Annotated in this window: 94 protein-coding genes, 9 tRNA genes, 1 pseudogene, 1 riboswitch and 1 other annotated feature; of the genes and pseudogenes, 8 read left to right on the top strand and 96 right to left on the bottom strand. The window is 38.0% G+C overall.

Annotated features, from left to right (window positions below; all coding sequences use genetic code 11):
• Window positions 1–300: 300 nt before the first annotated feature.
• The 3 genes from tyrS to FC89_RS09800 all read right to left on the bottom strand — a co-directional run bounded on the left by tyrS (window position 301) and on the right by FC89_RS09800 (window position 3576).
• Complete coding sequence (tyrS, locus tag FC89_RS09790) at window positions 301–1551, bottom strand: tyrosine--tRNA ligase (RefSeq protein WP_057872382.1); 1251 nt, start codon at window positions 1549–1551, stop codon at window positions 301–303.
• A gap of 48 nt (window positions 1552–1599) precedes the next feature.
• Window positions 1600–1790 (bottom strand) — a binding site (T-box leader).
• A 29-nt stretch (window positions 1791–1819) separates the two neighbouring features.
• Complete coding sequence (locus tag FC89_RS09795) at window positions 1820–2287, bottom strand: Fur family transcriptional regulator (protein ID WP_057872383.1); 468 nt, start codon at window positions 2285–2287, stop codon at window positions 1820–1822.
• Window positions 2288–2394: 107 nt separating this feature from the next.
• On the bottom strand, window positions 2395–3576 hold the full coding sequence (locus tag FC89_RS09800; RefSeq protein ID WP_057872384.1) for an acetate/propionate family kinase: 1182 nt from the start codon (window positions 3574–3576) through the stop codon (window positions 2395–2397).
• A gap of 137 nt (window positions 3577–3713) precedes the next feature.
• Between FC89_RS09800 and FC89_RS09805 the strand changes: the two genes are divergently transcribed.
• Together FC89_RS09805 and apf are read left to right on the top strand one after the other, a co-directional pair.
• A complete protein-coding gene (locus FC89_RS09805; protein ID WP_057872385.1) occupies window positions 3714–4613 on the top strand; it encodes a magnesium transporter CorA family protein in 900 nt (299 codons plus the stop codon).
• A 429-nt stretch (window positions 4614–5042) separates the two neighbouring features.
• Complete coding sequence (gene apf, locus FC89_RS09810; protein WP_057872386.1) at window positions 5043–5771, top strand: aggregation-promoting factor; 729 nt, start codon at window positions 5043–5045, stop codon at window positions 5769–5771.
• Window positions 5772–5912: 141 nt separating this feature from the next.
• On the opposite strand, the gene FC89_RS09815 is transcribed toward apf, so the two are convergent.
• From FC89_RS09815 to FC89_RS09840, 6 genes are all read right to left on the bottom strand, one after another.
• Complete coding sequence (locus FC89_RS09815) at window positions 5913–6572, bottom strand: alpha/beta hydrolase (protein ID WP_057872387.1); 660 nt, start codon at window positions 6570–6572, stop codon at window positions 5913–5915.
• Between the two features lie 170 nt (window positions 6573–6742).
• Window positions 6743–7144, bottom strand: a complete 402-nt coding sequence (locus FC89_RS09820; protein WP_057872388.1) for a hypothetical protein — start codon at window positions 7142–7144, stop codon at window positions 6743–6745.
• A gap of 27 nt (window positions 7145–7171) precedes the next feature.
• A complete protein-coding gene (gene wecB / locus FC89_RS09825; protein WP_057872389.1) occupies window positions 7172–8320 on the bottom strand; it encodes a non-hydrolyzing UDP-N-acetylglucosamine 2-epimerase in 1149 nt (382 codons plus the stop codon).
• A 206-nt stretch (window positions 8321–8526) separates the two neighbouring features.
• Window positions 8527–8600: transfer RNA gene (locus FC89_RS09830), tRNA-Arg, on the bottom strand.
• A gap of 66 nt (window positions 8601–8666) precedes the next feature.
• Entirely contained in the window at window positions 8667–9947 is a 1281-nt protein-coding gene (locus FC89_RS09835; RefSeq protein ID WP_057872390.1) for a DEAD/DEAH box helicase, read from the bottom strand.
• A gap of 15 nt (window positions 9948–9962) precedes the next feature.
• Window positions 9963–10973, bottom strand: a complete 1011-nt coding sequence (locus FC89_RS09840) for a Gfo/Idh/MocA family protein (protein WP_057872391.1) — start codon at window positions 10971–10973, stop codon at window positions 9963–9965.
• Window positions 10974–11234: 261 nt separating this feature from the next.
• On the opposite strand from FC89_RS09840, the gene FC89_RS09845 reads away from it, so the two are divergent.
• Window positions 11235–11633, top strand: a complete 399-nt coding sequence (locus FC89_RS09845) for a DUF4828 domain-containing protein (RefSeq protein ID WP_057872392.1) — start codon at window positions 11235–11237, stop codon at window positions 11631–11633.
• Window positions 11634–11707: 74 nt separating this feature from the next.
• Here the strand turns inward: FC89_RS09845 and FC89_RS09850 are convergent, their stop codons facing one another.
• Both FC89_RS09850 and ppsA read right to left on the bottom strand, forming a co-directional pair.
• Entirely contained in the window at window positions 11708–12280 is a 573-nt protein-coding gene (locus FC89_RS09850; protein ID WP_057872472.1) for a YiiX/YebB-like N1pC/P60 family cysteine hydrolase, read from the bottom strand.
• A 179-nt stretch (window positions 12281–12459) separates the two neighbouring features.
• A complete protein-coding gene (gene ppsA, locus FC89_RS09855) occupies window positions 12460–14853 on the bottom strand; it encodes a phosphoenolpyruvate synthase (protein ID WP_057872393.1) in 2394 nt (797 codons plus the stop codon).
• A 256-nt stretch (window positions 14854–15109) separates the two neighbouring features.
• Between ppsA and FC89_RS09860 the strand changes: the two genes are divergently transcribed.
• The gene (locus tag FC89_RS09860) at window positions 15110–15523 is read left to right on the top strand and encodes a phage holin family protein (protein ID WP_057872394.1); all 414 of its coding nucleotides are present in this window, start codon (window positions 15110–15112) and stop codon (window positions 15521–15523) included.
• 260 nt (window positions 15524–15783) lie between these two features.
• Entirely contained in the window at window positions 15784–16509 is a 726-nt protein-coding gene (locus FC89_RS09865) for a hypothetical protein (protein WP_057872395.1), read from the top strand.
• Here the strand turns inward: FC89_RS09865 and FC89_RS12915 are convergent.
• From FC89_RS12915 to xerA, 14 genes are all read right to left on the bottom strand, one after another.
• On the bottom strand, window positions 16496–16618 hold the full coding sequence (locus tag FC89_RS12915; RefSeq protein WP_268872028.1) for a hypothetical protein: 123 nt from the start codon (window positions 16616–16618) through the stop codon (window positions 16496–16498). The two genes, FC89_RS09865 and FC89_RS12915, sit on opposite strands and share 14 nt — an antisense overlap.
• Window positions 16597–17052, bottom strand: a complete 456-nt coding sequence (locus tag FC89_RS09870) for an 8-oxo-dGTP diphosphatase (protein ID WP_057872396.1) — start codon at window positions 17050–17052, stop codon at window positions 16597–16599. Before FC89_RS09870 ends, FC89_RS12915 begins: the two co-directional genes overlap by 22 nt.
• 57 nt (window positions 17053–17109) lie before the next feature.
• Entirely contained in the window at window positions 17110–17808 is a 699-nt protein-coding gene (locus tag FC89_RS09875; RefSeq protein ID WP_057872397.1) for a class I SAM-dependent methyltransferase, read from the bottom strand.
• 223 nt (window positions 17809–18031) lie between these two features.
• Window positions 18032–18616, bottom strand: coding sequence for a DJ-1 family glyoxalase III (locus tag FC89_RS09880; RefSeq protein ID WP_057872398.1), 585 nt, complete (start codon window positions 18614–18616; stop codon window positions 18032–18034).
• 318 nt (window positions 18617–18934) lie between these two features.
• Window positions 18935–19519: an NAD(P)H-dependent oxidoreductase gene (locus FC89_RS09885; protein WP_057872473.1), complete on the bottom strand. Its 585-nt coding sequence runs from the start codon at window positions 19517–19519 to the stop codon at window positions 18935–18937.
• On the bottom strand, window positions 19519–20058 hold the full coding sequence (locus FC89_RS09890) for a TetR/AcrR family transcriptional regulator (protein WP_057872399.1): 540 nt from the start codon (window positions 20056–20058) through the stop codon (window positions 19519–19521). Before FC89_RS09890 ends, FC89_RS09885 begins: the two co-directional genes overlap by 1 nt.
• A gap of 227 nt (window positions 20059–20285) precedes the next feature.
• A complete protein-coding gene (locus tag FC89_RS09895) occupies window positions 20286–21095 on the bottom strand; it encodes an ABC transporter ATP-binding protein (protein ID WP_057872400.1) in 810 nt (269 codons plus the stop codon).
• Window positions 21088–22125, bottom strand: a complete 1038-nt coding sequence (locus FC89_RS09900; protein ID WP_057872401.1) for a FecCD family ABC transporter permease — start codon at window positions 22123–22125, stop codon at window positions 21088–21090. Before FC89_RS09900 ends, FC89_RS09895 begins: the two co-directional genes overlap by 8 nt.
• Window positions 22122–23120, bottom strand: coding sequence for a FecCD family ABC transporter permease (locus FC89_RS09905; RefSeq protein WP_057872402.1), 999 nt, complete (start codon window positions 23118–23120; stop codon window positions 22122–22124). The genes FC89_RS09900 and FC89_RS09905 overlap by 4 nt, the downstream gene beginning before the upstream one ends.
• 54 nt (window positions 23121–23174) lie before the next feature.
• Window positions 23175–24200: an ABC transporter substrate-binding protein gene (locus tag FC89_RS09910; protein WP_057872403.1), complete on the bottom strand. Its 1026-nt coding sequence runs from the start codon at window positions 24198–24200 to the stop codon at window positions 23175–23177.
• A 397-nt stretch (window positions 24201–24597) separates the two neighbouring features.
• On the bottom strand, window positions 24598–25878 hold the full coding sequence (locus tag FC89_RS09915) for a hypothetical protein (protein WP_057872404.1): 1281 nt from the start codon (window positions 25876–25878) through the stop codon (window positions 24598–24600).
• A gap of 362 nt (window positions 25879–26240) precedes the next feature.
• Window positions 26241–29357 (bottom strand): type I restriction endonuclease subunit R, encoded by a 3117-nt coding sequence (locus FC89_RS09920; protein ID WP_057872405.1) that lies wholly within the window; start codon window positions 29355–29357, stop codon window positions 26241–26243.
• A 52-nt stretch (window positions 29358–29409) separates the two neighbouring features.
• Window positions 29410–30465 (bottom strand): restriction endonuclease subunit S, encoded by a 1056-nt coding sequence (locus FC89_RS12435; protein ID WP_083485470.1) that lies wholly within the window; start codon window positions 30463–30465, stop codon window positions 29410–29412.
• A 5-nt stretch (window positions 30466–30470) separates the two neighbouring features.
• On the bottom strand, window positions 30471–31442 hold the full coding sequence (gene xerA, locus FC89_RS09935) for a site-specific tyrosine recombinase/integron integrase (protein ID WP_057872406.1): 972 nt from the start codon (window positions 31440–31442) through the stop codon (window positions 30471–30473).
• Window positions 31443–31610: 168 nt separating this feature from the next.
• Here xerA and FC89_RS09940 point away from each other — a divergent pair, with 168 nt between their 5' ends.
• A complete protein-coding gene (locus tag FC89_RS09940) occupies window positions 31611–32105 on the top strand; it encodes a restriction endonuclease subunit S domain-containing protein (RefSeq protein WP_235804417.1) in 495 nt (164 codons plus the stop codon).
• On the opposite strand, the gene FC89_RS09945 is transcribed toward FC89_RS09940, so the two are convergent.
• The 56 genes from FC89_RS09945 to rpsJ form a co-directional block, all read right to left on the bottom strand.
• Complete coding sequence (locus tag FC89_RS09945; RefSeq protein ID WP_057872408.1) at window positions 32102–32623, bottom strand: restriction endonuclease subunit S; 522 nt, start codon at window positions 32621–32623, stop codon at window positions 32102–32104. The two genes, FC89_RS09940 and FC89_RS09945, sit on opposite strands and share 4 nt — an antisense overlap.
• Window positions 32613–34145, bottom strand: coding sequence for a class I SAM-dependent DNA methyltransferase (locus FC89_RS09950; RefSeq protein ID WP_057872409.1), 1533 nt, complete (start codon window positions 34143–34145; stop codon window positions 32613–32615). Before FC89_RS09950 ends, FC89_RS09945 begins: the two co-directional genes overlap by 11 nt.
• A gap of 502 nt (window positions 34146–34647) precedes the next feature.
• Window positions 34648–35526 carry a restriction endonuclease gene (locus FC89_RS09955; RefSeq protein WP_057872410.1) on the bottom strand — a complete coding sequence of 293 codons (879 nt, stop codon included), beginning with the start codon at window positions 35524–35526 and terminating at the stop codon, window positions 34648–34650.
• Between the two features lie 350 nt (window positions 35527–35876).
• The gene (gene rlmD / locus FC89_RS09960; protein WP_057872411.1) at window positions 35877–37250 is read right to left on the bottom strand and encodes a 23S rRNA (uracil(1939)-C(5))-methyltransferase RlmD; all 1374 of its coding nucleotides are present in this window, start codon (window positions 37248–37250) and stop codon (window positions 35877–35879) included.
• A gap of 115 nt (window positions 37251–37365) precedes the next feature.
• Window positions 37366–38406: a diacylglycerol kinase gene (locus FC89_RS09965; protein WP_057872412.1), complete on the bottom strand. Its 1041-nt coding sequence runs from the start codon at window positions 38404–38406 to the stop codon at window positions 37366–37368.
• 36 nt (window positions 38407–38442) lie between these two features.
• A complete protein-coding gene (gene gatB / locus FC89_RS09970) occupies window positions 38443–39873 on the bottom strand; it encodes an Asp-tRNA(Asn)/Glu-tRNA(Gln) amidotransferase subunit GatB (protein ID WP_057872413.1) in 1431 nt (476 codons plus the stop codon).
• Complete coding sequence (gene gatA, locus FC89_RS09975; RefSeq protein WP_057872414.1) at window positions 39873–41336, bottom strand: Asp-tRNA(Asn)/Glu-tRNA(Gln) amidotransferase subunit GatA; 1464 nt, start codon at window positions 41334–41336, stop codon at window positions 39873–39875. The genes gatB and gatA overlap by 1 nt, the downstream gene beginning before the upstream one ends.
• A gap of 3 nt (window positions 41337–41339) precedes the next feature.
• Window positions 41340–41642, bottom strand: a complete 303-nt coding sequence (gene gatC, locus FC89_RS09980; RefSeq protein ID WP_057872415.1) for an Asp-tRNA(Asn)/Glu-tRNA(Gln) amidotransferase subunit GatC — start codon at window positions 41640–41642, stop codon at window positions 41340–41342.
• Between the two features lie 89 nt (window positions 41643–41731).
• Window positions 41732–42871, bottom strand: a complete 1140-nt coding sequence (locus FC89_RS09985; protein WP_057872416.1) for a CamS family sex pheromone protein — start codon at window positions 42869–42871, stop codon at window positions 41732–41734.
• A gap of 3 nt (window positions 42872–42874) precedes the next feature.
• Window positions 42875–44875 carry an NAD-dependent DNA ligase LigA gene (gene ligA, locus FC89_RS09990; protein ID WP_057872417.1) on the bottom strand — a complete coding sequence of 667 codons (2001 nt, stop codon included), beginning with the start codon at window positions 44873–44875 and terminating at the stop codon, window positions 42875–42877.
• Window positions 44876–44895: 20 nt separating this feature from the next.
• Entirely contained in the window at window positions 44896–47154 is a 2259-nt protein-coding gene (pcrA, locus tag FC89_RS09995) for a DNA helicase PcrA (RefSeq protein WP_057872418.1), read from the bottom strand.
• Between the two features lie 92 nt (window positions 47155–47246).
• Entirely contained in the window at window positions 47247–48395 is a 1149-nt protein-coding gene (locus tag FC89_RS10000) for an ATP-grasp domain-containing protein (protein ID WP_057872419.1), read from the bottom strand.
• Between the two features lie 195 nt (window positions 48396–48590).
• Window positions 48591–49892 (bottom strand): nucleobase:cation symporter-2 family protein, encoded by a 1302-nt coding sequence (locus tag FC89_RS10005; protein WP_057872420.1) that lies wholly within the window; start codon window positions 49890–49892, stop codon window positions 48591–48593.
• On the bottom strand, window positions 49885–50472 hold the full coding sequence (locus FC89_RS10010; protein ID WP_057872421.1) for a xanthine phosphoribosyltransferase: 588 nt from the start codon (window positions 50470–50472) through the stop codon (window positions 49885–49887). The genes FC89_RS10005 and FC89_RS10010 overlap by 8 nt, the downstream gene beginning before the upstream one ends.
• 62 nt (window positions 50473–50534) lie before the next feature.
• Window positions 50535–50634, bottom strand: a riboswitch (purine riboswitch).
• Window positions 50635–50672: 38 nt separating this feature from the next.
• Window positions 50673–51338 carry a glycoside hydrolase family 73 protein gene (locus FC89_RS10015; protein ID WP_057872422.1) on the bottom strand — a complete coding sequence of 222 codons (666 nt, stop codon included), beginning with the start codon at window positions 51336–51338 and terminating at the stop codon, window positions 50673–50675.
• A 15-nt stretch (window positions 51339–51353) separates the two neighbouring features.
• Window positions 51354–51944, bottom strand: coding sequence for an ECF transporter S component (locus FC89_RS10020; RefSeq protein ID WP_057872423.1), 591 nt, complete (start codon window positions 51942–51944; stop codon window positions 51354–51356).
• A gap of 134 nt (window positions 51945–52078) precedes the next feature.
• Window positions 52079–52516: a MarR family winged helix-turn-helix transcriptional regulator gene (locus FC89_RS10025; RefSeq protein WP_057872424.1), complete on the bottom strand. Its 438-nt coding sequence runs from the start codon at window positions 52514–52516 to the stop codon at window positions 52079–52081.
• 570 nt (window positions 52517–53086) lie between these two features.
• Entirely contained in the window at window positions 53087–53296 is a 210-nt protein-coding gene (locus FC89_RS10030; RefSeq protein ID WP_057872425.1) for a cation transporter, read from the bottom strand.
• 27 nt (window positions 53297–53323) lie between these two features.
• A complete protein-coding gene (locus FC89_RS10035) occupies window positions 53324–55537 on the bottom strand; it encodes a heavy metal translocating P-type ATPase (protein WP_057872426.1) in 2214 nt (737 codons plus the stop codon).
• A 58-nt stretch (window positions 55538–55595) separates the two neighbouring features.
• Window positions 55596–56060, bottom strand: a complete 465-nt coding sequence (locus FC89_RS10040; protein ID WP_057872427.1) for a CopY/TcrY family copper transport repressor — start codon at window positions 56058–56060, stop codon at window positions 55596–55598.
• Window positions 56061–56456: 396 nt separating this feature from the next.
• Window positions 56457–57644, bottom strand: a complete 1188-nt coding sequence (locus FC89_RS10045) for a pyridoxal phosphate-dependent aminotransferase (protein WP_057872428.1) — start codon at window positions 57642–57644, stop codon at window positions 56457–56459.
• A 136-nt stretch (window positions 57645–57780) separates the two neighbouring features.
• Entirely contained in the window at window positions 57781–58173 is a 393-nt protein-coding gene (rpsI, locus tag FC89_RS10050) for a 30S ribosomal protein S9 (protein WP_057872429.1), read from the bottom strand.
• A gap of 13 nt (window positions 58174–58186) precedes the next feature.
• On the bottom strand, window positions 58187–58630 hold the full coding sequence (gene rplM / locus FC89_RS10055; RefSeq protein ID WP_057872430.1) for a 50S ribosomal protein L13: 444 nt from the start codon (window positions 58628–58630) through the stop codon (window positions 58187–58189).
• A gap of 110 nt (window positions 58631–58740) precedes the next feature.
• The gene (gene truA / locus FC89_RS10060) at window positions 58741–59517 is read right to left on the bottom strand and encodes a tRNA pseudouridine(38-40) synthase TruA (protein WP_057872431.1); all 777 of its coding nucleotides are present in this window, start codon (window positions 59515–59517) and stop codon (window positions 58741–58743) included.
• 27 nt (window positions 59518–59544) lie between these two features.
• Window positions 59545–60342, bottom strand: coding sequence for an energy-coupling factor transporter transmembrane component T family protein (locus FC89_RS10065; RefSeq protein WP_057872432.1), 798 nt, complete (start codon window positions 60340–60342; stop codon window positions 59545–59547).
• Window positions 60339–61211 carry an energy-coupling factor ABC transporter ATP-binding protein gene (locus FC89_RS10070; protein WP_157060711.1) on the bottom strand — a complete coding sequence of 291 codons (873 nt, stop codon included), beginning with the start codon at window positions 61209–61211 and terminating at the stop codon, window positions 60339–60341. The genes FC89_RS10065 and FC89_RS10070 overlap by 4 nt, the downstream gene beginning before the upstream one ends.
• On the bottom strand, window positions 61187–62026 hold the full coding sequence (locus tag FC89_RS10075) for an energy-coupling factor ABC transporter ATP-binding protein (RefSeq protein WP_057872434.1): 840 nt from the start codon (window positions 62024–62026) through the stop codon (window positions 61187–61189). Before FC89_RS10075 ends, FC89_RS10070 begins: the two co-directional genes overlap by 25 nt.
• Before the next feature lie 296 nt (window positions 62027–62322).
• Window positions 62323–62706 (bottom strand): 50S ribosomal protein L17, encoded by a 384-nt coding sequence (gene rplQ, locus FC89_RS10080; RefSeq protein WP_057872435.1) that lies wholly within the window; start codon window positions 62704–62706, stop codon window positions 62323–62325.
• Between the two features lie 21 nt (window positions 62707–62727).
• Entirely contained in the window at window positions 62728–63672 is a 945-nt protein-coding gene (locus FC89_RS10085; RefSeq protein ID WP_057872436.1) for a DNA-directed RNA polymerase subunit alpha, read from the bottom strand.
• 85 nt (window positions 63673–63757) lie between these two features.
• Window positions 63758–64147: a 30S ribosomal protein S11 gene (rpsK, locus tag FC89_RS10090; protein WP_057872437.1), complete on the bottom strand. Its 390-nt coding sequence runs from the start codon at window positions 64145–64147 to the stop codon at window positions 63758–63760.
• Between the two features lie 19 nt (window positions 64148–64166).
• On the bottom strand, window positions 64167–64535 hold the full coding sequence (rpsM, locus tag FC89_RS10095; protein WP_057872438.1) for a 30S ribosomal protein S13: 369 nt from the start codon (window positions 64533–64535) through the stop codon (window positions 64167–64169).
• Between the two features lie 24 nt (window positions 64536–64559).
• Entirely contained in the window at window positions 64560–64673 is a 114-nt protein-coding gene (gene rpmJ / locus FC89_RS12440; RefSeq protein ID WP_010496734.1) for a 50S ribosomal protein L36, read from the bottom strand.
• 34 nt (window positions 64674–64707) lie between these two features.
• Window positions 64708–64926: a translation initiation factor IF-1 gene (gene infA / locus FC89_RS10100; RefSeq protein ID WP_057872439.1), complete on the bottom strand. Its 219-nt coding sequence runs from the start codon at window positions 64924–64926 to the stop codon at window positions 64708–64710.
• 168 nt (window positions 64927–65094) lie between these two features.
• Entirely contained in the window at window positions 65095–65760 is a 666-nt protein-coding gene (locus tag FC89_RS10105; RefSeq protein ID WP_057872440.1) for an adenylate kinase, read from the bottom strand.
• A gap of 62 nt (window positions 65761–65822) precedes the next feature.
• Window positions 65823–67121 (bottom strand): preprotein translocase subunit SecY, encoded by a 1299-nt coding sequence (gene secY / locus FC89_RS10110; RefSeq protein ID WP_057872441.1) that lies wholly within the window; start codon window positions 67119–67121, stop codon window positions 65823–65825.
• A complete protein-coding gene (gene rplO, locus FC89_RS10115; protein ID WP_057872442.1) occupies window positions 67121–67555 on the bottom strand; it encodes a 50S ribosomal protein L15 in 435 nt (144 codons plus the stop codon). The genes secY and rplO overlap by 1 nt, the downstream gene beginning before the upstream one ends.
• A 40-nt stretch (window positions 67556–67595) precedes the next feature.
• Window positions 67596–67778: a 50S ribosomal protein L30 gene (gene rpmD, locus FC89_RS10120; protein WP_057872443.1), complete on the bottom strand. Its 183-nt coding sequence runs from the start codon at window positions 67776–67778 to the stop codon at window positions 67596–67598.
• Window positions 67779–67794: 16 nt separating this feature from the next.
• Complete coding sequence (gene rpsE, locus FC89_RS10125) at window positions 67795–68295, bottom strand: 30S ribosomal protein S5 (protein ID WP_057872444.1); 501 nt, start codon at window positions 68293–68295, stop codon at window positions 67795–67797.
• Window positions 68296–68316: 21 nt separating this feature from the next.
• Window positions 68317–68682, bottom strand: coding sequence for a 50S ribosomal protein L18 (gene rplR, locus FC89_RS10130; RefSeq protein ID WP_057872445.1), 366 nt, complete (start codon window positions 68680–68682; stop codon window positions 68317–68319).
• Window positions 68683–68712: 30 nt separating this feature from the next.
• Window positions 68713–69249 carry a 50S ribosomal protein L6 gene (gene rplF, locus FC89_RS10135; RefSeq protein ID WP_057872446.1) on the bottom strand — a complete coding sequence of 179 codons (537 nt, stop codon included), beginning with the start codon at window positions 69247–69249 and terminating at the stop codon, window positions 68713–68715.
• Window positions 69250–69277: 28 nt separating this feature from the next.
• Window positions 69278–69676 carry a 30S ribosomal protein S8 gene (gene rpsH / locus FC89_RS10140; protein WP_057872447.1) on the bottom strand — a complete coding sequence of 133 codons (399 nt, stop codon included), beginning with the start codon at window positions 69674–69676 and terminating at the stop codon, window positions 69278–69280.
• 30 nt (window positions 69677–69706) lie between these two features.
• The gene (locus FC89_RS10145; RefSeq protein WP_057872448.1) at window positions 69707–69892 is read right to left on the bottom strand and encodes a type Z 30S ribosomal protein S14; all 186 of its coding nucleotides are present in this window, start codon (window positions 69890–69892) and stop codon (window positions 69707–69709) included.
• A gap of 14 nt (window positions 69893–69906) precedes the next feature.
• Complete coding sequence (gene rplE / locus FC89_RS10150; RefSeq protein WP_057872449.1) at window positions 69907–70449, bottom strand: 50S ribosomal protein L5; 543 nt, start codon at window positions 70447–70449, stop codon at window positions 69907–69909.
• A 25-nt stretch (window positions 70450–70474) separates the two neighbouring features.
• A complete protein-coding gene (gene rplX, locus FC89_RS10155) occupies window positions 70475–70786 on the bottom strand; it encodes a 50S ribosomal protein L24 (protein ID WP_057872450.1) in 312 nt (103 codons plus the stop codon).
• Window positions 70787–70815: 29 nt separating this feature from the next.
• A complete protein-coding gene (rplN, locus tag FC89_RS10160; protein ID WP_057872451.1) occupies window positions 70816–71184 on the bottom strand; it encodes a 50S ribosomal protein L14 in 369 nt (122 codons plus the stop codon).
• 70 nt (window positions 71185–71254) lie between these two features.
• Window positions 71255–71521, bottom strand: a complete 267-nt coding sequence (gene rpsQ, locus FC89_RS10165; protein WP_057872452.1) for a 30S ribosomal protein S17 — start codon at window positions 71519–71521, stop codon at window positions 71255–71257.
• Between the two features lie 25 nt (window positions 71522–71546).
• Entirely contained in the window at window positions 71547–71741 is a 195-nt protein-coding gene (gene rpmC, locus FC89_RS10170; RefSeq protein ID WP_057872453.1) for a 50S ribosomal protein L29, read from the bottom strand.
• Window positions 71731–72165, bottom strand: coding sequence for a 50S ribosomal protein L16 (rplP, locus tag FC89_RS10175; protein ID WP_057872454.1), 435 nt, complete (start codon window positions 72163–72165; stop codon window positions 71731–71733). Before rplP ends, rpmC begins: the two co-directional genes overlap by 11 nt.
• 2 nt (window positions 72166–72167) lie before the next feature.
• A complete protein-coding gene (rpsC, locus tag FC89_RS10180) occupies window positions 72168–72824 on the bottom strand; it encodes a 30S ribosomal protein S3 (protein WP_057872455.1) in 657 nt (218 codons plus the stop codon).
• Window positions 72825–72837: 13 nt separating this feature from the next.
• The gene (gene rplV / locus FC89_RS10185) at window positions 72838–73185 is read right to left on the bottom strand and encodes a 50S ribosomal protein L22 (protein WP_057872456.1); all 348 of its coding nucleotides are present in this window, start codon (window positions 73183–73185) and stop codon (window positions 72838–72840) included.
• Window positions 73186–73200: 15 nt separating this feature from the next.
• Window positions 73201–73482 carry a 30S ribosomal protein S19 gene (gene rpsS / locus FC89_RS10190; RefSeq protein ID WP_057872457.1) on the bottom strand — a complete coding sequence of 94 codons (282 nt, stop codon included), beginning with the start codon at window positions 73480–73482 and terminating at the stop codon, window positions 73201–73203.
• Between the two features lie 45 nt (window positions 73483–73527).
• Window positions 73528–74361, bottom strand: coding sequence for a 50S ribosomal protein L2 (gene rplB, locus FC89_RS10195; protein ID WP_057872458.1), 834 nt, complete (start codon window positions 74359–74361; stop codon window positions 73528–73530).
• 22 nt (window positions 74362–74383) lie between these two features.
• A complete protein-coding gene (gene rplW / locus FC89_RS10200; RefSeq protein WP_057872459.1) occupies window positions 74384–74668 on the bottom strand; it encodes a 50S ribosomal protein L23 in 285 nt (94 codons plus the stop codon).
• Window positions 74668–75291, bottom strand: a complete 624-nt coding sequence (gene rplD, locus FC89_RS10205) for a 50S ribosomal protein L4 (protein ID WP_057872460.1) — start codon at window positions 75289–75291, stop codon at window positions 74668–74670. The genes rplW and rplD overlap by 1 nt, the downstream gene beginning before the upstream one ends.
• A gap of 21 nt (window positions 75292–75312) precedes the next feature.
• On the bottom strand, window positions 75313–75942 hold the full coding sequence (rplC, locus tag FC89_RS10210) for a 50S ribosomal protein L3 (RefSeq protein ID WP_057872461.1): 630 nt from the start codon (window positions 75940–75942) through the stop codon (window positions 75313–75315).
• A gap of 46 nt (window positions 75943–75988) precedes the next feature.
• Window positions 75989–76297, bottom strand: coding sequence for a 30S ribosomal protein S10 (gene rpsJ / locus FC89_RS10215; RefSeq protein ID WP_057872462.1), 309 nt, complete (start codon window positions 76295–76297; stop codon window positions 75989–75991).
• Window positions 76298–76556: 259 nt separating this feature from the next.
• On the opposite strand from rpsJ, the gene FC89_RS10220 reads away from it, so the two are divergent.
• The gene (locus tag FC89_RS10220; RefSeq protein WP_057872463.1) at window positions 76557–77105 is read left to right on the top strand and encodes a cysteine hydrolase family protein; all 549 of its coding nucleotides are present in this window, start codon (window positions 76557–76559) and stop codon (window positions 77103–77105) included.
• Between the two features lie 219 nt (window positions 77106–77324).
• Here FC89_RS10220 and fusA read toward each other — a convergent pair whose 3' ends face one another.
• The 3 genes from fusA to rpsL all read right to left on the bottom strand — a co-directional run bounded on the left by fusA (window position 77325) and on the right by rpsL (window position 80460).
• Window positions 77325–79415 (bottom strand): elongation factor G, encoded by a 2091-nt coding sequence (fusA, locus tag FC89_RS10225; protein WP_057872464.1) that lies wholly within the window; start codon window positions 79413–79415, stop codon window positions 77325–77327.
• A gap of 129 nt (window positions 79416–79544) precedes the next feature.
• Window positions 79545–80015: a 30S ribosomal protein S7 gene (rpsG, locus tag FC89_RS10230; protein ID WP_057872465.1), complete on the bottom strand. Its 471-nt coding sequence runs from the start codon at window positions 80013–80015 to the stop codon at window positions 79545–79547.
• 31 nt (window positions 80016–80046) lie between these two features.
• Window positions 80047–80460, bottom strand: a complete 414-nt coding sequence (gene rpsL / locus FC89_RS10235; protein ID WP_057872466.1) for a 30S ribosomal protein S12 — start codon at window positions 80458–80460, stop codon at window positions 80047–80049.
• 270 nt (window positions 80461–80730) lie between these two features.
• Between rpsL and FC89_RS13025 the strand changes: the two are divergent.
• Window positions 80731–80985 (top strand): annotated as a pseudogene (locus FC89_RS13025) (prepilin peptidase); the annotation flags it as partial.
• Window positions 80986–81545: 560 nt separating this feature from the next.
• On the opposite strand, the gene rpoC reads toward FC89_RS13025, so the two are convergent.
• From rpoC to FC89_RS10300, 12 genes are all read right to left on the bottom strand, one after another.
• The gene (gene rpoC / locus FC89_RS10245) at window positions 81546–85220 is read right to left on the bottom strand and encodes a DNA-directed RNA polymerase subunit beta' (protein ID WP_057872468.1); all 3675 of its coding nucleotides are present in this window, start codon (window positions 85218–85220) and stop codon (window positions 81546–81548) included.
• A gap of 37 nt (window positions 85221–85257) precedes the next feature.
• Complete coding sequence (rpoB, locus tag FC89_RS10250) at window positions 85258–88857, bottom strand: DNA-directed RNA polymerase subunit beta (protein WP_157060712.1); 3600 nt, start codon at window positions 88855–88857, stop codon at window positions 85258–85260.
• A 447-nt stretch (window positions 88858–89304) separates the two neighbouring features.
• Complete coding sequence (locus FC89_RS10255; RefSeq protein WP_057872470.1) at window positions 89305–91770, bottom strand: ATP-dependent Clp protease ATP-binding subunit; 2466 nt, start codon at window positions 91768–91770, stop codon at window positions 89305–89307.
• Window positions 91771–91787: 17 nt separating this feature from the next.
• Window positions 91788–92255: a CtsR family transcriptional regulator gene (locus FC89_RS10260; RefSeq protein WP_057872471.1), complete on the bottom strand. Its 468-nt coding sequence runs from the start codon at window positions 92253–92255 to the stop codon at window positions 91788–91790.
• Between the two features lie 114 nt (window positions 92256–92369).
• Window positions 92370–92443 (bottom strand) — tRNA-Pro (locus FC89_RS10265).
• A 95-nt stretch (window positions 92444–92538) separates the two neighbouring features.
• Window positions 92539–92612: transfer RNA gene (locus FC89_RS10270), tRNA-Arg, on the bottom strand.
• A 6-nt stretch (window positions 92613–92618) separates the two neighbouring features.
• Window positions 92619–92704: transfer RNA gene (locus FC89_RS10275), tRNA-Leu, on the bottom strand.
• 22 nt (window positions 92705–92726) lie between these two features.
• Window positions 92727–92798 (bottom strand) — tRNA-Gly (locus tag FC89_RS10280).
• Window positions 92799–92805: 7 nt separating this feature from the next.
• Window positions 92806–92881 (bottom strand) — tRNA-Thr (locus FC89_RS10285).
• A 5-nt stretch (window positions 92882–92886) separates the two neighbouring features.
• A tRNA-Leu gene (locus FC89_RS10290) sits at window positions 92887–92971 on the bottom strand.
• Window positions 92972–92983: 12 nt separating this feature from the next.
• Window positions 92984–93056 (bottom strand) — tRNA-Lys (locus tag FC89_RS10295).
• A 2-nt stretch (window positions 93057–93058) separates the two neighbouring features.
• A tRNA-Val gene (locus tag FC89_RS10300) sits at window positions 93059–93131 on the bottom strand.
• Window positions 93132–93199 lie beyond the last annotated feature (68 nt).

Here is a 93199-nt window from a genome sequence, read left to right on the forward strand (position 1 = left end):
AGCAAGGCCCTGCACATTTGCTTATCGAAACTTTGTTCAGTTTTCAAAGGTCTACTATTTAAATAACATAGCTTTTAAATTATATAATATAAATCAAAACTAGTCAACAACTAATTTAGAATATTTATTTTTTAAAAGCTCAGTTGCTTAACAGCAACGTATTTAATAATACTATGCACTCTATATTTCGTCAAGGATTTTTTTCAATCTCAGCTGTAAAATTTACCAAGACACTAAAAAAAGCCAACTCCATTCCCGTTTTTATTAAATACGATAGGAATTTTGTCAGCCAATAATTAATTATTTAACTTCTGCTAAAAAGTACTTCTTCTTACCACGACGCACAATTACAAATTTACCGTCAAAATTAGCAGCCGGATCAATTTGATACTCTAAGTCGCGAATTCGTTCACCATTGATATAAATAGCACCATTAGTTATATCTTCACGAGCTTGGCGTTTGGATTTTTCAATTGTCGCCTGTACCAACCAATCTACAATGTTTTTTTCTTCCGAACTAACAGTTACAGTCGGCATTTTTTTAAATCCTTGCGCAATCTCTGCCGCCGTCAATTGTTTAACATCGCCAGAAAATAGCGCTTGAGAAATTCTTTCAGCCTGCTTGACGGCCTCTTTTCCATGAACAAACTCAGTGACCTCTTCTGCCAGTCGACGCTGTGCTTCACGTTTTTCTGGTTGTGTTTTAACTTTCTCAGCTAATCCGGCAATTGTCTCCCGGTCTAAAAAAGTAAAGAACTTAAGATATTTAATCACGTCACGATCATCTTGATTCAACCAAAATTGATAAAATTCGTACGGTGTAGTTTTTTCGGCATCCAGCCAAATAGCACCACCAGCAGTTTTCCCAAATTTGGTACCATCAGCTTTCAACATTAACGGAACCGTCAATGCATAAACCTGTGCCTGATTACCTTCCAATTTATGAATCATATCAATACCAGCTGTAATATTTCCCCACTGATCTGCCCCACCAATCTGCAGTTGCACATCATTGTGCTTATATAGATGGTAAAAATCAAGCGACTGTAAAATTTGATAAGTAAATTCGGTAAATGAGATACCAACTTCCAAGCGGCTGGAAATAACCTCTTTATTCAACATTGTATTAATATTAAATAATTTACCATAATCACGTAAAAAACCTAATAAATCAATTTTAGATAACCAATCATAGTTATTAAGAATTGTAATATTATCCTTACCAAATAATTTCTGCATCTGTTTTGTCTGGCAACGCTCATTGTAATGAACTTGTTCCATTGACTGTAAAACGCGTTCTGACTTTTTTCCAGATGGATCACCAATCGAACCTGTTCCTCCGCCGATTATAATATGTGCCCGATGTCCTGCCATTTGAAATCTTTTCAACATCATAAATGGAATTAGATGTCCAATATGCAAACTGTCACCAGTCGGATCAACACCGCAGTACAAGCCAACTGATTTTTCAGTCAATAATTTTCTTAAAGCCGCCTCATCAGACATTTGGTTAACTGCTCCACGCCACTTTAGCTCATCAATAATATCCATAATTTCCTCCTTAAATAAAAAAAGCCCCTCAAATCTCCAAATGAAGATCCAAGGGACGAAATATTCCGCGTTACCACCCAAGTTATCAGTAATTCTGATCAGCTTTTGTCATCTATATGGTGATGAATCCCACGAGCTCCATAGTGTAATTCAAGATTAAGACCGGCCTGACTTTCAGCTACCGTCAGGTTCCTTATTTCCAAGAATCAATCTCTACTGCGCTACTTCAACGCTTCTACTACAAAATTAAGGTATTTTACTCCAAATGTCAATCTAGATCAGCTTTTTCTTTGCGTAATTTTAATTGACATTCTGGACACAAACCATAAACTTCATATTGACTATTAAAGACTTGATAGCCGGTTTTTTCCATTGCCTCTGTTTCCAATCGCTTGTAGCTTTTATCAAAAACATCGACAATCTTATTACAATTAACACAAATCACATGATAATGTGGTTCTTCAAAATAATCATAACGCATGTGACCGCCGCTATCTGAAGCAATTTCAATAATCAAATTATGGTCAATCAGCAGCTGCAGCGTATTATAAACTGTTGCCAAGCTTACACTGAAACCATTACCTCTAACATAATTAAAAATCATTTCAATTGAAGGATGCTCATGAGATGTCATTAAATATGATAAAATAACTTGCCTTTGAGGTGTGTTTTTAATCTTGTATTCCCTTAACTTATTCGCAGCAGTCAACAGCGGTTTCTGTTCTTCTGCCATCATTCTGCAGCCCTCCTTGATGAGAAAATCATAATTGATAATTATTCTCATTTCATTATACGACTAACTTCCATTAAAAGTCTATTAAAAAAATCGCTCATAGCTATTGTTTATTTTGCAGCAGCCATTTGTTGTTTAATTTGTTGAATCATTGATAGTTCTTCATCCGTCGGGATAATTAAAATTTTAACGGTCGAAGCAGCAGTTGAAATAAGGCCCTCTTTTCCTGCCTGATTTAATTTTGAATCCAGCTGGAAACCTAAAACAGCTAAACGATTAACAATTTCTTGACGTAAAAGCACATTATTTTCACCAATACCACCAGCAAAAATCAACGCATCAGCTCCACCAAGTTCTGTAAAATAAGCGCCAACATATTTGACGATTCGATTAATAAAAATTTCAATAGCTAATCTAGCCCGCGGTTGTTCTTTGGCAGCAAGTAGATCACGCATATCCGGTGATATTCCGGAAATACCTAAAAGCCCGGATTTTTGATTTAAAATACGCAACACATCTTCAACTGAACAATTTAACTTTTTCATTAAGTAGGGGATAATTGAGGGATCAACGTCACCAGCACGTGTACCCATTGTTACCCCTGTTAATGGCGCAAAACCCATCGAAGTATCAAAAGCCTGCCCGGTCTTTTCTGCCGCAACCGATGCTCCACTGCCCAAATGGAGTGTGATCATTTTTAAATCTGCATAAGGCTTAGCCAGCAATTCAGCCGCACGTCGCGAAATATAATCATGACTGATTCCATGCTCACCATAACGTCGAATCCCGAATTTTTTAGTATATTCATAAGGTAGACTGTAAATAGCATTGGTTTCTGGTAATTTTGTGAAAAATTGACTATCAAAAACAGCATATTGCGGAACTTTTGGCAGTTCTTGTTGGACCAACTCAATATATTTGACTTCAGTCGGATTATGTAAAGGCGCAAAATCATTAAGTTGTTTCAATTCTGCAATTTTAGCGGCTGTCATCAATGTTGCTTGTTTAAAAACTGTACTTCCGGCAACTACTCGGTGCCCTACAGCTGCAATTTCACTTAAATCTGTTACAAATTTAAATGACTGCAGTTGTGAAAAAATAAGTTTGGCAGCTGCCGGATATGATAAGCGATCATGCTTTTCAGTTACTTTTTTCCCTCCATATTTAACAGTTGAGACTGAACCAGTCATATTAATTCTTTCAATTAAACCGGCTGCAATAACTGTTAAATCTTCAAAAAGCTTCCATTTCACCGACGAACTTCCAGCATTTATAATTAAAAATTTTTTCATCATAGTATCCTCCATTTGAAATTCTATTATATAACATCTAAATAATTCTTTCAGCATCTCTTAGTTGCATCAATCGTGCTCCTCCAACAAAAAAATGCTAAAATTTAACCAACAATCCAATATGAGGAGCTAATTACATGATTAACCGTTACTCAACTCAGCAATTTGAATGGTTAGACGTTACTGACCTGAATTCTGATGAACAACAGTTGCTGCTGGAAAAGCACCAAATCAAACAAGCAACTCTGGCTTATGCAACTGATACTCATGAACGAGCCCGTTATAGTCTTGACTTGCTTGATAATTCAGAAATGATTATTTTTAACATTCCGCAAGCCGACAAAGAGCATCCTAATCAGTTTACTATCAGTCCAATCACCTTTTTAATAAAGAATCAGACATTATTTTCCTTTCATAGTAAAGAAACCAGCGGCTTAATTAAAAAAATACTGGCAACTGAGTCTAATGATTTACCAGTCGACACTTTTGTACTGCGAGTCTTATTTGATGGTGTCCAACATTACCATCAAATAATTGAACACCTCTCTCAACAACGAGATGAATTTATAACTAAGCTGGATCACCGAATTCAAAATCGACAATTGATCGGTCTTTCAGAAATCGAAAAAAGTCTGGTATACATTTTAAGTGGCACTCAAACTAATTTACTACTACTAAAGAGCCTGAGTAAAAAGCATGCCGACTTAAGCAACAACAAAGATAATCAGAAATTAATCGCTAAACTTTTGGTTGAAGCCAAACAAGCTGAACAAATGGCTAAAATTTCATTAGATGTAACTGAACGATTAAGTGCTACCTCAAATAATCTGCTCAATAACAATTTAAATGATACCATGAAATTCTTAACTGTTTGGTCATTAGTATTGACAATTCCAACCATCACTACTGGTTTTTATGGAATGAATACTGTTTTACCATTTTCTAAAAACCCTCAAACTTGGGTGTTGATCTGTTTAATTACTTTGTTGTTGATGTTGTTAGTCTTATATTATTTAAAAAAGCATCGCTTTATTTAGTTATTTCAGCAGGTCATTAAATAACAATTATTACAAGTTGCCTAATTTTTGTAATATTTGCCTAAACTAGCGTGATTTTTTCTAAAAAAAATAAATTGCAACAATTAATTTGGGATGTTTGCAATTTTTCAAAAGAAATTTCGTAATATTAGGGCTATAAAATATAAAATATTTTATAATTCTGAACAGTTGATTGAAAACCGGTCTTATCAAGTTAAACGGCCATTCAAAAAGTAAATTCAGTCAAAAAGCAAAAATCATGTTACAAATGAAGCAGTTTTATTACAAATTCGGCGTAAAAAGTAACTTCACTGCTAATCGTTTGTTATATTCACCAGATATACTAGTCACTGTTGAATCGATTGGTTGACCACAAGTAATCAAATAACTTGTTGGTCTTGTCAAAAAAACAGGAGTGAATATAAACAGATGGACATAAAGAAAATTTTGTTATCAGCTGCAACAGTAACCGGGATGATGGCAGTTGGAACAGTAGCTGCTAACGCAGATACAGTAACCGTCAAGGCTGGAGATACAGTTTCCGTACTTGCCCATGAATATGGCACGACGGTTGATACTATCAAGCAATCTAACCAGTTACAAAATGAAAATTTAATTTTTGTTGGTCAAAAGTTACAGATCAATGGAACAGCAACAACAACTAATCAAGTTGCCCCAGCTGTTCAACAGCCAGCAACGAGTGTACAAAGCAGTACACCGTCTGCTACTCAGACACAGCAACCAGCACAGAGTACACAAAGTAGTACACCAGCTGCTGCTCAGTCTCAGCAACCAGCACAAAAAACACAAAGTAGCACACCAGCTGCCGCTCAATCACAACAGCCAGCACAGAGTACACAAAGTGCTCCAGCTGCCCCAGCTGCTAAACAAACACAGCAGCCAGCTACTACAACTACAAACACAACTATCTCTTTAAGTGATAGCAGCGCACGTGATTGGATCGCTGCTCGTGAATCAGGTGGTTCATATACAGCTACTAATGGTAATTACTATGGTAAATATCAATTATCTCGTTCATATTTGCATGGTGACTACTCAGCTGCTAACCAGGATCGCGTTGCCAACCAATATGTTGCAGCTCAATATGGTTCTTGGCAAGGTGCTGTTAGCCATTGGAAAGAATACGGCTGGTACTAAAATAATCAAGTGAAAATAATTTTCAAAGAGTTTTGAAGTCTTGGATGATTTCAAAGCTCTTTTTTTGTCTTTTTTCTCCTACCTTTTGACTCATAAAAAAAGAACTGCTGACGAAATAAGCAGTTCACTAAAAAATAAGTATTATTCTTTTTTACTCCAATTCAGCTTAGTCTCCCACTCATACGCATCCTGAATCATTTGTCGTGATACACTATGTCCAACATTGTATTCATGGTAAACCGAGCTGTTGGTGTATGTCTTAAAGAATTTCGCTAATTGACGCCCCATATCGAGTGAAACGATACTATCTTTGTTTCCTTGCGAAATGAAAACAGCAGTTGCAACTTCCTGTAATTTTAAATGCTGCTTAGCCCAATCTGAAAGAAAATCAGGCAATTTGCCACTTAAAACCAATGCAGCTTGCAGCCATTTAGGATGAAACGCCATCAACACTGTTGCTAATGTCGCACCTTGACTAAAACCAATTACTGCCAGCGGATGGTCTTCCAAGTGATTGCTTTTTAAAATTTCTTGTGTTTGTTCATAAATCTTCTGAGCTGCACTTTCTATTACTTCAGCTTCAGAACATTGATGGAACTCTGGAATATAATAAGCATAGCCATTGGTATATGGAACTGACCCTTGAAGATGCAATTCGATTACCTGTTGGTCAAAAATCGAGATCAACGGTCGTAAATCCAAATAGTTTGATCCTATTCCATGAAGCGTAATGACGACCGGTACATCTGTATGTGAGCTTAACTTTGAAGCTCCAATTAATTCATATTTTAAATCAACCATATTAACTCCCCCACAAATTGTATTGCTAATCAACCTGCTGACTGTTAACCAGTAAATCAAAATATACTTCTTTATTATGTATGCCAGAACAAACTATGTTAAATCTGTTCTGGGAAGCTCAGCTAAAGGATTCTTACTGAAGCTGTTTTTATACTCATTAAGACTAGTAGCTAATGCATATCTCGAAAATCATTTAGATCAAGAATCTTCTCCTGATCAGATAAGCTCTTTTGAAACTTTTCAGGATCCTTGGCAATCATGCATTTGATGTGCTCTAAACTGTCAATAATTTCCCGCAGTTCATCAACTTCACGCCGAATTTTTTCAATCCGTTCCGGGACTTGACTAACTGCCTGCAAATTAACCAGTTCTTCAACCATCTCTTGATATCTTAAAATTGCAAAAACGACGTTAATGTTAGAAGAAATCGTCCGCGGATTTTCTTGATCAGGGTTTCTTTCAATTAAATTAAATAACTCCGGACAGTAGCGTAATGAAATTGTGTAACGCGGAAAGTACCGATGAAAAACGTGTTCCTCGCATCTAAAGCCAAAACGATCTACATCTGTCACTGTTCTCTCCCCCTTAACAAACAGGCTTTAACCGATCCAATCAGTTGGCCTTTGCTGTTCTAATTTAAAATAGTATTCAATTGCGGCAATAATTCTTTCAGCAGCATGTCCATCACCATATGGATTAGCAGCCTTTGCCATTGTTTGATACAATTTTGAATCCTTAGCCAGTAACTGCTGCATCATTTCAGCTACCACTGTCCGTTTTGTCCCCACTAATTTCAGAGTCCCAGCAGTGATGCCTTCTGGACGTTCAGTCGTATCACGCAAAACCAGTACTGGTTTGCCCAAAGCTGGTGCTTCTTCCTGCACACCACCGGAATCGGTCATGATAAAATAGCTTTTAGCACATAAATTGTGAAAATCAATTACATCCAATGGTTTAACTAAATGAACACGCGGGTTATCTGCAAAAGCTGCTTGAGCCAGTGCTTGTACCTTAGGATTCAAATGAACCGGGTAGATAACTTCAACGGTTGGATCCTGATGCAATACATCATTAACAGCTGCAAAAACCTGCTTCATTGGTAATCCCAAGTTTTCCCGGCGGTGCATTGTCAATAAAATTAAACGTTGACCTGGAGCAATTTTAGTCAGTGTTTCATGTTGATAATCTTCACTAACCGTTTGTTTTAACGCATCGATCGCTGTATTACCAGTTACAAAAATTTTATCGGCTGAAATTTTTTGGGCTAATAAATTTTCCCGGCTTTTTTTCGTTGGTGCAAAATAAAGGTCACTCAAAACATCCGTTAATTGCCGATTCATTTCTTCAGGAAATGGTGAATATTTGTTCCAAGTTCGCAATCCAGCTTCAACATGACCTAATGGTATCTTTTCATAAAAAGTAGCCAAGCTAGCTGCAAATGTCGTTGTTGTATCACCATGAACTAATACAATATCTGGTTTAACCTGTTGCAATAGTTTTTCAAGTTTTTGCAAAACATTGGCAGTAATATCACTTAAAGTTTGATTTTGCTGCATCACTTGTAAATTATAATCAGCAGAAAGTTTAAATGCTGTCATTACCTGTTCCAACATTTCTCGATGCTGACCCGTTACCGTGACAATCGTTTCAAACTTATCAGGATGCTGCTGCAAAGAATAAATGATCGGCGCCATTTTAATTGCTTCTGGACGTGTTCCAAACACTGTCATTACTTTTATCTTCTTCAATTTTACACCTCAATGATTTTCGACTAGTAACCAGTTATTATTACCATTTTATTGTACTACAAAATAACAATGAATAACTTTTGAAGCAGATTTTTTATAGATTATTAACACAAAACTTTAACTTTATACTAAAAAAACGCAAGAATTGCCCTAATCTAACATTAGTCAACAATTTCACGTTTTATTTTAAATCAATTATTAAAAAATGCGCTTGATCGGAATCGAACCGATGACCTACCGCTTAGGAGGCGGTCGCTCTATCCTGCTGAGCTACAAGCGCAAAACATCAGCTGTAACCATTTAATTATAGAAATTAAAAAAACTGATGTCAACTGGAACTATAAACTTAGTGCAGCTTTTTAGGATGAAATCCCTTATTTTTACGACTGCGAATACGATTTTTGGACCGCTTTTTTGTAGCTTTTTCAACTGTTTTTTTCGATCTTTTGGCTGGTGCAGATTGTTTGAAAGACGATTGTACTTTGGCCTTGGCATGTTCTTTTGTCAACGGTTGATCCAAAGCTTGCTTGGCAACGATCTTTCCATAACTCAGTACCGCTTCTGTCACAGTATAGCCGGCTGGTTTGACCAATTGTTTTAAACTTCTAAAAGAGCGGTCATTTCCCAAGTTAATTACTTCACCTGGTTGGCCCATTCGACCGGTTCGCCCTACGCGATGAATATAGGCTGTCAATCCATTCGGCAAATCATAATTAACAACTGCCGGCAGCTGCGGTAAATCCAATCCACGGGCAGCAACATCAGTCGTCAGCAGCAATGGAATTTTCCCTGCCGCAAACTGCTTAATTGCATGTTGGCGCTGTGTTTGACGCTGCTGACTGTCCAAAACAGCAAACTCAATTTGATCATGCTGCAATCTTTGCGCAATCTCAGTAATTTCAGCTAATTGATTAATGAATACTAATCCTTGAAATCGTGGCTGTCGACCAAATTTACGCAAAATTTCATATCTTTTTCGCGTTGGGCAAATCAAAAACCAATGTTCAACTTTTCCTTGCGTCTGATCCTCTTGCCGAACATCAAAACGTTCAACTGCCTGACCAAACCAATGCGGCAAGTCATGTAAAATTGAACCATCCGTTGCTGAAAAAAAGGCTAATTGCAATTGTCCCGGAGCATGCGTCAGTAACTCACGGCAATCAATCAGCGTCTGCTCAGTTAATAATGCATCAGCTTCATCAAAAACAACAGTTTGCAATTGATGAAGTTTTAATTTTTTATTTTTAGTCAATTCCAGCAACCGACCAGGAGTCCCAACTACGACTTGGGGATGCTTTTTTAATTTTTCCTGCTGTCGCTTAACATTAGCACCTCCCCCCAAAGGTGTGACTGTCAGACCAAGTTTTAATTGGTTTAAGCACTCTCTAATTACCTGAGTTACCTGAGCTGTCAATTCCTGAGAAGGCGTAATGATCAACAACTGAGTTCCCTTCTCAACCGCGATTGTTTGCAATAAAGGCAGTACATAAGCTAATGTTTTACCCGAACCAGTCGGAGCTAATCCGAGCACATTTTTCCTTTGCTGCAGCGGTTGATAAACCCGTTCTTGAATCAGCGTAGGTTGTTTAAATCCCAATTGTTCAGTTAGTGTTACTAATTTTTCCATATTTACCTCTTTGTTTTAAATTTCCGCTAGCTCATCAGCTGGAAATTTGATCCCAGCAGTTTGACGCAAATGCGTCAGTAATCGATTAACTTGAACAGCAACTGCCAGCCAGTCTTCCATTTTTTGTTTGTTATCCAAATTAGCTGGATCAGTTAAAATCTCATTAAAATCACGAACTTCAGCCAACATTGGATTTTCCGGTGCGGCCTGGGCGATCAAATGTGACTGCTGCTGTTCATCCATTAAAGTTAGGCTGGTCAGCTCAGCTGGATTATCAAGAACTAGCGCTTCCTTCAAGCCGTAAATTTCACTTGGCAAATACGAATTAGCTGTTTTTCCCAGATTCAAGGTAACGTTAAAAGTCGTATAATTCAAAATAACAGTTCCACTGCCGTCAATTCCATTTCTTAACTTATATGGATAATAAGTTGCTTGTTGCGGATAACCAAACCAGCTAATGGCATTATAAGCCAGATATACTCCCAAGTCTTGCAGTGCTCCACCTGAAAAATCTAGCGAAAAAACATTTGGTTCTGCACCGGCTAAAAAAGCATCATAACGAGAAGAATACTTCATATAAGTTAAGTTTGCTCCTTGCAGCGTTGTAAAATGTTTGATTTGTTGAGTAACTGTTTTAAAAAGCGGCTCATGAAAATGCCGGGCTGCTTCAAAATAATACCGATTCGGATGTTGACGTAACAACTTTATAATCGACTTCATCTCAGCAGAATTAGAACAAGCCGGTTTTTCGACAATTACATTTTTACCAGCCAATAATGCTTGTTTTGCTTGCGAAAAATGTAAACTATTTGGTGATGCAATATAAACGACCGTGAAATTGCCTTGGGCAAAAAAGGTTGATAAATCAGTATAGATATCAATCGCCGTACCAAACTGTGCAGCAAATTGCTGCGCGGTTACAGATTTTCGTGAATAAACACTAGTCAGCTGCCACCCAACACTCTGAGCTGCCTCAATAAATTGTTTGGTAATCCAATTCGTCCCGATAATCCCAAATTTAATCATAATTCCTCCTCCTTGTATTATTAATTTTTGATAAACTAAGTTACTGTGCTTATTATACCAAAAATATCCTGTTCTTAATTTAAATAACAGTTATATCACAAACTTTTAACAAATTGATGGCAAGATTTCAGTGGTGTCAATTTAGAATTAAATTCAATCGTCAAACTACTTAAGCTGATTAAAAAATGGTATATTAGATGTGAAATATTAGATGTGAAATATCTAATATACTTAAATTTTATAACTGGAGGGGCAATTTTAATGATTCACAGCAATTCACAAAATGCAAATTTTTCCTTGCGGCAGCTAATTCGTCGTGCACGAGCCGGTAAACGTCTTTTTCACATTAGTTCTGCAGCTGTTGCCCCATCTTTTTATACTGGTCACTGGTACTTTAGTGATAAAGAAACCCATCGTGCACATCAGCTGGAAATCACAGCACACTTTGGTATTTTGATTGATGGTCAGCGGCTACCCGGGAAAATTGTCCGAGTCGATAACAAAGAATTATTATTTTTAGACAAGTACGGTTATCATCTGCGAATTGATGCCAGTGACCAGCATCCCATCAGCCTTTATGATGAAGCTGATAATCGGGTATATCCTGTCAGTCAAGCAGCTGATTGGGAAAAGGAGCAAGAGCAGCTAAAACTTAATTAAGTTCTTGCCGAGTTATAATTTTATTTTGTTAGGTTTGTTGCAACTATTTTGACCGGGATATTAAACCGGTTTTTTTATACTATTCGAGCAATGAATTTCAAATGTTGCGGAAATGTTTGTGCAATCAGGGAATTGGGGCTGCTGCCAAACTGTCCGACTGGTACCGACAATTTTAATTGCTGATAATAATCTTGCCATGCTGGCAAAATTTGCTTATCGGGCCCAAACTGCATCGGAATTGATTTAAATAATTTTGCTTGCTTAAAAATTGTGCAAATAAACTCTGAACAATAATAGCCTGGCTGATCGGCAATAAAACTAAAGTTATACGGTGATCCTAATAACTGTCGTGCTCGTTGAGCAACGGCGGTATAGTCAATTTGTTGACCTCGCAAACGATAAGCATCAACTCCAGTTTGATTTTCCTGTAAAAAATCAGCTAGTGCTTCCCGGCAGCATCCTTTTCGCGGACTAGCATGCATCACCCAAAAACAGTTTGCAGTTGCTTCTTCCAAAAAACCGACATGCGTGTAATTCATAGTTCTTTCAGTTGTCGTTATTTGTGTTGCTGCTGCAATCTGGCGTGACAACGCATCAGTATTATCTGTTCGAACAAACAATAAATCACCTGTCTTAAGTAAATTCAATGGCCATTCCTCACAATCATCAATGTAAACCAAGTAGAATATAAAGTTTACAAAAATCATAGCATTTTCACCAATATTTGTCGAACTAATAATAGCCTAACGCTTCAAAAAATAAGCAACAAAAAAGGACCGGGCAATTTTGCCACAGTCCTTTTAAATCAACTTAATCACTTAAAATATCACCAAGTATAATCTTCTAAGTCTTGTTTACCTTTTCCAGTTGCTTTATCAAGTAACAGCCGCTGTTCAAAATGCGCAACATTATGCTTAGTAGCTTTGACCATATCTGGATTAACCGATACATAATCAATTCCACTTTGAATTAAGAATTCCGTAAAATCAGGAAATTCAGATGGTGCCTGTCCACAGATTGAAACGGTTTTACCACCTTGATGAGCTGTCTTGATCAAATGACGAATTGCTCGTTTCACAGCTAAATTACGTTCGTCAAACAAAGCCGATACTGTATCATTATTGCGATCGCAGCCCAAAAGCAACATTGTTAAATCATTCGAACCGATCGAGTAGCCATCAATAAACTGATTGAACTTATCCGCTAAAATAATATTACTTGGTATTTCAGCCATCATGTAAACTTTAAAATCAGCATTCCGCTGTAACCCACCAGCTGCCATAATCTCAGTAACTTTTTGTGCTTCTGCAACTGTCCTGACAAACGGAATCATTACGTTCAAATTTTTCAATCCAAATTCGTCACGAACCTTTTTTACAGCTGCCAATTCAAGTTTAAATGCTGCTACATATTTTGGATCATAATAACGAGATGCCCCACGCCAACCAAGCAAATCAGCCGGCTCATGTGGTTCATATTTTTCTCCACCTTTTAAGTTGCGATATTCACTAGACTTGAAATCAGAAAAACGTAAAATAACTGGTCGTGGTGCCATTGCCCGAGCAACTTTGCTGATTCCTTCAGCTAGCATATCGACAACTCTTTCTGGATGCCCTTGTTCTATCAAATAAAGCGGATGTTCATGAATATATGTTGTCCACAGAAATTCTTCTCGCATCAAGCCAATCCCGTCAGCTGGCAAGCTAGCATATTTTTCTGCCAAATCAGGATTCCCGAGATTCATCATTACACCGGTTGCAGTTGGCGCAAAGTATTCGGCGGCAGCTGTTACAGTACCTTCAGTTGCGGCTTTAGGTGCCATCAACGACTTAACATCGCCTTGATAAACAACCCCGTTTTTGGCATCGACCGTAATCGTATCACCGGTATGCAAAACATCCGTCGCTGCTGCTCCACGGCTCTTAGTTCCAACAATACATGGAATCTGCATTTCACGCGAAACGATCGCTGCATGACAAGTCATGCCACCATTATTAGTCACAATTGCCGCGGCTTTTTTCATAGCTGGAACCCAATCAGGTGAGGTCATTAAGGTTACCAAAATCTCACCTTGTTTAAATTCACCAATGTTAGACGGATCATCAATTACATGTACTTTGCCGGCTGCAACTCCAGGGCTAGCCGGTAATCCACGAGTGATCACCTTGGCGTTGGCAGGATCTGCCATTTGTTCTTCTTTTTGAGCTGTAGCTTGCTTTTTCTTTTTTTGTGACCAAACGGTTTCTGGTCGAGCTTGAACCATCCAGAGCTTATTAGTATTCTTATCTAAAGCAAATTCCATATCCATATAGCAACCATAATGGTCTTCGATCTTCTTAGCGTAACCCGCTAATTCAAGAACTTGTTCATCTGTTAGAACCGGTTTTTCAGCAATTTCAGCTGGAACCTTTTGCTCTTTAACTCCACCATCTGGTAAACGTACTAATTCAACATCTTTATTATTAATTGTCTTAGAAACAATTTTCATCGTTGCTTTATCTACTAAGAAATCATCCGGAGTCACTGTTCCTTGAACAATATACTCACCTAATCCCCAAATACCATCAATGATAACTTTAGTATCATCACCAGTAGCTACATTAACACTAAACATTATTCCTGAGGACTTTGAAAAGACCATCATTTGAACTGCTGCTGACAAAGCAACTTTTTCATGTGGGAAATTTTGTTTATGCCGATAATATGTTGCTCGATCGGTAAAAAGTGATGCGTAACATTGCTGAACTTTTTGAATTACATCTGCTTGCCCACGAACATTCAAATAAGAATCCTGCTGACCAGCAAATGATGCATCTGGCAAATCCTCAGCCGTTGCACTCGAACGAATAGCTACAAAAGGATCTGTTTGACCCATTTTCTCGGCTAATTGTTGATAGGACTGCCCAATGTTATCAGCCAAATCAGCTGGCATCGAAGCTGTTGTGATCAATTCACGAATTTTAGCACAGGCCTTATGCAACTCAGCCGAATTTTCATAATCATTAATACCTTCCAATAACGAATCAACTTTGTCATTCAACCCCGTTGCCTGCATAAAATAACGATAGGCACGGGCTGTTGTAGCAAAGCCATAAGGAACAGGGATATCTGCCAACGAAGTTAATTCACCTAATGACGATGATTTGCCACCAACTAAATTAACATCAGCTCGATGAAGTTCATCAAACCATAGAACATTTGCTTTTTCTTTTTGTTTCATAATGATTGCCTCCTTGAATAATAAGCTTCGCGGAAACGCTTTCATATTACAAGTATATTTTACTACCTTAGCTAAAATAGTCAACCTTTCCGATAATCTTTAATTATATTCTCATATAATAAACACTATCTTGAAGTAGCTTTTGAATTATTAAGATTAGCTAATTTTTACACTTTAAATTATTCTCGCGTCAATCAAATGTTGGAATAATTAGCAAATAAATCCAACTTTTATTTCTAAGAAAGGAGCAAAAATTTTGACTGCCAATCACGCTAATCTCATCTTGTTAAAATATCTGATTTCAGTTCTAGGAATATTTTTAGGCTGGTATTTAGGTGGAATGGATCATTTAATCTATGTCCTACTAACTTTTGTTAGCTTAGATTATTTGTCTGGTTTGTTCTGCGCTATCAGTCAGCACAGGTTATCCAGCAAAATCGGCTTTAACGGCATCACCAAAAAAATATTAATCTTTATCTTGATCGGTGCTGCTAATCTACTGGACAGTCTGTTGTTAAGGCATGGATCAAGCTTACGAACAGCTGCTATTTTCTTTTATCTTGCAAATGAAGGAATTTCATTATTAGAAAATGCTGGTCAGCTGGGTGTGCCAATTCCAGCTAAATTACGCATGGCCTTAACGCAATTAAACAAAAAAGATACTAATTAAAAAGTCATTTTTATGTTTTTAGCTCTTAAAATAAATTTGCTAGCAGTGAACAATTTTTTTCAATCGTAAACAGCATCGGCCAAAAAAGCCGATGCTGTTTTGCTGTTTAATCAATTGTAATCCTCAAACAATATTACGTTTTTATTTGCATTTAATGCCAGCTCTCACTAAAACATTTTTTCAGAATTCAATTTGATTTTACTTAAAATTAATTTATATAGTATAATAAATTACACATAATTTAAAAAGGAAGTAATCAAATGGGACAACAAAAGTATTCCAGTCAGCGAACACGAACGCAGCATACATATGAGTTTTTTAAAGAGCGGCAAAATGATCCCGCTTGGCGAGATGATTTTTTACGAATTCAAGCAATTCGGCGCCGTAATCGGCTACTCAAAATCGGTTTAAGTTTTCTCTTGCTACTAGCTATCTTTATTATCTTCAAAGTCAACCAGACTTCGATCACTGCTTTAATCAGTCACAAAACCAATCAAACGGCAAATCAGCTGAATAATAACTCAGCAACTGCAACTACTGCTTCAAGCACAACTGCAAATAATCAGCAAGCTTCGACTTCTACCGTCATCACCAATTATGCTCGTTATAGAGCTTATTCTGGCAATTATGAAAATTCAACTGGTTCGTATTCATTGAATTTTGCTGCGGGAACATTAACCACCAAACAACAGTTATTTCATTTTGATAAAGTTATTCTCCATCCAGATGGCAGTCTCATAATCAATGTTCATGAAAACTCTGATTATACCGGTGGACAAACACTTTATTTGAGTATTTTATTTGCTCCTGCAAATAAAAAAATTCAGCGAAATTGGCAAACTAACGCCCCGATTACTGATTCCTCTGATACGGCAATTAATCGTTTTAGTCTAGCCAAATCAAGTGATGGCGGTAAAACTTTTAATATGGCCCCAGCATATGCCGCTTTTGAACAAAATTCAACCACCATTTTCAATAAGAATTAGTTAACTTTTTTAAAATCTGACTGACATCCCCAAGCTGATCTTGACGATCAGTTTTTTGGTATGTTTGACTAATCTTCAACAATAAAATTAGTTCAATTTGCTTTGCCATTTGCCATCTTTTTGATAAAGAAATTGTTCACTTAAATCCGCCTGCAAAAACAACTCCAATAACTCAGCCATTCCAGTGGCCAACTGCAACGATAGTAATTTATTCAGTGCGACCCAATACACTTCTCCTTCTGAAGACGATTTAAGCGTTCCTGTAAAACTGTTTGTTTTGTATAACAAGACAATATATCTTGAACCATCTTCGTTGATCCAATTCTTAATCCCACATAGCTGTAATGCATCCACTGTAAGGCCAGTTTCCTCATACACTTCTCGAATAGTCGCGTCTGTCATTGATTCTCCCGCTTCAACATGACCACCGGGAAATACGACTCCTGGCCAATTAGGATTTTTTCGATTTTCAACCAACACCCTACCAGACTCATCGTAAACCAAGCACATATTGGTTAATGTTGTCTTAACACTGCGATCCATCAGCTTACCTCTTTTGTTTGATTTTATCTTTTCATTATAGTCTTTAAAAAAATAATATTAAAAACGATGCGGTTTGCTTGCCGTTAGAACTTTAGTTGCTAAACAGGCATACATTCCATTAATTCCAGAATTGCGAACCACTATTTTTTCTGCGCCCAATTTGGTCAGCACCTTTTGATACTCGCCAACATGTTCAATATCAATCACGGCCAGTTTCCCACCGGCTTTTAAGACCCGATATGCTTCATGGATAGCTGTTTGGCGTTTGAAAGCTGGTTTAACATTATGGATCGACAGACTTGCTACCACATAATCAAAACTGTTGTTTGCAAAGGGCAGCTTGGTCATATCCGCAGTCAGTAATTCACTAACTGCCGTCAAATGTTGCTCACTAATAACTTTTTTAGTATTTTCAAATGAATTATTAGCTTGATCTTGCTTATTCCAAATATCAATTCCAGTAATTTTCCCTGGTCGCTGCAATCTTTTAGCTATCTCCACCAGAAATGCACCGTGTCCAGTTCCTAAATCAAGGACCTGGGCATCACTTTTAATATTTAGTTCATTAACAACTGAGCTGATTATGCGATACTTACCAAATAATGAGGTATGCAAATAAATTGCCGCTAAGCTTAAGAATATTACTGGAACGATAAAATTCGTTACCGTTCCGGTTTTTACCGCTGAGAACAGACTTGCTAATCCAAAAAAGATAAATGCTAATGGAACTAAGGGAGCGTCGATTGATTTTTTCATTTTTTCTCCTAAATAATTTGTTTTTTAAACACTGGCAATGCTTGTACCCAACTCAATATGAGTTTCGATTAATTAAGCATAACATTTACTTTGCTTTTCTAAAATGACATTTTAATATTTAAACTGATTATTTTGGTAAATAAAAGAATCCTTTCTGCCAAGTAATCGGCAAAGAGGATTTCTAAATATTAAAACTATCTGATTAGCAGCTTGTGAATCGTGCTTAAAGACTTTCTTTAATGTTGTCAGCTAAATAATCGTAAAGCATCGTATGTTTCAGTTCTTTAGTATCGACGCCCAGTGTTTCAGCAATTGCATACGCAAATGCCCAAGCAGTAGCCGGACCGCGACTAGTTAAGACCTTGTGTTTTTGATCAGTAACAGTAATATTTTCTTTAAAATTCCCGGTTGGTGCATCTTTTTTAGTTTCTCGATCAAGACCAGGAAAAACGGTATAATCTGCATCAGCTAAGACACCGTAACGTGCCAAAGCACGGGGAGCAGCACACATTGCAGCATCCCATTTGCCTATTTCATGGCGTTTAACCATTAAATCACGCAGCTTTTGATTATCCCGCAAGTTGGCAGAACCTGTCATCCCACCAGGAAAAGCAACCAAATCATAATCCAGCAGACTATCATCGACCACTTTGTCACAGGTTAGCTTAATCTGATGATCACCCATAACATCTTGGCTGGTCAATCCAACCATATCAGTTTGAATGTTTAACCGCCGTAAAACATCAACTACACTGAGACCTTCAACTTCTTCACAGCCGTCAGCAAAGACAACAGCAACTTTTGCCATCAAAAAAACTTCCTTTCCAGTAAGTAGTATCTCTTTGCACACTATATTAATTTTCTCGAGTTTGCCTGTTAAAAAATTCATCAAACATAAATCATCTGGGGATCCTACTAATTGTAACTTATTTACTATTATTCTAGCACATCCCAAGCCCTTAGCGAATATTTCAAATTATGGCTCATACTTGAACACTTCAACAAATAATGTTAATTATATTCTTACGCTTGATTTTACTAATATCTCTTTCAAATTGCTTATTTGGGAAAAGAATTCCAATCTCCCTTTACCTATAAACTACTTCTCATATATCGTTCTTTCCCATTATTTAAATTCCTGCTGTTCTATTTTTCTTAAATATTGTTTTCTGCTATCATCAGGAGAGCTCGAAATCATTCCCAAGTTTTGCCAGTAGCACTTTTTAAATCCGAGTTGCTTCAATGTTCGATCAATAAAAATTTTCTTAATAGCATTCCCATTAAAAAAACGAATATAAAATGTTGGTGATGCCGATGTAGTCAATACATAGCAATGTTTTACATTTGTCAGTCTTCCATGCACTCCTAATTTAGTAACTGTATGGGAGCGGTCCATTCCTTCTTTCATTACCTTATCAATAAAACCTTTTAACATTCCTGGAATACTGTTCCACCAAATCGGAGTAACAATGATTACCGTTTTAGCTTTTTTTAGTAAAGCCAAGTACCTTTCAACTAACGGATCAACCGTAGCCCCAGTATGATATAAAGACAATTCTGTTTTTGAATAAACTGGATCAAATTTTTCCGCATATAAATCGATTATCTGATAATCAACTTTATTACCGGTGAGATTTTTCTGAATGGCTTTAAGGACCGCATGATTAAAACTTTTCTCGTAGGGGTGACAATAAATAATTAAAACTGTCATCATTTATCACCTCTTGTAAACTCTTTTAACGTTATTTTAACCAGCTGTGGATCATACTGCGTAATTTGATTGCTAATTAGTAAAGCATACCCTTGAATGAATGACCAAATTTGATTAAAAAAATGCTGATCCTTGAGTTGACCGGGATTGACTTCATGAACTAAATTCTGAATTAATTTAAAAAATGCAAAATTATCATTTCCAGTTTGGTAAAAATTAGTAAGGCTCGGATTAAAAAAAAGGAAATTCATCATTTGCGGCTGAGTTTGAAACATTCTGCAAAATTGCTGAGCAATTTGCAGTAATTGATCAAATGGTAATTGAGTTTGATCAACTTTTAACTCAGCCGCTACTTCCTTGGACAATTCAATTGAAACTCTGTAAAACAAAGCCGACTTGTTCTCAAAATATTTGTAAAAGGCACCTGTTGTTAGATTAAGTTCCTTGGCTATTTTCCTTAACGAAATACTATTATAATTACCGGATCTAATTTTTAAGATCGTCTGATCAATTATCCTCTGCGCTGTCTTGTTTGCCATATTGCTTTTCTCCTTTTCAGATAACACTGTTATTTAAATTGGCAATATCATCATAACACCGTTATCTAAAAATACAAAGCAATTTTTATAAAAAAAACCGTCATACGACGATTTTCATCAATTATATATTTTATACAAATCCAACCGGCAATGCTTGCAAATCTTAAATAAAACAAGTATCTTATAATATTTACAGAAGCTGCACTGTTAATCAAATAAGCTTTCGTTTACTGAATCCGTTCAGAGTGAACGGAACTTTTAGGAATTATCAATGGTCGATTATAAATTGGATCCGTAATAATCTCGCTTTCAAGCTGGAAAATTCTTTTAAGATTCTTTTTTGTTATGACTTCGCTTGCTGAGCCGGTAGTGATTATTCGCCCCTTTTTCATTGCAAATAAATAATCAGCATAGCGCGCAGCCAAATTTAATTCATGTAAAACTATAACGATAGTCGTGCCTTCACGTTCATTCAGCTCTTTTAATAAATCCAATATTTCAAGCTGAAATGGTATATCCAGATAAGTCGTGGGCTCATCAAGAAAAACAATCTCAGTATGCTGAGCTAAAATCGTTGCCAACCACGCCCTTTGTCTTTGACCACCCGACAAATCAGCGACTTTTCGGTTTGCTAATGGCACCATTTGTGTTTTCTTCAATGCCCATTCAACTTGCTGATGATCTTCGGCCGATAAAGGTTGAAAAAAGGAACGATAGGGGTAACGTCCACGACAAACCAAATCGTAAACCGTCAAGTCTTCAGGAGCTGACAACATCTGCGGTAAAATACTGATTAATTTAGCAATATCCTTAGAATTATAACTACTAAGTTGATTACCATTTAAATAGACCGTGCCTTCTTTTAGTGGGATCAATCTCGTCAAAGCTCTAATTAGTGTCGATTTGCCACAACCGTTTGGCCCGATTAAAACACTAATTTTATTAGCTGGAATCTGAATGGTAAGCTGATCAATAACTGTTCTTTTTCCATAGCCAATCCGCAAATTTTCTGCAGTCAGCTGCGCTGCTTTAATCATTTACAATTTCTCCCTTTGCATAATTAATTAAGGTCACTAACAAAACTGGAGCACCCACGATTCCCGTCAACACACCCACCGGTAAGCGGACTGGAAAAACGTTTTGACCGATCCAATCAGCGCCTAAAACTAATATCGCGCCAACCAACGCTGCTGGTAAAAAATTAGCAGCTGTTTTCCCAAAATACCTATCTGTAATCGGACCAACTAAAAAACAAATAAATGCAATCGGTCCGGTAATCGCAGTTGCCAAAGCGGTATAGATAATTGAAATCAAATACAAAATTACTTTTATGCGGTTGACATCTACTCCCAAACTCTGCGCTATTTCATCACCTAACATAATCTGTTCAAAATCGCGCTGCAAGAAAGCAAGTACTGGAGAAAAAATCAAAAAAACAATAAGCAAAACCAGTAGCTGGTTTGTTTCGATTTGATTTAAACTACCGCTTAACCACTGTAATAATGTTGACAAATCAGATGGATCAGCCTTAATCATCATATAAGAAATCAAAGCATCTGCCATTGCTTGGATTCCAATTCCGATTAAAATAAAACGATTTTGCAGAATATGATCTCCATCTTTTGCTAACCCAAAAGCAATGATGACCGTTAGCAAACTGCCTACCACGGCAGCCGCTGACATAAATAAATGGGATGCTTCGAAAAACAAAAACACTGCCATTGCGGCCACACTGGAAACTGAAGTCATTCCTAAAACGTTAGGATTCGCTAAGGGATTATGCAGCAACTTTTGGAAAATATACCCACCAATGCCAAAGCTCATCCCTACAAGCAATCCACCAAAAACTCTCGGAAAACGAAGTGAAAATAAAATAAACTTCGTGCTGGAAGAGCCTTCACCGCTAAAAGTACTGAAAATTTCCGACCAGCTTAACTTTACATCACCATACTTAATTGACACTACTAGCAGCAAAATCAGCAGCAACAGCAAAAAAATAGTTTTATTAAAATGTCTGGTATAGTTTTTGAAATTAGCTACATACCACTTAGCAAATCTTTTCCTCAATGTTGTTCACCTTTTCTTGCTAAATAAATTAAAGTCGGTGCACCTATCAAGGCAGTCATTACACCAACATTAATTTCACCTGGAGCTCCCAAGATCCTGCCAATTGTATCCGCTAAAGGCAATAAAATAGCTCCGAAAAGCGGACTGAACAAAATTAATTCAAAATAAGATGAACCAACCACCAACCGAGCTAAATGAGTTGCTAGTAAACCAATAAATCCTATTGGGCCGGCAAAAGCGGTAGCAAACGCACATAAAATCACCCCAACAAGTGAACTGGCAATGCGGATCACCCTCGGGTTAGCTCCTAAACTAACTGAAAAGCTTTCACCCAAAGCCAATGCATTCAAGGCGGGTGTTAAATTAAGTGAAATCAGCAGCCCAAGCAAAAATACAATTGCCAAAATAATGGTCGTTTGTTTGGAAGCTGATCCCAAACTGCCAAGCTGCCAGTAACGAAATTGATCAGCTGCATATTGATCCAATAACATCAGGATGGTCACACCTGATGAAAATAAGACACTAACACTCATGCCACTCAATATGAAAAAAATTGGACTGGCTTGGCGACCGGCACTGGTAACAATCAACAAAACTCCTCCAAATGCAACCAAAGAGCCTAGAAGTGAAAAGAGAATATATTCTTTTAAACTATGGATCTGAAAAAAGGTCAATCCACAAACAATGAAAAAAGCTGCTCCGTTATTAACGCCTAAGATACTTGGATCTGCTAAAGGATTCCGCGTAACTGCCTGCATTAGGACCCCGGAAATACCCAAGACACCACCACAAAGAACCCCAAACAGAGTTCGAATAATTCTTTTTAAAACAATACTTTGATTTAAAGTCTGGAAAGATCCTTGTTCTAAGGTTTTCGCTACCATGCTTAAATTTATCGACTTAGAACCAAAAAATACTGAAAAAACGGTAATAACAATTAAAACAATTAGGCTGGTTATGCCAATTAATGCATATTTCTTCTTTACACCTATCATCTAGTTCCACCATTCTTCGCCAAACCATTGATACTTCTTATTTGTTTTAAACTATCAATTTACTTTATCAGCGGCTTGGGCGAGTATCTTCAAGTAATCATTAAGTGTATATTCGATTGACAATGGTGTCGGCGTGCCGGCCGCAACCAATGGAGTATTGCTGGCAATAAATGCTACTGATCCACGTTTAATAGCCGGAACTTTAGATAATACCGGATCTTTCTTTAAAGTATTCAGCAAATTTTTATTACCATAACCAACAATAATATCTGCATGGTCTAACACTGAAGCATTTTCTGAACTAAATTCGGCTGAATAATTGTTTTTATTTTTGATTGCAGCTTTCAAAGACTTAGGATAATTTAACCCAAATTCGCTTAACAACGAAGGTCTCGGATCGATCGGTGTATAAACCTGAAATTTTGATAAGTCTTTTTCAGAAAAATTGACCCCTGCTACTGTCTTATTTTTCAACTGCGGATAACTTTTGACTTTAGTATTAATCTTCGTTTCAACTTTTTTAATCAGTTTTTTACCTTGCTTCTTCATCCCCATACCTTCTGAATCCAATAATACCTGTTGCCGCCAAGTTGTTGTCCAAGCTGATTTGGGATAAGCTACGACTGGTGCAATTTTTGATAACTTCTTGTAGTCTTCCTTCGTAATTCCTGAATAAGCCGCTAAAATAACATCTGGTTTCGCGGCCGCTATTGCTTCAAAATCAAGACCATCAGTATCTTGAAAAACATTCGGATTTTTTTTACCAAGCTCGTTCAACTTTTTCTTTGTCCAAGGAAGCAGCCCACTATTATCTTGAACACCAAAATTAGCAGCTGAAAAGCCTGCCGGTACAACTCCCAACGCCAAAGCAACATCTTGGTTTCCCCATTGAATAGTGACAACTCGTTTGGGTTTTTGCTTGATCTCTGTTTGTCCAAACGCATTTTTTATCTTAATTGGATATTCTTTCGAACTAGTTGAACTTTCTGTCGAAGAAGTTTTAGCTCCGCAACCTGCCAATCCCACCGCTAATGCAAAAAAAACTATAACCCCGATAACCCCAAAACCACTTTTTTTCATGCTTTCACCTCATATAATTACCTTATTATTCATGTAATTATAGCCTAATTGATAATGATTCTCAATACCATAATTGATTATTGGTAAAACTCACTGCGATTTTTTAGTAGAATTCAATTTAAGTTGATTTTGTCGTTAAAAAAATGTACCTTCGTTCGAGACTTGTTCGAACAAAGGTACACTTTTAATTATTTACAAATCTTTTTCTTTAATATTTGCTACCAATAGGAATATCTCCCGGCTAGTACTAATTTGAGAACTATGCTGTACACAACTGAACAATGCAATTGGTAGCTTTTGGTTGTTCCTCTTTAAGATAGAAATAACATTTTCTCTAGATCAACACAACGAAGCCGGAAAACTCACTTTACTAATATAAATTATCTTCTCTAATTTCTTATGCCTCATTTTTATCAGCAGGCACATAATATAATTTGCCATTTTTTGATATTAACTCTACATCTTTAGCATACAAATTTGTTGTATCTTGGCAAAGTGTTTTTTTCTGCCTTAAAGTCTGTTCCCTTATCATACTTACAGTTCTTTTGGGAATCGTTTTGAACCTCCAGTCGTCCTTAATTAATCCTGGAAGAAAATGAGTGACTTCATCAAATCCTCCTCTTTTTCTTCTTACTTCATCTATATCAATTTTTAACTTTTTAGTTGTACTTTGATGCCAACGAATAAGTTTTTCTTGCGTTTCTTCAACCTGATGCGTATATACTGATAATAATGCTCCACATTGTTCTCTAGAAACTGTACCCAAATGTAATGTATATCGCAACTCAGAAATTTTATAAAGAACTTCTAATAAATTATTTTGATACGTATACCAGCTTTGAGCTTTTTCTAGTTGTTTTTCATACTGATCATAATCAAGGTTATCATTCTTTGCAAAATTGGCTAAAGATAAATTTGCTTGTCCTAAAAGTTGAGTGCACTTTTCTTCGAGGTTATCAAGTTGAGCAATTTTGGACAAACGCAACTCATCATTTTTAAGTATTTCAGCCTGAAAATTTGCAATTTCCTTTACGTGAGAAGCCAACGAAAACACACTACTACGATACTCATTGTCTTGAAAATTCGATATTTGTTCAATTTTATTGTTTATGCTATCTAATTCATTATTAATTTGAGTCATGTAGTACTGCCCTACAATCATTGACGCAAGCCCCATAGCAGCAGTTCCCGAATTAGCAGCTACAGAACCCTTTTTCGCTTTAACAGCCACAAAATTAGCATGACCTTTTACACCATCTTTATCACGATAAAAGCCTCTGACAGCACCTTTCATTACTTTTGATTTCACTAATTCTTCTCCAGCAGGAATAACTGCACGATATAGAACCTCATTTCCTGATTGAGCAGCTGACAATGCATTATTTACTGCATTACCAGTTTGAATAAGATTAGGTATGAGATTATTAATATGTGTCAGAACATTATTATCCGTTATTTTAACAAGTTTTTTTTCGTCCATCATAGTTGCTGTCGGTAGCGTTTCCACTTTAATATTTAGATCATTCATATTCTCTGCAATCTTTTTTTTATCTTTATTCTTTCCTCTTATCAAATTATTAACATCCACATATCTATTATTCGATTTACTCTTTAAAACTATTAATACTATAGCAATTATCATAAAAAGAATAAAAAAAGCCACTACTATGATTTTCATTCACCCAACATCTCCTATCGTGTTCATAGCAAACTTCATATTAGAATAATTTGTAAGTTAATTATACATATTAGGTTGCAAAAATTAATCAGATTTATGAACAACAAACAATACTAAAAATTTAAACTATCAACGTAATTACATAGCACAGCAATTTTATCCGATTTAGATATTAGCTCTGTTCGATTTTTTTACCTGCTTACGTGGAAACTGGTATAAATTATGGACAACTTTTGGTATACACTCCATTTCAACATGCATTGATTTACAAAAGCATTGATGGAAACTGTGCCAGCGAATTTTTTCATTAATAACAGCATTTTAACATCACTATTAATATGTAGAAAACATCAAAATCTTTATTAATCATTGGTAGCCATCAATTCAGCTTGCTCTACAACAGTATCAACAGCTTGCGGTGCAATGTCAGGTGGATATCCATATTTTCTCAGCAAATGTTTTACAGCTACTCTCATCTTGGCCTGAATATTACGCCGTTTTTCCCAGTCAACACCCGCTTCTTCTTTTACCAATTTGACAAGTTCTTGAGCAATTAAATGAAGCTTCTCTTCCCCCAATACTTCAACAGCCTTTTTATGGTCCGCCAGCGCATCATAGAAAGCTATTTCTTCTTGACTAAGCCCTAGATCCTTACCCTTTTTTTGTTCAGCATTAATCTTTTTAGCCATCTCAATCAATTTTCGAATAACAATCTCACTGGTAATCCCGCGCTTATTATATTCATCAATTGACTTTTTAAGCATATCCTCAAACTTACCTGAAGTTACCTTATTAGTTTTCACCATTGCTTTGATTTTACCTTTCAATAGCTTCTCTAACAGAGTAATAGCTACGTCTTTTTCGGGCATGTCATTAATCTTTTGTAGAAATGCATCCGAAATCAAATCAATGCTTTGTCGCTCAATCCCTAACTCATCATAAATATCAATATTCGGTTCAGAAACAATCGATTGATCTAGCAACTGTTGCATCTGATATTTAACATCATTATGTTTTTCAGTGCCAGATGTAGTACCTGGCTGCTTTAATTTCATAATAAACACTTTAACAGTCTTAAAGAATGCAATTTCTTTACCATATACTTGAGCTTCCGGCTGGGTAGAAGTTAAAGCATATGCTTTTTGTAATTCAGTAACAATATCTAAAAACTTCTTTTGGGTTTCGTCATCTTCATGCAGAATTTCATTAGCTACTCGACGAGTGACTTTCAATCTTGTCGTTCCATCTTCGGAATCAAATTCTGAATAATCTACACCATATAGGAAATCATTAGTAATGATATCGTACTTTTCCTTTAATAATGCGAGGGCTTTCTTCATATTAATTCCCACTTGTCCTTGATCCTCAGTTGAATAGACATTCAAAGCCGTTTTTAGGTTCTCAGCGATTCCGATATAGTCAACAATTAAAGCACTATCTTTATCTTTAAAGACACGATTAACTCGAGCAATTGCTTGAATTAAATTATGGCCCTTCATCGGCTTATCAATGTACATAGTATTCATTGAAGGAACATCAAATCCTGTTAACCACATATCAACAACAATAACAATTTGTAGCTCATCATCGTTATCTTTCATACGCTTTTGAAGAATTCTACGATTAGCTTTGCTAGTTTGAAACTTAGCCATTTCTGGACCATCTGCAGCTGAAGAAGTCATAACGACCTTAATTTTGCCTTTATTTAGATCATCACTATCCCAATCTGGTCGTAATTTAATAATCTCGTTATATAAGCGTACTGCGTTGCGTCGAGACATTTCAACAATCATTGATTTACCAAAGGTTTCTTTTTGCCTGGCCTCAAAATGATGAACAAAGTGCTTGGCGATACTCTGTAAACGAGGCCTTGCTCCAGCTAAAGCTTCTAATCGAGAGAATTCACGATTACGTCGTGCATTCTCCTCAATGCTTGGATCATCATCTAGATCAGCTTCTCTTAGTAGTTTTTGATACTTAGCTAGAGCATCTTTCTTTAATTTCAAAGGAAATACGTGACTCTCGTAATAAATTTTTACCGTAGCATGATCGTTTACGGCTTGGGTAATGTCATAAACATCAATATAGTTTCCGAATACTGCAACAGTTGACTTATCAGCCGTTGATATTGGTGTACCAGTAAAACCTATAAAAGCTGCATTAGGTAATGCACCTCGTAAGTACTTAGCAAATCCATAGCGAAGGCCATTATTGGTAAGCTTAGCCTTTAATCCATATTGACTCCGATGGGCTTCATCGGCAATTACAATCACATCACTACGATTCGTTAACACCGGCATCTCCATTTCACCTTGTTCAAAATTAGGTGAGAATTTTTGAATTGTAGAGAAAACAATCCCCCCAGCCTGCTTATCCATAAATTTACGTAACTCTTCGCGTGACTCAGCGTGTTCAGGACTCTGACGCAAAAATTCATGGGCAGAAGCAAAAGTGTCAAAAAGTTGATCATCAAGGTCATTACGATCATTAATCACTAACATTGTCGGATTATTAAGTTTACGAGCTACTATACTAGCAAAAAATACCATCGACAAACTTTTTCCAGATCCAGTTGTATGCCAAACAACTCCAATTCGTTTGTCGTTTGGATCAGCAATAGTTTTGCTTGCTGCTTTTACAGCCTTATTAACCATGTAGTACTGATGGTAAGCAGCTAAAATCTTAATAATGTTATCTCCATCAGTTTCAAAGATAATGAAGTTTTCAATTAAATTAAGCAAATCCTGAGGTTTTAGCATATGCTTAATCATTGTTACTAACTCAAGATTATCATCCTCAGGAATATCCTTAGGTGCACGCCAACGCATAAATCTATCAAAACCTGCAGTTAATGATCCCGCTCGTGAATTGATACCATCCGAAATAATCAGGATTTCATTATATTTAAGATATTCAGGTATTTCGGCTTTATATGTCTGCAACTGATGATACCCATTATTAATACTGACATTAGGATTACTGGCATCCTTAAATTCAAATGTAACAACGGGTAATCCATTCACAAATAAAGTTGCATCCGGCCTGCGTTCCCGGGTTCCCTTAAAAGTAAATTGATTGGTAGCAATAAACTCATTATTTTCAACATGTTTAAAATCAATTGGATATAAAACCTCGGTTCTATCTTCACCTCTAATAGAAGTTTTGACTCTGACTCCTTCAATTAATAATTTGTGAAAATAGTGATTGTTGACCATCATATCTGGATTATCTGCTAAACGTGTCAACTGTCGAAAAGCTTCTTTGTAAATTTCGTCTGGGTATCCCGGATTAAGCTTAACCAAAGCAGATTTCACCTTATTGGGAAGAATAGCTACTGCGTGGTCATTATTTCTCATTGCATCTATTTCTTGATTAGGAGAAGCTGGGCTAAAACTTTGATAAATATCAAAACCTACTTCTTTTAGAGTATCCAAAGCAAGATTTTCGACGTCTGATTCTAGTAAATACCCTTTTGACATGATGTATCGTTCCTTTCTGTGGTTTAGTTAAGATAAATGATAATTTAGTTGCCTAGAAAAATCGATTTAGTAAAATCGATTTTAAGGTATTCAATTTCTTATTTTCACTGTTATTTTGAAAAATCTTTTTAAATAGAGGTTCAATAGATATATTGAAATTCTTAACATCAATATTATTAAAACGAGGAACTAACAGATTTCCAATATGTTTGGGATAAATGTGTGGTTGTGCTGATCCAGTTTGAGAGTCAAATATTTGTTTCTGACTATTTTTTAGCAAAAGATACCAAAAATAAATATCATTAGTAATTGATTCATCAATATATGAAGAATCAGAAGACCATACCTCTTCACCCCATAGTTGGATATATCCAGCGTTTGCCCCTGACGAGGATATTGTGATTACAGGCGCCATAGTATTTGATTGGTTGTGATAGGCTGCGGGATGTAAACCACCTGCTACAACAGGTATATCTCCTGCAATTACATCACTTTTTAATAAGGCTTTACCTCTTTTAGGCAATAGATAATCTGAAACATGCAAGCTCCCATAATTATTAAAGTTCTTTTTAAACATATTCATTGCAATCTCCAATAAATTATCATTTATCTTCTTATTAAGGTTTATTTTGTCATCTATTATTTTGAGTCTATAAGCTATTATTTTCTGATCACTTAAACTAGGAATATCGCACTCATAAGATAAAACAGCTTCTTTTTGAACCCGTTGCCGTCCTGAGGTGCCAGTCATCGAATTAATAGTGACCTTCCTAAATCTATTAGATATAGACAAATAGTATAGATAATATGGATCCATTTTATTAGTCAATGGTCGAAGAACGTAGTATTCAGTAGACCCAAATGCAACTTCATTCTTCTTTAACATATTTACAAATGCAGTTTTTCCATTTTCTAAACTTGGAGTTATTCTCACCAAAAGTGTATCGTTATTTCGAAATTTTGCACCACCAGAATACTCTTCATATTTCCAAGAAAAAATATCTCTTGTGTGCGTTTCAATATCTTCTAAGGCAATCTTTCTCGCTTGAATTCCTTTTTTTAATGTCTCTCTTGGATTTAATTTTATAAAATCTTTTAATCGTGCCATTGGATTCACCCTATATACTTTCTATGTGCTATTTTTACATTTTGCTGTTTAACCATTGCGTAATGCAAAGTTGTGTCAATTCGTTTATGTCCTAGCAATTGTTGTAACTGTTCAATCGGCATCCCCTTATCAATCGCTGTTGTTGCTAAGGTTCTTCTAAATTTATGCGGATAAACGTGTGCAATGCCAACTTTTTCACCTAATAATTTCAATCGTGATTCAACACCACCAATTGTCAAACGACTATGCTCACCTTTTAGTGACACAAATAATGCTGCATTACTATCTGTTCGTTTTCTTAAATACTTCTGTAAGTGCAATTTTGCTCGGGCATCAAAATATGCAATCCGCTCTTTGCTACCCTTACCAAAAACGATACATTCACGTTCTTGAAAGTTAATATCTTCGCGGTTAAGTAAAACCAATTCTCCAACCCGCATTCCAGTAGAAGCTAAAAAATCTATCAGTGTAAGATCTCTTATATTCGTACAACTATCCCTTAACTTCTCTAATTCTTCATCAGAATAAGTCTCTTTCACCGTTGTCGATACCTTAACTTTATGAATCCTTCTAACAGGACTTTTGATGATATAATCTTCATCTTCCAACCAATTAAAGAAACTAGATAAAATTCGTCGAATATTGTCAATTGTCACTTTACTAGAATTACGTGTTCGCTGATAATCCATTAAATAATTTCGTAACTCATCAGTCACTACTTCTCGTGCATCTTTCTTTATTTCTTTAAAAGCCTTTGTAATTGTTACTTTATAGTACTTCAAGGACTTCTCAGAACATCCCTCGGCTCGCTTTGAAGCAAAATATTTATCCAATAATTCAATATTAGTAATAGAAGATGCTACTTCATCTTTGTTCGTTATTAAGGAAGTAACTACCTCTTTAAGTTTTACCAACTGTTTATTATTGAGATATGACAACATTTCTTGAATAACTTTATCCGCTTCTAATTTTTGCATATATTTTCTCCATTTTTTAAGAAAATATTACACTAGAAGGAGCTATTAAGGAAGATAAATGATAATTTAGACGAGTTACAAACAACCATTTTTGAAGAAAAAGTAAATGATAAAAATTTCAAAGAAACAAATCTAACAGCTATTGCTACTTTCAAGAATGGTTTAGCGATGCAAAAATACAGACCGATAAATAATAAAAAAAGTTTACCAGTTCTCAAAATAAGAGAACTAAGCCAAGGCTACACTGATAATTCATCTGACAGATGCTCGTCAAATATTGATAAAGATGTAATTATAAATACAGGAGATATAATTTTTTCATGGTCTGGGACCCTTCTTGTAAAAAATTGGACTGGTGAGATTGCTGGACTAAACCAACATCTATTTAAGGTTACATCAAATAAATATCCAGCATGGTTCATCTATGAGTGGACAAAACATCATCTACGTAAATTTCAGTCAATTGCTGCAGGAAAAGCAACTACTATGGGTCATATTAAGAGAAGCGATCTTAAAAACTCAATAGCTTTTATACCAAATGATACCTATTTAAGTAAGTTGAATAATTTAATGGAACCTATCTACAGTAAACGATTAGAGGTTATTAGGGAGAATCAACAGCTAAATAATCTTAAACAAACACTGTTACAAAAATATTTTTAAACCACTAAATTATCATTTATTTGTTGATTTGCTTCTATCTTCTCGTCAATTACTTTAATCTTAGATGATATTTCAGATTGCACTGACAAATCAGGTAAAGCTATTTCAATAAGATCGAATGTTTCCCTAGTAATTGTGTCAAATACTGACCCATGAACTTTCTGTTTTATCTCCTCAATATTTTTATATAGCCAATAGTAAAGGTAATCGGAATTAACTTTTTTTGTATCTGTTCTAATATCATAAATTGATTGGTTAAATGCCATTCCAGATTTAACCATCAACAACTTACCAACGGTCCCTCTTGAAGATATTAATATGTCATTTTCTTTTGTTAGATTAGCAGAACTATTATTAAGACCCTTTTCAGAAATATAATTGGTAAAAGAATTTGTCTTTTTAGCATTAAAATCTTTAATTGTTATCCATGGAATACTGCCATTCCAATATTCTTTAACTTTTTTCTTAGGAGTACCCCCACTTATTATTGTAGAAATATCTGAAAGCCTATATTTCATACCCTAACTCCTTCAACACATCCTTAATCTCTGCCTGTAATTTATTGCTTTCTTCAAACTGCTCTTTCAATTCACTAGTTAGCTGTTTCATTTTAACTTCATACGGAATACCATCATCCTCTTGCTTGGCTAGCCCCACATATCGACCAGGCGTTAAGACATAATCATTTTTTGCAATTTCATCTAATTTAGCTACCTTACAAAAACCGGCAACATCTTTATATTCTTGCTCATTAGTTCCACGATAAGCATGATAAGTATCAGCCACCTTCTTAATATCGTCTTTGGAGAATTCCCGGTGAGTCCGATCAACCATTTCACCCAAATTACGGGCATCAATAAAGAGCGTTTCTTCTGTCCGCATTCTTTCATCTGCTGACTTCTTATTCATGTCAACAAACCACAAAGAAACTGGAATACCAGTGGAATAAAACATTTTTTCAGGAAGGGCAACGATAGCATCAATCTTATCATCTTCTAAAATAGCTTTTCGAATTGCATATTCCTCTTTTGTAGAAGTTGATAAAGCACCATTAGCCAATACGAATCCAGCTTTCCCATCTGGTGCTAATTTACTAATAATATGTTCAATCCATGCATAATTAGCATTTCGCACAGGAGGTACTCCATATTTCCACCGAGCATCTTCTCTTAATTTGTCACCATTCCAGTTTTTTACATTAAATGGTGGATTAGCTAATATGAAGTCGAAGCGTTCGCCCTTATGCAGATCATTAGTGAAGGTATCGCCTTGATGAGGACCCAAATTATTATCAATACCACGAATAGCTAAGTTCATCTTAGCTAATTTCCACGTAGTTGGGTTAGACTCTTCACCATAAACTGATAAATCACCAATCTTTCCCTGATGCTCTTTTACAAATTTATCGGACTGAACAAACATACCACCCGAACCACAACAAGGGTCATAAATTCTTCCCTTATATGGTTCAATCATTTCAACAAGGGTTCGAACAATGGAACGTGGTGTATAGAATTCACCACCTTTTTTTCCTTCTTTAGAAGCGAACTCGTTAAGAAAGTATTCGTAAACGCGTCCAAGAATATCTGAACGTTTAGCATGTTCATCCCCCAAATTAATATCAGAAATTAAATCAACCACTTCACCCAAACGAGATTTATCTAAATCTGGAGAAGAATAATTTTTACTAAGTACACCGAGCAAAGAGTCATTACTTTTTTCAGTTGCATCCATTGCCTCATCAATAATTTCACCAATTTGTGGTGTTTTTGCTGATTTTTGAATTAACTCCCACCGAGCTTCTTTTGGCACCCAAAAGATATTTTCTGAGAGATACATATCTGGATCCTCAGCATCCTCTGGGTAATCGGTTTTTAGCAACTGATCATGTCGCGTTTCAAACGAATCTGAAACATATTTAAGAAATATCAACCCTAAAACCACATTACGATACTCTGAAGCATCCATACTCCCTCGCAACGCATCTGCTGTTTTCCATAATTTATCTTCAATACTTAATTCCTTGGACTTCGTCGGCATTCCTGTAAACCCCTTTTAATCTTTTACTACTTCCATAATATCGCTGATGTCACAATTTAATGCTTTATAAAACTTAAGTAGTATGTAACATTACTATCTTTTTCAAGCTCAACAATTGATGCAAAGCTAATTCTGCTTTTTCTCTATCCACAATCTATTAATAATTTCCAAGATTCATTATAGCTAAAATGCATCTTTCGGCCTCTTAATAGGACCTAATACTTAACAATTTAATAATACAACATTTTTTATCTGAATTAAGAAATAATTATTTACACATGCAATTTTTTGCAAAATTAAAACCCATGTCCGCAAAATCGGAACCATCCTTCTGACATTGGTGGAACATAAAGCCACTACCATTTTTTTATTTTATACGCTAAAGGACATGGCATCCTATGTTACGATTTAAGTGCCTAAACCCAATCGAAAGAAGGAAAAACCATGTCCAAATTAAAATACTTAATTCCTTGTTTATATGTATCAATGCCTTATCAAACTTTTAGTCCTTATCTAAATAAAAACTCTTCAGCCGGTATGTTGTAACTGGCTCAACGTAGTAATTATACTTAGCCACCAAGTCACAAATCTGATCACCATTAATTAAAGTAATGATCCGTGTACCCTGACGCGCTGTTCTAACCGCTTCTCGAGTAAAGTCAGAATTGGTAATAAAAATACCAAATTCAGCGTTGTACTTATCCATCGCACCCCGAAACTTGTCGATTTCTGGAGCTGATACTTTTCCTTGCCAGCGTTTAGCCTGTAGCGCTACCCTAGTGGTCCGGTAATCGTCAGAACGAACGTAACCAAATCCATCTAATCCGCCATCAGCAACATACTGGATACCAATAGTATCATCAACATCAACACCCATTTTAGTAAGTAAGCCACGGCAAAACAATTCGAATTTTTTTGGATTCATTTTTAGCAAAACATCAAGTAATTGTTGACGCCATGGTTCTTCTACTTCTTCGGTTTCATCATCGGTATCATTTTGAATTGGTACTTTATTTTGTTTTTGTTCAGCTAACATTTTCTCAACAATCGGACGAACATCCCTTGCCCCATCAAATTGTGATAAATCCACATTTCGACCCTTTTCTGATAGTTCTACGGTATGATTATCATTAGTCTGAATATAGCCCGTCATTATTAAATACTTGACCGCATAGTTTAGAGTCCAAGCAAAGGGACTGTACTGATTACCAGTTTTCCTTGAAACTTTGATCTTATCTACTATTTTTTCAGAAATAGTATCTGAATTATCATGAATGTCTTGCCTAATGTCCTTTCTCGTGACTTCACCACCTAACCGGTGCATTGCCTTTAAAACTTCATTCATCGTAATATTTTCAATCTCAATTTGCTGATTTGCCATTTCATTCTCCCATCCCAATTAAATTTATTGTCTTTCTTTAAGTAAAGATTGAGTGTACTAATGTCCCCAATAAACTCTTGACTTTTACCAAAAAAACCTTTTACCATTATACTTAACTTACAGCTCAACCTTTAACTCTATAGTCTCCTATTTTACACATATTATAAATTTAATTATATCAGTCATTCTAATTTTTTTCATTACCTAATTAACTCAATTATCCTAATATAGTACACTCGCAGACTCACCCCCCTGCTAAAAACGCAAAAAAGTGTACTCTTTCCAATCATTAAAAAGGAAGAAGTACACTTTCTATCATTGTTAAATACCGTTACGACGCAGTTTTTAGACTATTTTTCTGTACGTTCCAACACCGTCACGCTCTCCACATGATTCGTCTGTGGGAACTGATCAAACGGCTGAATTGGTCCCGTCACTTGATAGCCATTTTCGGTTAAAAATTGTAAATCACGAACTAGCGTTGCCGGATTGCAGCTGACGTACACGATTTTTTTTGGCGCCAACGTCAGCGTATTCTCCAAAACTTTTGTCTCCAATCCTTTACGCGGCGGATCAAAAACAACGATATCTGGCTTTAAACCAGCACTCGCCCATTTGCCAAATTGTTCTTCAGCCGCGGCAACTTTAAATTCAGCATTGGTAATTCCATTTAAAACAGCATTTTGCTTGGCATCTTTAATCGCATCAGCAACAATTTCGACACCATAAACTTGTTTGGCCTTTTTCGCTAAACTCAGTGAAATCGTGCCGATCCCGCAATAAGCATCAATTACGGTTTCTTTGCCGCTCAATTGAGCAGCTTCAGCGACATACTGATAAATTTTTTCAGTTTGCAATGAATTAACTTGGAAAAATGAGCGCGGTGAAATCGCAAACTTGATGCCGTTCAATTGATCTTCAATTTGTGGTTTACCAGCCAATAACTTTTCCTGTTTGCCCATAATTACATTAGTTTTGTCAGCATTAATATTCTGATAAACACTAACTACATCTTGACAGTGACTCATGATTTGCTGTGCCAGCTGAGTGCCAGCCGGCAATTTGCGCGAACGAGTCACCAAAGTCACCATGACCTGCCCACTATAATGTCCACGCCGAATAACAATATGGCGGATAACTCCACTATGTTGGCGTTCATTATACGCTGGAACTTCAAACTCACGCAAAACTGCTTGAACAGCTTCCAATACCTGATCAATCCGCGGATCTTGAATCAAGAAATCATGCATTGGCACAAACTGATGACTTCGCTGGCGGAAAAAGCCCGTTTCCAATTGACCATTGACCATCCGCACTGGAATCTGGGCTTTATTACGATAATGCAACGGTTCAGCCATTCCTCGCGTTGATGCTACCGCGATTTGATCTAGATGCGCTTTATGCAGCAGTTCTTCAATCTGCTGCTGTTTGAAACGCAATTGAGCCTCATATTTCAAATGCTGCAAAGGTGCAATTCCCGTTTGCAGATAGGCTGATTCTGAATCTAATTGGCGATCCGGACTATCATTATAACGTTTAATTACCTTGGCAAAACCGTAATTACGACTTGCTTTCATCACGTGAGCTAAAATTTTTTCACTTGGCAAGGCATCATCAATAAATAATGGATAATGATCGACCTTGGCGACCCCACGTCCTTGATAACTGAGGTCTTCAACGGTGACCTCAAGTTCTTGATTCTTTTGTACCGGAGTATTTTTCATTTTTTTCCTACTTTCTTTTTTTGCTAAGAAGGGCTGTGACAAAGGTTTTATTTGTCACAGCCCCTCAGACTTACTTTAAGCTCGCTGATTAAATTGTAGTTTGCACTAATTAAAACTAATCTTCAGTTTTACTGTCTGCCTGCTTGGTTTGTTTAAGTTCTTGTCCAGTCAGATCTTCAACTTCTTCTACAAAATGCTGGCTTGCTGTTAACTCTGCCGGTGTTTGTTCCGAGCTGATCGCTCCATCGGGCAGTTGATCAGTATTGGCAAACATTTCAATGTGTTGCTTCAAATCATGGAAAACCATTGGTGCATCTCCACCATATTCTCCATCAATGTTGATCATCATTTTTTCATCAACTGGGCGGGCAATCAGCTTAGAAGTTTTGACATATAAAATCCGTGGATCTTTCACATGCTTGCCACCATTGAGCACCATTGTAATCAATTGCAAGATTTCCATTAAATTGCTGGTTTTTACCACAATTAAAGTAAACTTGCCGTCATCCAAAGATGCGTCTGGAACCAATTGCTCAAATCCACCAACTGAATTAGTCAGTGCTAAGAAAAACATTGAAGCTCGACCATTAAAAACGCCGCCATCATATTCTAAATGCATCTTAATTGGTTTAATTTGCGGCAATAATTCTGCACCCTTGAACAAATAAGCCAAATAACCGAATAATGATTTAAACTCTGATGGAACACCATAAGTCAATTCCGTCAACAACCCACCTCCAGCAATGTTGACAAAATATTTATCATTGGCTTGGCCAATATCCATCTTGATCGTCTTGCCTTTAGCAATTACTTTGGCTGCCGCGATCGGATCATCACGCGGAATTTTCAAAGCTCGCGCATAATCATTAGTCGTACCGGCAGGAATAATCCCCATTTTAGGGCGATGCTTCAACGGAGCAATTCCGTTTACAACTTCATTGATCGTTCCATCACCGCCAGCCGCAATGACCAAATTAAAACCGGCTTGACCAACCCGCAACGCTTCATTTCGAGCCGAATTCGGCTCCGGCGTTGTTTGAAAAGCACTGGTTTCGTAACCAGCTCGTTCAAGGATATTCAAAATATAAACTAAATCATTTTTCATTGCTTCCCTACCGGAAGTTGGATTGTAAATAATCCGGCAACGCTTTTGCATTTGTCTTTCTCCTTCAACCCGCTTGAACTTAATTAATTATCTTGCTTTTAAACTAGCAATTAATAACTTGTTGACAACTTTCGGATTGGCCTTGCCATGAGTCTGTTTCATGATCTGACCAACCAAGAACCCGATTGCACGATCTTTACCATTTTTAAAATCATCAATTGATTTTTGATTGCCATCCAATACCTGATCGATAATCGGCTGTAAAACAGCTGGATCAGATAACTGTACCAAGCCCTTGCTTTCGACCCAAGCTTTTGGCTCACTGCCGTTAGTGATAATTTCCTTAAAGACTTTTTTGGCAATCTTAGAAGAAATCGTTTCATTCTCAATCAATTTAATCATGGTTGCCAAATTAACTGGTGTCAGCGCCGTTTCCGGCAAGTCAATCTGCTTAGCATTCAAGTAAGCATTAACTTCACCCATCAGCCAGTTGGCAGCTAATTTAGGATCAGCTCCTTGTGCTACTGCAGCTTCAAAGAAATCTGACATTTCCTTAGTCTGAGTCAGCACACCGGCATCATACTCCGGTAAGCCCCAATCATTAACATAACGTGCGCGACGGTTTTCCGGCATTTCTGGAAGTGACTGGCGTACTTCTTCGAGCCACTCATCTGAAATGTGTACCGGCGGCAAATCTGGTTCTGGGAAATAGCGATAATCACTGGCACCCTCTTTGACACGCATCAAAATTGTTTCACCAGACGCTTCATCAAAGCGCCGCGTTTCCTGCTGGACCTTGCCACCAGCCATTAAAACTCGTTGCTGGCGTTTAGATTCATAATGTGCACCTTTACGTACATGCTCAAATGAATTCAAGTTCTTCATTTCAGTTCTGATTCCTAATTTATCAGCACCAATCGGTCGAACCGAAACATTAACATCAGCACGCATCGAACCTTCTTCCATTTTAACATCGGAAATTCCGGTAAATTGAATTACCTGACGCAGCTTAACCAGATAAGCATAGGCCTCTTCAGCTGAAGAAATTTCTGGTTTAGAAACAATTTCAATCAAAGGAGTTCCCTGCCGGTTCAAATCAACATAGGAATATCCATCAGGATTATGCGTGTTTTTACCAGCATCTTCTTCGACGTGCATCTCTTCGATTCCAACTTTTTTCTTCTTACCATCAACTTCGATTTCAAGCCAGCCATGACGGCCAATCGGCGTATCTGACTGTGTGATCTGATAAGCTTTAGGATTATCTGGATAAAAATAGTTTTTCCGATTGAAAATCATATCACGGGTTACCGTACAATGCAAAGCTAATGCCGCCCGCATCCCAAATTCAATAACTCTCTTATTAACAGTCGGCAAGGCTCCTGGATAGCCCCAATCAACAACGTTAGTGTTGGTATTGGGTGCTGAACCGTATTTAACTGGTGCTGGCGAAAATGCCTTAGAATTTGTTTTCATTTCAACATGGACTTCTAGCCCAATCGTTGTCTCAAAATTCATTAATTCTGACCCCCAATCGCTGGAATTTCTTTATGAAAATCAGTTGCCTGTTCGAATGCGTAGCCGGCACGATACATCGTATTTTCCGCAAAACGGTTAGCGATCAACTGCAACCCAATCGGCAAACCATCAGCAAAACCAGCTGGCAAGGACATTCCCGGCAAACCAGCCAAGTTAACGGGAATTGTCAAAATATCATTCATATACATCGTAATCGGATCATCAATATCTTCACCAATTCCAAAAGCTGTTGTCGGAGCGGTCGGTCCCAAGATCAAATCATAATCAGCAAAGACCTTGGCAAAGTCCTGACAAATCAAAGTCCGAACCTGGGCTGCTTTTTTGAAGAATGCATCATAAGTTCCGGCTGACAAGGAGAATGTTCCCAACATGATCCGCCGTTTAACTTCGTCGCCAAAAGCTTCAGAACGCGATTTGACATAAACATCTTCTAGATTTTTAACATCCTGTGCACGATAACCATAACGAATACCATCAAAACGCTGTAAGTTCGAGCTGGCTTCAGAAGAAGCAATAATGTAGTAAACCGGAACACCATATTTACTATGCGGCAAACTAACCTCATCAACGGTTGCTCCTAATTTTTCAAACGTACTGATTGCCTGCTTAATTGCTGCTTTAACTGGCTCAGCAATTCCTTCACCAAGGTATTCTTTAGGAACGGCGATCTTCATATTCTTAATATTGCCATCTAATCCTGCCGCAAAGTCAGGGACTTTTTGGTTTGAACTAGTTGAGTCATGCGGATCAAGTCCACTGATAGCATTTAACAACAAAGCATTATCTTTAACATTGCGCGTAAATGGTCCAATCTGATCTAAGCTGGACGCAAAAGCAATTAAGCCGTAACGGGAAACGCGGCCATAAGTTGGCTTAACTCCGACAATTCCGTTAAAAGCTGCCGGCTGCCGAATCGAACCACCGGTATCAGAACCTAATGCAGCCAAAACTTCACCACCGGCTACCGCTGCAGCTGAACCACCAGAAGAACCACCGGGAACTTTAGTTTGATCCCAAGCATTTTTGGTTATCTGAAATGCTGAGTTTTCGGTTGAACCGCCCATCGCAAATTCATCCAGATTAGTCTTACCGATCGTAACTGCCTGCTGAGCCGCCAATTTTTCCATTACGGTTGCATCATAAATCGGCTGAAAGTTTTCCAAAATTTTGCTGGCAGCCGTTGTCCGTAAATTTTTGGTAACGATATTATCTTTGATTGCCAATGGAATACCAGCCAAAATATTAGCCGGATCGATTCCCTGCTGATCGAGTTTTGCAGCCTGATCCAAAGCAGCCTGTTCATTTAGTGTTAAAAAAGCTGCTAATTTTTGATCGCGTTCTTTGATCGTTGTCAATGTTTCTTTGACCAAGTCAGTCACACTGACTTCTTTTTTGACCAGCAAGTCATGCAAACTTGCTAAATCCTGCTTAAAGTAATCCATTACTTATGCTTCCCCGCTTTCATCGATAATTGCTGGTACTTTGATGTAACCATCCTGACTGTCAGGTACATTTTTCATCAGTAAATCACGGTCAACACCCGGTTGAGCAGTATCGGGACGCAAGACATTTTTGGCGTCGGTAACATGCGATGTAACCGGAACATCAGTCGTATCGACCTCACTTAGTTGTTGTACCATCTTAATGATTTCATCCATTTGTCCAGTGAATTTTTGGAGCTCTGTTTCGGAAAAAGCGAGTTTTGCTAAGCCCGCAACGTGTTTAACTTCCTCTGCATTAATTGCCATTTCTACTCCTTCTTTCCCTACGATAATTTTATTCTAGCATAAGTTTTTAACTTACTGACCACTAACTGAAAAAGTCTTTGTTTTTTTTATCAATAACTACCAAAAACATGAGTATAGTAAGTACTTTGTTTGGCTGTTTTAGCCAAGAAGCTTTGGATATCACCATCACTGCCTTTTACGGTAATATCAATCGGAATCCCACTTGGCAGGTAATTGCGAGCGGCGGTTGCTAAATACTGCGTAAAAGCGGTAATTTCAGTTTCACTGTAAAATTGAGTGGTAATGTTGATATGCATCCCTTGCAGCTGTTTACCATTATATTCTGCCTGTGCGGTCACCCCAGCTAAATTAGGGAAGAAGTTTTGAACTTGCTTCTTGAAACTTTCAAAAGAAGTTTCATCGTTATCATTAGGCAGTGATGAATTGGCCGTTGTTGGCAAAACATAACTCTTCGTATCCAAATTTTGCCACGAATTAATAGTACTGCCGCTTTTAACATAGGTATATGAATAAAACGATCCGCCAACCAGACTATCATTGCCAGCTTGTTGGAACATGGCAATCATAATCGGAACATTATTCCCGACTTTACCGCTTGATCGCAGCCGTTGCAAAACTTTGACTGCTGCCTGTCGGCCTTCTGCAATCATTTTATCTTGCGGAATATTGGTCGTAAAGGTAGCACCATACTGTTCCTTTTGATAATAGTCTTTTCGATTCATACCGATTCCAATCGTAATTCCTGACAAAACAAGCTTGCCATTTTCCTGTTTCATATAATCCTGTTCTTCTAATTGCTGAACATAAATTGGATTACGTTTGTTTGGATCAGTCTGACCATTATCTTCAGGATTAAGTCCTAAACTATTTGATTTAGACTGCCGATCCAACCATTTTTCAACAGTAGCTGATGATAATAACTGACCTTCACGGAAAACATAATCTTTGGGTGAATATTTAGTTTTAGATAGCTGGGTCAAACCATTTTCAAAACTCTTTAGATTCAATAAATTATCTGAGTTCTGCGAAATGCCCACTCCGCGTGCTTTGCTGGTCAGATATCGGCCATTGCTAATTACATTTTGATACTGATCGCTATTAGAGCTGCCTGTGATTTGATATCCGCTTGAACTGCTTTTACTGCTGCTGCTGTTATTTGCCGATTTACTACTGCAGCCAGCCAGCAAAAGTGCCAGCACCGCTCCGATAAGAATCCCGGTTTTTTTCACTTTTTATGCCTCCATTAATTCGATAAACCTTGCTTCGTCAATTATCTGTACCGCTAGCGATTCAGCCTTAGTCAATTTACTGCCAGCATCTTGACCAACAACTAACAAATCAGTTTTAGCCGATACATTGCCGGTAACTTGAGCACCATGATTTTCCAACCATTCTTTGGCTGCTGAACGCGTTAATTGCTGCAATTTACCGGTCAACACCACGCGCTTTCCGGTAAAAAAGTTAGCTTGCGTTGCGACAGGTGCAGCTCGCAGATACTTAAAGTTAACTCCCACACTACGAAGTTCTTCAATCAGCTGCTGGACTTCTTGATTAGCGAAATACGTTACCACACTTTGGGCAATTACCGGCCCAATTGAAGCAATTTCCGCAATTTCTGTTTCGGTCGCTTTCATTAGGTTATCAATACTGCCAAAATGTTCCAAAAGCAGTTTGGCTGCTTTGCTGCCAACATGACGAATTCCCAAACCAAATAATAATCTTTCCGCCGAATTTTGCCGGCTGGTTTCGATTGCCGCCAATAAATTCTGTGTTGATTTTTCTTTAAATTTATCAAGTTGTAATAATTCGGCTGCGGTTAAACGATATAAATCAGCAACATCAGCCACCAGCTTTTTTTGGTATAGCTGCTCAACAATTCTTGGTCCCAACCCGGCAATTTCCATTGCATTGCGAGAAGCAAAATGAATGATGCTTTCTTTAATTAAAGCTGGACATTTCGGATTAATGCAGCGTAAGGCAACTTCTTCGTCTAAATGAACCAATTCAGCCTGACAAATCGGACAGCGCTGTAATATTTCCGTTGGCTGTAATTGCTCCGGCCGTTTGCTTAATACTACCTCAGAAATTTCGGGAATAATATCACCAGCCTTATGCAACTTGACGGTATCACCAACCCGAATATCTTTTTCCAGCAAATAATCTGGATTATGCAGCGATGCCCGGCTAACCGTAGTGCCAGCTAAACGAACCGGATCCATCACCGCGGTGGGAGTTACAACTCCAGTGCGACCAACAGTCCATTCGATCTGGCGAACGATCGTTTCTTGTTCATCTGGGGGAAACTTGTACGCAATTGCCCAGCGCGGTGCTTTGACAGTATTGCCAACTTGTTGGTGAACTGCCAGAGAATTGGCTTTTAAGACAATCCCATCAATATCATATGGCAAAGTCGGCCGTTTAGATTGATATTCATTTAAGTAAGCATTAATTTGAGCATGCGTTTGCGCTACCCGCGACTCGGGATTAACTTTAAATCCCCAAGCTGACAATTGAGAAATTACTTCACTTTGTGTTTTTAAGCCAAAATTTTCCGGCTGCATTAGATAATAGATAAAGGTACTTAAATGACGCCGGGCTGTAATCCGTGAATCAAGCTGGCGCAGACTGCCAGCCGCAGCATTTCGTGGATTAGCAAAAATTGGCTGGCCGGCTTCTTCTCGCTGCTGATTCAACCTGACAAACGCTTTTTTTGGCATATAACATTCACCGCGAACTTCAAGTGAAACGGGTTCTGTTAACCGTAATGGAATTGATTTGATCGTTTTTAAATTGTTAGTAATATCTTCGCCAATGATTCCGTTACCGCGAGTTGAACCTTCTACAAAAACCCCATCACGATAGATCAGCGAAATTGCCAAACCGTCAATTTTTAACTCACAATTATATTCCAGAGCATCTTCCGTTTGTTGCTGCAAACGCTGATCAAATTCAAACAATTCTGCTGGTGAAAAAACATCCCCGAGCGATAACATTGGTATTTCATGGGTTTTCTTTTGAAAACTGGTCAAAACCTGCCCGCCGACTCGCTGCGTAGGTGAGTCAGGAGTTATCAGTTGCGGAAAAGTTTTTTCCAGCTGTTGCAGCTGCTGATACTTTTGATCATAAACTTGATCAGCAACGCTTGGAGCATCTTCAACATAATATTGCTGGCTCCAAAGATTCAGCTGCTTTTTCAATTGGTCAATTTGTTTAGCTGCTGTAGCTTTATCCATCTGATTTCCTCCCTGCCTTCTCAATCTTGTTTTTTAGTTATCGGCGCAAAAGCAGCTAACAGTCGTTTAATTCCTTTGCCGGTAAAAGCAATATCTAATTCTAAATCCTCACCAGTTCCATTAACCTTGACAATCGTTCCGGTTCCCCAAGCTTTATGCCAGACCTTGTCGCCGATTTGCCAACTGTTTCTTTCAGCTCCAGTTCCTTGAGTGACCGGTTGAGCTGTTTGCCGCGGTCCATTGGCAAAAGTTTTCCCTGATGAAATTGAATTTTTCTTATTCGTCATATGTGAACGTTGCGTCCAAGAAGAAATTGTTGTCGCAGTTGCCTGCTGATTTTCACTGATGAGTAATTCCGGTTCGATTTCTTTAATAAATCGTGAAACCGGATTGGTCTGTTGGCGGCCATACAGCATTCGCGCAAGCGCGTTGGTCAAAAAGAGCTCTTTTTTAGCCCGCGTAATTCCTACATATGCCAAGCGCCGTTCTTCTTCCAATTCATTTTCGTTGAATGAAGCACGACCTAACGGGAAAATGCCTTCTTCCAATCCGACTAAAAAGACTACTGGAAACTCTAGCCCCTTAGCCGCATGCAAAGTCAACAAAGCAACTTCATCACTATTTTCAGCAAGTGAATCTTGATCTGACATTAAAGCCAAATCAGCCAAGAAATCAACAAACTGATCACTTTCTTCGGTTTCCGGCTGCCAATGCTGATCAAATTGCTGAGTTACCGACAAGAACTCGTCCAAGTTTTCCAACCGACTTTGATTTTCCAAATTTCGGGTAGCTTTTAAAGCTGCTCGATAACCGCTATGATCCAAAATTGCTTCCGTTAATTCAGTAACATTAACCTCTTGCTGTAACTGATGCAATTGATTGATCATCGTTGCAAATTTGACCAATTCACGCGCAGCTTTTCCAGAAATATTGGCTAGAGTCGGATTCTGAGCCGCCTCTAGTAATGAAATCTGTTGTTGTGCCGCCAAATCTGCTAATTTTTCAAGGCTGGTGTTGCCAATTCCTCGTTTTGGTTCATTCACAATCCGATTAAAGCTTAGCGAATCTGCCGGGTTGGTAACCAACTGCAAGTATGCTAAAACATCCAGAATCTCCTTGCGATCATAAAATTTATGTGCTCCGACAATTCGATAAGGAATATTCGACTTAATGAAAGCTTCTTCAATCGTTCGTGATTGTGCGTTAGTTCGATATAGTACGGCAAAATCTGAATAATGAAAAGCTTGTTGTTGTTTTAACTGCTGAATTTGTCGAATTACAAAATAAGCTTCGTCATTAGCTGTCTGTGCTCGATAATAGTGGATTCGATCGCCTTCGTTATTTTCAGTCCATAATTTTTTAGCCTTCCGGTTAATGTTATTTTTAATAACGTCATTAGCGGCCTGTAAAATCACCTTAGTCGAACGATAGTTTTGTTCTAGCTTAACAACCCGCGCATTAGGGTAATCCTTCTCAAAATCCAAAATATTACGCATATCAGCCCCGCGCCAACCATAGATACTCTGGTCAGCATCACCAACTACACATAAATTGTGGGAACCAGCAGCTAATTTGGTAACTAGTTCATATTGTGCCTGATTAGTATCTTGATATTCATCGACATGTAAGTATAAAAATTTTCGTTGATAATATTGTAAAATTTCTGGTTCTTGATCAAATAATTGTAGAGTCAGCATAATTAAGTCATCAAAATCAACTGCCTGATTTTGTTCTAAGCCTTGTTGATACAGTTGATATGCTTGAGCAGCCGTTTTATCAAAAACACTTGTCGCCTGCTTAGCAAATTCTTTTGGGGTCAACAATTGATTTTTAGCCTGTGAAACAACTCCCAACAAAGCGCGGGGATCAAACTTCTTTGAATCAAGATTCAATTCAGCCAGTACCCGCTTCATCAAAGTTCGCTGTTCACTTGTCCCGACAATTGTAAAAGCCCGCTGGTAACCCAACTTATCAATATCGCGGCGCAAAATCCTGACACATAAAGCATGAAAAGTTGATACCCAAACGTCTTGAGCAGCATCACCCAACAATTGGCTGACACGCTCACGCATTTCACGTGCAGCTTTATTGGTAAAAGTAATTGCCAAGATATTCCATGGATTAACTCCAATCGCCTCGATCAAATAAGCGACTCGATGCGTCAAAACCCGCGTCTTGCCACTACCAGCCCCCGCGATCACCAACAGCGGCCCTTCTGTCTGGCGTACTGCCTCTTGTTGTTTGTCATTTAATCCGCTCAATAGTTCTGTGGCTTCCAAAATCTTCAATCCTCTCTTGAATCCAATCAATTCCCATTATAACAAAATTAAAAGCAAGCTTCTTTAAAAAAAGATGAAGCTTGCCGATAAAATTAGTTATTTTTTGTTGCACCGCTGTCTTGCCAAATTCCGGTAGCATCGATCTGCTGCTGCAGCTCCAACAAATTATTACCAGAAACCAGTAAGTACCCGACTGTTTGTTGCTGTGCCATCTTGGGATAACGATAAAAACGATAATGCCAGTTGGTCTTTAAGACCCACTGCGTTCGCAAAGCTTCCAAGTCAGCTGTCTGCAGCTTGACCATGATTGTCGGCTGTAACAAATCAGCCGGTTCCAACGGCATTTTAGCCAAAGCTTTGATATGCTGTTCAAACATCGAAACATTTGCCCCGCGATCAAATACATATCCGGTTGGGTGCAAAGTCGGAACAATCTTCTTAACGTAAATAGCTCCACTTTCGGTAATAAAAAAGGCAATTTCCAATGCCCCGACATAATGCAGATTTTTAGCAATTTCATTGGCTAATTTATTAATTTCCGCTTTAACTGCTGAATCAAACTCACCACCAACACTGGTTTCAAATAACCGTCGCTGGCGATAATGATTTTCGACCAAAGGAAACGGCTGCAGGTTTCCCTGATCATCTTTGACCACTAGCGCTGAAATTTCATATTTAAATGGAATCCACGCTTCTAGTACAAACGTACCACGATCAATAAAATCAGCACAACGAGCTATGTCACTTTGCTTGGCAATCAGCTGTTGGTACCTATGACCAAATTCCTTTTGAATCGGCTTGATGATGCATGGATACCCAATTGAACTGACTGCTTGGTAAACGTCATCCAAGCTGACAATTGTCGCATAAGGAGCAATATTAATATTCAATTGTTCCAAAAATGCCCGCTCTAATAAACGATCTTGTGCGATTTCCAAAGCATCTTTTCCTTGCGGGACCCGTGTAAAACGTTGTAGGAAACCAATAATTTCAGCTGGAATTTGATCCGAAACATAAGTAACCACGGCACATCTTTCAGCAAAATCTTGTAATTTTCCACGATCTTGATAAGAACCGATGATTCCCAAGTCAGCTTCTTGGACAGTCGGCGATCCCTCATTGGAACTATAGGCTATGACTTTAAAGCCCATTTTTTTTGCAGTTTCAGCTAACATGATTCCATTGGGGCTTTCACCAATTATTCCAAGGGTATCTCCTGGAAATAATATCTCATTAGTCATATTTTCACTACTTTCTATCTTACTAAAACATCAAATCAATCATTGTTTGTTTTCAAAATCATTTTAACATAAGAATGCAATTTGATTATTTAATATTTCTCAAAAACTGAAAATCCTTTTTGACAAAAAATATTCAAAAAAAGAGCACTGGATTTTATCCAGGCCCGCAAATTATTTAACCGCCCGCTTGAACAGTTACTTCTGTTCAGTCAAGCCAGCCTTACCCTTTAAAATCACATTCAGCAATACTGACGACAAACTAGCCACAACAATTCCGTTGCCCAAGAAAAGCTGTGCTGTTCGCGGTAAAAATTCAAATAAAGTCGGATAAACCGAAACACCTAATCCCAGCCCCAAAGAAACGGCTACAATCAGCATATTACGTTGATCACTAAAGTCAACTTGAAAAAGCATTCGAATTCCTTGAACACTGATCATCGAAAACATTACCAACATTGCTCCGCCTAAAACTGATGTCGGAATAATTGTTGCAAAAGCGCCAATTTTCGGAATTAATCCCATCAGCATCAGTAAACCAGCTGACCAATAAATCGGCCGCTTAGTTTTAATGCCGGATAATTGCAGCAAACCAACATTTTGAGAAAAGGTCGTATATGGAAAAGTATTAAAGATACCACCCAGAATTTGCGCCAATCCTTCTGCTCGATAGCCGCGTTTCAAGTCTTCAGCGGCAATATCTTGTTTTAAAATACCACCTAAAGCGAAAAAAACGCCGGTTGATTCAACCATCGAAACCAAGGCAATGATAATCATTGTAATTGAAGATGACCATTCAAATTGCGGTAAACCAAAGTAAAAAGGTTGGGGAAAATGAAACCAGCGAGCCTGAGCAATTGGTGCTAACGAAACAGTTCCCATCGCCAAAGCAATGATTGTTCCAGCTGCCAAACCAATCAAAACCGCAATTGAACTTAGAAAGCCTCTGCCCCAACGTTGTACGGCCACAATTATAATAACTGTCAAGAAGCTTAAGAACAGATCATTCAAACTGCCAAAACTTTTAACAGTGGCATCGCCACCGCCCATATTTTGTACGGCAATTGGAATCAGCGTCAGACCGATCACAGTGATCAGTGTTCCAGTAACTACTGGCGGGAAAAGCTTTTTAATCCGTGAAAACTGACCAGCTATCAAGAAAACAAAACATCCGGCAACAATAATTGCCCCATACATTGTTCCAATCGTAAATTGTTTGCCAATCATTTTTAACGGCTCAACAGCTTGGATTGCGCATCCTAAAACTACTGGCAGACCAATACCAAAATAACGATTTCGTAATAATTGCAATAAAGTAGCTAAACCACACATAAAAATATCAATCGATACTAAATAAGTCATCTGTTCGCTGTTAAATTTAAGTGCTGTTCCGATCAGTAATGGCACCGCAACCGCACCAGAATACATTGCCAGTAAATGCTGCAACCCTAACACAGCAGATTTGCCTTGTGAAACTTGTCGGTTAACTTCCTCAGCCATTATAATTTTCCCCCACAAAATGTACTTGATTATCTGCAAATGATGCAATCTTAGCCAGTGATTCTAAATGAATACCCTGATCTGTAATTCTTTTTGCTCCAGCTTGAAATGATTTCTCAATTGCAATTCCAACGCCAACAACTTGAGCGTTTGCTTGCTGACAAATTTTCAATAATCCATTAACAGCTTCGCCATTAGCTAAAAAATCATCAATAATCAAAACATGGTCACTAGCTGGTAAAAATTTGCTTTCAACCGTAATCGTATTCTCTATTTTTTTGGTATATGAGTAAACTTTTGCACTATATAACTCATTTGGCATCGTACTGCTTTTTTGTTTTCGTGCAAAAAGCACCGGAACATGCAGTAATAACCCAGTCATAATTGCCGGAGCAATCCCTGAAGATTCAACTGTTAAAATTTTAGTGATTTTTTGTTCACCAAATAGTTTCACAAACTCTTTGCCGATGTCTAACATTAAATCCGGATCAATTTGATGATTAAGAAATTGATTAACCTTTAACACATTTCCCGGTAAAACTAATCCTTCTTGTCTAATCCGTTCTTCCAATATCTTCACACTGACTCCGCTCCTTTAAAAAAATAAACAGCTTCTTTCACCATAAGTAAAAGAAGCTGCTGCTCCTAAATCGCTTTACTTATAGTCCAAAATTTACGGTTTTGGGTAGGAACTTGCCATCCATATCATGGCGATTATATAAGCAACAACATTGAGATTACCATACATTTATCAGAAACTCAACTTTCAATATTCGGTTTTTATTGTTTGTCATATTTATTTAGCTGATATTCTTGAATTAAATTAATCAATTTCTGAGCATATCCAGGATCAGTCGCATAACCATGCTGCTGCAATGCCTGCGCTGCCTGTTGATAATTTTGGGCGGTTAAAACTGCACGATAATGCTGATGATCCCAAGCAGTCCCGTTAACAAATAATTTAGTGTGTGCTGTAATTGAATCATTCCAGTTTTGATAAACAGCAAAACGGGCCGTAACTTTTATCCACTGACCATTAACATATTCGCTGGTCGTCAATAATTTAGAACCCGGTTGATCACTTTTGACTCCAAATAAATTATAATATTTGCTGGCCAGTTCGCTTTGACCCCAATCAGATTCCAAAGCAGCCTGCGCCAACGTGATGCTCGTCAATAAATGATATTGCTGCTGTTGCTGCTGAGCCGCCGGTAAAATTTTTTCAATAAACTGCCGTTTTTGTTGATCACTAATTTGTGAAGTCGTCGGTGTATTGCTTGACCATTTTCCAATCAAACTGAGTGTCAGCAAAAAAACTAACCCTCCCAGTAACAGTACCAGCAAGAAACTGCTGAGTCGCAATTTACCACGCTCAAACCAGAAACCGCTTTTACTGGAACGCCGCTTAACCTTGCGTCTGGGTTTACGTTTTTTTCTTGCTGTCATCTTTTCATCTCACAATCATGATTTTCGTTGGAAACGCAATAATAGCGGTTCACTGATCATCGGTGCGATAATTGCTGCAGCTATCGCTTCCGGTACTCCATTTGTCCCGATTACTGTCAACAAATACGGTAATAAAGCTTTCGTATCAATTTGATACAATATCTGTGATTTTGATTGGTAAAAAAGATAAATCTGACCTAGAACTAAAATAGTATTTGTTAATGACCCTAAAATAGCTGCCGGAATCATTGCTATCGCTTGGTGACGAACTTTATTTTTCAATAATTTGAAAACTTCACCAGCTACTACCCCGATCATCACTCGTGGCAAAATAGCTACTAACGGATTAACAAAAACGATTGTTGCCAACGGACTGGTTGGCCATACAAAAGCGCGAATAAAAGTTATCAGTCCCCAAATTCCGCCGACAATTGCTCCATCAAGCGGTCCTAAAATAAAAGCCGCTACGATTACCGTAATGTGAATTAAAGTTAAATCAAGCGGTCCCAACGGTATATACCCAACCAAAGGAACGAAATTTTGTACCAAAATAATTGCTGTAAAAAAAGCCAAGATTACTAGCCGTTTAGTTTTTTTAGATCGCACTGCCTGTCCACTCCCTCCAGAACTTGCTGGCGTTATTATAACATAATCTTTTATACAGGCAATGAAGTTTCTTATTTAATAAAAAAAGCCGACTGCTGTATTATCAGCAAATCGGTTTTAAAGTTTACTTAAATCTAAAGTTCGTCTAAACCTTCTTCAGAAACAATATCAGTTGTCTGACGTAATACTCGTTTAAAAATTGCTAAATCCTTAGGAGCGATTTCATCTTCCAAGCGGGTTTCCAAGCGCTGCCAGAATTCCTCATTTGTTTCCAGCATCTGACGATACTTATCAGTTACCAATAAATGAGTAACTCGACGGTCAACATCATCAAGCCGTTTTTCGATCAAGCCCATCTTCATCAACTTTTTAATATGGTAATTGGTATTAGGAGTTGACTGATCCAGCAATCTGGAAATCATTCCAATTGTTGGTTCCTTAAGCTGATAGATCGCTTCCAAATAATAAACATCAATAGCACCTAAGCGCTCAAAATCGGGATCATTTTGTCGATGTTCATATAGGCGTAAGATTTGGGTTAAGTTAGTTAAAGATTTTTGAAGTGTGATCAATTTTCTGCCTCCGAACATTTAAAATAATTTATATATAGCATAGACTACCATAATATACTAAAATAAATTGTAGTTGTCAAGTTTTAAAACAAAAGCACAACTTTTTGTTATAGCTTTTATATGTATATTTTACACTAACCAACTGAAAATATCTAAAAATAAGCCTTGCAGATTAAAAAAGCCGATTATCTGATTCTATAACGCTGCCTTGCAACATTATTACAATATTTAATTATCGTAAATTTGTTTTATTAAGCCAAACTGGCTTGTTGGTTTTAATTAAAAACAAAATAGTTTTTTAAGCTGTTTATTAATTAAAATTTGGTATAAGATAAAGCAAATCTTATTAGTCAGCAATATTCACTAAAATTTTTTCTAGTTTTAAAAACAAATATTATTCTTTTTTTAATTCTGTATGTTTAGTATATATAAAAAAATAGGTTGAAGCAAAAAAAACGGCTCCCCTCAACCTAACTTTTTAAATAATTAATTAATTAAAATTGATTCTGGACTGTTATCGCGTTCAATTAACCCTTAAGAGACGAATTGTTACAATTTCAAGTCAATTCACTAATCAATAATCTTTTCTGCGTGATAATGAGTCCCAGCTAAAGCAGTATTTAATTCTGCTAAACTGGCATGACCATTAAATACTGCCTGTTTGTCAGCCAAACTAACTTTGACATCACTAACTCCAGCTAATTTTTGAAATGAATTCTGAACTTTATCAACGCATCCGCTGCACTTCATCCCTGAAATAACTACCTTTTCTTGTTCCATTTGAACTACCTCCTTAAATTTTATCAACTACGCTAATTTAACATGTCGTAACCGTAATGCATTCAAAACCACAGAAACTGAACTAAAACTCATGGCTGCTCCGGCTAACGCTGGATTAAGCAATGGGCCTCCCAATAAATACCAGCCGCCTAAAGCAATCGGAATCCCCAAGGTATTGTAGGCAAAAGCCCAAAATAGGTTTTCTTTAATATTTTTAAGCGTCTTTTTGCTCAATATAACTGCCTGTAATAATTCATGCAAATTAGAATGCATCAAAACAATATCTGCAGAATCTACGGCAATGTTGGTCCCATTGCCAATTGCAATCCCAACATCTGCTTGAGCTAACGCTGGAGCATCATTAATTCCATCACCAACCATTGCAACTTGTTGTCCCTTTTGCTGTAATTGTTGAATTACCGCTGCTTTTTGAGCTGGCAGAACCTCACTGACCACTTCACCAATTTGTAATTGAGCAGCTATTTTTTGCGCAATTGCCTGCTTATCACCAGTCAGTAAAACTGTTTTCAGTCCTAACTGCTGCAACCGTTGAATTACCTCGGCAGCTTCTGGTCGTAATTGATCTGCAATTCCCATTAAACCAATAACTTGCGTTTGATCAGCAATAAAAACTGTGGTTTCTTGACCAGCAGAAGTACCTTTCAATTCTCCGTTAAAAACTCCTTGCTGTTCGAGCAATTTTTGACTGCCTAAATAATACTTTTGTCCCGCAAGTATTCCGCTGACTCCCAGACCGGTCCAAGTCTTAAACTCTCTGACCGGCAATAATGGTTTGCCTTCAGCTTTTTTTAAAATTGCTGTTGCCAGTGGATGATTGGTGTTTTGTTCCAAACTTGCAGCAATTTGCAACAGTTGATCTGTCGTTATTTTAGCGTTCGCCGTTAGTGAAATAACTGCCGGATTTCCTTGAGTCAAAGTTCCAGTTTTGTCGAAAACGACTGTAGTTAGCCGGGCTAATTGCTCCAGAGCCGGGCTATTTTTAAATAAAATCCCATTTTCAGCTCCTTTGCCACTGCCGACCATCAAAGCTGTTGGAGTAGCCAAGCCTAACGCACATGGGCAGGCAATTACCAAAACAGCTACAAAAATTTGCAGTGCAAACTCAAAAGATTGTCCTGCCAACAACCAGCCAAGCAACCCCAAGGCCGCAATTTCTAAAATTATCGGTACAAAATAAGCCGCAACTTGATCTGCCAAACGAGCAATCGGTGCTTTGGTTGCCTGAGCATCACTGACCAACTTAACAATTTGTGCTAAAACCGTTTTTTCACCCACTTGGCTAACTTGCATCGTAATCTGCCCCAGTTGGTTTTGCGTACCCCCGATAACTTTATCACCACTGTTTTTAGTTACCGGTAAACTCTCACCGGTCAGCATTGCTTCGTCAATCGTTGTTTGGCCGGTTAACACCACTCCATCTGTTGGAATTCGTTGACCGGATTTAACCAACAGTCGATCTCCCGGTTTAATTTCTGTCAATGGTACTGACTTACAAGTTCCATCATTTTGAAGCAGTTCAGCTTGTGGTGGTACCAGCTGCAGCAACGAGGTAAGCGAAGCAGCAGCCCGCTGTTTGGCAACAAACTCCAAGTATTTACCTAACATAATCAAAGCTAAAATCAACGCTGCCGTTTCATAATAAAGATATTGTTCATGGTTCGTTACGACCAACCGAATAGTATTAGCAACACTCGCCAATAAAGATGACCAAGTTCCCAATGCTACTAATGAATCCATATTGGGATGCCCACGCAACAATGACCGGAAACCACCGATCCAATGATCACGGCCAAACCAAAACACCGGCAATGTTAACACTAATTCCGCTAATGCTAATTTAAGCGGTGAAGCAGCTAAACTATTAGGCAGCGGCAGTCCTGCCATTGGTGCCATTGCCAAATAAAGCACACTTACAGCAAACAATATTGCACCAATCAGTTTATTTCTCATTGTCATTTGCTGCTGTTTTTTTTGTTGTTGAACCTTTTTTTCGTTTTCAGCAGCTGACTGTTGCAATTGTGCCTGATACCCAGCTTGTTCGACAGCCGCAACAATTTGTGCAGGTTTTAACTTACCAGTGTCATAGGCTACCCGCATCTTTTCAGTTGCTAAATTAACATTGGCTTGTGCAACTCCTGGCAGACAATTCACCGCTTTTTCAACAGTCTGAGCACAACTGGCACAAACCATACCGCCAATTTGATATTGCTCCTGCTTCATTCAGCCACCTCTTTTCTTTACTAATTATAGCGCAGAGGTTTACTTGTGTAAACGAAAACTAACATTTTTCGCTAACTTCAGCCGTGGAACTGCAGGCTTGATGCATCCCGGGCAGACAATCGCACGGCAATTCATCGGGAGCTGTGGGATACTTTTTAGTTAATTCTTGTTGTAACTGCTCAATATCCCCCTTCGCCAAAGGAAATTGTTGAATGACCTGCAGCAAAGTTGTTCCCACATGATGCTGACAAATCTTTTGAAAAACACCTAAAGCCATCAAATTAATTGCTTCTTGTTCATTAATTGCCGGATGATAAATAAAGCTCCGTCCTTGCGTTGTTGTCCGCAAAACCTCTTTTTGAACCAATCGTCGCAATAAAGTTTTGACGGTTGCTTCTTTCCAACTTTTCTTTTGCTTTAAATTATCAATAATTTTGCGACTGGTAGCGGTTTGCAAAGTCCAAACTACTCGCATAATTTCCCATTCAGCGTCACTAATTTCAACGGCTTTATTATTATTCATAATAGTTCCTTTCTTGCATTATTAATCTGTAGTTGTTAATTTTTTAATATCACTATTTTCAAACATCGGCTGCCGGCTTGCAAAAAAATCAGCTCGACAAACTTTCTTCTGCTGTAATTCTACTACGTGATTGCATTTGTTGCTCAGATAATCACTTGAAAGTTCGTCCAGATGTTAAATAAATTCAATTAGCACTTATTGTGAATTATTTGGAAAAATAGTCTTAATAAGTGTAATCGGGTCTTTCACCGTAATATTCAAGTTTTCAGCAAAAAAGCCTTCTGTTGCTTTTATTTATTAGCATCCCTGAATCAAGCAACCATGCCTATCAGACACCTAATACTATAAAAACAATTTGAAGGCAATAAATTTAATTCACAACAAATTTAAGCTACTTTAATTTTCTTGATCGAACAATTGCAAGGTCGCAATTCTACCAACAGCTTCAACTAATTTTGCCGGTGATACCAGCAGACCGATCCGGACATATTGATCACCTAAAGTACCAAAACCCTTTCCAGGAGCAACTGCCACGTTAACTTTATCCAACAATAAATCAGCAAATGACTCACTAGTGTAACCCTTAGGAACTGGCATCCACACATAAAATGTTCCTCGTGGTACAAAAGCCCGCCAGCCAATCTTCAAAGCTGCTTCTACAAATGCATCCCGGCGTTTTTGATATAAAGCTACCAACTGTTGAATCTCAGCTTCAGCTTGTGGTGATGTCAAAGCGGTAATACCTGCTTCTTGAATTGCAGGAAAAACACTAACAAACAAATGATCTTGAATTAAATTCAAAGCTGAAATTATCGATTGATTTCCAACTGCAAAAGCTAATCGCCAACCAGCCATATTAAAAGTCTTAGAAAAAGTATAAATTTCAATTCCAACATCCTTGGCACCAGCAGCTTGCAAAAAGCTTGGATTTTGATACCCATCAAAACCTAACGCTCCATACGCAAAATCGCTGACAATGCCTAAATGATGTCTTTTGGCAAAAGCAACTGTTTTTTGATAGAATTCTGGAGTTGCTGCCGCCCCGGTTGGGTTATTAGGATAATTCAAATACATAAATTTAGCTTTTTTGGCTGCTGATAAATCAAAATTATCATAATCCGGCAAAAAATTATTTTTCTCCAGCAATGGAAAGGTTTGGTAATTAACTTGGCCTAATGCTGCTCCAGAAAGATAGTCTGGATACCCCGGATCTGGCAGTAACATTGTATCTCCAGGATTCATCAATGCCCATGGTAACTCTACCAAACCAATCTTAGAACCACCCAAGATAGCAATTTCTTTATTTGGATCAACCTTAACTCCATAATGCTGCTGATAAAAATCAGCTGCTGCTTGCTTCAAAGATGCCAAGCCGGAAAAAGGCGAGTACTTGTGGTTGATTGGTTTTGCTGTAGCTTGCTGCATCGCTTTTACTATATAATTAAAAGTTGGTTGATCAGGGTTGCCTTGACCCAAATTGATAACATCATTGCCGGCTTTTATTTTTGCGTTAACTTTTTTTACTAAATTTGCAAAAAACTGATTGGGCAATGTATTTAATAGCTGAGACTGTTGAAAAAACATCCGTGATCGCTTCCTTGTCGTTTTAGACATTATTATAACCCATTAAACTAATGTTTTAATGGCAAAATGTTGATTTCTTAAATTTAAATAAAAAAAAACCACCCATTGTCGCCAACAGATGATTTGCTTGCCAAAATTAACGTTTTGAAAATTGTGGTGCCTTACGAGCTTTCTTAAGACCTGGTTTTTTACGTTCTTTCATCCGTGAATCACGTGTCAATAAACCAGCACGTTTTAATACACCACGGAAATCAGGGTCGACTTCAAGCAAAGCACGAGCAATTCCATGACGAATAGCGCCTGCTTGACCTGAAAAGCCACCACCAAAAACATTAACCAAAACATCGTAAGAATCTTGGGTTTCAGTCACTTCAAATGGCTGTACCATAACTTCACGTAAATTTGCATAGGGAATGTATTCTTCTGCAGAATGGTCATTGATCGTAATCTTACCAGTACCCGGTACCAAACGAACGCGGGCAACAGAATTCTTACGACGGCCAGTTCCTCTGTATTGTACTTGAGCCAAATTCAGTCTCCTCCTAAATCAATTTTGTAATATCGAGTACTTCAGGCTGTTGAGCAGTGTGCTGATGATTTTCACCGCGATAAACACGCAATTTTTTCAACTGAGCACGACCCAAACTACCCTTAGGTAACATACCTTTGATTGACAGTGTCAATAATTTTTCAGGATCTTTCTGACGATAATCTCCTGCTGTTCTGCTCTTCAAACCACCTGGATGATCTGTATGATGATAATATATTTTCCGTTCTGCTTTGCGACCGGTTAAAGCCACTTTATCTGCATTGATAATAATTACAAAATCACCAGTATCAACATTTGGTGTAAAAGTCGGTTTATTCTTGCCACGCAAAACTGACGCAACGACTGCTGACAAACGTCCCAAAGGAACATCTGTTGCATCAACTAGATACCATTTACGTTCTACTTCGCCTGGCTTCGCAATATAAGTTGTACGCACGATTTCTTCCTCCATTTTTATATGCTTGTTTGACACGCATAATAAGTTTCCGGGGCCTACTGTGGGGCAAACAATACCAAATTTAATTTTACGTTTTTTCCCTACTAATGTCAATCGTTATTCACTAGTTTATCCGGTTGGTAAACAACTTCTTTTAAATATAATCCGCTTGCCGGAGCGGTCACACGACATTGATTTCGATCTTTAACTTGATAAAGGCGCAAAAAATCATGAACCGGTCGGCGACGGCTACCAATTTCCAATAAGGCAGCGACCATGATCCGCACTTGATTATACAAAAAACCACTACCATAAAACTCAAAAATAATTTCATTTTCTTGCGGAACTTCTTTAACTTCCGCTGAATAAATTGTTCTGATGTGTGACTTAGTCTGACTACCGGCAGCTACAAAGCTCGAGAAGTCATGCGTTCCCACTACATCCTGAAGTGCAATTTTAATCAGATCAATCTCTAATGGATATTTATAATGACCAGTATAGAAACGTTTAAACGGATTAATTGCCTTAGTATGACTCACTCGATAAACATAACGCTTCCCATGAGCCGTAAACTGGGCGTGAAATTCAGAACTAACGTGTTCAGCAGTTTTAATTTCAATATCCAGTGGCAGCAAACTGTTCAAACCATTCACGATTCCCTGATCAGGGATATCATTGACCAAATCAAAATGGATAACCTGGCCTAGGGCGTGAACCCCAGCATCAGTTCTGCCGGAACCAAAAACATGCACATAATTGCTTCCTTTGTTCATCTGGTTAACGGCTTTTTCTAAGACCCCTTGAACTGTTCGCTGTCGTGGTTGAACTTGAAAACCGGCAAAAGCTGTGCCATCATATGCTAACGTCACTTTGTATCTAATTGTCAAAACTTTCTCTCTCTTTCTCAGCAAATTTTACCAGGTGCGCAATAAAAACATTATTACTGTGACTAACAAAAAAGCAAACATACTGAGCGTATCACGCAAACGCCACTGATTAACCCGATATTTCGTTCGCCCTTCGCCACCATGATAACCACGTGCTTCCATAGCCGTTGCTAAATCCTCTGCCCGATTAAAGGCACTGACAAATAATGGTATCAATAAAGGGACGACTGCATGCAGCCGTTGTCGTAAACTGCCAGTGTCAAAATTAACACCACGGGAACGTTGAGCATTCATTATTTTAGTAGCTTCATCAAGTAATGTCGGCACAAATCGCAAAGCAATCGACAGCATCAGCGACACCTCATAAACTGGAAAATGAATTTTTTTGAGCGGCTTAAGCAACGACTCAAGTGCCCCAGCAATTTCTAATGGCGGAGTTGTCAAAGTCAGCAGCGTTGACATAAAAATTATCAATACAAAACGAAAAAAAACATAGATTCCACTGATAATCCCAGTTTGGGTTAAAGAAAATGGACCCCATTGCCAGTAAACAGTTCCTCCACGACTAAAGAGAATTTGCAAAACTACGGTAAACAAAATCAACCAAATTAACGGCTGAACTCCCTTCCAAAAGAAGCTTAATTTTATTTTTGCAAGTAAAATACAGCCAGCAACAACCGCAAACATAAATAAATAAGTTAACCAATTATTTGCTAAAAAAATTATAATAATAAAATAAAAACTTAAAATTAATTTAGAACGGGGATCTAACCGATGAATAAATGAAGATCCTGGCAAGTATCTTCCCAAAAGGACTTTATTCAATTGCTGCTCCCCTCCTTTGGCAGCCACTTTGCCAACTGATCAGCTAATTGATCTTCAGTCAATGGCAATTCCTTAAATTTAAAATTTGACTGCTGCTGAATAGCAAAAGCAAGCTTAGCTGCATGCGGTAAATCCAAATGATGCTTGTGCAGCCATTCTGGCCGGCTGAATAATTTCCTTGGAGTCTGCTGAGCCATTATCTTGCCTTCCTCTAAAACAATAACTTGATCTGCATATAGGGCAACATCATCCATTTGATGAGTTACCAAAATTACCGTTAAGTCCTGCTGTTGTTTCAATTGCGCAAATAATTCCATGATTTCTTGATGCCCGCGCGGATCTAAACCAGCAGTAGGTTCATCTAAAACTAAAATCTGCGGTTGCATCGCTAGAATTCCAGCAATAGCTACCCGCCGCATCTGCCCACCGGATAATTCAAACGGAGACTGCTCCAAGACTGAAGCTGGCAGTTGAACCAGTTCAGCTGTTTTGCGAGCTATTTTTTCGGCTTCTGCAGGTGTTGCTCCAAAATTTTTCGGAGCAAATGCAATATCTTTTAATACCGTTTCTTCAAACAATTGTGCTTCTGGAAATTGGAAAACAACTCCGACTTGGCGTCGCAATTTCACCAATTCTTTATTCGTTGTAGTCGTAGTAATTAATTGGTCATTAACTGTCAATTCTCCGCTGGTTGGTCGCAATAGACCATTTAAATGCTGAATCAAAGTTGATTTACCACTGCCTGTATGACCAATTACTGCTGTATAACTATGTTCGGGAATTGAAAAAGAAACATCTGATAAAGCACGGTGGGCAAATGGTGTCGCTGGCTGATAAATGTAAGTTACATTTTTGAAATTGATTGACAAATCCAATCGACCATCCTTTGTTCAGTGTAGTATTGTGCAGGTACTTTAACGTGACGCTGAGTTAAGGCTGCTTTTATTTTTTCTGAAAAAGGAACAGCCAATCCCAGACTAACCAATTCTTTACCGTGAGCAAAAACCTGTTCAGGAGGAGCAGATTCAATTATTTTGCCATCATCTAAAACTACTACACGATCAGCCAAAGCAGCCTCATCAATATCATGAGTAATTGAAATAATCGTAAAATCATGCTGCATTTTTAACTCGTGAATTAATTGGATCACGTCGCGTCTGCCTTCTGGATCCAGCATACTGGTAGCTTCATCTAAAATTATAACTTTGGGTTGTAACGCGATTACTCCGGCCAGAGCGACTCGCTGCTTCTGACCACCAGATAAGTTAACTGGTTCCTGATCGGCAAATTGCAGCATGTTAACTCGCTGTAAAGCTGCTCTTACTCGCTGATGCATTAAATCATAGGGAACTGCTTGGTTCTCCAAGCCAAAAGCTACATCTTCAGCTACATTAGCACCAACAAACTGATTTTCTGGATTTTGAAAAACCATGCCAATTTTCTGACGAATTTCCCAAATGTTTTCAACATTCAGCTTTTGCTGATCTACAGTAATTGTCCCACTTTGCGGTTGTAAAAGACCATCGATCAGCCGAGCCAACGTACTTTTACCACTGCCGTTATGTCCAATAATAGCCACCCATTCATGGTTCTCAATCCGAAAATTGAAATCCTTAAATAAAAATTCAGCTTGTTGCGAATATTTAAAATTCAGCTGCTCAATCTCAATTATACTGCTTGTCATTTGCTCACCTCCGACAGTTTCACTTCTATAGCCCTTATCATAACATAATGTAATCTTTTAAGTTGCTCAAATTTTATCAAATTACGGACTTGCTTTTTTGATTTTTAAGTATGTATAAGTAAATGGCAAAGATAATTTAATAATCATCTTTGCCACTCAACTGATTTTTAATTACAACAAAAAAAATCACTTTTTATAACAAAGGTTTCACCATAATAGGCTACTTAGGACTAGACTTGGATCTTCCCCATCATCGTAACGCCCAGTTATTGTTATAAAAGTGACAAAAAATTTAATTAATCAACTAATTCCAAGACAACCATTTTAGCTGCATCACCACGACGTTCACTCATTTTTAAAATTCGAGTGTAACCACCGTTGCGATCCTTAAAACGAGGTGCAACTTCAGCAAATAACTTCTGTAATGCTGTCTGAACGATAACTTTATCTTCTTCTTCTTTAACATCAGCAATAACATCCATCATAAACGCAGCTGCTCGACGACGGGAAGCAAGATCGCCTTTTTTGCCCAGAGTAATCATTTTCTCAGCCGTCTTGCGAACTTCTTTAGCGCGAGCTTCAGTCGTCACAATTTTACCTTCAACCAGCAAATCCGTTGTCAAATTACGGAGCATTGCTCGACGATGTCCACTTGTACGACCTAATTTACGGTAACTCATTAAATTTCCCTCCCTTGTAAATTAATCTTCATGACGTAATGAAAGGCCAAGATCCACCAATTTATTCTTAACTTCTTCTAACGATTTGCGTCCAAGGTTGCGAACCTTCATCATATCAGCTTCTGACTTATTAGTCAGTTCCTGAACAGTATTAATTCCCGCACGTTTCAAACAGTTATAAGAACGAACAGACAAATCTAACTCTTCAATTGTCATTTCAAGCATTTTTTCTTTATGTGTTTCTTCTTTTTCGACCATGATTTCAGCATTCTTAGCTTCATCAGTTAAATCAACAAATAAGGTCAAATGCTCGGTTAAAATTTTTGCCGATAAACTGATAGCCTCACTTGGACTGATTGAACCATTTGTCCAAACATCTAACGTCAATTTATCATAATCATTTTTTTGACCAACACGTGTTTTCTCGACTTGATAATTGACACGTTCGATCGGGGTATAAATTGAGTCGATCGGCAAAACACCAATCGGCATATCATCAGCCTTTGCTTTATTCTCATCAGCTGAAACATAGCCGCGGCCCTTATTAGCATTCATTCTGACATGAAGTGAAGCTCCCTCAGCTACTGAACAAAGATACAGATGCTTATTCAGGACTTCAACTTCAGCGCTTCCCTGAATGTCTCCGGCTGTAACATCAAGCGGCCCTGTTACATCAATTTCTAGTGCCTGATCTTCTTCCGAATCGATTTTCAATGCCACTTTCTTTAAATTCAAAATAATTTGAGTAACATCTTCACGAACACCCTTGATTGTTGAAAATTCATGTAAAACACCATCGATTTGAATATTAGTAATCGCAGCACCAGGCAATGAGGAAAGTAAAATCCGACGAAGCGAATTACCCAAAGTTGTGCCATAGCCACGTTCTAATGGCTCGACAATAAATTTACCAAAATTAGGACTTTCTTCTATTTTGTGAATTTTTGGTTTTTCAAATTCGATCATTCTTATCTTTACCCCTTTCAAAACGCAACGTGCAATCTGGCGAAAACATTATGAAGATTTACCTCAAAATGAATGCTAACCATTATTAAACACGACGGCGTTTTGGAGGACGACATCCATTATGAGGAACCGGAGTAACATCGCGAATTGAAGTAACTTCCAGTCCTGTTGTTTGTAATGCACGGATTGCGGCTTCACGGCCAGAACCTGGTCCCTTAACAGCAACTTCAACAGATTTCATACCATGCTCCATTGATCCCTTGGCAGCAGCTTCAGCAGCCATTTGTGCAGCAAATGGTGTTGACTTACGGCTTCCCTTGAATCCAAGTGAGCCAGCTGAAGACCAAGCAACCGCATTTCCATGAACATCCGTAATCATAACTAAAGTATTATTGAACGTTGAATGAATGTGTGCTACTCCGCTTTCAATATTCTTTTTTACTCGACGCTTACGCGAAGTCTTTCTAACAGCCATTAACTATAACCCTCCTTTATTAATTATTCTTTTTACCAGTAATTGCTGTAACTGGGCCTTTACGTGTCCGTGCGTTGTTCTTGGTATTTTGACCACGAACAGGTAAATGACGACGGTGACGTAAGCCTCGGTATGAGCCAATTTCTGACAGACGTTTAATGTCTAAGCTGACTTCACGACGTAAGTCACCTTCAACCTTATAATGATCAACGGCTGCACGAATCTTATCTTCTTGTTCTGGAGCTAAGTCGCGAACACGAACATCTTCAGAAACTGCTGCTGCTGCTAAAATCTTTTTAGCTGTTGAATTACCGATTCCATAAATGTAAGTCAATCCAATCACGATTCGTTTGTCACGTGGTAGATCGACACCTGCAATACGAGCCATAACAATTACACCTCCTAATTTTTATTATCCCTGACGCTGTTTATGCTTGGGATTTGAACAAATAATCATAACACGGCCTTTACGTTTGATCACTTTGCAGTGTTCACACATTGGCTTTACTGATGGTCTCACCTTCATGAATTATACCTCCCGATAAATTTTGAAGTACAATTTATTTAAAGCGATAGGTAATGCGTCCCTTAGTTAAATCGTATGGAGACATTTCGACTGTAACTCGATCTCCCGGTAAAATCCTGATATAATGCATCCGAATTTTGCCAGAAACATGAGCCAAAATTTCATGTCCATTTTCGAGTTCAACTTTGAACATTGCATTGGGTAAAGTTTCAACAACTTTCCCCTCAATTTCAATCACATCATCTTTCGCCACGTAAAAGTACCTCCTTAAATGGTCCTTTGGCTTCTCAATATACAATCAGCTAACTAATTTAACATATTTGAGTTAACTGAAATCCTAAAAAAGACAGACTAACCCTGCTGAAAAGATAAACCTGGAACAGTATATCACTGTAGCAGACTTGTTGCAACCTAATAAGCTCTAGTTACGTAAATCATTTAAAATTTTCTGTACATCTGTAAACACATCATCAATTGGCTGATTTCCATTAATCTCATGCAATAGATTTTGTTGCTGATAAAAATCGATTAATGGAGTATTCATTTTTAAATTTACTTCCAAGCGATTTTTTACTGTCGCTGGTTTATCGTCTTCTCGTTGATAGAACTCATGACCACCACAGCGATCACAAGTGCCGTCCGTTTTGGTTGGATTAAACAATTTGTGGTATGTTGCACCGCAATTTCGGCATATATAACGCCCTGTTAATCGTTCCAACAATGAATCTGGATCAACATGAATGTTAATCACAGCCGTTAAAGAACGATTCAATTCTTTTCCCATTTTCTCCAACGCTTCAGCTTGAGCTAAATTTCTCGGAAAACCATCCAATAAAAATCCTTGGGCCGTATCTGCTTCAGCTAAACGATCACGAACGATCCCGTTAGTTACTTCATCAGGAACTAACTCCCCACGATCAATAAATGCTTTAGCTTTGAGTCCCATTTCAGTTTCATTTTTAATAGCTGCCCGAAAAATATCACCGGTTGAAATATGTGGAACATGATACTGATCAACAATTCTTTCAGCTTGTGTTCCTTTACCCGCACCCGGTAAACCCATCAACATTAAATTCAATGCTGTCATTTGCTTTGACCCCCGAAGATTTTAAGTTTTTTCTACAAGACTTGTCTTGAAAATGCTACTACTTATTTACGAATGAATCCGACGTATTCACGCTTCATCATCATACCTTTTAACTGTCGAATTGACTCTAACGAGACACCTACAACGATTAATAAACTAGTTCCACCCAAACCAATTGATTCATCAAGCCCCCAAATATTGGAAGCAATCAACGGTATTAAGGAAACCAAACCTAAAAATAAAGAACCAACCGCACTCAAACGCATCAGCAAATGTGAAACATATTTTTCAGTTTCTTTTCCTGGCCAGACGCTTGGAATATAACTTCCTTGTTTTTGCAAATTCTCTGCTAACTTTTCAGGATTTACCTGAACAAAAGCATAGAAGAAAGTAAACAAAATTATCAAGACAGTGTACAAAATCATGCCGCCAGTTGCCTGCATATTAAACAAGTTGCTTAAAACCTGATACCAAGTATCTTCAGAATGATTTTGTGTAAATAACATTAAAATCGTCTGCGGAGTAGCAATAAAGGAACTAGCGAAAATAACGGGAATAACCCCTGCAACATTAACCTTTAATGGCAGATAAGAACTATCAGTCGCACCGGCTAATCTTCGAGTATATTGAATTGGAATTTTATAATTAGCTTGCTGAACATAAGTTACAAAAGCTACAATTAGTAGAATTGCAATTACCAGTACCAAGACATACAAAATTCCACTCCACAGTTGGCTAGAATTTGAATCAACAAACTGTTCAACATAAACTTGATGAACTCCCGTTGGAATTCTAGCCAAAATACCTGCCATAATGATCATCGAAATTCCATTACCAAAACCACGTTCAGTAATCATATCACCAAGCCAAGTAGTAAAAAGTGAACCACCTGTCAAAATAATTCCAATACTTAAATATGTTTTTAGACTTGGATTATTAACCAGATTCAAACTGCTTAAAGCATTGAAACCGGCTGTAATGCCAATTGACTGTACAAACGCCAGGACAATCGTTAAATACCTTGAAGTTTGATTCAGTTTTCGACGACCAACCTCGCCTTGTTTACTCCACTCAACAAAACGTGGGACAATATCCATCTGCAGTAATTGAACAACAATTTGTGCAGTGATATATGGGGAAACCCCCATCGCCAAAATTGAGTAGTTGGTCAAGCCGCCACCGCTGAAGGTATTTAAAATACTAACTAACCCTGAAGATGCAACGTTAGTTAGAGCTTTCGCGTTGATCCCAGGGACTGTAATATATGTGCCTAAACGAAATACAATCAAGACGCCTAAAGTAAACATAATTCGATTACGAATATCTTTAACAGCAAAGGCATTCTTCATTGTTTTCAGCATTAAATCACCTCAGCTTGACCGCCAGCAGTTTCAATCGCTTCTTTAGCCGCTGCTGAGAATTTGTTGGCTTTAACTGTTAAACTCTTAGTTAATTTACCATTACCAAGGACTTTAATTCCATCTTTTTCATCTTTGATAACTTTTTTCTCAACTAGCAAAGTTGGGGTAACTTCTGTACCATCGTCAAATTTTTCAAGAGTTTCCAAATTAACAATCGCATATTCTTTACGATTAATATTTTGAAAACCGCGCTTTGGCATCCGACGGAATAATGGCATTTGGCCACCTTCAAAACCTAAGCGGACTTTGCCACGAGCTTTTTGACCTTTTTGTCCACGGCCAGCTGTCTTGCCATTACCGGATGAAGTTCCGCGACCTACACGATTACGAATTTTACGTGAGCCTTCGCTTGCTTTTAATTCATGCAATTTCACCAGAAAGGCACCTCCTTTAATTTAATCTTATCATAAAACGCTATTCAGCTACTTCAACAGCAACTAAATGATTGATTTTAGTAATTGCACCACGTGTTGCAGCATTATCAGGTAAAACAACTGAGCTGTTTACCCGACCTAAGCCTAAAGCCTTAACAATATCACGCTGTTTTTGGGGCCGGCCAATGACGCTGCGGGTTAATGTAACTTTCAGATTTGTCATTTTACAATCGGCCTCCTTACTCGGCTAAATGTTGAGTCGAAATACCACGTAAAGTAGCAACTTCGGCAGCATTTTTTAATTTAAGTAAACCATTAACAGTCGCACGAACAACATTAATTGGTGTGTTAGAACCTAATGATTTGCTTGTAACATCAGCTACGCCAGCTAATTCCATAACGGCACGAACTGCTCCACCAGCAGCTACACCAGAACCGGCAATAGCAGGTTTCAGCATAATACGGCTACCACTATGTTCACCGATTACTTCGTGAGGCAAAGTTTCGCCAACCATCGGAACCTTAATCAGGTTCTTACGTGCTGCATCAACTGCTTTACGAATAGCTTCAGGTACTTCCTGAGCTTTACCGGTACCGAAACCAACATGTCCATTATGATCGCCAACAATAACCAAGGCAGCGAAACGCAGACGACGACCACCTTTAACAACTTTTGTAATACGGTTAATCGCAACTACGCGATCTTCTAAATCGAGTTGTGCTGGATCAATAAAAGTCATAAACTACTTTCCCTCCCTTGATTAAAAGTCTAAACCATTTTGACGAGCTGCTTCAGCCAAAGCTTGAATTCGACCATGATATAAATATCCGCCACGATCAAAGACAACTTCTTTGACACCCTTAGCAACTGCACGTTTGGCAACAACTTCACCGACTGAAGCTGCTTGTTCTGTTTTATTATTTCCACTGACTTCTTTATCCAGTGTAGAGGCACTAACAAGCGTCACACCCGCTACGTCATCAATTACTTGAGCGTAGATGTTTTTGTTTGAACGATAAACATTTAAGCGTGGGCACTTAGCTGTACCAGAGATTTTACCACGAACACGAATATGACGCTTTTGCCGTGTTTTATTTTTATCTGGTTTGGTAATCAAAATTTTCACCTCTTGAATTATTATGCAACTTGCAAGTTACTACTTACCAGTCTTACCTTCCTTACGACGAACATATTCACCGACATAACGAATACCTTTACCTTTATAAGGTTCTGGTGCACGAGTCAAACGAATACGAGCAGCTAAATCGCCAACTTCTTGCTTAGAAACACCTGACACAACAATAGAAGTTGCTGAAGGCGTTTCTAATTTTAATTCAGCTGGTGTTTCAAATTCAACCGGGTTAGAATAACCAACGTTCAAAATCAAGGTCTTACCCTTCATTTGCGCACGATATCCAACACCTTGCAACTCTAATTCTTTTTTAAATCCTTCGCTAACACCCACAACCATATTGTGAAAATTTGCGCGGGTAGTACCATGTAATGCTTTTGTTTTATTATCATCAGCAGAACGATCAAATTTAACAATGTTGCCTTCGACATTCATTGAAATTTTATCAGAAAATTCACGTGTCAACTCACCCTTAGGTCCCTTGACAGTTACAACATTTCCATCGCGTTTAACTTCAACACCTGCTGGTAAAACTACTTCCTTATAACCAATACGACTCACCAGTTACACCTCCTTGCTGTTAAAAATCCTACCAAACATAAGCAATAACTTCGCCGCCGATTTTCTTAGCGCGAGCTTCCTTGTCTGTCATAACTCCTTCAGAAGTTGAAAGAATTGCAATTCCAAGTCCGTTCAAAACTTTAGGAACGGAATCAGCTTTTACATAAGATCTTAATCCTGGCTTAGAAATTCTTTTAATACCGGAAATAACCCGTGTATTATTTTGTCCATATTTCAAAAAGACGCGGATAACGCCTTGCTTATCATCATCAATGTATTCAACATCGCGAACAAATCCTTCATTCTTGAGGATTTCTGCAACATCGTGCTTGATTTTTGATGCTGGAGCTTCAACTGATTCGTGTTTTGCTAAGTTAGCATTACGAATCCGAGTTAAAAAGTCAGCAATCGGATCTGTCATGGCCATGATTTGCCCTCCTTTTTTTAAATGTTTATATTACCAGCTAGCCTTTTTCATACCAGGAATCTGACCTTTATGTGCCAGTTCACGCAGGCAAACACGGCATAACTTAAATTTGCGATAAACTGAATGAGGACGTCCACAACGAGCACAACGAGTATATTCCTGTGTTGCATACTTAGCTGGACGTTTGTTCTTAGCAATTTGTGACTTCTTAGCCAATGTAAAACCTCCCTTTACTTAGCAAATGGCATTCCTAGCTGCTTCAACAATTCTCTTGACTCTTCATCAGATTGAGCAGTAGTTACCAAAACGATATCCATTCCACGAACTTTGTTAACATTATCAAACTCAATTTCTGGGAAAATCAATTGTTCCTTGATACCCAAAGTATAATTACCGCGTCCATCAAAAGCGCGTTTACTTACGCCATGAAAATCTCGAACACGTGGCAAAGAAACAGAAACTAATTTATCAAGGAAATCAAACATTCTTGTTCCTCGTAAAGTAACTTTTGTTCCAATTGCCATTCCTTCACGCAAACGGAAACCAGCGATTGATTTCTTTGCTTTGGTAATCACTGGCTTTTGTCCAGCAATTAAGGTTAACTCTTCAACTGCCTCATCAAGATTCTTAGAGTTGTTAACAGCATCGCCAACACCCATATTAATGACAATTTTTTCAATTTTTGGCACTTGCATAATTGAAGTATAATTAAATTTTTCCATTAAAGATGGCACAATTTCTTTATCATACTTAGCTTTTAAACGGTTTACCATGAAGACTTGGTCCTCCTTTCTTTAACTATTTATCTAGGACTTCGCCGGATTTTTTAGCAAAACGAACCTTTTTACCATCAACAATCTTATGACCGATACGGGTTGGTTGATTGTTAGAAGGATCCAGCAGCATAACGTTTGAAGCATCAATAGCTGCCTCAACTTCAACAATACCGCCATTCGGATTGGCATTGCTTGGTTTTTGATGTTTCTTTACCAAGTTAACACCTTTAACAATCACCCGATGCTGTTTCGGTAAAACTTTTTCGATAGTGCCTTCTTTGCCCTTATCTTTACCGGCAATTACTTTAACCTTATCATTTTTTTTAACGAACATTTTCGCACCTCCTTGACCTAGTAGTTTAATTACAATACTTCAGGTGCTAAGGAAACGATTTTCATAAAGTTTCCTCCACGCAACTCACGTGCCACCGGTCCGAAAATACGTGTTCCTTTCGGTGACTTATCATCAGCAATAATAACAGCTGCATTTTCATCAAACTTAATATAAGAACCATCTGCACGATGAGTTCCAAATTTAGTCCGCACAATTACCGCTTTAACAACGTCACCTTTTTTGACAACGCCACCTGGTGTTGCTTGTTTAACCGTAGCAACAATAACATCACCGACATTAGCAGTTTTGACCCGAGAACCACCAAGAATTTTAATAACTAAAATTTCTCGTGCTCCTGAATTATCTGCAACTTTTAAACGACTTTCCTGTTGGATCACTGGATGTGACCTCCTTTCGCGAACAAATCAGAATACGAATTAAAGTGTAATCGTTAATTATTAACAAGCACTAAATAATAACTGCTTTCTCAACGATATCAACTAAACGAAAACGTTTGGTTGCGGATAATGGACGTGTCTCCATAATTTTGACGATATCGCCAATCTTAGCTTCATTTTTTTCATCATGGGCTTTGAATTTCTTAGAGTACTTAACACGTTTGCCGTATACCTTATGATTTTTGTATGTTTCAACGACAACTGTGATTGTCTTATCCATTTTATCGGAAACAACCCGACCCTGATAAACTTTACGTTGATTGCGAGTTTCAGCCATGCTTTATTTACCTCCTTTTCGTATTCTATTTTTTCAATTCATGCTGCCGCAAAACTGTTTTAATGCGAGCAATTGATTTGCGAACTTCCTTAAGACGTGCAGTATTTTCCAACTGTCCGGTTGCTAATTGGAAGCGCAAATTAAAAAGTTCTTCTTTGAACTCTTTTTCTTTTTTAAGCATTTCATCAGTGGTTAATTCATTAATTTCTTTAATTTTCATTTGATTCGCCACCTACTTCCTCACGTTTTACAAACTTGGTTCTAATCGGAAGCTTATAGGAAGCAAGTCTCAATGCTTCACGAGCTACTTCTTCGGAAACGCCGCCGATTTCAAATAAAATCTTGCCGCGTTTTACTGGTGCTACCCAGCCTTCTGGAGCACCTTTCCCAGAACCCATACGAACACCGATTGCTTTAGCTGTGTAAGACTTATGAGGGAAAATTTTAACCCAAACTCTTCCACCACGCTTCATGTAACGCGTCATTGCGACACGAGACGCCTCAATTTGGCGGTTTGTGATCCAATGTGAATCAACAGCCTGCAAACCATATTCACCAAAAGCAACTGTTTTGCCACCTTTAGCTTCGCCACGCATCTTACCGCGAAATTCGCGGCGATGTTTTGTCCGCTTTGGTACTAACATGATTATTTCCCTCCTTCGCGGTTAACCTTTTTAGCAGGTAAAACTTCTCCACGATAAATCCAAACCTTAACACCCAATTTACCGTAAGTCGTTACTGCTTCAGTCCAAGCATAATCAACATCTGCCCGCAAAGTATGCAAAGGTACTGTACCTTCAGAAAAATGCTCAACTCGAGACATATCTGCCCCATTAAGTCGTCCAGCAACCTGAACTTTAATACCTTTAGCACCAGCACGCATTGTCCGTTGAATACCTTGTTTCATTGCCCGACGGAATGCTACACGGTTCTCCAATTGCACAGCAATTGCTTCCCCTACTAACTCCGCATCTAAATCAGGTTTTTTAATTTCAATAATGTTAATATGAACACGTTTGCCGGTTAGTTGATTTAATTCTTTACGCAACTTTTCAACTTCTGAACCGCCCTTGCCAATTACCATTCCTGGTTTAGCAGTATGAATTGAAATATTAACACGTTTAGCTGCACGCTCGATTTCAACCGTCGAAACGGACGCATCAGCTAACTTAGTTTGAATGTATTTCCGAATATGCAAATCTTCATGCAAATTATCCGCATAATCCTTTTCAGCATACCATTTTGCATCCCAGTCACGGATAATTCCGACACGCAATCCAGTTGGATTAACTTTTTGACCCACGCATTATCCCTCCTTATTTAGTAGCTACAACTACTGTAATATGACTTGTCCTTTTATTAATCGGTGAAGCAGATCCCTTTGCACGCGGACGGAACCGTTTCAAAGTAGGTCCTTCATTAACGAATGCTTCGCTAACAACCAAATCTTCAGCATCCAAATCAAAATTGTTTTCTGCATTGGCAATTGCTGATTTTAAAACTTTTTCAATGATAACTGCTCCAGCTCTTGGGGTAAATTTTAAGATACCCAAAGCTTCAGCCACACTCTTGCCACGAATAAGATCGATCACTAACCGTGCCTTACGAGCAGGGATTCGAACTGTTTTAGCAGTTGCTCTTGCTGATGTAACTTGTTCAGCCATTTGTTAAACCCTCCCTTACTTAACAGCTGTTTTTTTATCGCTTGTACCATGACCATGGAAAGTTCTTGTTGGTACAAACTCTCCAAGCTTATGTCCAACCATATCTTCTTGAATATAAACCGGGACATGTTTCCGTCCATCATAAACGGCAATTGTATATCCGATAAAACTCGGAAAAATTGTTGAACGGCGCGACCATGTCTTGATAACCGATTTCTTTTCTTTATCAGCCTGTGCTTCAATTTTTTTCATTAAATGAGCATCAGCAAATGGTCCTTTTTTTAAACTACGACTCAAGGTAGATCCTCCTTTCGGACTGCAAATATTCAAGCAACTCTAACTTTACTTGCTATTACGTTTACGTACAATAAATTTATCCGATTTAGCTCGTTTAGAACGGGTCTTGTAACCAGTAGTTTTCTTGCCCCATGGTGACATTGGACTTGGACGACCAACTGGAGCTTTACCTTCACCACCACCATGTGGATGATCGTTAGGGTTCATTACAGAACCACGAACCTTAGGACGACGACCTGCCCAACGCGTTCTACCAGCTTTACCAATTTTAATCAATTCGTGCTGTTCATTGCCAACTGCACCAATTGTTGCTCGGCATGTTGCTAAAATCATTCGAACTTCGCCAGAAGCTAAGCGAACTAAGACATATTTGCCTTCCTTACCCAAGACCTGAGCAGAAGTCCCGGCTGAACGAACTAACTGTCCGCCCTTACCTGGTTTTAATTCAATACTGTGAATAACTGTTCCAACTGGAATATCAGCTAATGCCTTAGTATTTCCAACTTTGATATCAGCTTCTTTTCCTGATTGAACTACTTGACCAACCTGTAAGTTTTTAGGTGCCAGAATATATGATTTTGTACCATCAGCATATACTAACAAGGCAATATTAGCTGAACGATTTGGATCATATTCAATTGCTTTAACTGTTGCTGGCACATCATCTTTCAAACGTTTGAAGTCAATTAAACGATACTGACGTTTATGACCACCACCGCGGTGACGAACCGTAATTCGACCATAGCTGTTACGACCAGCCGTTTTACTTGTTGATTCAAGTAATGATTTTTCTGGTGTTGTTTTAGTGATTTCAGAAAAATCTGAGCCCGTCATATTTCGACGTCCGTTTGAGGTCGGTTTGAATTTCTTGATCCCCACGTGAATTCCCTCCTATTACAAATTATTCTTCAAAAATTTTAATTGCTTTAGAATCAGCACTTAACGTCACGATTGCTTTGCGGCGTTTCTTAGTATAGCCATTGTAGCGTCCCATCCGTTTTGGTTTACCTTTAACATTGATAACATTCAATTTAATAACCTTAACGTCAAAAACTTCTTCAATAGCTTTTTTGATTTGTGGTTTTGTTGCGCGAGTATCAACATCAAACGTATAACGTTTGTTATCAAGTTCAGCTGTTGATGCCTCTGTAATAACTGGTTTTAAAATAATTTTTCTTGATTCCATTATGCAAGAACCTCCTCTACTTGAGAAAGAGCTTCTTGAGTCATGACTAACTTATCATTATTGATAACATCTAAGACGTTAACGCTTTTTGCGTTAATGACCGTAACATTTTTCAAGTTACGAGCTGACAATGCAGCCAAGTCGTTGCCATCTTCAAGAACTACTAATACTTTTGTTTTAACATTTAAGCTGTCCAAAACATCCACAAAAGCTTTTGTTTTAGGTGCGTCAAAGCTCAACTGATCAACAACGATCAAACTGTCATCAAGAACCTTTTGTGATAACACTGACTTAATTGCTAAGCGACGAACTTTTCTTGGAAGCTTATAACTATATGAACGAGGTGTTGGTCCAAAGACTGTTCCGCCACCAACCCACTGTGGTGAACGAATAGAGCCTTGACGAGCACGGCCAGTTCCTTTTTGGCGCCATGGCTTTTTACCACCACCAGATACTGCACTGCGGTTTTTCACTGCATGTGTTCCCTGACGCAATGAAGCGCGCTGCATAAGTACTACATCGAAAATAACATTATCATTTGGTTCAATTCCAAAAATGCTATCATTTAAAGAAACTTCACCATTTTTGCTACCATTTTGTTTAAATAATGCAACTGTTGGCATCTAAAATTCCTCCCTTCCCGTTTATTTTTCTTTAACGTTACCTTTAATTGTTATAAGTGATTTATTGGCACCTGGTACATTGCCTTTAATCAGCAAAACACCGTTGTCAGTATCAGCTTTTACGATCTCAAGGTTTTTAATGGTTACCTGATTACCACCCATGCGTCCTGGCAGTAACTTACCTTTGAATACACGGTTAATGATAACACCCATTGATCCAGGGCGACGATGATAACGAGAACCATGAGCCATTGGTCCGCGTGACTGTCCCCAACGCTTAATGTTGCCTTGGAAGCCATGGCCTTTCGATGTGCCGGTTACATCAACGATATCCCCAGCTTCAAAGACGTCCGCCTTAACTTCGTCCCCTACTTTGTAATCTCCTAAAGCGACATCTTTGATTTCTCGAGCGAAGCGCTTAGGAGCAGTTTTTGCTTTTGCTGCATGACCTTTAGCAGGTTTGTTTGCCAAGACTTCACGTAAGTCATCGAAGCCTAATTGAACAGCTTCATAACCATCATTTTCAACGGTTTTAACTTGTAATACAACATTAGTTCCAACTTCAACAACCGTAACTGGAACTAATTCACCGTTATCTGTGAACACTTGGGTCATTCCTACTTTTTTTCCTAAGATTCCTTTTGTGGTCATGTCTACACCTCCAAATATTTATTTTATATTACTTGAAAATTAGAAATTATAATTTAATTTCGATATCAACGCCGCTTGGCAAGTCGAGTTTCATTAATGAATCAACTGTCTTTGGTGTTGGGTTAACAATATCGATCAAACGCTTATGTGTCCGCATTTCAAATTGCTCACGTGAATCTTTGTATTTATGAGGTGAACGAATCACCGTATACAAAGTCCGTTCTGTTGGCAATGGAATTGGGCCTGAAATTGCAGCACCTGTTCTCTTTGCCGTTTCAACGATCTTGTCTGCAGACTGATCAAGGATTCGATGTTCATATGCCTTTAAACGAATCCGTATTTTTTGTTTTGCCATTTTATTCCCTCCTTCGTCTATTTTGAAAATAAGACTTGCTCCGTGAAAATTACCGCCGCACCCCATGACAAAGCTTCCGAGTGTGTCGCAACCTTCCACATCATAGCTAGTACAGTACATAATACACACACTTGTCCCTTGACAAGCACCTCTTTATCATATCTTTTTTAAGAGAACAAATCAAGTCTTTTTTTACTATTTTATTTAATTGCTTTAATCACCTTTTTTGCATACACTAAAACAAAAAGGAGCTGATCAAATGCATAAAGCTTTACTAATTATTGATTATACAAATGACTTCGTAGCAGATAAAGGCGCTTTAACTTGCGGTACTCCTGGACAAAAAATTGCTTCTTCAATTTTAAAACTGGCTGACGATTTTTTACAGCAAAAACAATGGGTAATTCTTCCAACCGATCTCCATCAAAAAAATGATCCTTATCATCCGGAAACAAAATTATTTCCACCGCATAATCTAAAAAATAGTTGGGGAAGAGAATTGTATGGTCCCCTAGCAAATTGGTATCAAACAAATAAAAATGACGACCATCTTTATTTTTTCGATAAAAATCGTTATTCAGCTTTTGCCAACACCAATCTCGAAAATTATTTGCGACGTCGAAAAATTGATGAGCTGTGGCTAACTGGTGTTTGCACTGATATTTGTGTTTTGCATACCGCCATTGATGCTTATAACAAAAATTTTGAATTGGTAATTCCCCGAAATGCAGTTGCTAGTTTTGATCCACAGGGGCACACTTGGGCCTTAAATCATTTCAAAAATTGTTTAGGAGCTAAAATAGTCTAAGATACGCAATTTTTTGTTGGTATTATCTATTAAAGATCTAGTTTAAATCCCACTAATTCAGACTGCCAAAATTTTAATTGTCAGAATTATTTTTATTCCATACGTCAGTTGCTTATATTATCAAAATTATATTTTATTGACAATCAATAGACTGAGAGCATTTTCCAATTTAATATATAAAAATAAAGCTCACAAAAATGTGGGCTTTATTTTTATATATTAACCAGCGTTTCCGCCATTTTTCTTGATAATTTCTTCTTGAATTGATTTTGGAACTGGTTCGTAATGATCCATTGTCATAGTAAAGGTACCACGACCTTGCGTTGCTGAACGCAAAGTAGTTGCATAACCAAACATTTCAGCCAATGGTACAAACGCTTTAACCATTTGTGCATTACCACGGTTTTCCATTCCTTCAACCCGACCACGACGAGCGGTTACATGTCCCATAACATCACCTAAGTAATCCTCTGGAGCAACAATTTCTACTCGCATAATCGGTTCCAAGATAACAGCACCAGCAACTTTAGCGCCATTCTTTAAAGCAAGTGATGCAGCGATTTTGAAGGCAGCTTCACTGGAATCGACATCATGGTAACTACCATCATAGAGCTTAGCTTTTACATCAATTAACGGATATCCTGCCAGAACACCATTTGCCATTGCTTCTTTCAAGCCTTGTTCAACGGCAGGTATATATTCACGCGGAACAACCCCACCAACAATAGCATTTTCAAATTCAAAGCCTTTACCCTCATCATTTGGTGTAAACTCAATCCAAACATCACCATATTGACCTTTACCACCAGACTGGTGAACAAATTTTCCTTGAACAGAAACTTGCTTAGTAAAGGTTTCACGGTAAGCAACTTGTGGTTCGCCAACTTTAGCATCAACTTTGAATTCACGTCTCATTCGATCAACGATAATATCCAAATGCAATTCACCCATGCCGGCAATCAAAGTTTCACCAGTTTCTGGATTAGTTTCAGCCTTAAAGGTTGGGTCTTCTTCAGCTAACTTTTGTAAAGCAACATCCATCTTATCTTGATCAGCTTTAGTCTTTGGTTCAATTGAAACCTGAATAACCGGATCAGGGAAGTCCATTGATTCAAGAATCAGTGGATGATCCACATCTGTTAAAGAATCACCAGTTGTTGTTGCTTTCAATCCAATAGCTGCCGCGATATCTCCTGAAAATACTTCAGGAATTTCTTTTCGATGGTTTGAGTGCATTTGCAATAAACGACCTACACGTTCACGTTTATCTTTAGTAGCATTCAAAACATAAGAACCAGCTTCTAATGTTCCTGAATATACGCGGAAAAACGTCAAACGACCTACAAAAGGATCTGTTGCAATTTTGAATGCTAAACCTGCGAATGGTTTGTCATCACCGGCTACCAATTCAACTTCTTCACCATCTGGATCAGTTGCTTTATATGGTTTAACATCAATTGGTGATGGCAAATAATCATTAACAGCATCAAGCATCATCTGAACACCCTTGTTCTTAAAAGCAGAACCAGCTAACACTGGATAAACTTCCAAATTCAAGGTCGCTTTACGAATTGCTGCTTTGATTTCGTCAATGCTGATCTCTTTACCATCAAGATATTTCTCCATTAAATTATCATCAACGTCAGCTAACTTTTCAATCATTTCTTCACGACGTTTTTGTGCTTCTTCCTTATACTTATCAGGAATATCAACTGTATCCCACTTGGAACCAAGCGCATCTTCGTCGTAAATATCAGCCTTCATCTCAACTAAATCGATAACGCCTTCGAACTTATCTTCAGCGCCGATCGGCATCTGGATAGCAATTGCATTTGCCTGCAGCCGATCATGAATCGTACTTACTGAATAGTCAAAATTAGCTCCAATTTTGTCCATTTTGTTAACAAAAACAATTCTTGGAACTGAATAAGTAGTAGCCTGACGCCAAACATTTTCAGTCTGCGGCTCTACACCTGATTGAGCATCCAAAACAACCACTGCCCCATCAAGTACACGCAAAGAACGTTCTACTTCAACTGTGAAATCAACGTGTCCTGGGGTATCAATAATATTGATTCGATGGTCTTTCCATTGTGCCGTTGTTGCAGCAGAAGTAATAGTAATTCCACGTTCTTTTTCTTGGTCCATCCAGTCCATTTGTGAATCACCATCATGGGTTTCACCAATTTTATGAATTTTACCAGTATAGTAAAGAATTCGTTCAGTTGTTGTTGTTTTACCAGCATCAATATGCGCAACTATCCCAATGTTACGTGTTTTTTCAAGTGGGAACTCACGTTTATTAGCCATTTTGAGAATTTCTCTCCTTCCAAAAAATCATGAATAATTTGTTAATCCATAATTTACTAACCTTATTCTCTAAAAAAATGACTACTATAAGGATTTATCTGAAAACCATATAATAGCCATTCTCATAAATTACCAACGATAATGTGCAAACGCACGGTTGGCATCTGCCATTTTATGTGTGTCTTCACGTTTTTTAACTGATGCACCAGTATTGTTAGCTGCATCGATAATTTCTTTTGCCAAACGTTCCGGCATCGTATGTTCACCACGTAATCGAGAATAGTTTACAATCCAACGTAAAGCTAAAGTCGTTCTTCTTTCTGGGCGAACTTCGATTGGAACTTGGTAGTTAGAACCACCAACACGACGAGCACGAACTTCCAACACTGGCATAACATTTTTCATTGCTTCTTCAAAGACATCTAATGGTTCATTACCAGTTTGATCCTTGATTAAGTCAAATGCTTCATACAAAATTTTTGAAGCTGTCCCACGTTTTCCGTCAATCATTAAACGGTTGATCAAGCGTGTTACCAATTTAGATTTATAAATTGGATCTGGGAGTACCTCACGCTTTGAAACTGCACCTTTTCTTGGCATTTAAATTACCTCCTAATATTCTTAAGTCCGATTATTTCTTTGGCTTTTTAGTACCATATTTAGAACGGCCCTGTTTACGATCAGTAACACCGGCTGTATCCAAAGCACCACGAACAATATGATAACGAACACCAGGAAGATCCTTTACACGTCCTCCACGAATCAAGACAACACTATGTTCCTGTAAGTTATGACCGATTCCTGGAATATAGGCTGTAACTTCAATCAAGTTAGACAAACGAACACGAGCATATTTACGTAAAGCTGAGTTAGGCTTTTTCGGTGTCATTGTTCCGACACGTGTAGCAACTCCGCGCTTTTGCGGTGCTGGATTATTTGTTTGTGCTTTGTTGTAACTGTTATATCCAAAGTTCAAGGCAGGCGAATTTGACTTTGAACTCTTCGACTTACGGCCTTTACGAATCAATTGATTAATTGTTGGCATCTAATGCTTCTCCTCCTAAAAATAAATCTTTCTTTAAGTACACACATCCAGGTGGTTCATTTTTTTGTAAAAATAAAAAATTCCTGAATTCATAATGCTAACGATGCACAGTCAGCATGTCCCATTTCAAACGAGAGAACTGTTCACATAAAGCACCTTGACTAGATTACCATGACAACAAGCCACTTGTCAATCAAAAAATCAACAAAGATTTTGGTCAAAATCTTTTTATTTACGTAATTAAAGAATGTACAAGGAGGTCACTTATATATGGAAGCATTTTTCTTATTTATTCTCGGAAGTTGTTGGGGTTCCTTTCTTTGCTGTACACGTTGGCGCTGGCAACATCAAATTGCCTTATCAGTTAAACGTTCATTTTGTGAAAATTGCCATAGTAACTTAAATTTTTGGGAATTAATTCCTATTTGGAGTTTTTTATTTCAACGAGGTCGCTGCCGACATTGCCACCAATCAATCAGTTGGCTCAGTACTTTGTGGGAAGTATCTTTTGGTTGCCTTTTTTGTCTGCTGACTTTAAATCATCCCAACTACAGCTACTTAATCAGCTTATTTGTAATTTGTTGGTGCAGTTGGCTGACAATTGAAGATTTGCAAAATTTTGCTGTTTCACGAAACTTACTTTTCGGAGGAGCTTTGCTGCTTTTATTTTTTTTGAAATTTACCGGTCATTTACACACTGATTTTTTCATTAGTGCAATACTTTTACTACTCTTAATAAATTGTTTTGTAATCATTCATTGGCTGGGAAGTGCTGATTTAATTTTGTTGGTCTGTAGTTACTTTCTTCTGGGTTTTTGGAAATTATTATTATTATTGTTAATTGCTTCAGCTGGTGGAGCAATCGCTTGTTTCCTTTTTAAAACTTCAAAATTGCCTTTTATTCCTTTCATTACTGGGGGAATCATCCTATTATGCATGTTGTCTTCCTAAATGAAGCAAATTGAAACTTAAACATAAAAAAACTGCCTATTCTAATCAAAATAGGCAGTTTAAAAAACTATATCCAATTTTATATCATTAACTAGATAATTTAATGATAGCTTACATCAAAATCTTGCTAAACCTTACTTATCAGATGAAGGCGTAGTTGTTTGATTTTCAGCTTCTTGCTTTTTCATTTTTTTCTCTAAATCGGAAATAGAGTAAACACTTTGTGAAACTCCACCAACCTCTTTAGGTTTGATTTGACGATAAACTGACATACCAGTTCCAGCAGGGATCAATTTACCGATGATAACATTTTCTTTCAAACCAATCAGCGGATCATTTTTGCCACGAATAGCAGCATCAGTCAAGACACGTGTTGTTTCCTGGAATGAAGCAGCTGATAAGAAACTATTTGTTTCCAATGATGCTTTAGTGATTCCAAGTAAAACTGGACGCGCAGTAGCTGGAATACTTCCCTTGATTAAGGTTTGATAGTTCTGCTGTCTGAAATCATTAATATCCATTAAAGTTCCTGGTAACAAATCTGTATCGCCGGGATCCATTATACGAACCTTCCGTAACATTTGTCGTGCCATTACTTCAATATGCTTATCTGAAATTTCTACACCCTGCATCCGGTAAACTTTTTGAACTTCGCGCAAAATGTAATTTTCAGTTGATAAAACATCACGAACTTTAATTAATTCCTTCGGATCAACTGAACCAACAGTCAGTGCATCTCCACGGTGAATCTTGTCGCCTTCCTTAACCTTCAATACAGAGGTAAATGGCAAACTATAAGTCCGCGTATCTGTTTCACCTTTAACTGTAACAGTTTTCGTCCGTTCAGCAGGATTTTCTTCTACTGAATCAATAACTCCTGTTACTTCAGAGATCTTAGCTAAACCTTTAGGATTGCGAGCTTCAAAAATTTCTTGAACACGTGGCAAACCTTGAGTAATATCATCACCAGCAACCCCACCAGTATGGAAGGTACGCATGGTCAACTGTGTACCAGGTTCACCAATTGACTGAGCAGCAACCGTTCCTACTGCTTCACCAACTTCAACTTCATCACCAGTTGCCATGTTGCGTCCATAACAATGTTCGCAAACACCATGAACCGTGTTGCAAGTAAAGGCTGAGCGAATTGTAACTTTTTCAATTCCAGCAGCAATAATCGCTTGAGCCTTATCCTCATCGATCATTTCATTAGAGGAAACAATTACTTCACCAGTTTGTGGATTTTTAACTGATTTCATTGCATAACGACCCAATATCCGATCATATAAAGGTTCAATCATTTCATTGCCTTCACGAATAGCAGTTACATCCAAACCACGATCAGTTCCACAATCTTTTTCACGAATAATGACATCTTGAGCAACATCAACCAAACGCCGTGTCAGGTAACCTGAATCAGCAGTTTTTAACGCCGTATCAGTCATTCCTTTACGGGCACCGTGAGTTGAAATAAACATTTCCATAACTGACAGTCCCTCACGGAAGTTCGAAATGATCGGTAATTCCATCGTTTTACCATTAGGAGCAGCCATCAAGCCACGCATTCCAGCTAACTGAGTAAAGTTAGAAATATTACCACGAGCACCGGAATCTGACATCATTTGAATTGGGTTTTTAGGATTCATGTTTTGAATTAACTTATCCTGAATCTGGTCTTTAGCATTATTCCAAATTGCTATAACCCGTTCATAACGTTCATCTTCAGTAATTAGACCTCGACGGAATTGCTTTGCAACTGTAGCAACCTCTTTATGAGCCTGATCAATAATTGCCGGCTTTTCTTTTAGATCAGTAATATCGGCAATCCCCACTGTTAGTCCAGAACGAGTTGATTCATAATAACCAATATTTTTGATTCGATCCAATAATTCTGAAGTAGCTGTTACTTTGAACTTCTTATAAACTTCAGCAATAATGTCACTTAGGAAACCAGCTTTAAATGGTCCAACCAAGGACTGCTTGGCAATATACTCCGGTATGTCTGTTCCAGGTTCAACAAAATATTTATCCGGTGTTTTATCAGTTAAGTTTGCTTCTGTCGGTTCATTCAAATACGGAAAATCAGCTGGTAAAATCTCGTTGAAAATAGCCTTACCAACAGTCGTCACCATAATTCGCTGTTTTTGCCAATCTGTAAATGGTTTTCCGGCAGCTGCCAATGAAGCGGTCTGTAAACCAATTCGCGTATGCAAATGAACATAGTTATTCAAGTATGCCGTCCGAACTTCATTAACATCTTTGAAAACCATACCTTCGCCTTCACGCTTGGGTTCCTCGACAGTCATATAATAGTTTCCAATAACCATATCCTGTGAAGGAGTTACAATTGGTTTTCCATCCTTAGGAGCCAAAATATGATGTGCAGCCAACATTAACAAACGTGCTTCAGCTTGTGCTTCATCTGACAATGGTACATGGATCGCCATCTGATCGCCATCAAAATCAGCATTATAGGCTTCACAAGCTAGTGGATGCAGTCTCATTGATTTTCCATCAACCAACACTGGTTCAAAAGCTTGAATACCCAAACGGTGCAAAGTAGGCGCACGGTTTAACAATACTGGATGCTCTTTGATAACTTCTTCTAAAACATCCCAAATATCCTCATCACGCCGTTCAATTTTACGTTTAGCATTCTTGATATTTGATGCCATGCCACGTTTAACTAGTTCTTTCATCATGAATGGTTTGAATAATTCCAATGCCATTTCATGCGGAATCCCCATTTGATTCATCTTTAATTTTGGCCCAACATCAATAACCGAACGACCAGAATAATCAACACGTTTTCCTAATAAGTTCTGACGGAAACGCCCCTGTTTACCTTTCAGCATGTGTGAAAGAGATTTCAGTGGACGATTACCTGGTCCGGTCACCGGCCGACCACGACGACCATTGTCAATTAATGCATCAACAGCTTCCTGCAGCATACGTTTTTCATTTTGAACAATAATACCCGGTGCATTCAAATCCAATAAACGTTTCAGCCGGTTATTACGATTAATTACTCGACGATACAAATCATTCAAATCAGAAGTTGCAAAACGACCACCTTCTAGTTGAACCATTGGCCGCAGATCCGGTGGAATAACTGGAATAGCATCCATTACCATCCACTCTGGATGATTACCCGACTTTAAGAAAGCTTCCAAAATATCCAAACGACGGACTGCACGGGTTCTCTTTTGTCCAGTGGCGTCCTTCAGCTCTTCTTTCAGCTCACCGCATTCTTTAGCGAGATCAACATCTCTTAATAAGGTTCGAATTGCTTCTGCACCCATTGATGCTTGAAATTCTTTCCCATATTTCTCTCGTTTTTCGCGGTATTCTCTTTCAGTCAGTAATTGTTTTTTCTCTAATGGTGTGTTTCCGGGTTCAGTAACCACATAGGAAGCAAAGTAAATGATTTCTTCCAAAGCACGCGGACTCATGTCTAAAACAAGTCCCATTCGACTGGGAATCCCTTTAAAATACCAAATATGTGTCACTGGTGCGGCTAATTCGATGTGTCCCATTCGTTCCCTGCGAACCTTTGAACGGGTTACTTCAACACCACAGCGATCGCAAACAATTCCCTTGTAACGAATTCGCTTGTATTTGCCGCAAGCACATTCCCAATCCTTTGTCGGGCCAAAAATTCTTTCATCGAATAAGCCATCCTTTTCAGGCTTGAGTGTTCGATAATTGATCGTTTCTGGTTTTTTAACTTCGCCATAAGACCAGCTGCGGATTTTATCTGAAGAAGCCAAACCAATCTGCATACTGTCAAATTTGTTGACATCGATCAAAAAGACCGACCTCCTTTTTAGTTTCTATTTGCGTTTTCTAATTTTCAGTCTTAGCTTCTGTGTCTGTCTTTTTCTCATCAGCTGCTGCTTGAGCTTTCTTTTCAGCTTGCTGTTTGGCTAACTTGCTCAAGGCATCAACATTCATAACCTCGTCATCTTCATCATCCATGTCGCGCAGCTCGATTTCCTTTTTATCAGAATCAAGTACTTTCATATCAAGGCCCAATGACTGAAGTTCTTTAACTAAAACTCTAAATGACTCAGGTACACCCGGCTTAGGAATCGGTTCGCCTTTAACGATTGCTTCGTATGTCTTAACACGTCCAACCACATCATCAGACTTATAGGTTAAGATTTCTTGCAAAGTATACGCAGCACCATAAGCTTCCAAAGCCCAAACTTCCATTTCACCAAATCGCTGTCCACCAAATTGGGCTTTCCCACCTAAAGGTTGCTGGGTAACTAATGAGTACGGTCCAATTGAACGGGCATGGATTTTATCATCAACCATATGTGCCAGTTTCATATAATACATAACACCAACGGCAATCCGATTATCAAATGGTTCACCAGTTCGGCCATCATAAAGCACAGATTTGCCATCACTAGAAACTCCGGCTTCTTTCAAGGCTGCCCAAATATCACTATCACGCGCACCATCAAAAACAGGTGAGGCAATATGAATTCCTAATTTACGACCGGCCATCCCCAAATGCAATTCCAAAACCTGGCCGATATTCATACGAGATGGAACACCCATTGGGCTCAACATGATATCAACTGGTGTTCCGTCAGGCATAAATGGCATATCTTCTTCAGGAATAACAATTGAAACTGTCCCTTTATTACCATGACGACCAGCCATTTTATCTCCAACTTGAATCTTACGTTTCTGGGCAATATATACTCGAACCATCATATTAACGCCTGGAGATAATTCGTCTCCCGCTTCACGGGTAAAGATTTTAACATCCTGAACGATACCACCACCACCATGCGGAACCCGGAGAGAAGTATCACGAACTTCACGAGCTTTTTCACCAAAAATGGCATGCAGCAAGCGTTCTTCAGCTGATAATTCAGTAACTCCCTTTGGTGTAACCTTACCGACTAAAATATCACCATCATGAACTTCAGCACCAATTCGAATAATACCGAATTCGTCTAAGTCTTTCAGTGCATCTTCGCCGACATTAGGAATTTCACGTGTCATTTCTTCTGGCCCTAACTTAGTGTCACGAGCTTCTGATTCATGCTCTTCGATATGAATTGAAGTATAAACGTCTTCTTTGACCAAACGTTCATTAATAGCAATCGCATCTTCAAAGTTGTAACCATCCCAAGTCATAAAGGCAATCAATGGATTTTGACCTAAAGCTAATTCTCCATTTTCCATTGATGGTCCATCAGCTAGAACTTCATCATTATCAACGTGATCACCTACTTGCACAATCGGTCGTTGATTATAGTTTTTACCACCATTTGAACGACGGAATTTCATCAATTTATACTTATCAAGTGTGCCGTCATCCCGTCTTACTCGAATTTCTCGAGCATCAACGTATTCAACCGTTCCATCGTGTTTACTGATCAAAGCCACCCCAGAATCATGGGCTGCTTTATATTCGATACCAGTGCCGACCAGTGGTGCATGCGGATCAACCAGTGGAACCGCCTGACGCTGCATGTTGGCTCCCATTAAAGCACGATTTGAGTCATCATTTTCCAAAAATGGAATACATGCTGTTGCGACTGCGACAACCTGTTTCGGTGAAACATCCATGTAATCAACTTTGTCAACTGAAATTTCAATATTATCACTCTTACTACGAGCCATAACCACATCATTAACAAACGAACCATCATCGTTCAATGGTGAGTTAGCTTGTGCAATAACATAATTATCTTCTTCATCAGCAGTTAAATAATCAATTTTGTCAGTAACCTTATGTGTCGTCCATGAAACGCGCCGATATGGTGTTTCAATGAATCCATATTGATTAATTCGTGCATATGAAGATAAACTATTAATCAAACCAATGTTTGGTCCTTCAGGAGTTTCAATTGGACACATCCGACCATAGTGAGTATAGTGCACATCACGAACTTCATATCCAGCTCGATCACGAGTCAATCCGCCAGGTCCTAAAGCAGATAGACGACGTTTATGAGTTAATTCACCTAATGGGTTAGTTTGATCCATAAACTGCGACAACTGAGAACTACCAAAGAATTCTTTGATTGAAGCCACTACCGGACGAATATTAATCAATTGTTGCGGTGTGACTGTTGCAGTATCTTGAATTGACATCCGTTCACGAACAACACGTTCCATTCGTGATAAACCAATTCTGAACTGATTTTCCAACAATTCACCCACACAACGAATCCGACGATTACCTAAATGGTCAATATCATCAGTATTACCGATATCTTCTTGCAAATTGAAGAAATAATTCATTGAAGCAATAATATCAGCTGGTAATATATGTTTATATTTCAAATCAATATTGCCATTACCAATCATATTAACAATTTTTTCAGGGTCCTTAGGAGAATAGACCTTGATGATCTGTAGCACCATTGGATCAGTAACTACACCTTCATCAGATGGTTGGAAAGTATACGTTTTAAAGTCTTTTCTAGTCAAATATGGAGTTAACTTATCCAAAACCTGTTTGTCCAAAACGGTATCTTTCTTGACTAAAATTTCTCCAGTTTCGGGATCTGCTAAAGTTTCCGCCAATGTTAAATTAAGCAAGCGGGTCTTAAGATCTAATTTTTTATTTATTTTATAGCGACCAACTGGCGCCAGATCATATCGTTTCGGATCAAAGAAACGAGCAGTCAATAAACTCCGGGCACTGTCTGCCGTTTTAGGTTCGCCTGGACGTAGCCGTTCATAAATATCTTTTAACGATTCTTCCACTCGTGAATCGTCACTAACCTTATGAACATCTTTTTCCAAAGTTAAAAGTAAACTATCACTAGCACCCAACATTTTAACAATTTCATCATCTGAACTGAAACCAAGAGCCCTAATTAGTTCAGTTAACGGAATTTTACGAGTTCGGTCGATTCTGACATAAGCAATATTCTTTGCGTCGTTTTCATATTCCAACCAAGCCCCACGATTAGGGATCACGGTAGTTCCGAAGGTAACTCGTCCACTTTTATCCATTTCTGAATTATAATAAACTCCAGGAGAACGAACTAATTGTGAAACAATAACTCGTTCAGCTCCGTTAATAATGAAGGTTCCCTGTTCGGTCATTAATGGAAAATCACCAAAGAAAACATCCTGTGACTTGATTTCACCAGTTTCATGATTGACTAAGTTCAACGTTACGTGCAGTGGTGCCGAAAAGTTAGCATCATGTTGACGTGCTTCGTCAACTGTATATTTTGGTTTTAACAGTTGATAATCAACGAACTTCAAAGACAAATTACCAGCAAAATCTTCAATTGGCATAATATCTTCAAATACTTCCCTAAGACCATCATTCAAAAACCATTTATATGAATTGGTTTGAATTTCGATCAGGTTCGGCAGTTCCAAAACTTCCTTGATGCGTGCATAACTTCTACGGGTTCGATGCTTTCCGTATTTAACTATATGTCCTGCCAAGTTGTTCACCTCTCAAAATATTTCTGCAAATAGCCTAAACCAATATTACATTTTGATTACAATTCGATAATTAACCAAATATATCCTGTTTTTAGGCAAAAAAAAACCAAAAACAGCTGACACCTTAGCGGCGAAACTCACTATTTTTGCTTTTCTCGGTGATAACTATGGACAATAGATCACAGCTATCCGATAATTCACAGATTGTACTTATAGATGTTACTGGAATTTTTATAAAAAGTCAAGCAATAAAGTAGAAACGGGACGATGGCAAAATAGCTATTTTGTCATTATCCCGTTTAATGCTTGTTATTCATTGTATCCAAATTGTTATTAGTTTCAACTACTTGGTATGAAATCATACATAAGCTGATTTATAACACCTATTATATCCAAAAAACAGTATCTTTATTGGACATCTTCAGTAAAAAAATTCATTTCTATCTTATTAAAATACTATTTTTGACTGACTTTTTCTTTCGAGTTTGTCTTTTGCTCGTCATGCACCGTGATTACAATTTTACCTTTGCTGGCCCCAATTGAAACTGAACTGCCAATCTTGATTTGACCGGTAATCAACAATTCACTAAGTTTATCTTCAATTTCAGTTTGTAATGCCCGACGAATTGGCCGTGCACCATATTCAGGGTCAAAACCCTTTTCAGCTACTAAATCAATTGCTGCTGGTGTAATTTTAATTTTGACCTGCTGCTGCCGAACTCGGTCTAATAATTCTTTTGCCATCAACTTGACAATTGCATGCAATTCTTTTTTCTCCAATTGATGGAAAACAATAGTTTCATCAATTCGATTAAGAAATTCTGGTCGAAAAGTCTTTTTTAAGATTTCTTGAATTTTAGCTGACATCATCTTGAATTTATCTTTCGGCTGCGTACTTCCAAAGCCTACTTGTTTTTCGTCTCGTAAAGCTGTAGCTCCCAAGTTTGATGTCATAATAATAATTGTATTGCGAAAATCAATTTTTCTTCCCTTTGAGTCAGTCAAATAACCATCATCAAGGACTTGAAGTAAAATATTGAAAACGTCAGGATGGGCTTTTTCTACTTCATCAAATAAAACGACTGAATAAGGATGCTGCCGAACCTTTTCTGTTAATTGTCCACCTTCATCATAACCAACATATCCTGGTGGCGAACCAACTAAACGACTCGTGCTATATTTCTCCATATATTCGCTCATATCAATTCGAATCATTGAATCTTCAGAACCAAACATCGCTTCCGCTAACGCTTTTGCTAATTCAGTTTTTCCAACCCCTGTTGGTCCTAAAAACATAAACGAACCAATCGGACGATTAGGGTCCTTTAATCCACTGCGAGCCCGACGAATTGCTCGAGAAACGGCGGAAACTGCCTCTTCTTGACCAACAACACGGTGATGCAAGATCTTTTCAAGATCAATTAATCGAGCAGTTTCACTCTTATTCATCTGTGTAACTGGAACACCTGTCCACTCAGAAACAACTTGCGCAATATCTTCAGCTCCAACTGAAGAAGCGTAGATTCCCTTGGCTTGTTGTTCCAATAACTGATCAACATCTTTTTTTGTCTGTAATTCTTTTTTTCTGATCTTCGCAGCTTCTTCAAACTTTTCCTGTGTCAAAGCAGCGATTTTTTGACTGGCTAATTGTTGTAATTTTTCTTTCTTTTCTTCTATCGATTTAGTACTACCTGACTGATTTAATCTAACCTTTGCTGCCGCCTCATCCATTAAATCAATCGCTTTATCTGGTAAATAACGATCAGAGATATACCGTGAGCTTAATTTTACTGCGGCATTTAATGCGGCATCTGTAATTTTTAAATGATGATGGGCCTCATAACGTGGCCGTAACCCCTGCAAAATCTTGACGCTATCTTCTTCTGTCGGTTCTGCAACCATAATTTTAGCGAAGCGCCGTTCCAATGCTGAATCAGATTCAATATACTTTTGAAATTCATCAAGTGTTGTTGCTCCGATTACTTGAACTTCACCACGAGCTAATGCTGGTTTTAAAATATTTGAGGCATCAATAGCACCTTCAGCTCCACCGGCACCAATTAAAGTATGCAATTCATCAATAAAAAGAATAACCTGCCCATCAGCATAAATTTCGTCAAGGATTTTTTTGACACGATCTTCAAATTCACCACGATATTTAGTTCCTGCAACTAAGGAACCCATATCTAAAACCATGACTCTTTTATGCGCTAAACTCTCAGGAACTTGACCACTAATAATAACTTGGGCTAATCCCTCGGCAATTGCCGTTTTACCTACGCCTGGTTCGCCAAGTAAAACAGGGTTATTTTTGGTTCGCCGACTAAGCACTTGAATTACTCGTCGAACCTCTTTTTGCCTTCCAATAACTGGATCAATTTTATTTTCTGCCGCCAATTTAGTTAAATCTCTTGCGAGTGTATTCAACGTTGGTGTTCCATTAGTTTTAGGTTTGGCCTTATCATACTTTTTCATTTGAATTTCACTGATGCCGATTTTATGAATAATCTCCTGATACATCCGATGACTATCCACACTCAAACTTTGTAAAATTCTTGAAGATAATAAATCACTATTTTGCAGCAAAGCCATCAGAAGATGTTCTGTACCAATCTTTTGTGCATTGGTTCTTTGTGCATTTTCACTTGCTTTAGCAAGGATTTCTTTTGCTCGTGGAGTATATGGTAAATAACCACTAATGTTTTTTAATGTACCATAACCAGTTAAACGTTCAATTTCTTCACGAACATCTGTTTCAGTAACAACGAATTGTTTTAAAACTTTACCAGCAATACCATTTTTTTCAATTGTTAATGCCAGTAATAAATGTTCAGTGCCAATTGCTTGGTGTCGAAAGTCTTTTGCTTGTTCCTGGGCGATAACTAATACTTGTCGTGCACTTGGTGTAAATAGATTCTCCATAACTTTGCCCTCACTTTCTAACCATCATATTTCAGGCGGTTTAAGATGCTTTTCATTATACGCGCTCGCAACATATTCTCAAGTTCAACGTCGCCAAAATTCAATGTTTTTTTATCAATAACTGCTAATAATAAGTTAGCTGTAGTTTGTGTTAATACATCTGCTTGAAACAAACTTTTGATAAGCTGGAAGGATTCCTTAAAGGTAATACTTTCACCAACGATTCCGATGAGTTCATCCAACACATCACAATCATCAACTAAATTAACTTTTGCAATTCGAATGTAACCACCACCTCCACGCTTACTTCTAACAATATAGCCATTTTGAATATTAAAACGAGTATTAATCACATAATTAATTTGCGATGGAACACAGTTAAACAATTGTGCCATTTCTGACCGTTTTATCTCTACTTCTTGCGATTCTGCCAAAATACTTTTTAAATATTTTTCAATGATATCAGAAATATTCTGACTTTGCATCTAATCATCCTTTGGAATTTGACTAATATTGACTATTATTATACTTGAAAAATAAAGAATTGCAAAACTTTTAGTCAAAAAAAGAGTTCTCGCAAATGAGAACTCTTCAATATATCGGGAAAACAGGATTCGAACCTGCGACCCCTACGTCCCGAACGTAGTGCTCTACCAAGCTGAGCTACTTCCCGAAACTAAAACTACTTAAGATATAGTCGAGAAAGTACTTAGCTGCTTAATTGGAATTGGGTTAAAAGTTCCAGCTCAATCACTACTTTCCGCTTACTGCACCCAGTAGGAGTCGAACCTACAACCTTCTGATTCGTAGTCAGACACTCTATCCAATTGCGCTATGGGTGCAAAAAATGCCGAGGACCGGAATCGAACCGGTACGGTAATCACTTACCGCAGGATTTTAAGTCCTGTGCGTCTGCCAGTTCCGCCACCCCGGCATAAAAATATAATTTTGGAACAAGCGGAAGACGGGATTCGAACCCGCGACCCCCACCATGGCAAGGTGATGTTCTACCACTGAACTACTTCCGCATAATAATGGTGCCGACTAGACGATTCGAACGCCCGACCCTCTGATTACAAATCAGATGCTCTACCAACTGAGCTAAGTCGGCAAATATGGTGCGGGTGAAGGGATTTGAACCCCCACGTTTTTCAACGCTAGAACCTAAATCTAGTGCGTCTGCCAATTCCGCCACACCCGCAAAATTGACCTATGAGTCGTGACAGGCTCGAACTGTCGACCCTCTGATTAAAAGTCAGATGCTCTACCAACTGAGCTAACGACTCAATGGAGGATACAGGGCTCGAACCTGTGACCCTCTGCTTGTAAGGCAGACGCTCTCCCAGCTGAGCTAATCCTCCAGAGCACGGCAACTTCCTACCCTCACAGGGGGCGATCCCCCAACTACTATCGGCGTTAAGAAGCTTAA

The sequence above is a fragment of the Liquorilactobacillus ghanensis DSM 18630 genome (genome assembly GCF_001435235.1).
GTDB lineage: Bacteria > Bacillota > Bacilli > Lactobacillales > Lactobacillaceae > Liquorilactobacillus > Liquorilactobacillus ghanensis.

What these genes read in the sequence shown, in the direction of transcription:
- tyrS (WP_057872382.1), bottom strand. Translation starts at nt 1,551, where the DNA reads ATGGATATTATTGATGAGCTAAAGTGGCGTGGAGCAGTTAACCAAATG.
- FC89_RS09795 (WP_057872383.1), bottom strand. Translation starts at nt 2,287, where the DNA reads ATGATGGCAGAAGAACAGAAACCGCTGTTGACTGCTGCGAATAAGTTA.
- FC89_RS09800 (WP_057872384.1), bottom strand. Translation starts at nt 3,576, where the DNA reads ATGAAAAAATTTTTAATTATAAATGCTGGAAGTTCGTCGGTGAAATGG.
- FC89_RS09805 (WP_057872385.1), top strand. Translation starts at nt 3,714, where the DNA reads ATGATTAACCGTTACTCAACTCAGCAATTTGAATGGTTAGACGTTACT.
- apf (WP_057872386.1), top strand. Translation starts at nt 5,043, where the DNA reads ATGGACATAAAGAAAATTTTGTTATCAGCTGCAACAGTAACCGGGATG.
- FC89_RS09815 (WP_057872387.1), bottom strand. Translation starts at nt 6,572, where the DNA reads ATGGTTGATTTAAAATATGAATTAATTGGAGCTTCAAAGTTAAGCTCA.
- FC89_RS09835 (WP_057872390.1), bottom strand. Translation starts at nt 9,947, where the DNA reads ATGGAAAAATTAGTAACACTAACTGAACAATTGGGATTTAAACAACCT.
- FC89_RS09840 (WP_057872391.1), bottom strand. Translation starts at nt 10,973, where the DNA reads ATGATTAAATTTGGGATTATCGGGACGAATTGGATTACCAAACAATTT.
- FC89_RS09845 (WP_057872392.1), top strand. Translation starts at nt 11,235, where the DNA reads ATGATTCACAGCAATTCACAAAATGCAAATTTTTCCTTGCGGCAGCTA.
- ppsA (WP_057872393.1), bottom strand. Translation starts at nt 14,853, where the DNA reads ATGAAACAAAAAGAAAAAGCAAATGTTCTATGGTTTGATGAACTTCAT.
- FC89_RS09865 (WP_057872395.1), top strand. Translation starts at nt 15,784, where the DNA reads ATGGGACAACAAAAGTATTCCAGTCAGCGAACACGAACGCAGCATACA.
- FC89_RS12915 (WP_268872028.1), bottom strand. Translation starts at nt 16,618, where the DNA reads ATGGCAAAGCAAATTGAACTAATTTTATTGTTGAAGATTAGTCAAACA.
- FC89_RS09870 (WP_057872396.1), bottom strand. Translation starts at nt 17,052, where the DNA reads ATGGATCGCAGTGTTAAGACAACATTAACCAATATGTGCTTGGTTTAC.
- FC89_RS09875 (WP_057872397.1), bottom strand. Translation starts at nt 17,808, where the DNA reads ATGAAAAAATCAATCGACGCTCCCTTAGTTCCATTAGCATTTATCTTT.
- FC89_RS09880 (WP_057872398.1), bottom strand. Translation starts at nt 18,616, where the DNA reads ATGGCAAAAGTTGCTGTTGTCTTTGCTGACGGCTGTGAAGAAGTTGAA.
- FC89_RS09885 (WP_057872473.1), bottom strand. Translation starts at nt 19,519, where the DNA reads ATGACAGTTTTAATTATTTATTGTCACCCCTACGAGAAAAGTTTTAAT.
- FC89_RS09890 (WP_057872399.1), bottom strand. Translation starts at nt 20,058, where the DNA reads ATGGCAAACAAGACAGCGCAGAGGATAATTGATCAGACGATCTTAAAA.
- FC89_RS09895 (WP_057872400.1), bottom strand. Translation starts at nt 21,095, where the DNA reads ATGATTAAAGCAGCGCAGCTGACTGCAGAAAATTTGCGGATTGGCTAT.
- FC89_RS09905 (WP_057872402.1), bottom strand. Translation starts at nt 23,120, where the DNA reads ATGATAGGTGTAAAGAAGAAATATGCATTAATTGGCATAACCAGCCTA.
- FC89_RS09910 (WP_057872403.1), bottom strand. Translation starts at nt 24,200, where the DNA reads ATGAAAAAAAGTGGTTTTGGGGTTATCGGGGTTATAGTTTTTTTTGCA.
- FC89_RS09915 (WP_057872404.1), bottom strand. Translation starts at nt 25,878, where the DNA reads ATGAAAATCATAGTAGTGGCTTTTTTTATTCTTTTTATGATAATTGCT.
- FC89_RS09920 (WP_057872405.1), bottom strand. Translation starts at nt 29,357, where the DNA reads ATGTCAAAAGGGTATTTACTAGAATCAGACGTCGAAAATCTTGCTTTG.
- FC89_RS12435 (WP_083485470.1), bottom strand. Translation starts at nt 30,465, where the DNA reads ATGGCACGATTAAAAGATTTTATAAAATTAAATCCAAGAGAGACATTA.
- xerA (WP_057872406.1), bottom strand. Translation starts at nt 31,442, where the DNA reads ATGCAAAAATTAGAAGCGGATAAAGTTATTCAAGAAATGTTGTCATAT.
- FC89_RS09940 (WP_235804417.1), top strand. Translation starts at nt 31,611, where the DNA reads ATGCAAAAATACAGACCGATAAATAATAAAAAAAGTTTACCAGTTCTC.
- FC89_RS09945 (WP_057872408.1), bottom strand. Translation starts at nt 32,623, where the DNA reads ATGAAATATAGGCTTTCAGATATTTCTACAATAATAAGTGGGGGTACT.
- FC89_RS09950 (WP_057872409.1), bottom strand. Translation starts at nt 34,145, where the DNA reads ATGCCGACGAAGTCCAAGGAATTAAGTATTGAAGATAAATTATGGAAA.
- FC89_RS09955 (WP_057872410.1), bottom strand. Translation starts at nt 35,526, where the DNA reads ATGGCAAATCAGCAAATTGAGATTGAAAATATTACGATGAATGAAGTT.
- rlmD (WP_057872411.1), bottom strand. Translation starts at nt 37,250, where the DNA reads ATGAAAAATACTCCGGTACAAAAGAATCAAGAACTTGAGGTCACCGTT.
- FC89_RS09965 (WP_057872412.1), bottom strand. Translation starts at nt 38,406, where the DNA reads ATGCAAAAGCGTTGCCGGATTATTTACAATCCAACTTCCGGTAGGGAA.
- gatB (WP_057872413.1), bottom strand. Translation starts at nt 39,873, where the DNA reads ATGAATTTTGAGACAACGATTGGGCTAGAAGTCCATGTTGAAATGAAA.
- gatA (WP_057872414.1), bottom strand. Translation starts at nt 41,336, where the DNA reads ATGGATTACTTTAAGCAGGATTTAGCAAGTTTGCATGACTTGCTGGTC.
- gatC (WP_057872415.1), bottom strand. Translation starts at nt 41,642, where the DNA reads ATGGCAATTAATGCAGAGGAAGTTAAACACGTTGCGGGCTTAGCAAAA.
- ligA (WP_057872417.1), bottom strand. Translation starts at nt 44,875, where the DNA reads ATGGATAAAGCTACAGCAGCTAAACAAATTGACCAATTGAAAAAGCAG.
- FC89_RS10000 (WP_057872419.1), bottom strand. Translation starts at nt 48,395, where the DNA reads ATGACTAATGAGATATTATTTCCAGGAGATACCCTTGGAATAATTGGT.
- FC89_RS10005 (WP_057872420.1), bottom strand. Translation starts at nt 49,892, where the DNA reads ATGGCTGAGGAAGTTAACCGACAAGTTTCACAAGGCAAATCTGCTGTG.
- FC89_RS10015 (WP_057872422.1), bottom strand. Translation starts at nt 51,338, where the DNA reads ATGACAGCAAGAAAAAAACGTAAACCCAGACGCAAGGTTAAGCGGCGT.
- FC89_RS10030 (WP_057872425.1), bottom strand. Translation starts at nt 53,296, where the DNA reads ATGGAACAAGAAAAGGTAGTTATTTCAGGGATGAAGTGCAGCGGATGC.
- FC89_RS10035 (WP_057872426.1), bottom strand. Translation starts at nt 55,537, where the DNA reads ATGAAGCAGGAGCAATATCAAATTGGCGGTATGGTTTGTGCCAGTTGT.
- FC89_RS10040 (WP_057872427.1), bottom strand. Translation starts at nt 56,060, where the DNA reads ATGAATAATAATAAAGCCGTTGAAATTAGTGACGCTGAATGGGAAATT.
- FC89_RS10045 (WP_057872428.1), bottom strand. Translation starts at nt 57,644, where the DNA reads ATGTTTTTTCAACAGTCTCAGCTATTAAATACATTGCCCAATCAGTTT.
- FC89_RS10075 (WP_057872434.1), bottom strand. Translation starts at nt 62,026, where the DNA reads ATGACAAGCAGTATAATTGAGATTGAGCAGCTGAATTTTAAATATTCG.
- rplQ (WP_057872435.1), bottom strand. Translation starts at nt 62,706, where the DNA reads ATGAGTTACCGTAAATTAGGTCGTACAAGTGGACATCGTCGAGCAATG.
- FC89_RS10085 (WP_057872436.1), bottom strand. Translation starts at nt 63,672, where the DNA reads ATGATCGAATTTGAAAAACCAAAAATTCACAAAATAGAAGAAAGTCCT.
- rpsK (WP_057872437.1), bottom strand. Translation starts at nt 64,147, where the DNA reads ATGGCTGTTAGAAAGACTTCGCGTAAGCGTCGAGTAAAAAAGAATATT.
- rpsM (WP_057872438.1), bottom strand. Translation starts at nt 64,535, where the DNA reads ATGGCTCGTATTGCAGGTGTCGATCTACCACGTGACAAACGAATCGTG.
- rpmJ (WP_010496734.1), bottom strand. Translation starts at nt 64,673, where the DNA reads ATGAAGGTGAGACCATCAGTAAAGCCAATGTGTGAACACTGCAAAGTG.
- FC89_RS10105 (WP_057872440.1), bottom strand. Translation starts at nt 65,760, where the DNA reads ATGACAGCATTGAATTTAATGTTGATGGGTTTACCGGGTGCGGGTAAA.
- secY (WP_057872441.1), bottom strand. Translation starts at nt 67,121, where the DNA reads ATGCTGAAAACAATGAAGAATGCCTTTGCTGTTAAAGATATTCGTAAT.
- rpmD (WP_057872443.1), bottom strand. Translation starts at nt 67,778, where the DNA reads ATGACAAATCTGAAAGTTACATTAACCCGCAGCGTCATTGGCCGGCCC.
- rpsE (WP_057872444.1), bottom strand. Translation starts at nt 68,295, where the DNA reads ATGACTTTTATTGATCCAGCACAACTCGATTTAGAAGATCGCGTAGTT.
- rpsH (WP_057872447.1), bottom strand. Translation starts at nt 69,676, where the DNA reads ATGGCCATGACAGATCCGATTGCTGACTTTTTAACTCGGATTCGTAAT.
- rplE (WP_057872449.1), bottom strand. Translation starts at nt 70,449, where the DNA reads ATGGTAAACCGTTTAAAAGCTAAGTATGATAAAGAAATTGTGCCATCT.
- rplX (WP_057872450.1), bottom strand. Translation starts at nt 70,786, where the DNA reads ATGTTCGTTAAAAAAAATGATAAGGTTAAAGTAATTGCCGGTAAAGAT.
- rpsQ (WP_057872452.1), bottom strand. Translation starts at nt 71,521, where the DNA reads ATGGCTGAAACTCGCAATCAACGTAAAGTTTATCAGGGTCGGGTTGTT.
- rpmC (WP_057872453.1), bottom strand. Translation starts at nt 71,741, where the DNA reads ATGAAAATTAAAGAAATTAATGAATTAACCACTGATGAAATGCTTAAA.
- rplP (WP_057872454.1), bottom strand. Translation starts at nt 72,165, where the DNA reads ATGTTAGTACCAAAGCGGACAAAACATCGCCGCGAATTTCGCGGTAAG.
- rplV (WP_057872456.1), bottom strand. Translation starts at nt 73,185, where the DNA reads ATGGCTGAACAAGTTACATCAGCAAGAGCAACTGCTAAAACAGTTCGA.
- rplW (WP_057872459.1), bottom strand. Translation starts at nt 74,668, where the DNA reads ATGGAATCAAGAAAAATTATTTTAAAACCAGTTATTACAGAGGCATCA.
- rplD (WP_057872460.1), bottom strand. Translation starts at nt 75,291, where the DNA reads ATGCCAACAGTTGCATTATTTAAACAAAATGGTAGCAAAAATGGTGAA.
- rplC (WP_057872461.1), bottom strand. Translation starts at nt 75,942, where the DNA reads ATGACCACAAAAGGAATCTTAGGAAAAAAAGTAGGAATGACCCAAGTG.
- rpsJ (WP_057872462.1), bottom strand. Translation starts at nt 76,297, where the DNA reads ATGGCAAAACAAAAAATACGGATTCGTTTAAAGGCATATGAACATCGA.
- FC89_RS10220 (WP_057872463.1), top strand. Translation starts at nt 76,557, where the DNA reads ATGCATAAAGCTTTACTAATTATTGATTATACAAATGACTTCGTAGCA.
- fusA (WP_057872464.1), bottom strand. Translation starts at nt 79,415, where the DNA reads ATGGCTAATAAACGTGAGTTCCCACTTGAAAAAACACGTAACATTGGG.
- rpsG (WP_057872465.1), bottom strand. Translation starts at nt 80,015, where the DNA reads ATGCCAAGAAAAGGTGCAGTTTCAAAGCGTGAGGTACTCCCAGATCCA.
- rpsL (WP_057872466.1), bottom strand. Translation starts at nt 80,460, where the DNA reads ATGCCAACAATTAATCAATTGATTCGTAAAGGCCGTAAGTCGAAGAGT.
- FC89_RS10255 (WP_057872470.1), bottom strand. Translation starts at nt 91,770, where the DNA reads ATGGAGAATCTATTTACACCAAGTGCACGACAAGTATTAGTTATCGCC.
- FC89_RS10260 (WP_057872471.1), bottom strand. Translation starts at nt 92,255, where the DNA reads ATGCAAAGTCAGAATATTTCTGATATCATTGAAAAATATTTAAAAAGT.